At 65.0% G+C, this 113,456-nt stretch carries 109 protein-coding genes and 1 pseudogene (2 of these 110 only partly in view); 72 read left to right on the plus strand and 38 right to left on the minus strand.

What is annotated here, in order from left to right; translation table 11 throughout:
- The 9 genes from HLH35_RS06525 to HLH35_RS06565 all read left to right on the plus strand — a co-directional run.
- Positions 1-1,753: the 3' portion of a topoisomerase gene (locus tag HLH35_RS06525; protein ID WP_182978376.1), read on the plus strand. 773 nt of this gene lie to the left of the window's left edge; only the last 1,753 of its 2,526 coding nucleotides appear in the window; its start codon lies beyond the left edge, outside the window; it ends in the stop codon at positions 1,751-1,753.
- Positions 1,754-1,911: 158 nt separating this feature from the next.
- Entirely contained in the window at positions 1,912-3,057 is a 1,146-nt protein-coding gene (gene argE / locus HLH35_RS06530; protein ID WP_182978377.1) for an acetylornithine deacetylase, read from the plus strand.
- Positions 3,058-3,084: 27 nt separating this feature from the next.
- Positions 3,085-3,387, plus strand: coding sequence for an NIPSNAP family protein (locus HLH35_RS06535; RefSeq protein ID WP_182968854.1), 303 nt, complete (start codon positions 3,085-3,087; stop codon positions 3,385-3,387).
- A gap of 36 nt (positions 3,388-3,423) precedes the next feature.
- Complete coding sequence (locus tag HLH35_RS06540; RefSeq protein ID WP_182978378.1) at positions 3,424-5,820, plus strand: TonB-dependent receptor; 2,397 nt, start codon at positions 3,424-3,426, stop codon at positions 5,818-5,820.
- 33 nt (positions 5,821-5,853) lie between these two features.
- Entirely contained in the window at positions 5,854-6,735 is an 882-nt protein-coding gene (locus HLH35_RS06545) for an FAD binding domain-containing protein (RefSeq protein ID WP_182978379.1), read from the plus strand.
- Positions 6,732-7,208, plus strand: a complete 477-nt coding sequence (locus HLH35_RS06550) for a (2Fe-2S)-binding protein (protein ID WP_182978380.1) — start codon at positions 6,732-6,734, stop codon at positions 7,206-7,208. The genes HLH35_RS06545 and HLH35_RS06550 overlap by 4 nt, the downstream gene beginning before the upstream one ends.
- Entirely contained in the window at positions 7,201-9,567 is a 2,367-nt protein-coding gene (locus HLH35_RS06555) for a xanthine dehydrogenase family protein molybdopterin-binding subunit (protein WP_182978381.1), read from the plus strand. Before HLH35_RS06550 ends, HLH35_RS06555 begins: the two co-directional genes overlap by 8 nt.
- Positions 9,568-9,574: 7 nt before the next feature.
- On the plus strand, positions 9,575-10,480 hold the full coding sequence (locus HLH35_RS06560; protein WP_220790569.1) for an NAD(P)-dependent oxidoreductase: 906 nt from the start codon (positions 9,575-9,577) through the stop codon (positions 10,478-10,480).
- Positions 10,477-11,064 carry a CoxG family protein gene (locus HLH35_RS06565; protein ID WP_182978383.1) on the plus strand — a complete coding sequence of 196 codons (588 nt, stop codon included), beginning with the start codon at positions 10,477-10,479 and terminating at the stop codon, positions 11,062-11,064. Before HLH35_RS06560 ends, HLH35_RS06565 begins: the two co-directional genes overlap by 4 nt.
- Before the next feature lie 12 nt (positions 11,065-11,076).
- Here HLH35_RS06565 and HLH35_RS06570 read toward each other — a convergent pair whose 3' ends face one another.
- On the minus strand, positions 11,077-12,033 hold the full coding sequence (locus HLH35_RS06570) for a LysR family transcriptional regulator (RefSeq protein ID WP_182968847.1): 957 nt from the start codon (positions 12,031-12,033) through the stop codon (positions 11,077-11,079).
- A gap of 349 nt (positions 12,034-12,382) precedes the next feature.
- On the opposite strand from HLH35_RS06570, the gene HLH35_RS06575 reads away from it, so the two are divergent.
- Positions 12,383-12,946 (plus strand): cupin domain-containing protein, encoded by a 564-nt coding sequence (locus tag HLH35_RS06575; protein ID WP_220790570.1) that lies wholly within the window; start codon positions 12,383-12,385, stop codon positions 12,944-12,946.
- 12 nt (positions 12,947-12,958) lie between these two features.
- A pseudogene (locus tag HLH35_RS19865) lies at positions 12,959-13,081 on the plus strand (IS5-like element ISMex42 family transposase); the annotation flags it as partial.
- Between the two features lie 6 nt (positions 13,082-13,087).
- On the opposite strand, the gene HLH35_RS06580 reads toward HLH35_RS19865, so the two are convergent.
- The 7 genes from HLH35_RS06580 to HLH35_RS06610 form a co-directional block, all read right to left on the minus strand.
- Positions 13,088-13,726 (minus strand): NrsF family protein, encoded by a 639-nt coding sequence (locus HLH35_RS06580; protein ID WP_220790571.1) that lies wholly within the window; start codon positions 13,724-13,726, stop codon positions 13,088-13,090.
- The gene (locus HLH35_RS06585) at positions 13,723-14,373 is read right to left on the minus strand and encodes a sigma-70 family RNA polymerase sigma factor (RefSeq protein ID WP_182978384.1); all 651 of its coding nucleotides are present in this window, start codon (positions 14,371-14,373) and stop codon (positions 13,723-13,725) included. Before HLH35_RS06585 ends, HLH35_RS06580 begins: the two co-directional genes overlap by 4 nt.
- Entirely contained in the window at positions 14,363-14,875 is a 513-nt protein-coding gene (locus tag HLH35_RS06590) for a DoxX family protein (RefSeq protein WP_182978385.1), read from the minus strand. Before HLH35_RS06590 ends, HLH35_RS06585 begins: the two co-directional genes overlap by 11 nt.
- Positions 14,872-15,735 (minus strand): HvfC/BufC N-terminal domain-containing protein, encoded by an 864-nt coding sequence (locus HLH35_RS06595; RefSeq protein WP_220790572.1) that lies wholly within the window; start codon positions 15,733-15,735, stop codon positions 14,872-14,874. Before HLH35_RS06595 ends, HLH35_RS06590 begins: the two co-directional genes overlap by 4 nt.
- Positions 15,710-16,618: an MNIO family bufferin maturase gene (gene bufB, locus HLH35_RS06600; protein WP_182978386.1), complete on the minus strand. Its 909-nt coding sequence runs from the start codon at positions 16,616-16,618 to the stop codon at positions 15,710-15,712. The genes HLH35_RS06595 and bufB overlap by 26 nt, the downstream gene beginning before the upstream one ends.
- Positions 16,619-16,714: 96 nt before the next feature.
- Positions 16,715-17,047: a BufA1 family periplasmic bufferin-type metallophore gene (locus HLH35_RS06605; RefSeq protein ID WP_182978387.1), complete on the minus strand. Its 333-nt coding sequence runs from the start codon at positions 17,045-17,047 to the stop codon at positions 16,715-16,717.
- A gap of 212 nt (positions 17,048-17,259) precedes the next feature.
- A complete protein-coding gene (locus tag HLH35_RS06610; protein ID WP_246384896.1) occupies positions 17,260-17,913 on the minus strand; it encodes a TetR/AcrR family transcriptional regulator in 654 nt (217 codons plus the stop codon).
- 143 nt (positions 17,914-18,056) lie between these two features.
- Here HLH35_RS06610 and HLH35_RS06615 point away from each other — a divergent pair, with 143 nt between their 5' ends.
- The gene (locus HLH35_RS06615) at positions 18,057-18,803 is read left to right on the plus strand and encodes a glucose 1-dehydrogenase (RefSeq protein ID WP_182978388.1); all 747 of its coding nucleotides are present in this window, start codon (positions 18,057-18,059) and stop codon (positions 18,801-18,803) included.
- Between the two features lie 113 nt (positions 18,804-18,916).
- Here HLH35_RS06615 and HLH35_RS06620 read toward each other — a convergent pair whose 3' ends face one another.
- The 5 genes from HLH35_RS06620 to HLH35_RS06640 all read right to left on the minus strand — a co-directional run bounded on the left by HLH35_RS06620 (position 18,917) and on the right by HLH35_RS06640 (position 24,665).
- The gene (locus tag HLH35_RS06620; protein ID WP_182950141.1) at positions 18,917-19,123 is read right to left on the minus strand and encodes a cold-shock protein; all 207 of its coding nucleotides are present in this window, start codon (positions 19,121-19,123) and stop codon (positions 18,917-18,919) included.
- A 450-nt stretch (positions 19,124-19,573) separates the two neighbouring features.
- The gene (locus HLH35_RS06625; RefSeq protein WP_182978389.1) at positions 19,574-21,187 is read right to left on the minus strand and encodes a dipeptide ABC transporter ATP-binding protein; all 1,614 of its coding nucleotides are present in this window, start codon (positions 21,185-21,187) and stop codon (positions 19,574-19,576) included.
- Positions 21,184-22,050, minus strand: coding sequence for an ABC transporter permease (locus tag HLH35_RS06630; protein ID WP_182978390.1), 867 nt, complete (start codon positions 22,048-22,050; stop codon positions 21,184-21,186). Before HLH35_RS06630 ends, HLH35_RS06625 begins: the two co-directional genes overlap by 4 nt.
- Positions 22,047-22,994 (minus strand): ABC transporter permease, encoded by a 948-nt coding sequence (locus HLH35_RS06635; RefSeq protein WP_182978391.1) that lies wholly within the window; start codon positions 22,992-22,994, stop codon positions 22,047-22,049. The genes HLH35_RS06630 and HLH35_RS06635 overlap by 4 nt, the downstream gene beginning before the upstream one ends.
- Before the next feature lie 9 nt (positions 22,995-23,003).
- A complete protein-coding gene (locus HLH35_RS06640; protein ID WP_220790573.1) occupies positions 23,004-24,665 on the minus strand; it encodes a TIGR04028 family ABC transporter substrate-binding protein in 1,662 nt (553 codons plus the stop codon).
- Between the two features lie 251 nt (positions 24,666-24,916).
- On the opposite strand from HLH35_RS06640, the gene HLH35_RS06645 reads away from it, so the two are divergent.
- Complete coding sequence (locus HLH35_RS06645) at positions 24,917-25,378, plus strand: Lrp/AsnC family transcriptional regulator (protein ID WP_182978392.1); 462 nt, start codon at positions 24,917-24,919, stop codon at positions 25,376-25,378.
- Between the two features lie 126 nt (positions 25,379-25,504).
- On the opposite strand, the gene HLH35_RS06650 is transcribed toward HLH35_RS06645, so the two are convergent.
- The 10 genes from HLH35_RS06650 to HLH35_RS06695 all read right to left on the minus strand — a co-directional run bounded on the left by HLH35_RS06650 (position 25,505) and on the right by HLH35_RS06695 (position 38,767).
- Positions 25,505-26,971, minus strand: coding sequence for an NAD(P)-binding domain-containing protein (locus HLH35_RS06650; protein ID WP_246384897.1), 1,467 nt, complete (start codon positions 26,969-26,971; stop codon positions 25,505-25,507).
- 50 nt (positions 26,972-27,021) lie between these two features.
- Positions 27,022-27,612, minus strand: a complete 591-nt coding sequence (locus HLH35_RS06655; RefSeq protein WP_182978393.1) for an alkylhydroperoxidase domain protein — start codon at positions 27,610-27,612, stop codon at positions 27,022-27,024.
- A gap of 23 nt (positions 27,613-27,635) precedes the next feature.
- A complete protein-coding gene (locus HLH35_RS06660) occupies positions 27,636-28,244 on the minus strand; it encodes a CMD domain protein (RefSeq protein ID WP_182978394.1) in 609 nt (202 codons plus the stop codon).
- A 97-nt stretch (positions 28,245-28,341) separates the two neighbouring features.
- Positions 28,342-29,037 carry an SDR family oxidoreductase gene (locus HLH35_RS06665; RefSeq protein ID WP_220790574.1) on the minus strand — a complete coding sequence of 232 codons (696 nt, stop codon included), beginning with the start codon at positions 29,035-29,037 and terminating at the stop codon, positions 28,342-28,344.
- A 54-nt stretch (positions 29,038-29,091) separates the two neighbouring features.
- Complete coding sequence (locus HLH35_RS06670; protein WP_182978396.1) at positions 29,092-31,596, minus strand: TonB-dependent receptor plug domain-containing protein; 2,505 nt, start codon at positions 31,594-31,596, stop codon at positions 29,092-29,094.
- A gap of 388 nt (positions 31,597-31,984) precedes the next feature.
- A complete protein-coding gene (locus HLH35_RS06675) occupies positions 31,985-32,671 on the minus strand; it encodes a DUF2268 domain-containing putative Zn-dependent protease (RefSeq protein ID WP_182978397.1) in 687 nt (228 codons plus the stop codon).
- A gap of 55 nt (positions 32,672-32,726) precedes the next feature.
- Positions 32,727-34,226 (minus strand): NCS1 family nucleobase:cation symporter-1, encoded by a 1,500-nt coding sequence (locus HLH35_RS06680; protein WP_182978398.1) that lies wholly within the window; start codon positions 34,224-34,226, stop codon positions 32,727-32,729.
- A 33-nt stretch (positions 34,227-34,259) separates the two neighbouring features.
- A complete protein-coding gene (locus HLH35_RS06685) occupies positions 34,260-35,135 on the minus strand; it encodes a LysR substrate-binding domain-containing protein (protein WP_182978399.1) in 876 nt (291 codons plus the stop codon).
- A 14-nt stretch (positions 35,136-35,149) separates the two neighbouring features.
- The gene (locus HLH35_RS06690; RefSeq protein ID WP_182978400.1) at positions 35,150-36,349 is read right to left on the minus strand and encodes an amidohydrolase family protein; all 1,200 of its coding nucleotides are present in this window, start codon (positions 36,347-36,349) and stop codon (positions 35,150-35,152) included.
- 57 nt (positions 36,350-36,406) lie between these two features.
- On the minus strand, positions 36,407-38,767 hold the full coding sequence (locus tag HLH35_RS06695) for a TonB-dependent receptor (protein WP_246384898.1): 2,361 nt from the start codon (positions 38,765-38,767) through the stop codon (positions 36,407-36,409).
- A 361-nt stretch (positions 38,768-39,128) separates the two neighbouring features.
- Between HLH35_RS06695 and HLH35_RS06700 the strand changes: the two genes are divergently transcribed.
- The 24 genes from HLH35_RS06700 to HLH35_RS06815 all read left to right on the plus strand — a co-directional run bounded on the left by HLH35_RS06700 (position 39,129) and on the right by HLH35_RS06815 (position 60,269).
- Entirely contained in the window at positions 39,129-39,650 is a 522-nt protein-coding gene (locus HLH35_RS06700; protein ID WP_182978401.1) for a terminase small subunit, read from the plus strand.
- Positions 39,651-39,724: 74 nt separating this feature from the next.
- Positions 39,725-39,958 carry a hypothetical protein gene (locus tag HLH35_RS06705; protein WP_182978402.1) on the plus strand — a complete coding sequence of 78 codons (234 nt, stop codon included), beginning with the start codon at positions 39,725-39,727 and terminating at the stop codon, positions 39,956-39,958.
- Positions 39,959-39,973: 15 nt separating this feature from the next.
- Positions 39,974-41,446, plus strand: coding sequence for a hypothetical protein (locus HLH35_RS06710; protein ID WP_338029305.1), 1,473 nt, complete (start codon positions 39,974-39,976; stop codon positions 41,444-41,446).
- Between the two features lies 1 nt (position 41,447).
- Positions 41,448-41,705 (plus strand): hypothetical protein, encoded by a 258-nt coding sequence (locus tag HLH35_RS06715; protein ID WP_182978403.1) that lies wholly within the window; start codon positions 41,448-41,450, stop codon positions 41,703-41,705.
- Between the two features lie 32 nt (positions 41,706-41,737).
- Positions 41,738-43,600 carry a co-chaperone GroES gene (locus HLH35_RS06720; protein ID WP_246384899.1) on the plus strand — a complete coding sequence of 621 codons (1,863 nt, stop codon included), beginning with the start codon at positions 41,738-41,740 and terminating at the stop codon, positions 43,598-43,600.
- Positions 43,601-43,834: 234 nt separating this feature from the next.
- Positions 43,835-44,119, plus strand: coding sequence for a hypothetical protein (locus tag HLH35_RS06725; protein WP_182978501.1), 285 nt, complete (start codon positions 43,835-43,837; stop codon positions 44,117-44,119).
- The gene (locus HLH35_RS06730; protein ID WP_182978404.1) at positions 44,112-44,525 is read left to right on the plus strand and encodes a co-chaperone GroES; all 414 of its coding nucleotides are present in this window, start codon (positions 44,112-44,114) and stop codon (positions 44,523-44,525) included. Before HLH35_RS06725 ends, HLH35_RS06730 begins: the two co-directional genes overlap by 8 nt.
- Complete coding sequence (locus HLH35_RS06735; RefSeq protein WP_182978405.1) at positions 44,522-45,430, plus strand: hypothetical protein; 909 nt, start codon at positions 44,522-44,524, stop codon at positions 45,428-45,430. The genes HLH35_RS06730 and HLH35_RS06735 overlap by 4 nt, the downstream gene beginning before the upstream one ends.
- The gene (locus HLH35_RS06740) at positions 45,427-45,921 is read left to right on the plus strand and encodes a hypothetical protein (protein ID WP_182978406.1); all 495 of its coding nucleotides are present in this window, start codon (positions 45,427-45,429) and stop codon (positions 45,919-45,921) included. The genes HLH35_RS06735 and HLH35_RS06740 overlap by 4 nt, the downstream gene beginning before the upstream one ends.
- Positions 45,922-46,380: 459 nt before the next feature.
- The gene (locus HLH35_RS06745; protein WP_182978407.1) at positions 46,381-46,974 is read left to right on the plus strand and encodes a hypothetical protein; all 594 of its coding nucleotides are present in this window, start codon (positions 46,381-46,383) and stop codon (positions 46,972-46,974) included.
- Positions 46,975-46,986: 12 nt separating this feature from the next.
- Positions 46,987-47,895 carry a phage major capsid protein gene (locus HLH35_RS06750; RefSeq protein ID WP_182978408.1) on the plus strand — a complete coding sequence of 303 codons (909 nt, stop codon included), beginning with the start codon at positions 46,987-46,989 and terminating at the stop codon, positions 47,893-47,895.
- A 152-nt stretch (positions 47,896-48,047) separates the two neighbouring features.
- Positions 48,048-48,194, plus strand: a complete 147-nt coding sequence (locus HLH35_RS06755; RefSeq protein ID WP_182978409.1) for a hypothetical protein — start codon at positions 48,048-48,050, stop codon at positions 48,192-48,194.
- Positions 48,195-48,248: 54 nt separating this feature from the next.
- Positions 48,249-48,656, plus strand: a complete 408-nt coding sequence (locus HLH35_RS06760) for a hypothetical protein (protein ID WP_182978410.1) — start codon at positions 48,249-48,251, stop codon at positions 48,654-48,656.
- 13 nt (positions 48,657-48,669) lie between these two features.
- Complete coding sequence (locus tag HLH35_RS06765) at positions 48,670-49,224, plus strand: hypothetical protein (RefSeq protein WP_182978411.1); 555 nt, start codon at positions 48,670-48,672, stop codon at positions 49,222-49,224.
- Positions 49,221-49,553 carry a hypothetical protein gene (locus HLH35_RS06770; protein ID WP_182978412.1) on the plus strand — a complete coding sequence of 111 codons (333 nt, stop codon included), beginning with the start codon at positions 49,221-49,223 and terminating at the stop codon, positions 49,551-49,553. The genes HLH35_RS06765 and HLH35_RS06770 overlap by 4 nt, the downstream gene beginning before the upstream one ends.
- Entirely contained in the window at positions 49,550-50,746 is a 1,197-nt protein-coding gene (locus tag HLH35_RS06775) for a hypothetical protein (RefSeq protein ID WP_182978502.1), read from the plus strand. The genes HLH35_RS06770 and HLH35_RS06775 overlap by 4 nt, the downstream gene beginning before the upstream one ends.
- Positions 50,747-50,750: 4 nt before the next feature.
- Positions 50,751-50,996, plus strand: a complete 246-nt coding sequence (locus tag HLH35_RS06780; RefSeq protein ID WP_182978413.1) for a hypothetical protein — start codon at positions 50,751-50,753, stop codon at positions 50,994-50,996.
- The gene (locus HLH35_RS20180; RefSeq protein ID WP_182978414.1) at positions 50,993-52,879 is read left to right on the plus strand and encodes a hypothetical protein; all 1,887 of its coding nucleotides are present in this window, start codon (positions 50,993-50,995) and stop codon (positions 52,877-52,879) included. Before HLH35_RS06780 ends, HLH35_RS20180 begins: the two co-directional genes overlap by 4 nt.
- A 5-nt stretch (positions 52,880-52,884) precedes the next feature.
- Complete coding sequence (locus tag HLH35_RS06790; RefSeq protein ID WP_182978415.1) at positions 52,885-56,505, plus strand: packaged DNA stabilization protein; 3,621 nt, start codon at positions 52,885-52,887, stop codon at positions 56,503-56,505.
- Positions 56,505-57,122, plus strand: coding sequence for a hypothetical protein (locus tag HLH35_RS06795; RefSeq protein ID WP_182978416.1), 618 nt, complete (start codon positions 56,505-56,507; stop codon positions 57,120-57,122). Before HLH35_RS06790 ends, HLH35_RS06795 begins: the two co-directional genes overlap by 1 nt.
- Positions 57,122-57,580, plus strand: coding sequence for a hypothetical protein (locus HLH35_RS06800; protein ID WP_182978417.1), 459 nt, complete (start codon positions 57,122-57,124; stop codon positions 57,578-57,580). The genes HLH35_RS06795 and HLH35_RS06800 overlap by 1 nt, the downstream gene beginning before the upstream one ends.
- On the plus strand, positions 57,577-58,182 hold the full coding sequence (locus tag HLH35_RS06805) for a hypothetical protein (protein WP_182978418.1): 606 nt from the start codon (positions 57,577-57,579) through the stop codon (positions 58,180-58,182). The genes HLH35_RS06800 and HLH35_RS06805 overlap by 4 nt, the downstream gene beginning before the upstream one ends.
- Positions 58,183-58,304: 122 nt before the next feature.
- Entirely contained in the window at positions 58,305-58,958 is a 654-nt protein-coding gene (nfsB, locus tag HLH35_RS06810) for an oxygen-insensitive NAD(P)H nitroreductase (protein ID WP_246384900.1), read from the plus strand.
- Between the two features lie 51 nt (positions 58,959-59,009).
- A complete protein-coding gene (locus HLH35_RS06815) occupies positions 59,010-60,269 on the plus strand; it encodes a class I SAM-dependent methyltransferase (RefSeq protein ID WP_182978419.1) in 1,260 nt (419 codons plus the stop codon).
- A gap of 6 nt (positions 60,270-60,275) precedes the next feature.
- Here HLH35_RS06815 and HLH35_RS06820 read toward each other — a convergent pair whose 3' ends face one another.
- Positions 60,276-61,949: a glycoside hydrolase family 32 protein gene (locus HLH35_RS06820; RefSeq protein WP_182978420.1), complete on the minus strand. Its 1,674-nt coding sequence runs from the start codon at positions 61,947-61,949 to the stop codon at positions 60,276-60,278.
- A gap of 178 nt (positions 61,950-62,127) precedes the next feature.
- On the minus strand, positions 62,128-63,114 hold the full coding sequence (gene ftrA, locus HLH35_RS06825; RefSeq protein WP_246384901.1) for a transcriptional regulator FtrA: 987 nt from the start codon (positions 63,112-63,114) through the stop codon (positions 62,128-62,130).
- A gap of 76 nt (positions 63,115-63,190) precedes the next feature.
- On the opposite strand from ftrA, the gene HLH35_RS06830 reads away from it, so the two are divergent.
- Together HLH35_RS06830 and HLH35_RS06835 are read left to right on the plus strand one after the other, a co-directional pair.
- Positions 63,191-63,592 (plus strand): rhodanese-like domain-containing protein, encoded by a 402-nt coding sequence (locus HLH35_RS06830; RefSeq protein WP_182978421.1) that lies wholly within the window; start codon positions 63,191-63,193, stop codon positions 63,590-63,592.
- Between the two features lies 1 nt (position 63,593).
- Complete coding sequence (locus tag HLH35_RS06835) at positions 63,594-63,776, plus strand: DUF1272 domain-containing protein (protein ID WP_246384923.1); 183 nt, start codon at positions 63,594-63,596, stop codon at positions 63,774-63,776.
- A 51-nt stretch (positions 63,777-63,827) separates the two neighbouring features.
- Here the strand turns inward: HLH35_RS06835 and HLH35_RS06840 are convergent, their stop codons facing one another.
- The 3 genes from HLH35_RS06840 to zigA all read right to left on the minus strand — a co-directional run bounded on the left by HLH35_RS06840 (position 63,828) and on the right by zigA (position 66,382).
- Complete coding sequence (locus tag HLH35_RS06840; RefSeq protein WP_182978423.1) at positions 63,828-64,394, minus strand: isochorismatase family protein; 567 nt, start codon at positions 64,392-64,394, stop codon at positions 63,828-63,830.
- Entirely contained in the window at positions 64,391-64,840 is a 450-nt protein-coding gene (locus HLH35_RS06845; RefSeq protein ID WP_182978424.1) for a GNAT family N-acetyltransferase, read from the minus strand. The genes HLH35_RS06840 and HLH35_RS06845 overlap by 4 nt, the downstream gene beginning before the upstream one ends.
- Positions 64,841-65,152: 312 nt before the next feature.
- Positions 65,153-66,382 carry a zinc metallochaperone GTPase ZigA gene (gene zigA, locus HLH35_RS06850; protein ID WP_182978425.1) on the minus strand — a complete coding sequence of 410 codons (1,230 nt, stop codon included), beginning with the start codon at positions 66,380-66,382 and terminating at the stop codon, positions 65,153-65,155.
- An 86-nt stretch (positions 66,383-66,468) separates the two neighbouring features.
- Between zigA and HLH35_RS06855 the strand changes: the two genes are divergently transcribed.
- The gene (locus HLH35_RS06855; protein WP_182978426.1) at positions 66,469-66,828 is read left to right on the plus strand and encodes a hypothetical protein; all 360 of its coding nucleotides are present in this window, start codon (positions 66,469-66,471) and stop codon (positions 66,826-66,828) included.
- 9 nt (positions 66,829-66,837) lie between these two features.
- On the plus strand, positions 66,838-67,407 hold the full coding sequence (locus HLH35_RS06860; protein ID WP_182978427.1) for a hypothetical protein: 570 nt from the start codon (positions 66,838-66,840) through the stop codon (positions 67,405-67,407).
- A 68-nt stretch (positions 67,408-67,475) separates the two neighbouring features.
- Here HLH35_RS06860 and HLH35_RS06865 read toward each other — a convergent pair whose 3' ends face one another.
- Positions 67,476-70,436, minus strand: a complete 2,961-nt coding sequence (locus HLH35_RS06865; RefSeq protein WP_246384902.1) for a TonB-dependent receptor plug domain-containing protein — start codon at positions 70,434-70,436, stop codon at positions 67,476-67,478.
- 318 nt (positions 70,437-70,754) lie between these two features.
- Between HLH35_RS06865 and HLH35_RS06870 the strand changes: the two genes are divergently transcribed.
- The 3 genes from HLH35_RS06870 to HLH35_RS06880 are packed head-to-tail and all read left to right on the plus strand — an operon-like array spanning position 70,755 to position 74,472.
- Entirely contained in the window at positions 70,755-71,981 is a 1,227-nt protein-coding gene (locus HLH35_RS06870) for an FAD-dependent oxidoreductase (RefSeq protein ID WP_182978428.1), read from the plus strand.
- 21 nt (positions 71,982-72,002) lie between these two features.
- Positions 72,003-73,304, plus strand: coding sequence for a serine hydrolase domain-containing protein (locus tag HLH35_RS06875; RefSeq protein WP_182978429.1), 1,302 nt, complete (start codon positions 72,003-72,005; stop codon positions 73,302-73,304).
- A 31-nt stretch (positions 73,305-73,335) separates the two neighbouring features.
- Positions 73,336-74,472, plus strand: a complete 1,137-nt coding sequence (locus tag HLH35_RS06880; RefSeq protein ID WP_182978489.1) for a serine hydrolase domain-containing protein — start codon at positions 73,336-73,338, stop codon at positions 74,470-74,472.
- 6 nt (positions 74,473-74,478) lie between these two features.
- Here the strand turns inward: HLH35_RS06880 and HLH35_RS06885 are convergent, their stop codons facing one another.
- Genes HLH35_RS06885 through HLH35_RS06895 form a run of 3 tightly spaced genes read right to left on the minus strand, consistent with a single transcriptional unit; the run spans position 74,479 to position 78,174 of the window.
- The gene (locus HLH35_RS06885) at positions 74,479-75,432 is read right to left on the minus strand and encodes an N-acetylglucosamine kinase (protein ID WP_182978430.1); all 954 of its coding nucleotides are present in this window, start codon (positions 75,430-75,432) and stop codon (positions 74,479-74,481) included.
- 13 nt (positions 75,433-75,445) lie between these two features.
- Entirely contained in the window at positions 75,446-76,711 is a 1,266-nt protein-coding gene (locus HLH35_RS06890; RefSeq protein ID WP_182978431.1) for an exo-beta-N-acetylmuramidase NamZ family protein, read from the minus strand.
- Entirely contained in the window at positions 76,708-78,174 is a 1,467-nt protein-coding gene (locus HLH35_RS06895) for a sodium:solute symporter (protein WP_182978432.1), read from the minus strand. Before HLH35_RS06895 ends, HLH35_RS06890 begins: the two co-directional genes overlap by 4 nt.
- Positions 78,175-78,322: 148 nt before the next feature.
- Between HLH35_RS06895 and HLH35_RS06900 the strand changes: the two genes are divergently transcribed.
- The 10 genes from HLH35_RS06900 to HLH35_RS06945 all read left to right on the plus strand — a co-directional run bounded on the left by HLH35_RS06900 (position 78,323) and on the right by HLH35_RS06945 (position 89,870).
- The gene (locus HLH35_RS06900) at positions 78,323-79,249 is read left to right on the plus strand and encodes an N-acetylmuramic acid 6-phosphate etherase (RefSeq protein WP_182978433.1); all 927 of its coding nucleotides are present in this window, start codon (positions 78,323-78,325) and stop codon (positions 79,247-79,249) included.
- Between the two features lie 7 nt (positions 79,250-79,256).
- Positions 79,257-80,018 carry a GntR family transcriptional regulator gene (locus HLH35_RS06905; protein WP_246384903.1) on the plus strand — a complete coding sequence of 254 codons (762 nt, stop codon included), beginning with the start codon at positions 79,257-79,259 and terminating at the stop codon, positions 80,016-80,018.
- Positions 80,019-80,043: 25 nt separating this feature from the next.
- The gene (nagB, locus tag HLH35_RS06910) at positions 80,044-80,811 is read left to right on the plus strand and encodes a glucosamine-6-phosphate deaminase (RefSeq protein WP_246384904.1); all 768 of its coding nucleotides are present in this window, start codon (positions 80,044-80,046) and stop codon (positions 80,809-80,811) included.
- Between the two features lie 108 nt (positions 80,812-80,919).
- The gene (locus HLH35_RS06915; protein ID WP_182978434.1) at positions 80,920-81,120 is read left to right on the plus strand and encodes a hypothetical protein; all 201 of its coding nucleotides are present in this window, start codon (positions 80,920-80,922) and stop codon (positions 81,118-81,120) included.
- Between the two features lie 763 nt (positions 81,121-81,883).
- Positions 81,884-83,080 carry an MFS transporter gene (locus HLH35_RS06920; protein ID WP_246384925.1) on the plus strand — a complete coding sequence of 399 codons (1,197 nt, stop codon included), beginning with the start codon at positions 81,884-81,886 and terminating at the stop codon, positions 83,078-83,080.
- 325 nt (positions 83,081-83,405) lie between these two features.
- Complete coding sequence (locus HLH35_RS06925; RefSeq protein WP_182978436.1) at positions 83,406-85,991, plus strand: TonB-dependent receptor plug domain-containing protein; 2,586 nt, start codon at positions 83,406-83,408, stop codon at positions 85,989-85,991.
- A gap of 164 nt (positions 85,992-86,155) precedes the next feature.
- Positions 86,156-86,821, plus strand: a complete 666-nt coding sequence (locus tag HLH35_RS06930; protein ID WP_246384926.1) for an SDR family NAD(P)-dependent oxidoreductase — start codon at positions 86,156-86,158, stop codon at positions 86,819-86,821.
- A 139-nt stretch (positions 86,822-86,960) separates the two neighbouring features.
- Entirely contained in the window at positions 86,961-87,902 is a 942-nt protein-coding gene (locus HLH35_RS06935; RefSeq protein ID WP_182978438.1) for a LysR substrate-binding domain-containing protein, read from the plus strand.
- A 213-nt stretch (positions 87,903-88,115) separates the two neighbouring features.
- Complete coding sequence (locus HLH35_RS06940; protein ID WP_182978439.1) at positions 88,116-88,856, plus strand: LamB/YcsF family protein; 741 nt, start codon at positions 88,116-88,118, stop codon at positions 88,854-88,856.
- A 78-nt stretch (positions 88,857-88,934) separates the two neighbouring features.
- Complete coding sequence (locus HLH35_RS06945; RefSeq protein ID WP_246384905.1) at positions 88,935-89,870, plus strand: DMT family transporter; 936 nt, start codon at positions 88,935-88,937, stop codon at positions 89,868-89,870.
- A gap of 88 nt (positions 89,871-89,958) precedes the next feature.
- Here HLH35_RS06945 and HLH35_RS06950 read toward each other — a convergent pair whose 3' ends face one another.
- On the minus strand, positions 89,959-90,747 hold the full coding sequence (locus tag HLH35_RS06950) for a LamB/YcsF family protein (protein ID WP_182978440.1): 789 nt from the start codon (positions 90,745-90,747) through the stop codon (positions 89,959-89,961).
- A gap of 225 nt (positions 90,748-90,972) precedes the next feature.
- Between HLH35_RS06950 and HLH35_RS06955 the strand changes: the two genes are divergently transcribed.
- A complete protein-coding gene (locus HLH35_RS06955) occupies positions 90,973-91,761 on the plus strand; it encodes an SDR family oxidoreductase (protein WP_182978441.1) in 789 nt (262 codons plus the stop codon).
- A gap of 86 nt (positions 91,762-91,847) precedes the next feature.
- Here HLH35_RS06955 and HLH35_RS06960 read toward each other — a convergent pair whose 3' ends face one another.
- Both HLH35_RS06960 and pxpB read right to left on the minus strand, forming a co-directional pair.
- Complete coding sequence (locus HLH35_RS06960; RefSeq protein WP_182978442.1) at positions 91,848-92,855, minus strand: 5-oxoprolinase/urea amidolyase family protein; 1,008 nt, start codon at positions 92,853-92,855, stop codon at positions 91,848-91,850.
- Entirely contained in the window at positions 92,852-93,484 is a 633-nt protein-coding gene (gene pxpB / locus HLH35_RS06965) for a 5-oxoprolinase subunit PxpB (RefSeq protein ID WP_182978493.1), read from the minus strand. The genes HLH35_RS06960 and pxpB overlap by 4 nt, the downstream gene beginning before the upstream one ends.
- A 396-nt stretch (positions 93,485-93,880) precedes the next feature.
- Here pxpB and HLH35_RS06970 point away from each other — a divergent pair, with 396 nt between their 5' ends.
- The 9 genes from HLH35_RS06970 (at position 93,881) to HLH35_RS07010 (ending at position 100,505) form a co-directional block, all read left to right on the plus strand.
- Positions 93,881-94,225, plus strand: coding sequence for a hypothetical protein (locus tag HLH35_RS06970; protein WP_182978443.1), 345 nt, complete (start codon positions 93,881-93,883; stop codon positions 94,223-94,225).
- The gene (locus tag HLH35_RS06975; RefSeq protein WP_182978444.1) at positions 94,222-94,701 is read left to right on the plus strand and encodes a GNAT family N-acetyltransferase; all 480 of its coding nucleotides are present in this window, start codon (positions 94,222-94,224) and stop codon (positions 94,699-94,701) included. Before HLH35_RS06970 ends, HLH35_RS06975 begins: the two co-directional genes overlap by 4 nt.
- Positions 94,695-95,384, plus strand: a complete 690-nt coding sequence (locus HLH35_RS06980; RefSeq protein ID WP_182978445.1) for a hypothetical protein — start codon at positions 94,695-94,697, stop codon at positions 95,382-95,384. The genes HLH35_RS06975 and HLH35_RS06980 overlap by 7 nt, the downstream gene beginning before the upstream one ends.
- A gap of 211 nt (positions 95,385-95,595) precedes the next feature.
- Positions 95,596-96,504, plus strand: coding sequence for a phage tail protein (locus tag HLH35_RS06985; protein WP_182978446.1), 909 nt, complete (start codon positions 95,596-95,598; stop codon positions 96,502-96,504).
- Between the two features lie 43 nt (positions 96,505-96,547).
- Positions 96,548-96,967 carry a hypothetical protein gene (locus HLH35_RS06990; protein ID WP_182978447.1) on the plus strand — a complete coding sequence of 140 codons (420 nt, stop codon included), beginning with the start codon at positions 96,548-96,550 and terminating at the stop codon, positions 96,965-96,967.
- The gene (locus tag HLH35_RS06995; protein ID WP_338029306.1) at positions 96,964-97,446 is read left to right on the plus strand and encodes a hypothetical protein; all 483 of its coding nucleotides are present in this window, start codon (positions 96,964-96,966) and stop codon (positions 97,444-97,446) included. The genes HLH35_RS06990 and HLH35_RS06995 overlap by 4 nt, the downstream gene beginning before the upstream one ends.
- 183 nt (positions 97,447-97,629) lie before the next feature.
- A complete protein-coding gene (locus HLH35_RS07000; RefSeq protein WP_182978503.1) occupies positions 97,630-98,364 on the plus strand; it encodes a hypothetical protein in 735 nt (244 codons plus the stop codon).
- Complete coding sequence (locus HLH35_RS07005; protein ID WP_182978448.1) at positions 98,364-99,140, plus strand: hypothetical protein; 777 nt, start codon at positions 98,364-98,366, stop codon at positions 99,138-99,140. Before HLH35_RS07000 ends, HLH35_RS07005 begins: the two co-directional genes overlap by 1 nt.
- 333 nt (positions 99,141-99,473) lie before the next feature.
- The gene (locus tag HLH35_RS07010) at positions 99,474-100,505 is read left to right on the plus strand and encodes a fatty acid desaturase family protein (protein WP_182978449.1); all 1,032 of its coding nucleotides are present in this window, start codon (positions 99,474-99,476) and stop codon (positions 100,503-100,505) included.
- A 67-nt stretch (positions 100,506-100,572) separates the two neighbouring features.
- Here the strand turns inward: HLH35_RS07010 and HLH35_RS07015 are convergent, their stop codons facing one another.
- A complete protein-coding gene (locus HLH35_RS07015) occupies positions 100,573-101,463 on the minus strand; it encodes a LysR family transcriptional regulator (protein WP_182978450.1) in 891 nt (296 codons plus the stop codon).
- A gap of 103 nt (positions 101,464-101,566) precedes the next feature.
- Between HLH35_RS07015 and HLH35_RS07020 the strand changes: the two genes are divergently transcribed.
- Entirely contained in the window at positions 101,567-102,334 is a 768-nt protein-coding gene (locus HLH35_RS07020; protein ID WP_182978451.1) for an SDR family NAD(P)-dependent oxidoreductase, read from the plus strand.
- Between the two features lie 57 nt (positions 102,335-102,391).
- Here the strand turns inward: HLH35_RS07020 and HLH35_RS07025 are convergent, their stop codons facing one another.
- Complete coding sequence (locus HLH35_RS07025) at positions 102,392-103,033, minus strand: LysE family transporter (protein WP_182978452.1); 642 nt, start codon at positions 103,031-103,033, stop codon at positions 102,392-102,394.
- A 539-nt stretch (positions 103,034-103,572) separates the two neighbouring features.
- On the opposite strand from HLH35_RS07025, the gene HLH35_RS07030 reads away from it, so the two are divergent.
- The 4 genes from HLH35_RS07030 (at position 103,573) to HLH35_RS07045 (ending at position 109,060) form a co-directional block, all read left to right on the plus strand.
- Positions 103,573-106,242 carry a TonB-dependent receptor plug domain-containing protein gene (locus HLH35_RS07030; RefSeq protein WP_182978453.1) on the plus strand — a complete coding sequence of 890 codons (2,670 nt, stop codon included), beginning with the start codon at positions 103,573-103,575 and terminating at the stop codon, positions 106,240-106,242.
- 263 nt (positions 106,243-106,505) lie between these two features.
- Positions 106,506-108,107, plus strand: a complete 1,602-nt coding sequence (locus HLH35_RS07035; protein WP_246384906.1) for a flavin monoamine oxidase family protein — start codon at positions 106,506-106,508, stop codon at positions 108,105-108,107.
- A complete protein-coding gene (locus HLH35_RS07040) occupies positions 108,107-108,523 on the plus strand; it encodes a c-type cytochrome (RefSeq protein ID WP_182978454.1) in 417 nt (138 codons plus the stop codon). Before HLH35_RS07035 ends, HLH35_RS07040 begins: the two co-directional genes overlap by 1 nt.
- A gap of 210 nt (positions 108,524-108,733) precedes the next feature.
- The gene (locus HLH35_RS07045) at positions 108,734-109,060 is read left to right on the plus strand and encodes a YnfA family protein (protein WP_182978455.1); all 327 of its coding nucleotides are present in this window, start codon (positions 108,734-108,736) and stop codon (positions 109,058-109,060) included.
- Positions 109,061-109,212: 152 nt separating this feature from the next.
- Here HLH35_RS07045 and HLH35_RS07050 read toward each other — a convergent pair whose 3' ends face one another.
- Positions 109,213-110,394, minus strand: coding sequence for an AI-2E family transporter (locus HLH35_RS07050; protein ID WP_246384907.1), 1,182 nt, complete (start codon positions 110,392-110,394; stop codon positions 109,213-109,215).
- 667 nt (positions 110,395-111,061) lie between these two features.
- Here HLH35_RS07050 and HLH35_RS07055 point away from each other — a divergent pair.
- The 3 genes from HLH35_RS07055 to HLH35_RS07065 form a co-directional block, all read left to right on the plus strand.
- Complete coding sequence (locus HLH35_RS07055) at positions 111,062-111,643, plus strand: RNA polymerase sigma factor (RefSeq protein ID WP_182978456.1); 582 nt, start codon at positions 111,062-111,064, stop codon at positions 111,641-111,643.
- Positions 111,594-112,562, plus strand: coding sequence for a DUF4880 domain-containing protein (locus HLH35_RS07060; RefSeq protein WP_182978457.1), 969 nt, complete (start codon positions 111,594-111,596; stop codon positions 112,560-112,562). Before HLH35_RS07055 ends, HLH35_RS07060 begins: the two co-directional genes overlap by 50 nt.
- 116 nt (positions 112,563-112,678) lie before the next feature.
- Positions 112,679-113,456: the beginning of a TonB-dependent receptor gene (locus tag HLH35_RS07065; protein ID WP_338029307.1), read on the plus strand. It continues 1,760 nt past the right edge of the window; only the first 778 of its 2,538 coding nucleotides appear in the window; its start codon is at positions 112,679-112,681; its stop codon lies beyond the right edge, outside the window.

Raw genomic sequence — 113,456 nt, forward strand, 5'->3', positions numbered from 1 at the left:
CAAGGCGGTGGCCGAGATTGCGGCGATTCTGGGCGGGATTGCCGCGACGGTGCGGCTGGTGGATGTCGGCGATCTGGAACCGGGGGACGATGCGGCGGACCTGCGTGTGCCGGATGCGCGGGCGTGGCTGTGCGAGCGGGTGGGGCCGGTGCTGTGCGGCACCAGCGTGAAGCGGGCCGGGACGCGGGGCGGCCCGGCGGTGGCGCGCCGGGTGGCGGGGCTGGAGCCGATCGCGGTACGGGGCGGAGAGATCGACCTGGTGGCCAGTGCGGGCGAGCGGGCGCTGGTGGCGGCGAATGCGCCCGTTTATCAGCGCGGCACGCGTCTGGCGCGGCCGGGGCGGCGCGAGGTGGCGGCGGCGGACGGGCGGCTGACGCAGGCGGCGTGCCTGATGGATATCGGCGTGCCGGCGCTGACCGACCTGCTGTGCCAGGTGGTGGAATGGCGGCGGTTCGACCGGCGCAGCCAGGGATGGAAGGCGATCGACCCGCCGGCGGCGGCGGCGCAGGTGATCCTGAGCCGGGCGGGGACGTGGCCCTTTGCGGTGCTGGCGGGGGTGATTACCACGCCGACGCTGCGGCCCGACGGGTCGGTGCTGATGGCGCCGGGGCACGACGCGGCGACGCGGCTGTATCATGTCGATGATCCGACGCTGGAGCTGAGTCTGCCGGAGCCGACGCGGGCGGCGGCCGAGGACGGGCTGGCGCGGCTGGAGGGATTGCTGGCGGAATTTCCGTTTGCCGCCGAGGCCGATCGGTCGGTGGCGTTGGCCGCGATCCTGACCACGGTGGTGCGGGGGATGATGCCGGTGAGCCCGCTCTTTGCCTTTCGGGCCAATGCGCCGGGGTCGGGCAAGAGTTTTCTGGTCGATCTGGCCAGTGTGATCGCGACCGGGCGGGTGTGCCCGGTGACCAGTGCGGGCGAGGATGTGGCGGAGATGGAAAAGCGCCTGACCGGGCTGTTGCTGGCGGGCTATCCGATCATGTCGCTGGACAATGTGAACGAGGAGCTGGGCGGGGACCTGCTGTGCCAGGCGACGGAGCGGCCGATCCTGCGGTTGCGCGAACTGGGGGCGTCTTCCAGCGTCGAGATCGAGAACCGGGCGGTGATCTTTGCCACCGGCAATGCGCTGCGCGTGCGGGGGGACATGACGCGTCGGGCGCTGCTGGCGACGCTGGATGCCGGGATCGAGCAGCCGGAGCTGCGGCGCTTCGCCCGTGACCCGGTGGCCGACATCATGGCCGATCGGGGGGCTTACGTGAGTGCGTGCCTGACGATCCTGCGCGCGTGGATGGGGAGTGGGGCGGAGGTGGATCTGCCGCCGCTGGCCTCGTTCGAAGGGTGGAGCCGCACCGTGCGGGCGGCGCTGGTGTGGCTGGGGCGGGCCGATCCGTGCCTGAGCATGCAGGCGGCGCGGGAGGACGACCCCGAGCGCGGCGAGCTGCGCGAGATGCTGGGGCTGCTGGCCGAGGCGGCGGGGGTGGGGCGGCATTGCGGACGCACGGTGCGGGAGATCGAGGATCTGTCGGCGCTGGAGCGGCAGGATTCCGCCGGGTATCGCGATGGCATGCGCCATCCGGAGTTGCGGGACGCGTTGCTGCGCATTGCCGGCACGCCGGCCGGGCGCGTCAATTCCCGCCGGCTGGGGCGCTGGTTTCTCGCCCGGCGGGGGCGGGTGATCGACGGGCTGCGGATTGTGGAATGCGGGATGGCGCATGGTGGGGTGAAGCGCTGGGCGGTCGAGCGTGTGTGATCGGTGGAGCGAGGGGCGGGGTGGACGGGTAGCGGAACAGCAACAGCCGTTCTCGAAATTCACCTTGAACCGGATATGCGTCGCCGCAATGGTTCTGGACGTGGATTGTTCCTGATCGCCACCGAATTCCGATCGGGATGGAGATGAGAATGGGTTGTGTGGACATCCTGGAAAGGATCGTGGCGTTCGATACCGTCAGTTCCCGTTCCAATCGCGACCTTGCGCGCTTCATCGCCCAATATGCGAGCGAACAGGGGGCTCATGTCCGGACGTTGAAGCATCCGGACATGGACAAGCACGCGTTGCATATCGTGGTGGGTGCGGTGCGTGGCGGCGGCCTGGCCTTTGCCGGTCATCTGGATACCGTGCCGGTCGAGGGGCAGGCCTGGACGAGCGATCCGTTCATCCTGACGCGGCGGGAAGGGCGGCTGCAGGGACGCGGAGCGACCGACATGAAGGGGTTCGTCGCCTGCTGCCTGTCGGCGATTCCGGAACTGTGCCGGATGGATCTTCCATTTCCGGTGCATATGCTCCTGACCTATGACGAGGAGGTCAATGCCGAGAGCGCCCGGCTGCTGGCGGCGGACCTGGCGGATCAGTCCCTGCTGCCGGCGGCGTGCATTGTCGGCGAGCCGACAGGCATGCGGGTGGTGACGGACCAGAAGAGCAAGCTGGTGGCGCTAGTGCAGGCGACCGGCCGGCCGGCCCATTCCAGCAACCCGGCCGCGGGGGTCAATGCGATCGACGCCGTCGCGCGGGCCGTGGCGTGGCTGGGTGCGCAGGCGCGTGCCGCCATCGCGGACGGACCGTTCGACAAATTGTTCGCGCCGCCCCATTCGACGATGAATGTCGGCAGGATATGGGGAGGGATATCGGTCAATATCATTCCGGAACTGGCCGGATTCGAAGTCGAATGGCGGGGCATCCCGCAGGATGTGCCGCAGCACAGCCTGGCGAAGCTGTCCGATTATATCAATGACGTGATCGTTCCCACGTCCGGGGTGAGAGGGGAGTGTGGCTTCTCGATCTCGGAAGTCGGCTGGTATCCGCCCCTGAGCCGGGGTGGCAATGCGGCTCTTGCCGACTGGGTGTGCGGGACGCTGGGCGTGGAGCGTGATGGCGGCGTCAGTTATGCGACCGAGGCCGGTGTCTATCAGCAGGCCGGAATCGCCACGATCATATGCGGTCCGGGCTCCATCGCCCAGGCGCACAAGCCGGATGAATGGATCGACGGCGCGCAGCTCGATGTCTGCGTGCGGGCCATTCCCGCCTTGAGCGCCGCTTTCGGCACCCTGGACGGATGAAGAACGATTCATGGAAAGAATGACGGCATGATAAGTGAAGAAAGAAAATACCGCCTTGTTCCCGGTAGCATGGCGGAATTCATATCGCTCTACAAGGCGCAGGGCTATCCCATCATCAGCCGCTACGCGACGCTGGTGGGGTGCTGGACGCATGAAAGCGGCGTGCTGAACACGATATCCTTCATCTGGTCCTATGACAGTTTCGCCCACCGGGACCAGCAGAGGCAGCTTCTGGCCGCGAATCCGCAATGGCAGGATTTCAACAGAAAGATCATCGGATTCATCATCTTCCAGGAAAGCATCTTCCTGAAATCGATATCCCTATCATAACGGAATAGCGCGGGTTTATGCAGCGGAGTTGCAAACATGAAAACATCAACGACTGATTATTTCGTATTCGCAATGTGTTGTCTGGCGTGCAGCGGCGTGCAGGCCCAGACTTCGCGGAAGCCGGCACCCCGTCATCCGCCGCCGCAGCATGCCGCGCCGGGGCCGGCGCATGCCCCCCTTCATCCGGCGGCCGCCACGCCGGCCGCATCCGCGGAAAGCATCGTCGTCAACGCCAATCTGGGCAATAATCAGGGGGTGACCAATACCACGCCGGGCGGCGGCCTGATGCCCATGCAGACGGCCCCGAGGGTCCAGAGCGGCATCACCCGGGACTATATCGCCCGCCAGAGCCCGACGACCAACGGCATGGCGCTGCTGGGCAACCTGCCCGGGGTGGTCTTTTCCAGCCAGGACCCGCTGGGAGCGTCGAGTGACAATGTTTCCATCCGTGGATTGAACCAGACCGAAATCGGCGTGGTGTATGAAGGGGTGGCGCTGAACGATTCGCTGACCTATATCCCCTATACCGAAAACGCGGCCGATACCGAGAATATCCAGTCCATGACCCTGTCGCAGGGGGCGCCCGATATCAGCGCGCCCTTCTATGGCGATGTCGGCGGCCTGATCACCATGACGCTGCGCGACCCGGCCGACAAGGCGGGGGGGATGGTCAATCTGAGCTACGGTTCCAAATCGCTGCAGCGTGAATTCGGCCGGATCGACAGCGGCTATCTGGGGCATAGCGGGGTCAAGGCGTTCGTCTCGTTCTCGAACGGGACCCAGGACCAGTGGCGCGGCATGGGCACCCAGCGCAAGATGCATATCGATGCCAAGGCGCTGAAGGAATGGGGAGACGGCAACAGGGCTTCGGTCGTCTTCTCGTTCGATAATAACGATACCAACCGTTATCGGCCGGTGACGATGACGCAATGGAAGCAATATGGGCCGTCGCTGAATTATGACGGTCAGTACAGCTTCGGCGATACGAACTATTACAAGTTCCTGACCTATGACCGGCGGACCTATATGGTGATGGCGCCGCTGCATTTCTCGCTGGCGAAGGGACTGACGCTGGACGTCACGCCGTCCTATCTGCATTATCTTGAATATTACGGTGCCGGCACGACATTCAGCAACACCAATAGCTGGTTCGGCACCATGCCGGCCGGCAATCTGAAGCTGCCCTATACCAACGCGGCGGGGATGGTGACCGCGAAATACGTCAATCCGGTGCCGCAGCGCACGGGCACGCTGTCGACCGGCCTGACCTGGAGCCATGGTATCAATACCTTCCGGTTCGGCGACATCTATTCCTATATGTCGATGTCCGAGCCGATCGAATATCAGTTGGCGGATTATCAGGGCAATGTCTCCAACCAATGGGGGCAGTATCCGGTGCGCCTGCCGGACGGGCGGACCTATCGCACGCTGGATCTGGTGATCTGGCAGCAGATGAACACGCTGTATCTGGACGATACGCTGTCGCTGCTGAACGGGAAGCTGAAGATCAACGCGGGTTTCAAATACATGATGCTGTCGCGGCATCTGACCAACAACATTCCCGGTGCCGACTATACCAGCGGGGGAAGCTATTCCCAGCCGCTGCCGCAGGTCTCGGTCAGCTACATGATCACGCCGGAAGACCAGATCTTCGTCGATGGGACGACGTCCTACCGGGCTCCGCAATCGTTGCAGGCCTATGCGCAATTATTCTCGACCGCCAAGCCGGGGCCGGTCACGGTGGTGAACCGGCTGAAGGGCGAATATGCGATCGGCGAGGAAATCGGCTATCGCCATCATGGGCTGGTGAACGTCTCGCTGGCCCTGTTCAACTATAATCTGGTGAATTATCAGGTCCAGTCGACGACGTTCATCGACCAGGTGCCGATTCCGACCGTGCTGGATGCCGGTGGCAAGACCATACGGGGCGCCCAGATCGAACTGGGGCTGCGTCCGTGGCATCATTTCAGCCCCTATGTCTCGGCCCAGTACCTGCACGCGACGATGGATAACAATTTCGTCACCGGTGGCGACGTGCTGCCGACGGCCGGCAAGGTCGCGATCCAGAGCCCGGAATTTACCGCGGCGGTGGGCCTGTCGTACGATGACGGGTCCCTGTTCGGAACCTTCACGTTCAACTATGTTGGTTCGCAATATTCGACATTCATGGACGACGAGAAGATCCCGGCTTACGAGACCGCGAATCTGGGCCTGGGCTACCGGTTCCGGAATGTGGGCTTTGCCAAGCATCCGCAGATCCAGCTCAATTTCATGAATATCGGTGCCAATGACTGGCTTTCTGGTCTGTATAGTGTCGGAACGAATGCCCGCCCCGTCATGGGCCTGCATGGGCACATGATCAACGCCTCCGCGCCGCTCTATACGATCGGCGGTGGATTTGCGGCGGTGGCGTCGGTCAGCACGGGGTTTTGAGGGCGGCAGGTCCAGGAACGGCAGGATGACGCGGTGAAACCAGCTCCTTTTTCCTATCACCGGCTACAGACCGTGGCCGAACTCGTGGGGTTGAAGGCACGGCTGGGTGATGCGGCCGTCATCCTGGCCGGCGGGCAGAGCCTGGTGCCGATGCTGACCCTGCGCCTGTCCCGGCCGGAGCATGTGATCGACGTGAACGACATCGTGGAGATGGACCACATTCTGCCCGAGCAGGACGGGTTGCGGATCGGAGCCCTGGTCCGGCATCAGCATGTGGCCGAGAGTGCGGTGGTGGCGACGCACCTGCCGTTGCTGAGGCGCATGGCCGGCGGGATCGGCAATTACGCGGTGCGCCAGCGCGGCACCATCGGCGGCAGCCTGGTCCTGGCCGATCCGGCGGCGCACATGCCGCTGGCCGCCTTGCTGTTCGATGCGCGGCTGGTGCTGCGTTCGGCGCGGGGTGTCCGTACCGCGGCCTATCGCGATCTGTATCGCTCGCCCCTGAACTGTGCGCTGGACGCCGGGGAGGTCGTGGTGTCGGTCTGTTTTCCGCGCCAGCCCGAGGCCATGCGGGCGGTGGCGGAGATGTTCCATGTCACGGCCGGCAGTTTTCCGGCCCTGATCTGCGCCGTCCGGCTGGTTGCCGATGCGCAGGGGGGACTGGCCGGGCTGACGATCGTGGTGGCGGCCGGGGCCGTGCGGCCGCCGGTCATGGAGGGCATGTTCGACGATCTGCGCGGCGTGCGTCCCGATGCGGCCCTGCGGGGCGAGGTCGCGCGGCGGGTCGTGGCGCATATGGGCGGGCTGATCGGGCAGGACGCGGCCGGTCGCTACCTGTTGTCGGTGCTGGAGGGGCGCATGGCCGTGTGCCTGGCCGGGGCGGCCGGTGATACGAAGGAGGGGGCAGGCGCATGATCATCAGCCTGACGGTCAATGGCGAGGTCCGGGATGTGGCGGTCGAGCCGCATTACCTGCTGTCGGACGTGCTGCGGGACCGGTTGGACCTGACGGCGACCCATGTCGGTTGCGAGCAGGGGATCTGCGGGGCCTGTACCGTGCTGGTCGACGGGCAGTCGGCGCGGGCGTGCCTGCTCTTTGCCGTGCAGATGGAGGGCCATGCCGTCACCACGCTGGAGGGAGGGGCTCCGTCGGCCGAACTGCGGGCATTGCGCGCGGCCTTCCATACGCATCATGCCCAGCAATGCGGGTTCTGCACGCCCGGGATATTGATGACGTTCGCCGCCTATCTGCGCGACCATCCCGATTGCGACGAAGCGGGCGTTCGCGCGGTGCTGGGCGGCAATCTGTGCCGCTGCACCGGCTACGGGCCCATCGTGCGGGCGATCATGGCGGCTTCCGCCGCCTTGCGGGAGGTGGCGGATGTCTGAGCGCGAGGCGTATGTCGGGCAGCCGCGGCCGCGCCGCGAGGACCACCGGCTACTGGCCGGGCTGGCGCGCTATGTGGACGATATCAAGGTCGCGGGGGCGTTGCATGCCGCCTTCCTGCGCTCGCCGCATGGGCATGCGCGCATCGTCTCGATCGACGTGACGGCCGCGCTGGAGCTGCCGGGCGTCGTGACGGTGGTGACGGGGGAGGATCTGGCCGAGGATGTGACCGACCTGACCGTCGCCCCGCCGATCGAGGGTCTGCGGCCCACCAGCATGCCGGTCATGCCGGTGGACCGCGTGCGGTTTCAGGGCGACCTGGTGGCCTGCGTGGTTGCCGCGGATCGTTACGTCGCCGAGGAGGCGATGGAGCGCATCGTGGTGGAATATGCCGAATTGCCGGCGGTTTCCGACATGTTCGCCGCCTTGCGGGACGACAGCGTGCTGGTCGACGAGGCGCTGGGCACCAATCTGGTGGCCCGGCGCGTCCATCGCGCCGGCGATCCCGAAGCCCGCCTGGCCGCCGCGCCCCGGGTGATCGAGGCCGAATTCCACCAGCAGCGCCAGACCCATGCGCCGATCGAGACGCGCGGCTGCATCGCGCAGTGGGACCCGGGCCGCGAACATCTGACACTGGTGATCGGCTCGCAGGTACCGCATCCGCTGCGCACGCAGATCGTCCGACGGCTGGGACTGCGCGACAGCCAGGTCAGCGTCTCCTCGCCCGATGTCGGGGGCAGTTTCGGCCAGAAGATCGCCCTGTATCGCGAGGAGCTGGCCATATGCGCCCTGGCGCGGCGGCTGGGGCGGCCGGTCCGCTGGAAGGAGGACCGCATGGAGAACCTGCTGGCGGCCTGCCATGCGCGCGAGCAATGGTGCCGCACCCGGGCGGCGGTGGACGATACGGGGCGCATCCTGGGCCTGACATTGGAGATGGTCGAGGATTTCGGGGCCTATTGCTTCTATCCCGCGAACTACATTTCCGAGGTCGTGGGCATCATCCTGACCGGGCAATACGGGATCGCGGATTACGGTTACGAGATCCGGGTCGCCCTGACCAACAAATGCGGGGTCGGCCCGATGCGGGCCCCCATGGCGATGGCGAGCTGGGTGATGGAGGGCACGCTGGACGTCATCGCCCGGCGGCTGGGGCTCGATCCGGCCGAGGTCAGGCGCCGAAACATGCTGGCCGACCAGGCGCTGCCTTATGCCATGCCGGGCGGCGAGACGCTGCTCGACGTCAATTGCGCCGAGACGATGGAAACTGCGCTGGACGAAATCGGCTATGCTGCGCATCGCCCGCATGACGATGGCCGGTACCTCTACGGGCTCGGCCTGTGCAATGTCGTGGAATCGACGACCTACGGGTCGCGCTTCTACAAGAATTCCGGCATCGGCGGCTCGGGGCACGAGGCCGCGCGCATCATCGTGGAACCAGATGGCACGGTCAGCGCCTCGGTCGGGATGGCGGCCGCGGGCCAGGGATACGAGACCACCTTTGCCCAGGTCGTGGCCGACGGGGTGGGCGTGCGCCCCGACGACGTGGCCGTCACGCTGGGACATAGCGACACCTCGCCCTATGGCATGGGCAGCCGGGGCGGGAGGGGGGCGACGGCCGGCGGGGGAGCGCTGTATCTCTGCGCGGCGGAGGTGCGGGCGCATCTGCTGCGGCTGGCGGCCCACCGGCTGGGTCTGAACGCCACCGATGGGCTGGGACTGCGGGACGGCAGGATCGTATGGGTGCGCGCCGGCGGGAGCGAGGAGACCGGCCTGGACGTGGCCGACCTGGCGCGCACGGCCTATTTCGACCCGCTGGCCCTGCCGGAGGGGATGCGGCCGGGGCTGGAATTCTATCGCACATACGATCCGCCGCCGATGACGTTCTCGAACTCCACCCACGCGTGCCGGGTGCGGATCGCGCGCGAGACCGGGCGGCTGGAGATCCTCGATTATCTGGTGGTGGAGAATTGCGGCACCGTCATCAACCCGCTGGTCGTTCATGGGCAGCAGGCGGGCGCGGTGGCGATGGGATTGAGCGGTACGCTGCTGGAGAACGTCGTCTACGACCAGGCGGGCCGGAATCTGTCGGCCACGTTTGCCGACTACACGATCGCCACCGTGGCCGACATTCCCGCCATTCGCATCATCGCACGTGCGACGCCGTCATCCCGTACGCCGCTGGGGCTGAAGGGGATGGCGGAAGGCGGCGTCATGGGGGCGATCGGCGCCGTGGCGAACGCGGTCAACGACGCCCTGTCGGTTGTCGGCGCGCAGGTGACGTGCCTGCCGCTGACGCCGATGCGGCTGCATGCCGCGATCCATGACGGGATCGGCCGGGCGGCACAGGGACAGGAAGGATAGAAAGAGAATGTCGCAGCAGAAACCGCGGCTCGGCTTTATCGGGCTGGGGCAGATGGGCGCGCCGATCGCCGTGCGCCTGCTGGAAGCGGGATATCGGGTCACGGTTCACACGCGGACGCGGACCTCGGCCGCGCGGGTGCAGGAGGCCGGGGCCCGCTGGGTCGACAGCGTGGCCGAGGTCGCGCGCGCGGCCGACGTGATCCTGACCATGCTGGGGATGCCCGACGATGTGCGGCAAATCTACCTGGGCGATGACGGATTGCTGGCCCATGGCCGGGCCGGGCAGGTCTGTCTGGACCTGACGACCTCCAGCGCCTGTCTGGCGGCCGAGATCGCGGCCCGCGCCGAGGCGATAGGGATCGCGGTACTCGATGCCCCGGTTTCAGGCGGCGTGCCGGGGGCGCGGGCGGGTACGCTGTCGATCATGGTCGGCGGCGATGCGGCGGCTTTCGCGCGCATGCGGTCGATGCTGGAGCGGGTGGGTGCCACGATCTGCCGGTTCGGCGGTCCCGGCGCGGGCCAGCGGGCCAAGGCCTGCAACCAGATCGTGATCGCCGGGACGATGATGGGCGTCTGCGAAGGGCTGGCCCTGGCCGGGCGGGCCGGCCTGCAGCAGCAGGACCTGCTGCGGATGCTGGCGGGTGGCGCGGCGGGCGGCTTTCTGGTGCAGCATATGGGGCCGCGCATCGTCGCCGGGGATTATCGGGCCGATTTCTATGTCCGGCATTTCCTCAAGGATCTGGGCATTGCGCTGCGCGAGGCCGAACGGCTGAAACTGGTGCTGCCCGCGACCGAACTGGCCCACCGCCTGTATGCCCGCCTGGAGAAGGAGGGCAGCGCGGCGCTGGGGACCCAGGCCCTGGCGACCTTGTACGGGCCGGAGAGCATGATGCAGAAGGAACATCATCCATGAACATCGAAGGGCAGCACGAGATCGCGGCACCTGTCGACATTGTATGGCGGGCGCTGAACGATCCGGAGATCCTGCGGCGCAGCGTTCCCGGCTGCACGCTGTTCGAACTGTCGGGACCCGACGAATACGCAATCCAGGTCGAGGCGCGTATCGGGCCGCTTTCTGCGCGGTTCGGGGGCAAGGCGCAGATTTCCGATATCGTGCCGGGCCGTTCGTATGTGCTGTCCGGCCGGGGGCAGGGCGGGGCCGCCGGCTTTGCCCAGGGGATGGCGCGTGTTCGCCTGGAGGCGCGCAATGAGGCGACGCTGTTGCATTACGAGGGCAGTTTCGATGTCGGCGGCAAGCTGGCCTCGGTCGGCGCGCGCATGATCGACGGGCTGGCGCGAGACAGGACGGAGGATTTCTTCCGGGCCTTTTCCGCGATCGTCGTCGGCGGAGAGGCCGCCGCGCCCGAGCCCGCGCCCGGCCCCGCAGGCCGCGCGGCGATGGAGGGAGGGACGATATCGAAGATCGCGCTCGTGCTGTCCGGCATGTCGCTGCTGCTGGCGCTGGCGGCGTTGCTGCGGGCGGGGCGTCGCCGCTAGATAGGCGGCCGGTCAGGCGACCGCCTGCGGCGCGGTATTGCCGTTGGAGAGGGATTCGAGCCGTTCGCGCATGAAGGCCACGAATTGCTGGACCGGAAGGGAGATGTTGGGCTGCGCCCGGGTGAACAGATGGACCGATGCCTCGGTGCAGAGCCGGTTTTCGATCGGCAGGGCGACCAGTGTGCCGGCATCGATTTCGGCCCGGACGGCGAAGACCGGCAGGAAGGTGATGCCGCGCCCGGACAGGACGAACCGCTTGAGGATACGGAAGGCGTTCGATTCCAGTTCGGGGAAGATGTGCACCCCGTGATTGACCTCGATGCTCTTGAGCAACTTGCGGATGCCGTGGCTGCGGGTCGGCAGGGCCAGCTTGCGGTCCAGGATGTCCTCGATCGTCATATGGCTGCCGGCACTTTGGGCGTCCTGCGCCGATAGGATGGCATAGAGCGGCTTGTGGGTATGCAGGATCATGTTGATGCCGTTGAAATCCTCCATGTTGTAGGATAGCCCGATCTCGGACACGCCGTCCGACACGGCTTGGCGGATGTCGTCGGTGCTGCCGACCGTGACGCGGACGCGGATGCCGGGATGCCGGTCGGAAAAGGGCAGGACGGCGCGGTCTGTCAGGTCCTCGACGAAGCCGTCGCCGCAATGTACCGAGATCTGGTGGATGCGGTGCCGTTTCTGGTTCGACAGATAGGCCAGGAGTTTCTTGTTTTCGTCCATCTGCTGGCGGGCATATTCGGCGATGACCATGCCCGTCTCGGTCGGGATGATGCCGCGTACGGTGCGTTCGAACAGCGGCACGCCATAGCGGATCTCGGCATCCGAAATCTTGCGGCTGATCAGCGAGGCCGGCAGGCCGAGCGATCTGGCGGCGTCGCGCACGGATCCCAGGCGTGTCACCTCCAGCACGCATTGCAAGAAGCGGGCATCCAGGCAGCGATCGAACGACTGAATGGTGTCCATGATCCGTCCTTTCCCCCCGGATATCCTGTCCTGGAGGTGAATATGGCGACCCGCTTTTCGACGCGGGCCAGCGTGACGATTTCTATTTCGATGACGGATCGGACCAGACTCTCCTGTTTCTGTCCAGAATTTTCTTGTGCGAAGAGCCCGCCGCCCCGGGCGGATACTGGATGACGGGGCGTCCGGTATTGATGCGCGTCGTGTCGGACGATACGCTCGGCCGCGATGGGCGGGTTTCCGACGGGACGGGCGGCAACGTTTTCTTCGCTCGGTGCGCCGCGAAGCACGGGAAGGGCGCGTCGGGTCGTCGTTGGCGTGCGTTTTCGGGCGGCTTCCAGGAGGGGATGTCATGAGGAACGATGATCGCCCGCGGTCGCGCGCGTGCCGGCAGGCAGTCGGTGCGGTGATGGGGATTGCCCTTCTCGCCGGGCAGGTGCCCGCCGTCGGATCGGCCCGTGCGGAGCGTGCGCCGCCGCGTCCGACGATGTGGTATTGGCATAACTGGACCGATCATGATGGCATCAGCCACATGACGAAATGTCCGGTGCGGGATTTCGATCTGAAGACCATGTCGGCGCCTGCCGGGCCGCAATGGCAGGACCGGTTGAAGAGCGGCCATGCGCAGGTGATCTTTACCGTGCAGCCGGCGCATTGGAATGGCGTCTGGCATCCGGACCCGACGGTGCAATGGATCATTCCGCTGCGGGGGACGTGGTATGTGACCGCCATGGATGGGCACAAGGTGGTGATGGGGCCGGGGGAAGTCTCGCTGGGGGAAGACCAGCTGAGCCGGAAGGACGCGCAGGGGCGTGTGGGGCACGATGCCGGGAATGTGGGGGATGGGCCGGTGGAGTTGATGGTGATTCAGACGGATGAGGTGCCGACGGTGGATCGGCCTTGCCGGTTCGGGTGAGGGGCGAAGGGGGCGGCTGGGGCCCAAAAAAGAGGAGACGACAGCCGATAACGAGACCATCGTGAGGCGCTTGGCCGCTCTCGCGGTGGCTATGGAACCAAGGTCTGCGTCGTCGCTGACGGGTGTGGCCGTGCTCAGGGCCTAGTTCGACAGTCTGCGGCTGAAGAGGGCGGCGGCTCCCAGGAACAGAACCGCCGTGCCGAGATTCCAACCCAGGACCATCGCCGTGGCATCCAGGGGGTGGAACATCGACAATGCGCTTGAGGTGATGGCCGATACGGCGAGGCTCCCCATCAGGATGACGGAGGTCGGCCGGAGCGCCGCCGCGTAGCGCAGCATGACCAGCATCACCAGGGACAGGGGCAGGCTCGTCAGGACAAGCGTGGCGAGGCAACTGGATGCCGCTTCGACCGTGACCGCTCCCGGGGGTATGGGCACCCATCCATCGAAGCACTGGTAGCCGATGGTCGACAGCCATATGACGAGCGGCGGAGCCGGCAGCAAGAGCCACCACCGCGACCGGTCCGGCAGACTGACGAAGAATGTGGCGATCGTTGCCAGCACCCCGGTCAGAAGTGCGGAGAGCATATTGATCGCGAAGCTCGCATCCCGCATGCGTTCGGCGAATTGCGGTCGTAAGCCATGGCCGACTGTCAGCAGAGCCATAAGCGCGGCAGCAAGCAGGAGCCAACCGGTGGCACGCATCAAAGGCGAACGGAGACGCGTGACCGGACCGGCGTTGGCGGCGAGGGACTGGATGAGATCCGACGTGTCCATCATGAATCCCCCCGATCGGAAAGCATCGCCCGCAGATTTTTGAGCGCGCGATGGGTGGCCATCTTCAGGGACGCGATCGACAGGCCCGTCTCGGCCGCCGCGTCCTTCAACGACATTTCCTTGAGCTTGAGGAGATCGACAGCCCTCTGCTGGATCGGCGGCAGAGATCCGATAGCCTCCTCCAGATGATGTTTGTCAAGCATGCTGTCACTGTCCTGAGACGGCGAGGCTATCCCCTCATGTTCGTCCCTGAGGGGCGCCTCGCGGAGCGCCTGGCGCCCGCGCCGGCGCAGCCGGTCGACAGCCCGGCGATTGGCGATACCCACGAGCCAGGGACCGAACGGACGCGAAGGATCATAAGTGTGTCGGATGGAATGGAGGGTAAGCAAGATGTCCTGCACTGTATCCTCGGCATCCCAATGGTCCTTGTGCCAGAGCCTGACCAGCGACCTCAGATAGGGCGTAATCTCATGAAGAAGGCGCAGGTAGGAAGCCGTGTCGCCATCCTGCGCCCGCGCCATGAGAATGGTCCAATCGATATCGCGCGTTGCTTCCGCTCCGATGGTCCTGTCTGCGCTGTTCGCGTCCGCGCACGCTCTCTCCTCTCCCGACGACACCAGCCTCAGCCGCCGCTGCTTGTCATTGCTCATGACGGCGGCCCCCAAGAGGACGAAAGCGTCGATCGACCCAATGATCGATCGACAGGCCGCCTGGGCCAATGGCGACGATGCCCACCGCGATCGCTGCCCAGTACAGGTGAAAATTGGCCCATCCATCCGGGAACACAAGCTGGATGACGCCAGTCATAATCAGCAGGGCCTGGGCGGCGAAGCGAGTCCCAAGGCCGAGAAGCAGCAGAACCGGAAGCACGATCTCGGCTGTCGCGGTCAGCAGGGCCAGTTGGTCTGGCGCCGGAAGATTGCGCTCTCTGCCAAGGATATGCAGCTTGAACTGGTCTTCGAACAGAAAGAGCGTCCCAGGTGAAAGCGACAGGAAACCATCCCACCGGGTGAGCCCGGAGCGAAGGAAGGGCAATGCGAGGGATACACGCAGGAGCGGAGGCGCGATCTGTCGCGCGGCCACTTCGATCCAGGCGATAGCCTGGCGGACCGCCATGACAGGCCCGATCGGAGAAGTCGATGCCCCGCTCATGCGTCCCTTCCTGGCCGACGCGATGGCCTGTCGAAGCCGATAATCGCGCGCGCTTCGAACAGGCCCGTCAGCGCACAGGCCAGATCGAAACACGGACCGACGGACATCCCCCGCTTCATCGCATCGACGATCGGGGAACCCGCCAGCAACGCCTCGATGAATGCCGCGGCTCCAACCGGCAGGGCACGTATTTCAACCTCCGCGTCCGGCCGCGTGACGAGCGCATCCTCGCTGCCGTCGGCAAGGTTCACCTCGCGCGTCCCGCACGCGTCGACGTTGATCTGCCAGATGGCGACGATCGGAAAGATCGACCGCACGATCCGGACAGAGGGATGGAGAAGAAGACGCATGGAGGGCAGCTCCGCGGGCGGGACCCGAGCCAGCGCGGATGGCAGCAACGGTATCGCTTCCGCCGCGTGATAGGCCTCCACCCATGATCGCTCGAGCCGGGCAATATCCCGAAGATAGGGGAGCGCCGCCGCGGGTTCGAACTGCGCGATAAATTCTGAAAAACCTGCTCCGTAATCGAGCATGATCGGCGAACGCGGCGGTTCTCCGGCGACGTAAACGCGGGCCATGGCAGCGAAGAATTCATCACCGACAAGGCGGCATGTCACGGGAAAGGCGGCTTTCAGGGTTTCGATCAGACCGGCCACGACATTGTTGCGATAGACGGCAAACCGCCTGGCGCCCGGTCGCCCGTCGGGTCCGGTCAGGCCTGAAGGGACGGCCATGCCGGGATCGAGAATCGCGTTGGCAAATGCGGCCTGAAGCTGCGCAAGGTCCCGCACGACGGCACCGTCGCCCCGGCTTTTCCGGATGGGTGCGGATTGATCAATCAGCTCGGGCATGGCCGTCATGTCCGGTGGGGTCGTTGCAGGATATGTGCGAAAAACCTTGAGATCGGTGGGATATCCCAACGGATGTCGCCGTCATGGTCCGCTCCGCGCGGTCCGCTTCCGCCTTCAGCATCGACCAGTCGGGCACATCCATGTCCCATTCGATCAGGGTCGGGACAGGCCCGATGCGTGCGACCGTATAGGCAAACAGATCCCAGACAAGGTCTGCGACAGGACGGTCATGGGCATCGATCAGCAGGGGGCGTCCCTCGTCATCGGCATCGGGAGCAGAGCCCGCCAGATGAATTTCCTGCACATGGGCAAGCGGGTAGGAGTCGATATAGGCGATTGGATCCCATTGCTGGTTGATCGAGGCGACATGGACATTGTTCACGTCCAGCAGCAGGCCGCAGCCCGTGCGTCGCACGATTTCCGCGATGAAGCCGGTTTCCGACCAGGTGCTTTCGGCGAACGCCAGATAGGTGGACGGGTTTTCAAGCAGCATCTGCCGCCCCAGGGCGCCCTGCACCTGATCGACATGGTCTGCGACATGCATGAGCGTCTCGGCCGTATAGGGCAGCGGCAGCAGGTCGTTGAGGAAACCCGCGTCGTGGCTCGACCAGGCAAGGTGTTCCGAGACGAGAGCCGGAGCGTAGCGGTCGATCAGTTGTTTCAGGCGACCGAGGTGATCGCGGTCCAGCGGCCGCGCCGCACCGATCGACAGGCCGACGCCGTGGAGCGACAGGGGATAGCGTTCGCGGATGGCCGCAAGATAGCGATGCGGCGGCCCACCTGCGCCCATATAGTTTTCCGCGTGCACTTCGAAAAAACCGACATCGGGGGACGTATCGATAATCGTGCGGTAGTGCTCGGCCTTCAGGCCGACGCCGGCGCGTTTGGGCATTCTGGCGTGCGGGCTTGCGAAGAAGAATTCCGGCACGGTTCGCGTCTCTCCCGGATTGGAAAGGACGACCGGGCCCGAGGCCCGGCCGAGCCGGAGTCAGGCCTTGGGCGTGAGGCTGCCTGCTCCATTCGGGGTGGAGATGGCCGTGCAGCTGCCCGCAGGTGTGAGCTTGAAGGCATTGCCCTGATAGTCGGTGGTGCTGGTGCCGGCACAGGTCGTTCCGGCACCGGCATAGCAGTCGTTCTGACCCTTGAGCGCCACGCCGAAGCAGGGCTGGACCTTGCCGGATTTCACCTTGATGGTGTTCGCGGCCTGGATCTTCTTCTGCAGGGCCGTGAACTCCTGCGCGCTGGCCGGGGTGACGCTCAGTGCGCCCAATGCGGTCGCGAAGGCACCCATCACCAGGGTGGACATCAAACGATCGGACATAAACATTCTCCTGGATGTTGGACCAGTGCCCCTCGGCGACCGGCGGATGACGGCCTGACCTGGCGCGTCTGTCTGGAGGTTCGACCGGATAGCCTCCGAGGTAACGCTCCCGGAGAGGAATTTTTGATCGGCGCCAGGTCCTGTTGGATGGATCAGCTTGCCGAGGACAGAGAGCGCCTGCTTTGTGACGCGGGAGTAGCTGCGCCGTGCGGCTATGGCGGTGTCGGCCAGGCCTGCATGGCGATGCGGGCGATTTCGTGCAGTCTTTCGCGGGGGATGCCGTCTCGGGCCTGTACTGCCATGCCGCGCAGGAGGGCGCTGTAGAAGGCGGCGAGGGCCTTGATGTCGGTGTCGGGGGGGAGGTCGCCGGCCTGGATTCCCTGCTGGAGGCGGGTGACGAGGGCGGTTTCGGATTGGGTGCGTTGGGTGGCGAGCAGGTCGCGCAGGCGGGCCTGGGTGGGGGCGCATTGGGTGGCGGCGGCTGCGATCATGCAGCCGGTCGGCAGGTCGTCGCGCGTGAATTCGGTGGCGGCTGTTGTCAGCAGGTGCGCGAAGGTGCTGCGGGTGTCGGTTGGTTCCTGCAGGATGGTGGTGAACCAGGCGCCGGCGCGTTTGACGTAGGCGTCGATGGTCTCCTGGTACAGGGCCTCCTTGCTGCCGAATGCGTTGTAGAAGCTCGATGCGCTGATGCCCATGGCGGCGGTCAGGTCGTCGAAGCTGGTGCCGTCATAGCCCCGATCCCAGAACAGGCGCATCGCCGCGCACAGGGCCTGCGCCCGGTCGAAGGATTGCGGGCGGCCTCGGCCGCGGCGGGTGGGGGCGGTCTTCGTGGCGGCCTGCGTGTCGACAATTATTTTTGTAGTCATCGCTCCATAAATCCTTGAACGCCGGGATGCGTCTCTCAATATGCCTCATGTTGGAGCGGGCGCTCCACATTTTAACCTATCCGTTTTCGCAAACCGGGCATGAGGGGCAGAGGCGCTTCCCGGCCCAGAAGAGGCATGGACCAATGAGCAAGCTTTCAGGAAAAGTCGCGATCGTCACCGGGGCCTCCAAGGGGATCGGGGCCGGGATCGCCAAGGCGCTGGCGGCGGAAGGCGCTGCCGTCATCGTCAATTATGCGTCCAGCAAGGCGGGGGCCGATGCGGTGGTCTCCGCAATCACCGAAGCCGGTGGCAAGGCCGTTGCCGTGCAGGGCGATGTGTCGCGCAAGGCCGACGCGCAGGGCTTGGTCGATGCCGCGATCAGCCAGTTCGGCCGGCTGGATATTCTGGTGAATAATTCGGGTGTCTATGAATTCGGGTCGATCGAGGAGATCACCGAAGAGCATTTCCACCGGCAGTTCAACGTCAACGTGCTGGGCGTGCTGCTGACGACCCAGGCCGCTGTGGCGCATCTGGGAGCCGGGGGCAGCATCATCAATATCAGTTCGGTCGTCTCGCGCATCACGCCGCCCAATTCTTCGGTCTATACCGGCACCAAGGGCGCGGTCGATGCCATTACCGGGTCGCTGGCGCGGGAACTCGGGCCGAAGCAGATCCGGGTGAATGCCATCAATCCCGGGCTGATCGAGACCGAGGGCACACAGACCGCGCATGTCGTCGGCTCGGAGATGGAGCAGGCCATCATCGCGCAGACGCCGCTGGGCCGCACGGGACAGGTGCGGGACATTGCGCCGCTTGCGGTTTTCCTGGCGTCGGACGATGCCGGGTGGGTGACGGGGGAGACGCTGATCGCGTCCGGCGGCCTGCGCTGATATGGGGACCGGCCTGGCGCGACTGTGCCGGGCCGGGCTTCCGCCGGTTGGGGCCCGCGCATAAAAAAACCGCCCCGAAGGGCGGTTTTCCGAGGGTGCCGCTGGCGGAACCTTCACGCAGCCTTGAGATTGACCGCGGACTTCTTGCCGTTGCGGCCAGCCTCGATTTCATACGAAATCTTCTGGCCCTCGTTGAGGGTGGCCATACCAGCGCGCTCAAGCGCGGTGATGTGGACGAACACGTCGGCGGTTCCGTCCTCCGGCTGGATAAAGCCAAAGCCCTTGGTGGAGTTGAACCATTTTACGGTGCCTGTTGTCATAACGAGGCTCCTTTACTTTAGTGCGGTGGTGCATACAAAACGTGTACGCAATCGTAACTTGTCACGGAACAACACCGACGCAACGCGCGTCAGGGGTCCTCATAAAAGCATCCACCGTTGTCATCTACACATGAATAAATTTCAGAAGCAAGTTAAAAATTCTTCCTTCTGTCATTATTACATGGAAATATTTTCTACATCATTGATTGTGCCTGTTATTATCCGGAAAAGACAGCGAAATAAGGAATATTCCGCAATGAAATTCCTGCCTTCGGGCTGCGGCCCGGTGGGAAGGGTGGGAAAGGTGATGTCGGGGCCGTTATGGGGCGGGAAGTGGCAAGGCCACTTGATGGCGGCTGGTTGTGGAGAACCCGGCTTTCCCACCCTTCCCACCAGTTGGGACGAGCCCATGGGGGTTGATCCATGCCGGAGCGCCACCCGGAGGCGGTGCTATTGCGCGGCGGCGATCAGCAATTTCGTGTAATCGGAGCGCGGTGTGGTGAAGACGCTTTCCACCGTGCCGGATTCCATCTGCCTGCCGTGATACAGCACCGTCACCGTGTCTGAAATCTGTCGGACGACGGCGAGATCATGCGAGACGAAGATATAGGTCAGGCCCAGCTCCTTCTGCAGGTCGGTCAGCAGGGTCAGGATCTGGGCCTGAACGCATACATCCAGGGCCGAGACGACCTCGTCCAGGACCAGAACGCGCGGCTGGATGACCAGGCCGCGCGCCAGTGCCACGCGTTGGCACTGGCCGCCGGACATCATGCCGGGGCGGCGTTCGATGACCGATCGCGGCAGGCCGACACGATCCAGGATGTGCCGCACGGCTTTCTGCCGGTCGGCACGATCGACGCGCTGGAAATTGCCGATCGCCTCCTCGAGGATCTCGCCCACCGTCTGTTTCGGGTTCAGCGAGCCATGGGGATTCTGATAGACAAGCTGGATCTGGCGCCGGAATGCCAGTGTGCCGCGTGTTGTGGAAACATCCTGCCCCGCGACATGGATCGACCCGGCTGTCGGCTTGAGCAACCCCACCAGGGCACGCAGGATCGTGGTCTTGCCCGAGCCCGACTCGCCGACAAGGGCGTGGGTTGTTCCGGCCCGGACGGAAAAGGAAATATCATCCACCGCCCGGAAGGTCCTGCCTCGCGCAAGGGGGTATTCCTGGACCAGATTCTCGACGGTGACCGCTGCGTCCGGCTGGTCGCCGGTGAAGACCGGCCGGCCCGTGGCGGGAACGAAGCGTGGCCGGCTGTCGAGCAGGGTCCTTGTGTAGGCCGATGCCGGATTGGCGAAGATGTCGCGCGTTGCGCCCTCTTCCTCCACACGGCCGCCCCGCAGGATGATCGTATGGTTCGTGCGCGCGGCCGCCACGGAGAGGTCGTGCGTTACCAGCAGCACGGAGGTTCCGTTTTCCTGGCACAGCGTGTCCAGAAGATCGAGAATCTGCATTTGGACCGTGGCGTCCAGCGCGCTGGTCGGCTCGTCCGCGATGATCAGTTCCGGCTTCAGCGCAACCGCCATGGCAATGAGCACACGCTGGCGCATGCCGCCTGAAAGTTCGTGCGGATACTGGGAGAAGCGTCGCGCGGGCTCCTTGAGGCCCACCCGCTCCAGCAACGCGATCGAACGGGCGCGCACCGTCTCGCGCGGGTAGCGACCGTGCAGCGTGAACATCTCGCCGAGCTGCGCGCCCACCGTCTTGACCGGATTGAGGGAGTTGGACGGGTCCTGCGGGATGAATCCGATCCGCCGTCCGCGCAGGGCTTCCATCTGGCGTTCCGCGAGGCTGGTCATGTCGAGGCCGTCGAAATCGATGCTGCCCTTCTCCAGCACCGCCCCGCGGGGGAGTAACCCGATGATCGACTTGCCGATTGTCGACTTGCCGGAGCCGGACTCGCCCAGGAGTGCCGTCATGCCGAACCTGGGGATGCTGAAGGAGACATCCTGCACGACATGGTGGCGTGCCGCATCGAAACCGCCGCGAGCGGGATAGAAGACATTCAGACCCCTGACGTCCAGGACGGGCTGGGGCGAATGGTGAAGCTGTGCCGTCATGATCTGTTTCCCGTCCCGCTCTCCCGCGCGCTGATGGCGTGGCTGATCCGGTGGGCCGCAAGGGCGACCAGCAGCGCCATCAGCCCGGGAAAGCTGCTCATCCACCAGGCGGTTGCCAGGTAATTGCGGCCGTCCGCGATCATCAGGCCCCATTCGGGGGCAGGAGGCGGTGCGCCGTAGCCGAGGAAGCTGAGCGTCGAGATCGAGAGAATGGCGGTGCTGAAGCGCAGGACCGACAGGGACGCGATCGAGGTCAGGCAGTTGGGCAGGATATGCCGCCGGACGACGGAGGCGAAGGTGCCGCCGGCCCCATAGGCGGCCTCGACGAATTCCAGGGCGCGGATGCGCCGCGCATCGCCCCGCACCACGCGGGCGAGAGACGGGAGCTGACCGATGCCGACCGCCACGGCGGCATGCAGCGTGCCGAAGCCGCTGAGGATGAGCACGCTGAGCGACAGCAGCAATTCCGGAATTGAAAGCATGATGTCCACCAGCCCCATCACCACGGCCTCCACGCGGCCGCCCGCCGCGCCGGCGAGCAGGCCGATGGCGCCCCCCACGCCCAGCCCGACGCCCACCGCGAGGATTGCGGCGGAGAGCGTGCGGGACGCGCCGTAGACGACACGCGCGAACACATCGCGCCCCAACTGGTCCGTTCCGAACAGATGCCGTGCCGAGGGGGCCTGCAGATGCTCGGACGCCGCCCCGTCAATCCCGCTGTAATGCGTGAAGAGCGCCGGGCAGAGCACCATCAGGGCCAGCATCGCGATGAAGGCGATCGAGATGCCGAGCGTCGGGGATGCGACGCCTCTCATCGTCCAGAACCCGGCCAGGCGCCGGACGAGAACAGCATAGCCAATCATGACATCGTCCTGCCTTGCAGATGAATGCGGGGATCGAACAGCGGATAGACGAGGTCGATGGTCAGATTGATCAGCACATAGGCCGCCGCCGAGATCATGACGACGGCCTGCAGCACCGCGACGTCCTGCCCGGCCACGGCCTGCTGCGTCAGCTGGCCGATCCCGTTGAGGCCGAAGATCGTTTCCGTCACCACGGCGCCGGCCAGCAATTCGCCGAACACCAGGCCGCTGATCGTCAGGAAGGGCAGGATGGCGTTGGGGGCGACGTGGTGGAACAGCGTCCACAACGCGCCGGCGCCCTTGGTACGGACCACCGCCACGAACGGGCGCGCGGCGATTTCGTCGAGATTTCCCAGCAGCACCTGTGCGAGCGGCGCGCCGATCGGCAGGCTGATGGCCAGGGTCGGCAGAATCATCGCCTCATAGGGGCCGGCGCCGACCACCGGCACCAGGCGGAGCTTGAAGGACAGGAACTGGATGAGCGCGATCCCGAACCAGAAGACCGGAATCGCGCCGAGAAAGCCCGGCAGGGCGGCCAGCATGCGCCTGAGAAACGCGAAAGGAAGCGCCGTCGCCAGGAACGCGATGGCCATCGCCTCCAGGATGGCCACCACGAAGCTGAAGGCGGCGAGCCGGAGCGTGACCGGCAGAGTGGTCCGCAGCAGCGTGGACACCGGAACGCCCTGCTGCACGGAATATCCGAAATCGCCACGCAGCATGCCGGTCAGCGTGTGGAAATATTGCGCGACGCGTGAACCGTCGGCGCCGTAGGAGAGCCTGATTTCGGCAATCTGCTGGGGCGTCAGGCCGAGATCGGGGTCCTGGAACTTCACCGTGATCGCATCGCCGGGCATGACCTGGAGCAGGATGAAGCTGAACGTGAAGGCGCCCAGAAGAATGAGCAGGGCATGCAGGATACGGCGCAGGAGATAGGGAAACATCATGACACCTCTTCAGCGCGCGCCCAGCCACATGTCATAGAAATTCGGCCGCCCCACCGCCTCGAACGAAACGCCGTGCACGGCGGGGGCGCCCGCATAGACCTGCGGCTCTTCGAGGATGGGGATCACGTAACAGGCATCCAGGATATATTCCTGGGCCTCCTGCGTTTTCCTGAGCCGGTCCTGCGGGTTTACGTCCGCCGAGATGGCTTGCAGGAGTGCATTGAGCCGCGCGTCGGCGAAGGACTGCACCTTCGTGCTCTGGCCGCCCTTTTGCAGCAGGATATCCCGGTTGGACGGATAGAACTCGCTTTTCAGCACATCCGGGTCCGCCCGGCCGACCTCGGCCATCATCAGCGGCGTTCTTGCCGGATCGAGATTGTCGATGATCACGCCGGCGGTGGAGCCCGACATGACGTTGAGCTGAACCCCGACCCGGCGCCATTGCTGTGCGATCAACTCCAGCATCGTACGGTTCTGCGGTTGCGGCAGGGCGAAATGGATCCCGAGTGCGAGGGGCTGGTTGTCCTTGTAGCGGAGTCCGTCATCGGCCAGATGCCATCCGGCTTCGTCGAGCAGGTGGGCGGCCAGGGCCGGATCGAAGGCAAGCTGCCGCGAGAGATCCTCGAACCCGGCGGCCTTCGTGGCGATGACCGAACGTGCCAGGGGATAATTGCCGGAAAACAGCGCGGTGACGATCTCTTCGCGATTGGTCGCATGGAGCAGGGCCGCGCGCACCCGCCGGTCGGCGACCAGCGGATTGTCCGGCCGGAAGGCCAGGGCATTGTTCACGCCGCGTGTGGAGGGAGCATAGAGCATGTAGCCGCGCAGGCGGACCTGTTCCTCGTCATAGGCGGCGACATCGCGGATGAAATCGGCCTGTCCGGCCAGAAGGGCGCCGAGACGGATGCTGTCCTCCGGCGTCACGAGGATGCGGACACGATCGAGCCATGCGCGGCGCGTGGCGCCGTCGGGGCCCCAGCGGTAATCGGGGCGCGCCGCCAGATCGACTTCCTTGCCGACGATTTCATCGGCGATCACGAACGGTCCTGATCCGATGATATGCGTACCGAGCCCCAGCTCGTCGAAGGAGCGCTGCAATGTGGCGTGGGAGAGCAGCCCCGAGCCGATGACCGAGGTACCTTGCAGGAAGCCCGGCGAGGGCGTGTTGAAATCGAACCGGACCGTCAACGGGTCGATGACTTCGGAACGGGCGTAATTGTTCACCACTTCGGAGACAGGCAATCTCCGCGCCTTGCTGCCCCGGGCGAAGATGTCGAAATTTTCGGCGACCACCGCCGCATCGAGCTTCGAGCCGTCGGAAAACGTGATGCCGGGACGAATATGAAACGTGAACTGCGTATAATCGGCGTTGATTTCCCACGAGGTCGCGACCCAGGGCTTCATCTCCAGCGAAACCGGGTCCTGCCATGTCAGGCGGTCGGTGATCTGGTTCAGAATGCCGCCATTGGGGTAGAAACCTCCCGACGGCGAATAGAGATTGGTGTGAGCCTGATGTTCGAGATAGATCAATGTTCCGCCCTGAATCGGGCCTTCCGCCGCCATGGCAGGGAAGACCGCGCTGCCGAACGAGGCGGACAGCACCACGAGCAAGGCTGGCAGTGCCGCGCACATGCCACGGACAGGGGAGAGGGAAGCCTTTCGCCGATACATCAGCAGCACTCTTGCCGATGCCGATTCATCAAGAATTCACGATGACCAGAAACTGTGTCGAGAATATGCCCGATGCATGAGAGGAGAGAGCATTTGGAAGGGATAATACATAAACAGAATAGCCGTTTACTGGACATATTCCCTCCCTCGTTCTCTGAAATCTCGCGTTTCATATCTTATGAGCATCAGGAGGGAGAAAACCATATCGTTTTTTGGTTGCAATAAAATAAATTTGGGTCAAATAATCGGTCATGAGCCTTACACTCGACAATGTTGATCGGCGGATTCTGCGGGCACTCCAGAAGGATTCGTCCGTATCGCAGAGAGAGCTGGCGGATATCGTCGGCATGTCTCAGAATGCCTGCTGGCGGCGCCTGACGGTGCTGCGGGAAAGCGGGCTTATCCTGAACGAGACCGTCAGGCTGGACCCGGTGAAGCTGGGGCTCAAGCTCAGCGTGTTCATGATGGTGCGCACGCGGCATCACTCTCATGAATGGCTGGAGCTTTTCTGCAAGATCGTGACCGCGATCCCGAACGTGATCGATTTTTACAGGATCGCCGGGAATTACGACTACATGATCAAGGTCGTCGCCGCAGACATGGCGGATTTCGACACGATCTATCAGCGTCTCGTCTCGCAGGTCGATCTGGATTCCGTGACGTCGTACATCACGATGGAAACGATCACCGACAGGCGGGATCTGCCGGTCTGAGTTCGGCCGTCGGTTGCTGACGGCGCGTAGCGGATGCGGGACGGCAGGGCGAACCTGCCGACCGGCTGCATGATGCCCCGGCCGCCTGATTGCGTGGGCGGCCGGACAGCATCGGTTCGACGTGGCTTATCCGGTCGGAAGAGCCGTATCGCACCATTCGTCGCCGAAAATTTCCGGGGTCGTGAACTGTTCCAGATTGGCGAAATGCCATGCGGCATCGGTCTGGAAAAATTGTGCGGCGATCCCGCGAACCAGCTTGTCCGCACCGTCGCTGATGGCCGGGATATCGCCGCTCACCTTGCCCAACGACAGCGACGCCGCGAAGGAGAAGCAGTGAATATCGTCCAGCCCCTGGCGTTCCATGCCGGTCTTCGGCTGGAATTCGAAATTCGGCCCGAGATCGGGTGATGAGGCCAGTTCACCATTGATTTCGTTGCAGTGAATCTGGCCTGCCATGGCGTCAAGGCGATCCTTCCACAGGCGAATGCCGGGCGCGATGCGATGCAGTTCAGGCCGCCGGGCAAGCGATACGTCGAAGCCGGTGGCGGCGATGAGGAAATCGCATGTCATGGTGCCGCGGGTCGTTTTCAGCGCCACCGCGTCGCCTTCCTCCCGCGCATCGAGCAATCCGCAATCCAGATGGAAAAACGCATTGGGGTGGCGTGAGACGCGCAGGACGCTGGGGCGCGGCGGCGGGGTCTGGGCCGACATGACATAATCGAGGAAGCGTATTTTCCAGGCATCCGACAGTCCGGCAAAGCCGTTGACCGAGCCCGGATAGCCAAGGCCAAGATATTTGTTGATGCGTGGCAGATCGCTGCGCCGGATCAGCAGGTCGACGCGTGCGGCCCCGTTTTCCAGCGCGGTGGCGGCGTTGTCCATTGCGGAGGCGCCGGCGCCGATCACCGCGACGCGGCGGCCGGCGAGGGCTGAGAAATCGATCGGGTCGGCCGCATGGGCCCGCAGGTGCCCTGGCAGATCGGCAATGACCGGGGGCAGATACTGGCTGCTGCTGCCGTCGCGGCCGGTGGCCAGGATGGCCTTGCGCGTGAAGATTTCCTGCCGCTGCCCATCGCGTTCGATCGTCAGCCGGATCACGCCGGAAGCCACCGGATCGACATCCAGGACCTTCACGTTGTTTTCCACGGGCAGGTCGAGAACGTCGCGGAACCAGATCAGATAATCCATCCACATGCCGCGCGGGATCAGTCCCAGCCCGGCCCATGCGTCTTCGCCATGACAATGCTCGAACCACGACCGGAAGGTAAGCACCGGAATGTTGAGGCAAGGCCCGGGCAAGATCTTGGGCGAGCGCAGCGTCTCCATCCGGGCATAGGTCACCCATGGTCCTTCCTGACGCGCGGGCGCCATGTCGAGAACCACATGATTGGCGATCCCGTATCGTTTCAGCGAGGCCGAAACCGCGAGGCCCGCCATGCCCGCGCCGATCACTACGGCATCATGGATCGTCCGGCCCCTGAATTCATGGGGACGGACCCATGTCTTGGCGGGAAAATCGATCCATTCCAGTTCCCGCTGGACCTTGCGCTTGAGGTCCGCCAGGCGTGTCGTCATATCGGTGGTGCTGTTCATTGCCCGTATCAATCCCTGTCTTGCCGTACAATCCTGGTCCGCACCCATGTTCACCAGGTCGCCGTGCCGAGCGAGAGCATGAGGCGGTTGGCCCATGCAAAGAACGAGGCGGAATTGATCAGATCCAGAATCATCAGATCATCGAAGCCCGCATGTTGCAGTGCTGCGATATGATCCGGCTCGAGGCCCGCGGGTGTCGTGGTCAGGGCTTCCGAAACGTCCTGGACCAGACGCATCTCGGGACTGGGTTCGTCATCCGGTTTCCCGTGATCGAGAAAGGTCTGGACGGCGTCCTTCTGTTGCAGATACCGCGCCGCGAACCGCGCATGCACCGATGCGCAGAAGATGCACCCGTTGGTGCGTGAAACCACCGTCGCCGAGAATTCCCGCAGGCCGCGGCTCAGACCGCCTTCGGTGTTGTAGAAGATATCCTTGTCGCACAGGGTTCGGGCTTCCAGCACGTCGGGATCTCGTGCCAGCAGCATGAAATAGTCCGATTTGACCCGTCCCGGATCGACAAGGGCCTTGAGGATGGCGGGCGTTGCATCCTTCTCCGCGATGGGGGGAAGCCAGGGGCTCCATCCCAGCATCGCCATCGTGAAGACATTCGGCTCCGCGTGTGCGTTCGTTGCCTCGGTCATGACAGCATTCCTCCTTCGGGATATCAGTTCGTGCCGCGATCGCGCAGCACTTCCAGCCCGCGCACGAGGCGAAGCTGGAATGACAGGAAGGCGATCAATTGTGAGAGGGTGACGATACCCGACACGCTCCATCCTGCTTCGGCCAGGCGCTCCATGTGCGCAGGCCTGACATCGCGCGGGTGAAAGATGAGGAGATGCGCGTGTTCGATCGCGCCGGCCAGTCTCTCGCCCAGCCAGCCGCGCCTGTCTTCCGATATCCGATAATGCGGGCCCGGCTGGTCTTCGGCCGTGAGCGGTCCCTCGGGGAAACATCCGTAAGGGCCTTTCAGGAGGCTTTCCGACGCCAGCTCGCGGATCAGCGCGCCCAGTTCTGCGTCTTCGGGCTGCGCCTCGTCGAGCAGAAGGCCGTAAAACGCTTCGGCCGAGGCGATATTGTGCAGCAGAACGGTATAGAAGCCGAGTGCGCGCCGCTCGACGCAGGTGACTTCGGTTTCATCCCGGGGGTAGAAAAGCGCCTGGAAGGTGGCCTGTGCATTGGCGCGCAGAACCGGGCGGTGCTCCCGCAGTGCATTCAGATGCGGATGGGCCCCGATATTCACGAGATGGTCGATAACATCGGGTATCGACGTCATCCTGCTGGTTTCCGTAAACGACATGTCCTGGAGTCCTATATGACGAACCTCTGTGATGGCCGGCAGGGCCGGCCCATGTTTGCGGAGCGGCTGGAGATCAGAGCCGACGCGGCCTGACCGTGATTTCGGTCACCTGAGAGTCCGGCGGGGCATCGACGACCAGCCTTACCGCTGCCGCATGGGCTTTCGGGTCGCTGAGCGATCCGCGCGCGAGGTGGGGTTCGTCGGTGTCGAGCGGGTCTCGGTCCGCGCGGTTCATGGGCGTTGCGGTGGGACCGGGCGCCACGGTCGCGACACGCAGACCGTTGTCGACCTCTTCCAGGCGCAGCGCATCCGCCATCGCGCGCAATGCGAATTTTGTGGCGGAATAGATGATATGTCCCGGCACGGCCCTGGTTCCTGCCCCGGACCCGATGAAGACGACCTGCCCCCTTGTGGCGCGCAAGGCAGGCAGGAAGATCCTGGTCAGTTCGGCCGGTGCGAAGACGTTCATGGCAAAACTGGTCTGCCATGCGGCAGGATTGCCCTGCTCCAGCGTGTGTCGCTCTGAAATCGCGGCTGAATGGACCAGAACGTCCAGCCGGGGGGCATGCGCGACCAGCGGCGGGAACGAGGCGGGATCGGTCAGGTCGAGATAAACGGGACGAACATGCGGGATGGCGGCTAACCGCTCCAGCCCCGCCTTGCTGCGGCCACAGGCGATGACATCGTGATCGGTGGCCAGGATCTCCACGATCGCGAAGCCGATCCCGCTTGTGGCGCCCGTTACCAGCGCGACCGGCTTTTCGCTCACGCCTTCACGCTCCTTGTGGTTGCATGACGATGGAGATGACATGGAATGTGGACCTTAGAACGTCATCGAGAATTTTGCGTAGTAATATCCGCCCATGAAGCCGGAGGGCGAAAAGGTCGCATATTGAAAGGAGCCTGTGGGAGCCGAGGCCTTGCGGCTGACGCGCGTGGGATATTTGTCGAAGAGGTTGTTGGCGCCGACCGTCAGATGCGCGCGCCTTGTGAGCGCGACGTCGAAACTCAGGTCCGTGTTCCATTGCGGCCGCACTTTGGTCCACAGATTGGCCGGATCGGACGGGTTGATGATGTAGATCACGCTTCCATAGCGAAGCTCCTGCAATCCGATCGTGTAGCGTCCCTTGTGCCATGTGAGCGACCAGGTCTCGCGGTTTTTAGGCGAGGTGCGCAAAAGGTCGTTCTGGGCGAACTGGTTGTAATATTGCTGCCCGTAAGCCGCCAGAATGCTGGGAGTGGAGCGATAGCGCGAAATCTCGGTATCTGCGACATTGGCGTAGAAGCCGAACTGGAGGCTGTGACCGTTGGCCAGATTCCACAGATAGGTCGCATTCACGTCGGCGCCGTTCGTCGTGGTATCGACGGGGTTGGTATAATATTGCATGTAGCGGACACCGACGACGCCGACGCTGGCCAGTAGATCCTCGATTGACGTGCCGCCGAAATTCGACGTGCTTTCAAGCCGGTCATTGATGCTGATGCGGTAGATGTTCGCCGTCAGGTGGAAATTGTCGACGGGCGTGGCGTCGATGCCGAGGCTGAAGCTGCGCGAATACTCACCCTTGCGCCCTTCCGCTCCGAGCAGGTGGGCCACCTGACTGACCGAGGACGCATACAGCGTCTGATAGCCGGGCGAAGAGAAGATCGTGCTGTAATACAACCCGGCGAGTGTGGGGGGCCTGTATCCGGTATTGACGCTGCCACGGATCGCCCAGCGCGAATTGAAATTGTAGCGCGTACCGATGGAACCGGTATATGCGGTGATCGTGTCGGAGTAATTGACGGCGTGGCCGCCGGCCGTGATCTCCCATTTCGGGGTGATCCAGCCATCGAGATTGATGTGGCCGTCAAAGATGTCTCTGTAATGGTTGCCAGCCGATGAAGGGGGCGTGCCGGAATAGGCCGAGGCGCCTGGCGATGCGAGATTGCCCTTGTGCGGGCCATCCAGGATGGGAACGCCGCCATTGGCGTAGGACTGATAGTCGCCCACGGTCATCTGATAAGTGTCATGGCGGTATTCTCCCCCGAATTCGACCGCCAGCGGTTTCACGAGGAACGGCAGGCTGATGCCGCGCGATGCCTTGAAGCCGGCGCTGAGGTCCGAGGTGATGAACGAGCCATCATAGAATGTGGTCTGGCTGTTCAGCCCGAATGTCGGACTGAGCGTGTCATAGGCACCTGACCGCAGCTGGTCCCTGCCATACAGGACATAGAAATCCCAGTTCCATCCGACGACGTTGCGGGCGCGGAGGCCGCCATTGACCTGAAAATCATTCTCTTCATAGGTCAGCTTCGGATTATATCCGTTTGGAAAGATGGCGCGTACGTTGGCGTCGGCATTGGGATTGCGGAAGAAGCCCGGCGTTTCGACCGTGCGATGGGCATAGGTGGTGGTGTTATAAAGTTCGACGCGATCCGAGAGCGGCACCATGGCGTTGACGCTGAATGTTTCCAGCATCGAGCGGTTCAGGCCCTGGATGCGGTTCACTTCATCGCCCAACTTTGCCTCGCGCGGGTCAAGTGACCCATCAGGCATTGCAAAATATTTCTGGGTGGTGTTGGGGCCGGAACGCACTGTCGGCTGCTGGTGGGACACCTGCCCGGCGAAGTCCAGATATCCGCCATGCGACCCGAGCGCGACGCCGTAATCGCCGTATCCGTCGATGCCCACGCCGTCTCCAGCGTAATATCCGCTGTCCTGTAGCGTAAACGACCCTTTGTTGATGTTGGACTTCAGGACGATATTGACCGCGCCGCCGATGGCCTCCTGGCCGTAGAGCGCGGTAGCGCCTTCGGTAATGATTTCGATATGATCGATGGCGCTGATGGGGATCAGGCCGATATCGGCAGGGTCCGAGCCCGATGCCGGCCCGACGCCGAGCCCGAAATTGGCGCCCAGATGGCGGCGCTTGCCGTTTACCAGGATCAGGGTTTCGTCGACGCCCAGATTCCGCAGGATCATCACGCGGGCGAGGTTGTTGCTGCCGATGCCCGCCGAAGGTGGTGAATTGAGGGCGGGCGCCATCTGCGCCAATGCCGCGACCACGCTGGTCTGGCCGGTTTGCAAAAGCTGCTGCCCGGATACGACTGTGACGTTGGTCGTGCTGTGCCGACGTGTGCTGTCCGACAGGACCGTCGCCGCACCGCTGCGCGCCGCCTGTACCGAGATGGACTCGCCGGCTTCGTCAGCGTCCGAGACTGTGCTTTTCAGAAGGTCATCGGCATGGGCGACCCGGCCGCTCATGCACAACGCGACCTCGGAGGCACTTGCGAGAAGCAGGGCGAACAGATTGACCCGCCTTGGGAGAAAATTTCGTGCGGTCATTCCACGATACCCGGAAAAGCCGACATTATTTGCCTTACCCTGCACCATTTTTTCACCATCTCGTTGGATTTTGACCTCGTTACGAAATGTATATGAAGAATTTTGCGGTTTCCTCCCCTATTTCGATATCATTTTGAAGGTGGATGGGTTGGATGATCGGAAAATCGAGCAATGATGGATTTTTTGATCGCGATTCGAAAAGGCTTCGCTTGAACGGTGCCGAGTGCCTTCCCAGCGCGCCGGGGCGATATCAGGCACGGCGCCCTGAGACTGTCTGTGGGGCGATTTCCATGCAGGTTCGCCGACGAAGGTTTTGTCTGGAGACCGCAGGGAAGCACGGCTTTGGACTGAGGCGCTTGCGGGCTGGCCGGAAGGCGCCGGGTACGCGTTACCTCTGGCGGGGGGCGGCCTCGGCGGGTAGCAGGCCGGCGGTGTGGGCGGCGGCGATGACGTCGCCGCTGGGGACGTTGATCCAGCGTTCGGGCGACAGGGGGCCGGCGGTGTCTCGCCATGCCTGCACCATTTCGCAGCCCAGCGTGTAGCCGAACCAGCGGGGAATGTCGGCCTGGCCGAAGAACCAGAGAGCGTGGTCGTAGCCGGTGGCTGCCATCGGCGGCAGGCGGTCGTGATGGTGCAGGATGGTCGGGCGGTCGACCGCGTTTTCCCATGGGGCGGGCGGGGTCTGGCTGAGGGTGCGGGCGAAATGGCAGGCCAGGCCCTCGCTGACCATGGCCTCGCCGAAGGTGCGGCCGTAGCCGGGGCCGGCCATGCGCAATGTGTGGTGGGCCTCGTGCAGCATGTCCCGCGTCAGGATGCCGTTGGCGATGGTGGCGGCCGTGTTCGGGTTGTCGGGGTTGATGGTGAGCGACACCAGCCGGGCGTGCCAGGCGCGGCCGCCCATGCCGACCTCGGGGATTGTGCCGGCGCGGCCGCGCTGGATGAGGATATCGAGCGGCGGGGGCGGGAGCATGGTTGCGAGCAGGGTGTGGGCCTGCGCGATGGCCTGGTGGATGCCCGCCTGTTGGGCGTGCAGGCCGCCGGTCGCGTTCAGCCAGTGGAGGTGCCAGTTGTGCATGCGGTCCGCTCTTGCGCCGGAGTGTGGCGCAGGATGCGGAGGGGGGTGGAGTCTGTCAACGATTCCGGGTTCTTGCTGGATTGACAAGGGATAAACCGTTCGTTTCCCGGGCGTCGTGACCTGGTGTCGTTGCCTTGGGGGAGCGGTTGAGGGCGGTGTAGAGGCTGCCTCCGGTGATGATGCCCAGGAACCAGGAGACGGCGTTGATGGCGTCCTGACCGGGGAATGTGCCGGCCGGGAGCAGGGTGGGCGGCAGGATGAGCAGCAGGGTCAGGGCGGTGGCGGCGAGGGCGGACGGGCGCCAGCCATGCCGGCCCGCATAGAGGCCGGAGAAGGTGTAGAGCTGGGAGAGGTCGAGCGTCTGGCGGCGGACGAGGTAGTAATCGGCCAGCATGATGCCGGTAATGGGCGCCAGCACCGCCGAGAGGATGCCGAGCAGGGCGAAGACGGTCTGCGGATGGTCGAACCACATCCAGGGGGCGGCGAGCAGGCCGAGCAGGATGACCGCGATGCCCGCGCGGTCGAAATCGAGGCGGCGCGGGAACAGGCTGAGCAGGTCGTAGGCGGCGGGTACGATGTTGCCGGCGACGTTGACCGACAGGGCGGCGATGATGATCGTGATGCCGCCGACGAGCGTGAGGGGGGTGCTGTGGATCTGGGTCAGGATTTCGACCGGATTCCACATGGGTTTTCCGAAGGTGACGATCGTGGCCGAGGTGATGAGGATGCTCATGGGCGTGAAGATGATGGCCGTGACGGGCAGGCCGATGAGCTGGCCGATGGCCTGGTCGCGCTGCGAGCGGACGAAGCGACTGAGATCGGGGATATTGACCGCGAAGGACGCCCAGATGCCGATGATGCTGGTGATGGCGGCACCGCCCTTGAGGGCGAGGTCCGCCCCATGCACGGTGGAGGGAATGCTGAAGAGCGGGCCGGTGCCGTGGCAGATCCTGATGGCCCAGAGTGAAGCGGCGCCGGCGACGACGAGGACCAGCGGACCGGCGACCAGCTCGAAATTGCGGATGCGGTGCATGCCGTGGGCGGCGACGAGGGCGTGCAGGCCCCAGATCAGCGCCATGGACAGCCACAGCCCGAGCGATGCGCCGCCACCGGGGAGGTGCAGGCTGTTCCATGCCGGCCAGAGGCTGGCGAGGATGGCGTTGAGCGCTTCGGACGCCGCGTAGGACTGGACCGAGAACCAGAAGATGGCGACCACGGCGCGGATGGCGACGGGGATGACAGCGCCGCGCGGACCGAAGGCGGCGCGGATCAGGACGCAAAAGGGAATGCCCCATTCGGTGCCGGCGCGGGCATTGAGCCACATGGCGGCGAAGAGGGAGCAATAGGCCGTCCAGACGATCAGCAGGCACTGGAGGGCCGAGAAGCCGACGGCCATGAGGCCGGCCGCGGCTTCGTAGGCGACGACGTTATGGACCATGCCCATCCAGACCGCGGCGAGTGTGACCCAGGTCCAGTCGCGTTTCTGCCGGGGCAGGGGCGCGATATCGGGATTCCAGAGCAGGGGGTCGCGGAGGGGCTGCGTCGTGTCCAGCATGGGCTTCTTTCCGGATGGGCCCGGCGCGGGGGGCTAGGCCTTGCGTCGGGCGACGCGGGGGGTGATCTGCCGGGAATGGGCGGCGATGGTGTCGGCGAGCGCCTTGACGGGGCCTTCGAGCGTTTCGGTTTTGCCGATCACGATGAAATCGACCTCCGGCGTTTCGGGCAGGCCCTCGGCGACGGGCAGCGAGCGGTCGTACTGGCGGAGGAAGGAGGATTGCGCGGTGACACCGTAGCCGGCGCGGACGGCGGCGAGCAGGGCGGTCAGGTTTTCGGACGTGAAGGCGACGTACCAGGGGATTTCGGCGGCGTTGAGGCATTCGAGCGCGATCAGGCGGGTGATGGCCGGCTCGGGGAACACGACGAGGGGGAGGGCGGTGCCGGGCTCCCAGTTGCCGAACCAGGTCAGGGGTTCGCGCCAGATGGTGGTGCCGCGTGCATCGCCGATGCGGCGCTTGGTGCAGAGCAGGTCGACCGAGCCGTTGTCGAGATCATTCTGGAGCGAACCGCTGAGGCCGACGCGGAGATGGACGTCGACCTTGGGATATTTCTCGCGGAAGATGCCCAGGATTTCCGGCAGGCGGGTCATGGTCAGGTCTTCGGAAATGCCGAGGCGGATATAGCCGCGGATGACGGAGCGGTCGAACCAGGTGAGCGCGCGGTCCTGCGCCGAGAGGATGTCGCGCGCCAGCGCGATCATCATGTGTCCGTCCTGGGTGAGGGTGACCTGCTTGGTGCTGCGCACCAGGAGCGTGCGGTTGACGGCCTGTTCCAGGCGGCTGACATGCTGGCTGACGGTGGACTGGACGATGCCGAGACGGCGGGCGGCGGAGGTGAAGTGCAGGGTCTCCGCGACCGCGAGGAAGGAGCGGAGCTGCTGGGGGTCGAGGTCTCGGGCGTCGTCCATGATGGATTCCTGTTTCAGAACGGAGCCTTCATTTCAGGACGATGGCGGACGAAGGTCCAGACCCCTGCCTTCCAGCCGCTGAGGACCGGGCGCAGTTCGCGCAGTGCCGTGGCCGGGTCGGGGGCGTCGATCAGGACGATATCGGCGATGCCGCCTTCCTCGATGATCGCGGGGACGCCCAGGGACGAGGCGGGGCTGATGGTGAGCATGTCCCAGATCATCGCCAGGTCGGCGTCGGACGACGCGCCGGTGATGTTGGCGAAGAGATTGCCCATGCGCAGCAGGTTGGCGTCGCCGAAGGGGGTGAAGGGATTGACGATATTGTTGGTGGCCAGGGCGCAGCGGCCGCCCATGCGGGCGTAGCGCATCAGCGGGGCCATGGCGCCGCGCATGAGGAACAGGTCGGTGGCGGGCAGGGCCGTCAGCACGATATCGGCCGCCAGCAGCCCTTCCAGGATGGCGGTCTGCTGGTCCTGGGGCAGGACGGCCAGTTTGGTGGCGTGGCCGATGGCGACCCGTCCCTGATAGCCGGTTTCGATGACATGTTGGATGAGGTAGGGCAGGCGGCTGGCCGTGGGGTCGAGGTCGAAATCGATATGGAAATCGGCGTTGCAGCCGTGCTTCGCGGCGAGGGCGAGGATGCGGCGGATCTGCTGCTCGGGGTCGGGGTCGGTATAGGGGCAGCCGCCGACGCTGTGGGCGCCGAGGCGCAGGGCTTCGTCGAGCAGGGCTTCGCCGCCTGGGTATTGCGTGAGCCCGTCCTGGGCGAAGGCGCACAGGCGCAGGTCGATGGCGTGGCTTGCCTCTGCGGCGAGGGTGAGGAGGGCTTCCAGGCTGCGCGAGCCGGCGGCGTGGTCGACCTCGACGAAGCTCTGCATGATCGTGGTGCCGTGAGTGACGGCCTCGCGCAGGACGCGGGCGCTGCGGTCGTGCACGTCCTGAATCGTGAATTGGGCTTTCAGTTCGGTTATTTTTTGGATTGCGGCGGCAAGGGAGGCACCGTCGGTGCCGCAGCGGTGCAGGGTGGCCGCCTTGTCGAGATGGATGTGGCTTTCCACGAAACCGGGGAAAGCCAGGTTGCCGCCGCCGTCATATTCGGCGGCGGCGGGGGATGCGATCCGGGGATGAAGGGCGGCGATCCGCCCCGCGACGATGCCGATATCGAGCGGCGCGGGGCGGGAGGCGAGGCGGACGTTCCGGATAATGAGGTCCATATGGTCTGATAGCCTGTCTGGTTCTTGTGTTTTTGGTTGTGACCGGGCCGATCGGGCTCAGAATTCGGTGGAGAGCTGGGCGGCGACGGTGAAGCCCGCGCCGATGATGTAGGTCGGCGAGCCGGCGGCGCCGATGAGCGTGCCGTTGACGCCGCGTGTGGCCTGCGCGTTGGGCAGCACGGAGCCGAGGCCGGCGAGGTAGTGGGTGTCCCACAGATTGACGAAATTGAGCTGGAATTTCGGGTGCTTGATGTAGCGGTAGGACGGCAGGTAGATGCCGATGGTCATGTCGCCGTGGGTCTGGGCGGGCATCTTCTCGTCGTTCATGAAGGTGGAGTATTGGGACGAGAGATATTTGAAGCCGAAATTGCCGAAGAACAGGGAATCGTCATAGGACAGGCCGAACGAGGCCTGGAAATGCGGGCTCTGCACCGCCGTCTTTCCCTTGGTGGGCAGATAGTCGTTGCCGACCCTGAAATCGTTGTCGATCGAGGTGTGCAGATATTCGAACGAGGCGTAGGGGCTGAAATGCATGAAGGGCACCGTGCCCAGCTCGATATCCACGCCGCGCGAGGTCTGGCCGCCTTCGTTGATGGTTGTGGAGACGGGCAGGTTGCCGACATAGGTCTGGGTGGCGATCTGGCGGTTGGTGAAATTGTAGTTGAAGAAGGTCACGCTGCCGAGGATCTGGCGGCCCTGGTAGCGGTAACCGACTTCCTCGGCGATGGAATATTCGTCTTTCTGCTGGCCGGCGCCCAGTGACGTGACCTGGCCGGTGGCGGGGCTGGTGCTGCCGAAGAAGCTGGTGCCCAGCGGGGCGCGGAAGCCGGTGGTGGCATTGAAGAAGAGCTGATGCTCGTGATTGATGTCGTAGCCGACCATCAGGCGCGGCAGGAGCTGGAAGCTGTTGTCGTGCGTGCGGTACTCGGTGCCGGGGATGTGGTTGGTGCCGACGCGATCGACCATCACGGTCTTGATGCCGCCGGTGATCTGCAGGCGGTCGTGCAGCAGGCTCAGTCGGTCGTTGAGGAAGATGCCGTTGACCTGTGTCATGAGGTTGTAGTCGCCCGAGCGCAGGGGGCGGCCATTGGCCATCATGACCGTGGGATCGGTGCCGCGGGGGCCCTGCGGTGCGCCGCCGGCCGTGACGGGGGTGTAGTCGATCCAGTTAGAGAAATCGTCGTACTCGTACCAGCTGCCTAGCGTGAGCGTGTTCTTGCCCTCGGTCCAGTTGAGCTTGTCGACGAAGCCGGTGCGATAGGGCGAGTTGAGGTAACGCTGGACGGCGGGCGCCTGTCCGCTGGCGGCGCCGGGAAGGGCGGAGCCGGGGGCTTCGAACTGGTTGCCCCAGTAATAGCCGCCTGTCGGCAGGGTGGTGCCGCTGAGGCCGCCGCCGGAGCCGTGGAAGAAATAGGGCTCGACATCGGCCGTGATGTGCTTTGTCAGGCGGAAGGTGGAGGGGAGGCCGATATTGAAATCTTCCCACGGGTTCTGGTACATGCGCCAATAGGCGGCGTTGGTGGCGGGCGATCCGCCCGGCATGTAGGTGGGGCTGTAATAGTTGGAGCGGCCGTTGGCGTTCCACTGGGCCAGGGTGGGTTCGTAGTAATTCGAGATCGTCTGGTCCGCCCAGGTGAAGACGGCCGCCACGCGGTTGCCGTGGCCCCATTCCTTGACGAATTTCGCGTCGATATGCAGGCGCCTGTCGGTGCCTGGGCCGGTGAAATGCTGGTCGTAGAAATTGGAGAAGGACAGCCAGCCCCGGATGCCGGTATGGCCGATATCGCCGGTGTTGATGCGGATGAACTGCTTCTTGGAATCCCATGTGCCGAACATGGCGGACGCATAGCCGCCGAATGTGTGCGACGGGTCGATGGTCCTGAAGCTGACCTGTCCGCCGAGATCGACATAGCTGGGGGTGTCGATCGGCGATGAGCCCTGGGTGATGGAGGCGCTCTGCAGATTTTCGGAATCGATGAGCTGCGAGGGGTAGATGGTGCCGTTATTGGGGTCGTTCTGCGGCGTGCCGTCGACCATGAAGCCGATTTCCTGCTGGTTGAGGCCGCGCAGGGTCATGGTGACCTGGTTGCTCATGCCGAAGGCATCGGAGGTCGCGACATTGGCGCCGGGCATGTTCTGGACCAGGTTCAGGGCGCCGGCGCTGGCGACCTGCTTGGTAATATAGGAGCGGTCCACGGTGCTGACCGAGGCTTCGGCACGGGTGCGTACCATCTGGCCTGACCCCGCCGCCTGACGCAGCGTGCCGACGACCGATACGGACTCGGCGCGGGGAACGGGTGCCTTGCGGGCGGGCTGCGCGGCCGGCTGCGCCTTCGGTCGGGTGGCGGCGGAGGCGGAGAAGGGCACGATCGAGACAGCGCACAGAAGCAGAGAAACTCTGAAGGAAATGGGATTCATCCTTTTTTCGTTCCTGTTTCGTATCATATTGGGCATCACGAAGCGGCCTGTCACCAGGCGCCACGGTGCGGCGGAGGAAGCGCGGAATGGGGGCATGGTGGACCCGTTCCGGCGCTGACTAATTTCGATATGAAATTAGATGGCACCTACTTATCGCGATGTCAAACTGATTCGGGCCGATAATGTTCTTGGGGGGAAACGAGGGGCGAAAGGTTGCGGTGTCCTGAGGGCGGGGTGGGATTTTTGTCTTCTGGCATAAAAAACAAACCAAACCATCCCGAGGGAATGTAGGGATGAATAAGGATATCCGGCCTCCCGGATCGGGCGATATGGTCGGCGCGGTGAGACCGGGGGGAAGGCGATGGCGGCGGACGCGGGGGAGAAGCAGGCGCGGGGGTTGACCGTGCGGCAGGCGCGGTTCGTCGCGGAATATCTGGTCGACCTGAACACGACGCGGGCGGCGATGCGGGCCGGGTATGGGGCGGGGTATGCGCGCCGGCATGCGTGGAAGCTGCTGCGGTCGGTGCGGGTGCGCGAGGCGATCCGGCAGGCGGAAGCGGCGTTGGAGGCGCGGACGCAGTTCAGCCAGGATCGGGTGATTGCCGAGCTGACGCGGCTGGCCTTCTACGATGTGGGTACGATTGCGGCGCATCCGCTGAAGGGGCCGGAGGATATCGCGACGTTGCCGGTGGAGGTGCGTGCGGCGGTGACGGGGTGGTCGTGGGACAAGGCGGGAAACTTCACGGTGCGGCTGGCGCCGCGTACGCCGAGCCTGGACCTGCTGGCGCGGCATTTCGGCCTGCTGAAGGATGTGAAGCAGCATCTGGGCCGTGACGGCAAACCTGTTGATCCGCCAGGCTTTTACACCGTCGTCGTCCGCTAGGAGGGGTGAAGGGGACGACTGTCCCCTTCCGGGTGCAGGGCAGAGCCCTGCGGAAAGATCGGGGGAGAGTATTCATGCGACAGCATAAAGAACTGGCCGAGGGCGAGATGATTCCGGGCGAGGCTGAGGATTTCGGCGTGGGGAAACTGACCGGCGCGCCGAAGCGGGGGGCTTCCGGCAAGATGGATGGTGGGATGCTGAAGGACCATGAGCGCGCGGCGGCGCCGGCATCGCGTCCGCGTGGGGGGCGGATGGGGGTGGCGCCGCTGCCCGATCATGGGCCGCATAGCATGGGAAAGGGGCGCTGAGGGCGCCGGCTGCGCGTGCTGGGGTATAATCGGGCGTCGGTGCCGACGATCCGGCGGTTTATGGAATCGGATGCCTTTATCAGGGGGCTGATGGGGCCGTTCGGGTCCGGGAAAAGTTCGGGCTGTGTCTGGGAGATCGTGCTGCGGGGGTTGCGGCAGGCGCCGGGGGCGGATGGGGTGCGGCGTTCGCGCTGGGCGGTGATCCGCAATTCCTATCGCCAGCTTGAGGACACCACGATCCGCACCGTGCATCAATGGTTTCCGCCGGTGCGCTTCGGGCGGTGGAAGCCGAGCGAGCATTCCTATGTGATCGACCGCATGGTGGCGGAGGGGGATGAGAAGCCGGCCGAGATCGAATTTCTGTTTCGCGCGCTCGATCGGCCGGACCAGGTGGGGAACCTGCTGTCGCTGGAGCTGACCGGGGCGTGGGTGAACGAGGCGCGCGAGGTGCCGTGGGCGATCATCGAAGCGGTGCAGGGGCGTGTGGGGCGGTATCCGGCGCGGCGGGATGGTGGGGCGACATGGTCGGGCGTGATCATGGATACCAATCCGCCGGATGCGGAATCGGACTGGTACCGGTTCTTCGAGGAAAAGGACCATGGGGAGGCGGTGGCGGCGCTGGCGCAGGTGATTCCGGGCATGACGATCGAGCGCTTTGCGCGGATCTTTCGCCAGCCCAGCGGGCGGGCTTCGGTGGCGGAGAATCTGGACAATCTGCCGCCCGGTTATTACCAGCGGCTGGCGGTCGGGAAAAGCGACGAGTGGAACAAGGTTTATATCGACGGGGATTATGGGTTCGTCATGGAAGGGCGGCCGGTCTTCGGCGAATATAATGACGGGTTCCATTGCCGGGAGTGCCGGACGGTGCCGGCGCTGCCGGTTTATCGGGGGTGGGATTTCGGGCTGACGCCGGCCTGTGTCTTTACGCAGATGCTGCCGTCGGGGCAGTGGATCGTGGTGGACGAGCTGGTGTCGGACGCCATGGGGATCGAGCGGTTTGCCGAGATCGTGGGGCGGCATTCGGCGCAGCATTTTCCCGATACGCGCTTTGTCGACATCGGCGATCCGGCGGGGATGCAGAAGGCGCAGACCGACGAGCGGACCTGTTTCGAGATCCTGCATGCGCGGGGGATTGCCATCGAACCGGGGATGCAGACGCTGGCGATCCGGCTGGAGAGTGTGCGCCGGCCGTTGCGCACGTTGCTGGACGGGGCGGCGCCGGGCTTTGTGCTGCACCCGCGCTGCACGACCGTGCGCCGGGCGCTGATGGGCGGCTACCAGTATCGGCGCGTGCAGGTGAGTGGCGAGCGCTATACCGACCGGCCGGAAAAGAACCGGTGGTCGCATGTGATGGACGCGCTGCAATACGTGGCCACGCGGCTGTTCGGCAGCGAATTGCGCGGGGTCGGCGGGGCGGAGGCGGATGACGATATCTGGCGCGCGCTGCCCGATGACGGGCGGACGCGATCGCACATTACGGGATACTGACATGGCAGGATTGGTGATTCCGGCGCATCTGGGGGCGCATCTGGGGTTGGGGCGGCGTAGCTGCCGCCAGTGCCGCCATCATGGCGTGGAGGGCGGCGATGTGGTGTGCCGGCGTTATCCGCCGCAGGTGACGGTGGTGCTGGTGCCGCAGGGGGCGCCGCGCGTGGGGCAACTGGCGCCGCAGCCTTTTGCCACCTTTCCGCCGGTGGTGCCCGAGCATGTGTGCGGCGAGTTCTCGCCCGGCGGCGAGGGGGGCTGAACATGGATGCGGCGGAGCGGGATGGACCCGACATGGATCTGGCGGAGCGGCTGCGGCGCTGGATCGAGATCGCGAATATTGCGGAGGAGCTGGACGAGGCGACGCACGGGCGGGTGGCGGACCGGGTGGCGCGCGACTGGCGGGCCGACGAGGCCACGCGGGCCGAGTGGAAGGAGAATTGCCGCCGCTGGCTGGATCTGGCGCAGCAGGTGGCCGAGCCCAAGACCTATCCCTGGCCGGGGGCGTCGAACGTCATCTATCCGCTGCTGACGGTGGCGGCGGTGCAGTTTGCAGCAAGAGCCTATCCGGGCATCGTGCGTGACCGGGACGTGGTGCGGGGCACCGTGCTGGGGGACGATTCCGGTGTGCCGGTGCCCGATCCGCTGCGGCCGGGGCAGGTCTTGATGGGGCCGGATGGCGGGCCGTTGTGGCTGGTGCCGCCGGGGGCGAAGCGGGCGCGGGCGACGGCGATCGGCCGGCATATGAGCTGGCAGTTGCTGGACGAAATGGCGGAGTGGGAGGAGCAGACCGACAAGTTGCTGCTGAAGCTCTCCATTGTCGGCACCATGTTCCGCAAGACCTATTTCGACCCGGCGTTGCAGCGTAATGTCAGCGAGACGGTCGACCCCATGCGGCTGTGCATCGATTACCACGCCAAATCCTTCGCCACCGCGCCGCGGATTACCGAGGAGATCGACCTTTATCCTTGGGAGATCGAGGAGCGGATTCGGGCCGGGCTGTTCCTGGAGCAGGATTATGGCGGCAATCATGAGGCCGGCGAGGACAGCGATGCGCCGGTGACGTTCCTGGAGCAGCATCGGCGGCTGGATCTGGATGGGGACGGGTATGCCGAGCCCTATATCGTGACCATTGCCCGCGATTCGGGCCGGCTGGCGCGCATTGCCGCCGGGTTCGACATGGATGGGGTGATGTTCGATGCGCAGGATCATCGCATCCGGCGGATCGAGGCAGTGTCGTATTACACCAAATTCTCCTTTATCCCGTCGCCGGATTCCGCGATCTACGATATCGGGTTCGGCACCTTGCTGCATCCGCTGAATGCGGCGGTGAATACCAGCCTGAACCAGATGTTCGATGCCGCGCATCTGGCCAATGCCGGCGGCGGCTTTGTCGGCTCGGGCATGTCGCTGAACAGTGGGTCGGTGCGCTTTCAGGTCGGCGAATACAAGGTGGTGAATACGCCGGGTGCCACGTTGCGCGAGAATCTGGTGCCGTTGCAGTTTCCGGGGCCCAATCCGGTGCTGTTTCAGCTTCTGGGGTTTCTGGTCGATGCCGGGCGGGAGATTGCGTCGGTCAAGGATATCCTTTCCGGGGCCATGCCGGGTGGGAATGTGTCCGGCGTGCTGGGGCTCGCGGTGATCCAGCAGGGGCTGAAAGTGTTCAGTGCCATCTTCAAGCGGATTCATCGCAGTCTGGGCGGGGAGTTTCGCAAGCTCTACCGGCTGAACCGGCTGTATCTGCCCGATGAATCCGGCTTTCGGGACGGCAGTGCGTTCTTTCGCGTCACCCGTGCCGATTACGAGCAGGGGGGCGGGGTGGAGCCGGTGTCGGACCCCGAGATCGTCACCGACATGCAGCAACTGGCGCGCGCCAATTTCCTGCTCGCCTTCAAGGACGATTCCTGGTGCGACGGGCATGAAATTCGCCGCCGTGCCTTCGAGGCTGCTGCCATCGGGATGGTGGACAAGGTGTTGCGGCCGACGCCGGTACCCGATCCGGCGGCGATGGCGCGGGCGGCGGATCTGGATCTGCGCGCGAAGCGTGAGGCGCGGGAGATGGAGATGCGGGTGGGGAGCGAGGCGGTGGAACAGGTCTCGACGCTGGCTGAGGCGGCTTTGCGGTTGGCGCAGGCTCGGAAGGTGGAGCGGGAGTGAGGATGTTCTTTTTTTGAAAAAAAAGAACCAAAAAAACTTCTGATCTGTTGGGTTCGGTGGGGTTGGTGGGTTGGGTGGAGATGCCCGGTTTATTCTTGTGATTTAAAAATACAAGACTATCGATTTTTAGGAATACTCCCTCTCCATCCTGATGCTATCGAGAAACGTCGAAAAGTCTTTTTGCTTCTTTTTCTTCAGAAAAAGAAGAAGACCCACAGAAAAGGAACACCCCCGATGGAGCAGCGTCAGGCGATGTTGGAGGATCTGTCGGAGGAGGCGTTTCTGGCCTGGCGGCATCATCCGGTGACGCGGGCGGTGCGTCTGTTTCTGACGGATTATGGCGAGAGCATCGAGCAGCGGATGCTGGGCCAGTGGCGGGCGGGGACGATTACGCTGGCGCAGGAGCATGAGGCGCGGGGCCGGGCGGCGCTGGCGGCCGAGATGGCCGAGCTGCGATGGGCGGCGATGCGGGCGTTTTACGGTCAGGGGTCGGGAGAGAAGGAGGCGGGTGATGCGTGAGGGACGCATTCTGAAATTCGACCAGCAGGAATTCGTGGTTTCGGACTGGGATGGGGTGAATCGGGCGGGATATGTGCCGCTGGACGACAAGATCCTGGTGCTGGCGGATGTGCATGCCGAGATGACCAGCGGGGCGGTGCAGTTGCCGGCGGAATATGTGGAGCGCCAGACGCTGGCGGCCGAGCATGGGACGGTGATTGCGGTGGGGCCGGCGGCATTTCGCTGGAACGATGATGGCACGCGGCAGTGGGTGGGAACGATTCCGGCGGCGGGGGATCGGGTTTATTTCGAACGCTATGCCGGGCAGCTGCTGAAGGGTGAAGATGGGCGGCTGTACCGGCTGATGTCGCAGCGCTGTATTGCCGCGATTGCGGCGGTGGCGAAGCAGGAGGGAGAGCTTGCATGACGGACGAGCGCGAAGAGGGCGTGGCGCTGCACGCGGAGGCCGAGGGCCACGAGCCGGTGGCCGATGCGCCCGAGGCCGTGACGCCTGTCGAGGGGGATGCGGAGGTCGAGGCGCAGGCGCGGCGGATGGGCTGGGTGCCGCGGGACGATTTTCGGGGTGATGTGGAGAAATGGCGGCCGGCGCGGGATTTTCTCGATCGGGGGATGACGCTTCTGCCGGTGTTGCAGCAGCAATATCGGGCGTTGGATGGGCGTTATGCCACCATGCAGGCGCAGTTGCGCGACAGCCAGAAGGCGCTTGCCGATCTGACGGAGCGCACGCGGCGGGCCGACGAGCGGGCGTATCAGCGTGCGGTGCGCGATATCGAGGGCCGGCGGCAGGCGGCGGTGGCCAGTGGCGACACGACGGCGTTTGCGGTGGCGGAACGGGATTTGCAGGATCTGCGCGATACGGCGCCGCTGCCGGCGGCGCGGGTGGAGGCACCGCCGGCCCCGGCCCCGGCACCGGTGGAGCGGGTGGAGAGCATGCCGACGGAGATTATGGATTTCGTGCAGGCGAATCCGTGGTTTTCGCGCGATGCGGAGGCGCGGCAGGATGCGATTGCGATCCAGTCGGCGGTGGATCGGCAGCATCCGGGGTTGAGCCTGGCGGAGCGGCTGGAGATCACGCGGCGCAAGGTGCGGCAGTTGCATCCGGCCCTGTTCGAGAACAGGCGCCGGGAGGCGCCGCCGCCGGTGAGTCCGTCGCGGGGTGAGGGCGGGCGCGGGGGAAATCCGCGCGGGTTCGAGGCGCTGCCGGCGGAGGCGCGGCGGGAATATGACCGTTATGCCCGCGCGCTGGCGGGCAAGGGCAAGCCGCTGACGAAGGACGAATGGGCCGGATATTATTGGGAGAACGACGCATGAGCGACGAAACACGCGGGCGCGTGCCGCTGAACGAGGCGGCGCGGAGCCGTGTCGCCCAGAATGTTGCATCGGGTGCTGCGCCGGGGGTGGGTTCTGGCAGGCATGTGGCCTCGCGCCGGCCGTTCGGGCTGCGGGAGCAGAAGCTGGCCTATCCGGATCGGGAAGGGTACCACCGGCACTGGTTCAATGACGAGCCGGGGCGGATCGCGCGGGCCGGGGATGCGGGCTACAAGCAGGTTCTGGATGAATCCGGAAAACCCGTGAGCATGACCGTGGGTGTCGCGCGTGGCGGCGGGGCGCAGATTGCGTATCTGATGGAAATCCCGGCCGAATGGTATCGGGAAGATATGGCGGCGCAGGAATCGGGGCATCGGGAATTGATGGAGCAGATCCGGGAAGGCCGTGTGCCCGGTGGCCCCACGGGCGCGGACCGGCAGGCGCAGTATGTGCCGCGGGATGTGGGGATTTCGATCCGGGAAGAGCGACGCTAGGCGTCTGGTTGTAAATGCGCGCTGGTGGCGATCCGACGCGCGTTTCCTGTGCTTCGGTGCTCACGGCCATATAGGCCGCTCCGCTTCGGTGCTCGGAAACACACGACGGGCGCGGCCCGTAGCGGGCCGCTCTCGCTCACCAGCCCACATTTCCAACCAGACTCCAGGAGTAGGGCGTTCTTTTTTGAAAAAAAGAACCAAAAAACTTTTTGGATTTTGGGTTCGGTTTCTCGTGGTGAGGCAGGGTCTGGAATGGGGTCCTGATTATTTTAATATAGTAAAACTATGGATTTTTAGGAATACTCCCTCTCCATCCATATGCTATCGAGAAACGACTGAAAGTCTTTTTGCTTCTTTTTCTTCAGAAAAAGAAGAGTTCAGGCAGCACAAACAGGCAAGGCCGATTCGGCGGGCGCATGGCGTGCCTGCCGCCTTTTCACCCGTGCAGAGGTCTGCCCGATGAATTCCAATGCTCCATTTGGCCTGCGGCCGATGGCTTATGCGTCCGGTGCGCCGTATGCCGGCGGCGTGCAGGTTTACTATGTGCCGGCGAGCAACCCCACGCCGTTGTTTCTGGGTGACCCGCTGGTGGTTCTGCCGGGGGCGGATGCCAATGGCGTGCCGGCGGTGGGGATTGCCACGGCCGGGGCGTCTGGCCTGGTGACCGGGGCGATGCAGGGCATTGCCAGCAATGCGGGCGAGCTGGTGGTGCCGCTGTTGCAGAACCAGGCGCCGTATCTGCCGGCGGGGCAGGCGGCCTATGTGTATGTGGCCGACGATCCGAATCTGGTCTTTGCGGTGCAGGAGGATTCGGTGGGCGGTGCGCTGCCGGCCGGTGCGGTGTCGGGCAATGTCAACCTGGTGGCGGGGGCGGGATCGACCGTGTCGGCGCAGTCCGGGTGGCAGATCCAGTCGAGCAGCGCGGGGACGCTGGCGACCGGGCAGATGCGCATTCTGCGGGCGTATCAGGCGATCGACAATGCGATCGGCGCCAACGCGAAATGGCTGTGCCGCATCAATCTTCATTCCATCACCAGCACGCTTGGCGTCTGAGGAGTCTGTTCAATGGCCGTAATTACGACGGGCGCGCACCCCAAGGCTCTCTGGCCCGGTATCAAGGCGTGGTGGGGGCGCAGCTATGACGAGCATCGCGTCGAATATCTGGATCTGTTCGACAAGCAGACGTCGGACAAGGCGTATGAGGAGGAGGTCGAGATTACCGGCTTCGGCCTGGCGCCGGTGAAGCCGCAGGGGCAGCAGATCTATTACGACACGGAAGCGCAGGGTGCGGTCAGCCGCTTTACGCATGTGGCGTATGCGCTCGGCTATATCGTGACCTATGAGGAGCTGCGCGACAATCTGTATGAGGCGGTGTCGAAGCGCCGGGCCGCGCAGCTGGCGTTTTCGATGCGCCAGACCAAGGAAAACGTGCTGGCCGGCATTTACAACATGGCGTTTTCGGCCAGTGCGCTGGGGGGTGACGGGGCGCCGCTGATTTCGGCCAGTCATCCGACGCTGGCGGGCAGCCAGTCGAACCTGCTGGGGACGGCGGCCGATCTGTCGGAGGCGGCGATCGAGGATCTGACGGTGCAGATCATGCAGTGTCAGAACAACCGGGGGATGCGGATTTCGGCGCTGCCGCGTACGCTCAATGTGCCCTCGGCGCTGTGGTTCGAGGCCAACCGGGTGTGCAATTCGGTGCTGCAGAACGATACGGCGAACAATGCGATCAACGTGCTGCGCGCCACCAACGCGTTCCCCGAAGGCATCAAGCTGAACCATTACTTCACTAGCCAGACGGCGTGGTTCATCCGGACCAATGTGCCGAATTCGCTGACCTATTATGAGCGCGATCCGATCTCGTTCGATCAGGACAATGATTTCGACACAAGGAATGCCAAGGCGGCCTGTTATGAGCGCTATTCCGGCTATTGGGCGGATTGGCGGGGGCTGTATGGGACGCCTGGCGTTTAAGGTTCTCTTCTTTTTCTGAAGAAAAAGAAGCAAAAAGGCTTTTGTTCGTTTGGTGTTGTACGGGCGGGTAAAAGTCTTTTTCTTAAATGATCAAAAGTTTTTTGGTTCTTTTTTTCAAAAAAGAACAGAACGCTGACAATGGAGCAATCCTCATGACCAAACGCAAACTGACTCCTCCGACTCCCCGCCGTCCGGCCGTGGTGGAGGTGCATCACCATTATCACGGCACCACGCAGGCACCCGCCGAGGCGAAGACCGTGCCGGTACGCCGCAAGCCGGCGGCGACGCGTCGGGGCTGACGGGGTGGGCGCGGCCGATGGGGCCGGCTGCGCCCTGATGCGGGGAGGGACGGCATGGCGGATGTGACGACTGTTCAGGTGATCGCGAATGGTCCGCGTAATCTGGTCTTGCGCGTGACGGATGTCAGCGATGGGACCGGGCTGGCGGCGATGAAGATCGTGGATGCGCAATCCATGGCTTTTTCGGTCGGCGGGGCGGTGCCGGGGGTGCATCTGACGGTGCGGCGCATTGCCTATGACGTGCATGGGATGGTGGCGCGGCTGCAATGGGAGGCGACGGAGCCGGTGGATCTGGCGACGTTGTCGGGCTTTGGGCATCTCGATTTTCGTCGGTTTCAGGGCGTTCCCAATCCGAAAGTGGCGGGGGCGACGGGGTCGATCCTGCTGACGACGATGGGGGCCGGGGCGGGGAGTGCGGTCACGATCGTTCTTGAGATGATCAAGGGTGTGCCGCAGGCGTGACGGGAGGAGCAGTGTGAGCGAGCCCTGGCGGTACCGGCCTGGCGACCATTATGTGCTGGACGATCTGTCGGGCTTCAAGATCCGGCGGTCTCGGGCACGCACCATCCCTGGCGGGCAGACCGGGCAGGCGTTGGTGGATGGAAGGCGGTGGGAGGCGCAGCAGCCGCAGGATTTCGTGCGCGGGGTGGCGGACGAGCAGAGTGTGGATGTGGCCCGGCCGCGCCAGGAGAACCGCTTTACCGTGGTGGGAACCTGCGTGGCGGCGCCCGCCGCCGCCGGGAGCGGCGTGGTGGCGGTGGCGTCCACGCTCGGTTTCGCCGTTGGCGACCGGGTTCAGATCATGTTGGACCGGGGCGAGAATGTTGCGGTTTCGATTGTGGCGATCGGTGGCGGGATGCTGACCATCGTGCCTGTTCTGCCGGGTGCGGCGGGGGTGCTGGGCGGGGGGATGGAGAACATGGTGCTGAAGATAGCGCAGGGTTCATCCTCGTCTTTTCTGATGGCGGAGGGCGGTGTGCTGCTGGGGACCGAGGACGGGCTGCTGCTGGTGCTGGAGGCCGGGGCGTGACGCAGGTTGCGGTATCGCAGTTGCCGGACAGCGCGGATGTGCGCAATGGCGACCTGCTGCTGGTCTCGCGCCAGAGCGGGGCCGGATGGATGAGTTGCCGGGCCGCGCTGTCCTATGTCCTGGCGTGGCTGGGGGTGGGGAAAGCCGGCGGGATCGCGCCGCTGGATGGCGAAGGCGCGCTGATGCTGAACGGGGTGGCGGCGCTGCATGTGGATGAAGGCGGCCATCTGATTTTGGACGTGGCACTGCCGACCGCGGACCCCGGTGTGAAAAACGCGCTGTGGACGCAGGGCGGTGTTCTTCTGCTTTCGGCGGGGCCGACATCATGATGCTGTTTCGTTGTGGATTGGTTGCCGGCGCCCTGGCGGTGCCGGTGTCCGCGTGGGCGCAATATGCGCCGTTCCAGCCGCCGGGCGGTCTGGCGCCGGCCACGCTGGTGGGCAGCCAGACGCTGGCGCAGATGCAGGCGGCGACCCTTGCCGTGCAGGCTGTGGCGGCGGCGGCTGTTCCGTCGTCGCAAAAGGGGGTGGCGGGCGGTGTCGCGGCGCTGGATGACGGCGGCGACGTGACGGCGCCGCTGACCGGTGATGCCACGCATGCGGCTGTCACGCCTGCCGGCGGGTCTGCGACCATGCTGGGTGCCTATCTGGGCATGCTGGCGAAATCGTCCGATCTGTCGGCCTATCTGACGGTGGCGGCCGCAGGGCAGAGCTATGCGACGCAGACGGCGCTTGCCGCCACGGCGGCGATCGCCAATGCCGCCATCCCGTCCGGCAGGATTGGTGCGGCGTCGGGCGTTGCCGGTCTGGATGCATCGGGGCGGGTGACGGCGCCGATCGCGGGCGATCTGACGCCGGCGGTGGTGACGCCCACCGGGGGCAGCCAGGTCAACATTGCCGATGCGCTGGCCTCTTACGCCACCCAGGCCGGGTTGACGGCCGAGACGACGCGCGCGACGGGTGCCGAGGCGACGTTGCAGTCCAACATCAACATCGAGGCGACGACGCGCGCGAATGCGGATGCGTTGCTTTACCCCAAGACGGGAGGGGCTATCTCAGGGGCGGTGACAATTGGCGGAACTTTAACGACAGCGCAGAACGTTAATATTGGTTCCGGTTCTGTCGCCGTGGCGGCAAACGAGGTATTTAAATCTAATGGCGGCGGCATCTATTATGACGCGCAGATCACAGTAACCGGCGGCACATCTGGGGCGGTTAACGGCGGCAATATGTCGATTAACGCTGCGATCGTCAGTTTAGCCACCGGAACAGGGCAGCTTGCGAAAGCGCCAACTCCCGCTGCCGGCGACAACTCCACGAACATTGCCACCACGGCCGCCCTCCGCCGGGAAATCGCCACCGGCTACACTGTCGTGACGCTTCCGACCGATGCGCGGAGATATGCGGGCGCGCGAGCATACGTCACCGATGCAACCGCGTGCACCTTCCTCGGATCTCTGACCGGCGGCGGCGCGACGTTCTGCCCGGTGATCTATAACGGCACAAGCTGGGTCGCGGAGTAACGCCATGACCACGAGCAATCATATCCTCTATCGCACGGCGGACGAGGTGGTGACGCCGCCGAGCTATACCGATCCAGACACAGGTGCCACGATCACGCCGCCAGCGTTTGTCGCCTCGCCGAAAGGCACCGTGATCCTGACCCAGCAGATCGACGATCCGGCATCGGTGAGCGTGCCGGCTGGGTTTGCGCTGGCGGCTGATCCGGCGGGGGCATATCCGGTCGGCAGTCTTTATCCGGTGCCGGCATGATGACCGGGAGCGCGGGCTGGAACCCCGGGACATCCGACATCATCAACGGCGCGCTGCGGCTGATCGGTGCGATGGCCAGCGGGGAGGTGCCGCCGGCGAATGAATATCAGGACGCGCTGTCTGCGCTGAACGGGCTGATCAAGGCGTGGCAGGTGTCGGGCGTGCATGTCTGGGCGCAGGGTGAGGGGACGGTGTTTCTCCAGCCTGGGCAGGCCCGGTATGGGATCGGCGTCGGCAGCGCGGACCATGTGGCGCAGGGCTATGTGGCCACGGTTGCGGGAGCGCCGGTGGTGGCGGGGGCGGCGCAGGTGACGGTGGCCTCTGTTGCCGGTATCGCGGCCGGCTGCCGGATCGGCATTGTGCTGGATGGGGGCGGGCTGTTCTGGAACTCGGTGCTGTCGGTGGTCGGTGGGACGGTCTATCTGGCATCGGGGCTGGGGGGGCCGGTATCGGCGGGGGCGGTGGTGGTCGCTTATGGCGCGCCGTTCGTGCGGCCGCTGACGGTGATCGGGGCGCGGACCGTCGATCTGGCGACGGGGGTGGAGACGCCGCTGATTCCGATGTCGCGGCTGGATTATGCGAACCTGTCGGGCAAGGGGACGCCGGGTGGGAGTCCGGTGCAGTATTTTTACGATCCGCAGGTGGGGACCGGTCTTTTCAGTGTCTATCCGGCGCCTGCCGGCGGGCAGGTGGCGGTGACCCTGACCTGCCAGCTTCCGTTGCAGGATGTGGGTGGTGCGGCCGATAGTGCCGATGTGCCGCAGGAATGGATCTCGGCGCTGCGCTTCGCGCTGGCGGTGGAACTGGCGCCGGAATATGACTGCCCGGCCCAGCGTTTCGAGATGCTGAAGGCAATGGCGGCGGAGAAATTCGCCGTGGTGGCGCAGTGGGATCGGGAACCGGCGGGGACGACCACCTGCCCGTTCAGCCAGCCGGTTTACCAGATGATCGCGGGCGCGTTGCGGCTGTGCGGGGCGGTGGGGCCGCAGGAGGTGCCGCGCCTGGGGCTGGTGGAGAATGCGTTCGCGTCGCTGAATGCGATGGTGCAGGCGTGGCAGGCTTCGGGCATTCATGTGTGGGCCGAAGAAGATTGCACGCTGTTCCTGCAGCCGGGGCAGGTGCGGTACCTGATCGGGGCCGGGTCGGCGGATGCGGTTGCGGTGAGCAGCCAGTGCATTGAAACGGTGCTGGCGGCGGCGGGTGCCGGGGCGCAGGTGACGGTTGGGGCTGTGGCGGGGATCGCTGCCGGCTGGCGGGTTGGACTCTGGCTGGATGGCGGGGGCGTGTTCTGGACCGGTGTGGTGGCGGTTTCGGGGGGCGGACTGACGCTGGCCGCGCCGTTGCCGTCCGCGGCGTCGGAGGGGGCGCGGGTTGTGGCCTATCCTTGCCCGATGGTGCGGCCGTTGCGGGTGCCGGCGGCGCGGCGGCGGCAGTTCGCGGGCGGCGGGCAGGCGGTGGAGGTCCCGCTGGTGCCGATGTCGCGGCTGGATTACGCGAATGTTCCGAACAAGAGCGTGCCCGGTGTGGTGACGCAGTTCTTCTACGATCCGCAATTGGGGGTGGGGGTACTGCATGTGTGGCCCGCGCCCTCGGACAGTGGCAGTGCGGTGGCATTTACCGCGCAGCGGCCGTTGATGCCGTTTGCCGATCTGGGTTCGGTGCCGGATTTTCCCGATGAGTGGCTGGCGGCGATGCGGTGGAACCTCGCTGTGGAATTGTGGCCGGAATATAACGGATCGGGGAAAGGTCCGGTCAATCCGGCGCAATATGCGATTCTGAAGCAGGAGGCCGTCAGCAAATTGATGGTGGCGCAGGCCTGGGATCGGGAGCCGCAATCGGTGCTGTTTGGTGCCGGCGCGGGGCCGGCCGGGCGGGCGGGGTAGGGGCGATGGCGGTTCAGCAGGTGGCCTTTGCCGCGCAATCGTACCAGGCGCATTCGGTGGCGCTGGATGCGCAGCGTTGCGTCAATTTCTATGCAGAATATGCGCCGAAGGATGCCAAGACGCCGGTGCCGGTGTGGGGCTGCCCGGGCATGGTGGCGTTCGCGCGGTGCGGGGCCGGGCCGGTGTGGGGCATGTGCCTGATGGGCGGGGCGCTGTATGTGGTTTCGGGGCAGGCGCTGTATCGGGTGGATGCGGATGGGTCGAGCGTCGAATTGGGCGCGACCTGGGTGACGGGGCCGGTGTCGATGGATACCAATGGCACCGACCTGGTGTGGGTGGATGGGGAATCCGGCTGGTCCTATTCGGTGGCTGGCGGGGTGCAGCAGATCACGGATGAGAATTTCCAGCCGGCTGACAGCGTGGTGTATTTCGATACTTATTTCGTCTTCAACCGGGCCGGGACGCAGGAATTCTTTCTTTCGCCGCAGGAGGCGGTGACGCCGTTCGACGGGACGATGTTCGCTTCCAAGGAGGCGACGGCCGACCCTTTGCTGGCGATCGTGAATTCGCATGAGCAGCTTTATCTGTTCGGCGCGGCGCGGACGGAGGTTTGGTACGATGCCGGGAGTGCGGCGCCATCCTTTCCGTTCCAGCGGTTCGATGGGGCGTTTATCCAGCGGGGCATTGCGGGGCCGCACGCGCATTGCCTGGAGGATAATACGCTCTTTTTCCTGGGCGATGACGGGATGTTCTATCGCCTGTCGGGGTATCAGCCGCAGCGTGTTTCGACCCATGCGATCGAGGGGGCATGGCAGGCCTATGTGACGCGGGCGGATGCGCGGTGTTTCAGCTACACGCTGGAGGGGCATAAATTCGTCACCCTGCTGTTTCCGTCCGCGGCCGCGACCTGGGTGTATGATGTGGCGACCGGCCTGTGGCACGAGCGGGAATCCTGGACCGGCAGCGGAGCCGACAGTTCGATCGGTCGCTGGCGGGCCAATTGCGCGATCATGGCCCATGGCCGGGTGCTGGTGGGCGATTGCCTGAGCGGTGTGGTCGGGGTGCTGAATCCGCTGGTCTATACCGAGCTGGGGGCGACCATGCGCGGGTTGCTGGCCGCGCCGCCGGTGCAGGGGCTGCGCGGGCGCGTGTTCATGCGGCGGTTCGAGCTGGATGTGGAGACGGGGATCGGTCTGCCGGGCGTGCCTGCCGTGCGGAACGTGACCTATCAGCCGCAGGGGGTGGAACTGACGACGCCCACCGCGCTGACGCGGGCGACGGCGCCGGAGGGCATGGCGGTGGGAATGGCCAGTCTGCTGGTCAGCCTGTGGGTGGATCTGCCCGATGATGGCGCGCCGCGTGGGCTGGTGCTGGGCAGCGGGGAGGCGACGGGCAGCCGGCCGGGCTTCTTTATCGGCGTGGCCAATGACGACACGCTGGCCGGGGCGCAGATCGTGGTGCGGGCGACCGACATGCAGGGCGGGGAGATCGTGAGTGCGTCTTACGATTTTTCCGGTTGGGGGGCGGGGTGGGTGAATCTGCTGCTGTCGCTGTCGCCGGGGGAGCGGCAGGTGCAGCTTTATGCCGGAGGGGCGGCGCTGGTGCCGGCCTCGGTCGTCTGGTCGTCGGCGGCGCCGGTCGGCAATGTGGCGGGGCAGGGGTGGCGCGTTGCGCCCTGGAACGGGGTCGTCGAGGGGGCGGGGCTGCTGGCGGCGCCGCAGTTTGGCGGCCATACGGCGGGGTCGACCGCCGTTTATAACGGGTGGGCGAATACATCGTGCATGCCGGACCGGTCGGGGAACATGATTTCGCTGGGCAGCGGGGCGGTGAACGCGGTCTCGCCTTCCGGCGCAGTGGTGTGGACGCTGGTGAAGGCTGATGTGCAGGCCGACATCCTGACCATGGCGCCGGGACTGGACATGCTGAATTTTCGGCTGAATGCGGCCTCGGTGCTGCTGCTGGGGCAGTATCTGGTGGTGGGGGTGGATGACGGCGCGGTGTGGGAAGGGATTGCGCTGTATCAGGCCAATGGTGGGGCGGCGCCGGTCTTTCTGGGATTCGTCTATAACGCCATTGGCGGGCCGGGGCCGATCTATGGGGCCAATCAATGTTTCCTGGCCGGGTCTCAGACGATCGACGATCCGATCCTGTCCTATCAGGTTGATTATCCGGCGGTGCCGCGTGTGGTGCTGGTCTTTCCCAGTATTGCGCAGATCATCAGCGGGGCGGCGCGGTCGGGTGGGCTCAACGGGCTGTATCCCCAATTGGGCAGTGCGGTGGCGTGGGCCGCGTGCCGGGTGCCGGTGATCAAATGTGCCTATCCCGCGCAGCTGGGGACGCATCTGCTGCTCCAGTCCGGTTATAACGGCAATGTCGGGTTCTTTCTGCCGGACGGGCAGGGCGGGACCAACCATTATCTGTATTTCAGCCGGGGCGACATGGCGGCCAATGCGGTGGAAGGGGGGAATGCCAACCCGGAATTGCAGGCGGTGATAGGGCCGGCCTGGCCGCATGGGGCGATGGTGCGGATTGCCATGGGAGTTGTCAGCTACGATGCGCTGGCGGCGCAGTTTGCCGGCAATACCCTCACGGGGCTGAACGGGACATTGCCGATGTATACGATCGACAATGAAAACTGGATCGATGCTGCCGGTGCCGTGCAGATTCCGTTTGCGGACGAATATGCGTTCATTGCCGACGGGCAGAAGGGGGGGACGGATGTTTATGGCGGGCAGCCGGGGCTGACGCCGATCGGGGGGAGTGGCGACTGGCTGGTGTCGTTTCTGCTGGTGGGGCTGTCGGACAGTGCGGCCAACCGGGGCAACGCGAGCATGTGGGACACGGTCCGGGTGTTCCGGTATTCCGCCGGGCGGGCGACGCAGATCGGGGCGCCGGTTTCGGGCGAGGCTTATGCCGCCACCGACTGGGCGGGCTACACGATCGGGCCGTGGAGCGATGGCAATGCCGTGGCCTATGTGAGCGGGCCGGTGGTGACGATCTGCGGCAATATGAAGCAGACGGCGGTGGGGACGTATCCGGTGCCGGCCGGCACGCAGTATCAGACGCGTTTCGGCAGCCTGGCCTTTGCCACGGCGCGGATTGCCGATCTGTTCGTGGCGGCGCCTGAGGATTTTGTGGATCTGTCGGTGGCGGCGAACCGGGCGTTGTTTCTGAGCGATGCGGATGGGGCGCGCTATCTGGCGTCTGACGGGTCGGCGCCGCTGGGGGGGGCGCCGCCGGTTTTCCTGACCGTGGCGGCGGGGGCGCCGGTGGCGGCGTTTGCCGATAATGGCGGGGTGGGTGGCGGCTTTGCCGTGACGGGGGGGATTGTGCCGGCGGGATCGAATCCGGCGGGCAGTGCATTTGTGGAATCGGTTGATGATGCCGGCGACGATCCGCCCGGTGTGGACCCGCGGATCATGCTGGACTGGTCGGATGACGGGGCGCGGACCTGGAGCGCGCTGCGGCTATGGCGGTCGATGGGGCGGCAGGGGGCGTATCGGACGCGGCTGCGCTGGCAGAAGCTGGGGCAGGCGCGGCAGCGGGTGCTGCGGTTGCAGGTGACGGACCCGGTGCGGCGCAATCTGATCGGGTTCTATCTGGACACCGAAACGGGGATGGAGTGATGCCGGCGGCACCGCGCCAGACCCTGCCGGTGGGGGACTGGCCATTCGTCGACACCACGACCGGGCGGCTGACGCTGTCGGCCTATCAGTTTCTCGCGCGGCTGCAGGCCGGGTCCAGCGGGTCGATCCGCAATCTGTCGGTGATTGCCGGGGCGCTGGGCGTGCCGGTGGCAAGTATTGGTGCCAGCGGGCCGGCTTCGGTGATCCTGCCGGCGTCCTTTCCGCCGCCGGCACCCGTGCCGGCGGGGCGGGGGGAGCGGTTGCTGGCGTTGTTGGCGGCCGTGCCGCGCCCGGTTGCGCCGGGTTCGCGGATGTTGCCCGTGGCGCCGGCGCGGCCGGGGGATGTGGTGGTGCTGCATCATGGCGCGCGGGTGATGGACGGGTTCGGCGGGCCGGAGGGGCGTGTCGCCGGGTGGGTGGGCGATGTCTTCCTGCAACGCGATGGCGGGCCGGCGGGGGCGGTGTGGGCCAAGCAGTCGGGCGCCGGGACGGTGGCGGGCTGGGCGGTGCTGGGGCAGGGGGCTGGTGGGGGCGTGCTGCCGCTGGTCAACGGGAATATCGCGCCGGTCGGCATGCTGTCCGATCCGGCGGGGCAGACAATCGGGGTGCCGATCTGATGGGCAACAGCACGCTGATTACCGATTATCTCGGTTACGGCACGCTTGCCGCGCGGCCGGTGGCGCCGAACCTGCCGGCAGGGTGTCTTGGGGTCTATTACGCCACCGATACCGGGCAGATCCAGGTGTGGAACGGGGCGTGGCAGGATTGGGCGCCGTCCGCCATTTCGTTCTCGGGCAGTCTGGTGGCGGCGGGGAGCGGGCAGGGCACGGCGGCTGCCGTGTCGTCGGAAGTCAATCTGTTCACCAATGTGCCGGCCGGCACCGGAGCGGTGCTGGTGGCGGGGCTGGTAGGAACCTGGCGCAAGGTGCTGAACCGGGGCGGTTCCGCGCTGCTGGTCTATCCGCCCGTGGGGGGCGTGATCGATGCGCTGGCGGCGGGGGTGCCGGTTGCGATCGTGCCCGGTGGAGGCGCCACGTTCTGGCAGAACAGTGCAACGCAATGGTATTCGGAATGAAGAGAATCCTGTTGATGCTGGCCGGTGTGCTGGTGCTGGCGCCATATGCTGCGGGCCCGGCGCGGGCGCAAATGGTGGGGCCGGTCGGGCATGGTGAAATTCCCTCCTGTCCCGACAGCGGCGGCAACCATCTGAATTACGTGCCTGCGAGCGGAAGTTTTTCCTGCGGCACCACGGGCGTGCCCTGGATGGGGGCGATGGTGACCCTGTCGGCGGATGCGGCGATGGCGGCGACCGGCGGCAGTTTCGTGCAGATGAATGTGTGGAACAGCGAAGTTCTCGATACGTCGTCTTTCTGGTCGGCGGGTGTGCCGGGGCAGTTCACGATTCCGGCCGGGGTGAGCCGGGTGCGGGTTGCGCTGTCGGTTGCGCAGTCGGGTATCGGGTCCAACCAGTTCCTGGTGTATCGGAATGGGGTGCGGGTTGCCGGGTCGTTCCGGATCTCGGTGCCGGCGGGTTACAATAATGACGGGGTGACCGGTATGTCGGGCGTCATTCCTGTGGCACCGGGCGATGCGATCAGTGTTTCCTATGCCTCGGCAGCGGCTTTTACGTTGTCGGCCGATGTGAGTACCTGGTTCCAGATCGAGGCCGTTCAATAGAATCTGTCTGGAAATGAGGACGGAGCCCGCGTGAGGTGCATATCCGCGTCACGCTGTCTGGCCTCTTGACCGCGTTGCCCGTGGCGGCCCACCTTCTGCCCGTCGAGAGAAGATGAGGCGGGATGATGGATCTGATCGAAATTCTCAAGCATCGCTATACGGCCAAGGCCTATGATACCGGCCGCCGGCTGCCGGACGATGTCGTGGCGCAGTTGATGGCGGCGCTGCGTTTCAGCCCGTCCTCGGTCAATGCGCAGCCCTGGCACTTCATCGTGGCCGACGATGCGGCCGGCAAGGCGCGCGTGGCCACGGGGGCGGCGGGGCCGTTTGCCTATAATGCGCCGAAGATCCTCAATGCCTCGCATGTCGTGCTGCTGTGCGCGCGCACGACCCTGCCGCCGGCGCATTTGCAGGCGGTGCTGGACCAGGAGCAGGCGGACGGCCGCTTTGCCGGTGAGGAGGCCCGCGAGGGGCAGCGCAAGACCCGGGGCGGCTATGTGGCGCTGCACGAGGAGGCGGGCGATCTGCCGATGTGGACGCAGAAGCAGGCCTATATCGCGCTGGGCTTCCTGCTGTTGGCCGCCGGCGCGCTGGGGGTGGATGCGACGCCGATGGAGGGTTTCGATGCCGAGGCGCTGGATGCTGCGTTCTGCCTGACGGAGAAGGGGCTGGCGCCGGCGGTGATCGTGTCGCTGGGTTATCATGCCGAGAGTGATTTCAACGCGAAACTGCCGAAATCGCGGCTGGCGGACGATGTGGTGTTCTCGCGCGCCTGACGGCCGGTCCGGCCTTCGGGCGTCTCTGGATTATCTGTGCGGGAAGCGTTCATGACCACCCTGTCCGGCGCCGACGCGCGCGATGCCGATCTGGCGGCCCAGTATGAGGCCTATCCCTATCCCGAGCGCGACCCGCGCGATGAGGCGAAGCGGCTGCTGATCGGCAGCCCCAGCCATCTGCGGGAGATCGACTACTGGGTGTTTGGCGCCCGCCGGCCGGAGGCGGCCCCATTGCGGGCGCTGGTGGCCGGGTGCGGCACCGGGGATGGGGCGATCATGCTGGCCACGCATCTGGCGCGTGCCGGACGGGCGGGCGAGGTCGTGTGCGTCGATCGTTCGGCCCATGCGCTGGGGATTGCCCGGGCGCGGGCCGCGGCGCGGGGGCTGGGGAATATCCGCTTTGTCCAGGGCTCGCTGACTGCACTGGGTGAGCTGGATCTGGGGGCGTTCGATTATATCGATTGCTGTGGCGTGCTGCATCATCTGCCCGATCCGCTGGCGGCGCTGCGCGGGCTGGTGGGCCTGCTGGCGCCGGGCGGGGGGATGGGGCTGATGGTCTATGCCCTCTATGGGCGGACCGGCGTGTATATGGTGCAGGAGGCGCTGGAGATTCTGGCGCCGCATGACCAAAAGCCGGCGGAGCGGCTGGGCACCGCCAAGCGGGTGATGGCCGCGCTGCCGGCCACGGCGTGGCTGCGCCAGAACGGCAATTTCGGCGACCATCTGACCGGGGGTGATGCCGGGTTGTACGACCTGCTGCTGAACCCGCGCGACCGGGCCTATACGATTGCCGCTTTTCTCGACCTGCTCGACGCGGCGGGGCTGGAGCCGACGTGCCTGATGGAGCCTGCGCGCTATGACCCCGCGCTGTTCCTGCCCAATCCGCGCCTGCGGGCGCGCGTGGCGGAGCTGGGCTGGCGGGAGCGGGCCGTGGTGGCCGAGGCGCTGACGGGCAACATGGCCACCCATGTGGCCTATGTAGTGCGCAAGGGGGCGCGCGTGGCGCCGCCCGATTGCGGCGACGAAGACGCGGTGCCGGTGATGCGGGAAATCCCCGGCGCCGAGCTGGCGCGGCAGATCAGCCCCGATGGCATCCTGCCCTTTGCCTTCGGCACGCTGACCGTGCCGGTGCCGGTGCCGCCGCAGATGCGGACGATCCTGCCGCTGGTGGACGGCGCGCGCAGCGTGGGCGCGCTGGCCGGGCTGATGGCCGGGCGGGGGATGGAGCGGGCCCGGTTCCTCAAGGTCTGGCGCGAGGGGTTTACCGTGCTGGAAAGCCTGAACCGGTTGTTGCTGCGGGCTGCCGCGTAGGGCGTGTCAATCGTGGTCCTGGCCGCCGGAGGAGGATGGTGCCGGCCAGATGCCGCGCATGGGATAGAGGGTGCCCCCCTTGAAGCGCACGCTGCCGCCTTCGCTGAACAGGGCGACGCGATCGAATCGTTCGGATGGAAAGATTGTTTCCGTCATCACCGTCTGCCCGCTATCGGCGAAGAGTTCCATGGACGCCGCGTCCATCAGTAGCCGCAGGGTGATGGGCTGGTGCGTGGCGGTGCGTGGGGCGGTGTCGATCCGGGGGGCGAATTTGGGCGAGAAGGCCGGGTCGGCGGCCTTGCGCCGGTCGCTGAAATAGCGGCCGGTCGTGCCGTCATAGCCGACGCGGAGTTCTTCGCCGCGCGCATTGGAGAAGACGAGGCCGAAGCGGACAGGCCCGGTGGGGCGGTCGAAGTGCAGTTGCAGGTCCGACTGGCTGACGGTGGCGGGGGGGATATCCAGCTTCAGCGTGCCGTCGATCGTGTGGGCGGGCAGGGTTTGGGGGGCGCCGTGCAGGGTTGCGAGCTCCTGCACCGGCGCGGCGAAAAGCCGGTAGCCTGTTGCCAGCCTGTGCAGGGTGAGCGTGCGCGGTACGGTCATGGCGCCGCGCCATTGTTCGGTCGGAACCTGGCGCGCATAGTCCCAGTTCGCCATCCAGCCGATCGCGATGCGACGGCCGTCGGTCGCCGGCACGCCGGCCCAACTGATGACGGCGTAATTGTCCCGCCCCCAGTCGAGCCACATGGCCCCCTGTTTCCGCACGTCTGCCGCGAAGCGGGAATCGGGGGTGAAGTGTGTGCCGTCGAAATCGCCGACGAAATATTGCGCGCCGGAGCCGCCATTGGGGGCGCCGGCGTTGAGGCTCTGCAGTAGCACCCATTTCGTCTCGCCGCTTTCCGGCACGATCAGCGCGAACAGGTCGGGGCATTCCCACACGCCGCCATGGGCGCCGAGTCCCTGGCCGAACTGGCTGAGGGAGTGCCAGTTTTTCAGATCGGGTGAGCCGTAGAAGGCGGTGTGGTCGCCTTCTGCCAGGGTCATCACCCATTGGTGGGAGGCGGCGTGCCAGGCGACCTTGGGGTCGCGGAAATTCTTCTGGTCCCCGGGGTTGGGCAGGACGGGATTGCCTGCGTATTTGTGCCAGGTCCGGCCGCGATCCAGGCTGTAGGCCAGGTTCTGCTGTTCCGGCTGTGCCTTGCCGGCGGCCTGGAAGGCGCGATTATGCGCCGTGTAAAGCGCGACCATCGGCGGGATGCCGTTGGTGCCCAGGCCGCTGCTGTTGCTTTCATCGACGACAATGCTGCCCGACCAGGCTTCGCCGTCTTCGTCCGGGGCGAAGGCCACAGGCAGGTTTTGCCAATGCATCAGGTCGCGCGAGACCGCGTGGCCCCAATGCATCGGCCCCCACAGGCTGGCGCGGGGGTTGTGCTGGTAGAAGAGATGATACTCGCCGTCGAAATAGACCAGACCGTTCGGGTCGTTCATCCAGTGCGCGGGTGGCGAGAAATGGAATTGCGGGCGGTGGTTTTCGGCGTAGCTGGCCGTTGGGATGGCTTCCATGGTCGCTGGAAGGGCCGCATCATGCGCGCTGCCTTCCGACGGCCCCGGATGCGCTGCGGTGCAGGCACCGAGCAGCAGGCAGGCGAGGGAGGCGGGCAGGGACGCATGGGAACGGGTCATGGACTCCACTTTCTGTCAGTCGCGCGCAGGTCGGGCCGTTGCAGCGGCGCGGCGGAATGCTGATCATTTGTAAAAAGACGAGACAGATGCGAGAGATGTACCACTATTGATTACGATATTGTGATGAATATGGCGGTATAGGGAAATCATATGGGTTCCGGGGAAGAGGGCGTCTTTTTCAGGCTGGCGATGGTTTTCGGCGGGCAAAGTTGCGGCGGTATTCGCTGGGGCTGAGTTTGACGCGGCTGCGGAAATGGTGCCGCAGGGCGAAGACGCTGCCGAAACCGACGGCTTCGGCGATGTCTTCCATCGGGCGTGACGTTTCCTGCAGGAGCGTCTTGGCGGCTTCGACGCGTTCGGTGGCCAGCCATTCGCCGGCCGGCATGCCGGTGGCCGCGACGACGCGGCGTTCGAAGCTGCGGCGGCTCATCGCGGCTTCGTCGGCCAGGCGGGCGATGGGCCAGGATTGATGGAGTGCCTGGCGGACACGGTCGAGGACGGGGGCGATATCGGCTTCGGCGCGCAGGCTGACGGGGCGTTCGAGAAACTGCGCCTGGCCGCCGGTGCGATGCGCGGGCATGACGATGCGGCGGGCCACGGAATTGGCGGCCGCCGGCCCGTAATCCTGCCGGACGATTTCGATCAGCAGGTCGATGCCGGCGGCGCTGCCGGCGGAGGTGAAGATGCGGTCGGTCTCGCGATAGAGCGAGGTGCTGTCGACGCGGAGGGCGGGAAAGCGGCGTTGCAGGGCCTGGGCGTGGCGCCAGTGTGTGGTGACCGCCGCGCCGTCGAGCAGGCCGGTGGCGGCCAGCACGAAGGCGCCGGAACAGATCGACGCCAGGCGGGCCCCGCGCGCGTGGGCGCGGCGCAGCCGGGCCACGAGTGTGGGGGGGACCGGCGCCTCGGCGCCCTTCCAGCCGGGGATGACGATCAGGTCTGCCTGGTCCAGGAGTTCCGCTCCGTGGTCGGCGAGGATGCGGACGCCGCCATGGGCGCGCAGGGGGCCGTCCTCGATGGCGCAACTGGCGAAGCGGTACCAGTCCGGCCCCATTTCGGGACGGGGCAGGCCGAAGATTTCGGACACGATGCCGAATTCGAAGGTGCAGAGCCCGTCATAGAGCAGGGCGGCGACCAGCGGGCCGGTTGTGTTTGGCATGATCTGCATGATGATTGTCGTTTATGCCAATTGCAAGCGTGGCGTGGGGAAAGGATGCTGGCGGGGAGAAGCAGGGAGGCTTTCGATGGCAACGTCCGTCACCTTTGTTCCGCCCGCGCCGTCTGCCGAAGCCGTTGCGCATTTCTCGGCGCTGTTCGCGTTCGAGACCGATTGCTGGGATGTGCACGAGGCTTTGGCCGGGGAGGCCGATTTCGTGTTGCTTGATGTGCGGAGCCCGGATCTCTTCGCCAGGGGGCATGTGGGCGGGGCGATCAATCTGCCGCATGGGAAAATCACGGCTGTACGCATGGCAATGTGGCCTGACGAGACGGTTTTCATCGTTTACTGCGCGGGGCCGCATTGTAATGGCGCGGCGCGCGGGGCCCTGCGTCTGGCCCGGTTGGGGCGGCCGGTGAAGATCATGGCTGGTGGTGTGATGGGCTGGCTGGATGAGGGTTTTGCCCTTGAGGATGGTACCCATGCTTGAGATGCGCCCCGATTGCGGCTGTTGCGGCAGGGTGCTTCCGCAATCATCGGCCGAGGCGATGATCTGCTCTTTCGAGTGTACTTTCTGCGCGGCCTGCGCGTCGGAGGTGCTGGACCATCGGTGCCCGAATTGTGGCGGGGAGCTGGTCAGGAGGCCGATCCGCGATGTGTCGGCTTCGGCGTGACGTGCGGAATTCGTATCCTGACCAGTTTGCGACTGGGGCGATGACCCTGTATCAGTTCATCGGGAAGCGAACCGTGTCCGACGGCACCACGCGAACGGTTCTTGATCCTGCGTCGAACCCCGATAACAAGCGGTTGTGGTGATCGACGATCTGCTCGGCAGTCAGTGGGCCGAAATCGGCGGTTGTATGACCATCACTGAGTAACAACACGTCGAAGCCCAACGAAACGGCCCGCCGTGTGGTGGTATCGATGCAGAATTGGGTCATGCAGCCGCCGATTATCAGACGATCGACACCAAGCTCTGCCAGACGTTCGCTCAGGTCCGTGTCGTGGAACGAGTCGCAACTGCGCTTGTGGACGATGACCGTATCGTCGCGCGGTGCGATTTCGTCGCGGAACAGCCAGCCGGTCGTTCCGACCGCCAGACGATGCCCGGCGTTCCCGTCATGCTGAACGAGGATGACGGGAATTCCCGATGCTTCCGCTGCATGTTTCATCCGGCCCAATCGTGCCGCGACCGCATCGAGGCGGGCATCGATGGACGATTGCCGATCGGCATGGGCCAGCCCTGTGAGGATGGCCCGCTGGAGGTCGATGATGAGAAGGGCTGTTGTCATTGGCTGTCGATCCATAGTGCCATTCCTCTTGCATCTGGCAGGACATTCGAGAAACCGAATCGTTCGTAGAGCCGCCAGGCTTCGCCATTTGCCATCAGGCTTACATATGTTTCGGCAGGAATGGTGGATCGGATATGACGCATGATAGCGCCCACGATCGCAGACCCGATTCCGTGCCCGTGATGGGCAGGATCGACGGCGATATCGACGAAATGGATGAAGAGCGCGCCGTCGCCGATCATCCGTCCCATCCCCACGATGTCAGCATCGTACACGACATGCACCCCGTAGAGTGTATGGGGCAGGCCCATCTGGGCGGCGCGCAGGCTGCGCGGTGTCAGACCGCTTATTCTGCGCAGACGGCAATAGGTTTCTGCGTCGGGAACGCCTGCGCGGAAGGCGTATCCCTCAGGTAAGGGATAATGGTCCTGGAGACCGGGAGACATGATGGCTGTTTCCTCCTGGGAAGCCTCCATCGTCAGCCTGACTGGTCGTTTCTGGTAAAATGACTCAACACAAGCCGACTGATGCGGCTTGAGTCATGAAAAGAGACCCTATGCCGCTCCGCGAACGGAGCGCCACCAGGCATGTGAAGCTGTATTTTCTGTGTGGGTCATGGATTCATGCGTGCCATATTAAAGCCTCTTGCGCAATGGGAAGATGTCCGCTTGTGGTGAGCGGACATCGCGAAGTGGAGCGCCTCTTTCCCGCGCCGGCATTGTGTATTCGCAGACTTGTCCGGGCATGATTCGGTGTGCTCAGGCGGGCTCTGCTGCCTGTTCGGCCCAGATGGGGAACGGGTCGGGCAGGTTGGCGTGGCGGTGGGGGAGGAAGCTGCCCCCTGTTTCCTCGTCGGGTTCGGGGGCGAGGCAGGCGTCCAGGGCGGCGCGGATGGCGGGTTGGTCCATGGTTGTGCCGATGAAGACCAGTTCCTGCCTGCGGTCGCCGTATGTGTCGTTCCAGTTGTGGGCGAGTGTGCGGCGCCATTCCTCGTCCTGGGGCCAGTGTTGATGGGGGATCGCGGCCCACCAGCGTCCGGCGGCCTGGTGGCGGGCGAGGGCGCCGGCGATGCTGAGTTCGCCCACCCAGTCGGGGCGGGTGGCGAGCCAGAAATAGCCCTTGGCGCGGACCAGGCCCGGCCAGCCCTGTTCGATGAAGCGGGCGAACGCCGCCGGCACGAAGGGGCGCCGCGCGCGGTAGACGAAGCTGCCGATGCCGTATTCCTCGGTTTCGGGAACGTGGTCGGTGTGGCCGTGAAGTTCCTTGAACCAGAGCGGGTGCGTATGGGCGCGTTCATAGTCGAAGCGGCCGGTGTTCAGCACGCGTGCGAGGTCGACCCGGCTGTGGTCGGTTTCGATCAGGTCGGCGTCGGGGTTCAGCGCGCGGATGATCTGGCGGGCGGCGTCGCGCTGCGCCGGGGTGGCGCTGCCGGTCTTGTTCAGGACCACCACATCGGCGAATTCGATCTGTTCGACCAGCAGGTCGACCAGCGCGCGGTCGTCGCCGTCGCCCGCGACCTCGCCCCGGTCGCGCAGGAAATCGGCCGATCCGTAATCGTTCAGCAGGTTGGCGGCATCGACCACCGTGACCATCGTGTCCAGCCGGGCAAGGTCGCTGAGGCTGTTGCCCCGTTCGTCGCGGAATTCGAAGGTTGCGGCTACGGGCAGGGGTTCGGCGATGCCGGTGGATTCGATCAGCAGGTAATCGAAGCGGCCTTCGCGCGCCAGGCGGCCGACCTCGTGCAGCAGGTCGTCGCGCAGGGTGCAGCAGATGCAGCCATTGCTCATCTCGACCAGTTTTTCGTCGGTGCGCGACAGGTCGCCGCCGCCGTTGCGGACCAGGTCGGCGTCGATGTTCACCTCGCTCATGTCGTTGACGATGACCGCGACCTTGCGGCCCTCGCGATTGTTGAGGATGTGGTTGAGCAGCGTGGTCTTGCCGGCGCCCAGAAAGCCGGACAGCACGGTGACGGGAAGGCGGGTGTCCATGACGCGATGCTCCGTGGCGGTTGCGTTTCCGGCCTCTAGACCGTATGTTATAATATATCAATACTCGCTGGAGCGGTGCCTGCCCGATGTCTTCCTGCCCGACACGCCATCGCCTGACCGATCTGGCATCCTGCGGTGCTATCCGGACGGCCGGACGGTCCATCCTGGTGCATCCTCGCATGCCCGGGGCGCGGGTGCGGGAGGCGGCGCGCCTGCATCTGACGGAGGGGGCGCGGCTGGTGCAGGCGCGGGGCACGGTTCAGGACATTCGCCGGCGGATTGCCGGGGCGTTTACGGCGCATACCGGGGCGCTGCTGGACGATGCGCTGGTGCTGGCGACGCTTTCTGCATTGCCCGAGGCGGAGCGGATGCGGCTGCTGCTGACGATCGATGCGGCCGATGCCTGCGGCGGGGCCGATGATGCGCCCGTGACGGTCGCGGCTTGAGCGGTGTTCATGATCGAAAGCTGGCCGGCTCCGGCGATGGGGAAGGCTCCGCGCGTTCGGGCCTCCAGCATGCCCGGCAGTCTGGTGGATCTCGCCGCGTCTGGCGTGGACATGGTGGTGTGGGCGCGGGACGTGCCGCCTGTCTGGCATGAGACGCTGGAGACGTGCGCCCTGCCGGACGGGTGCATCACCCTTGCCGGGACACTGGACGAGGTGACACTTGCGTTGCGGCGGCCCGATCTGCGGCGACGCTATCCGGCGTTTCTGGTCGAGGATGTCGCGCAGACGGCGGCCCTGGTGGCGACGCTGGCGGTGTGTACGAGCCTGACCGTCATGCTGGGCGATCCGGCGGCGTGGCCGGGTGCCGACCCGTTGCCGGCCGCGCGGCTGCGGGCGTTGTGCTGCTATGGCGCGGGCACGGTGGACTGGGTGTCGGGCCGGGTGGGGGGATGCGATCTGGTCAGCAGCATTTCACCCTATGCGCTGGCCTTCGTGCCTGCCTGGGGCGAGGCGCATGTGGCGTGGCGGTTCGCCCGGCTGCGGGAGCGGGCGGTGGGGCTGGAGATCGTGGCCGGGTAGAAGCCGTGCGGGCGAACGGGCATGAACCGCGCGCCGGCCCGTTGCCGGCGCGCGGTCCTGGTCCGGGGCTAGAAATCCATGCCGGCCTGGAGGAAGGCGTAGCGGCCGATCACGTTCTGGCCGTAGGCTGCGAGGTCGGTGTTGATGACGCCGTCGGGGACGAAGGGCGGGTTCTTGTTGAACAGGTTGTTGACGCCGGCCTGGAACGTCCACTGGCGCAGGCGATAGCCCAGCGTGATGTCCTGCGTGAAGATGCCCGGCACCTTGTAGTAGGTTGCCGAGGCGGGCAGCAGGTCCTTCGAGCCGTTATTGAGCTTCATGCCGCCGATATAGTTCATCATGTAGGTGATGCTGTACGGTCCGTGCGTCCATGTGACCGTGGCGTAGTCGGACACGCGCGGATGGGCGACGCCGGCGCCGGCATAGGCGCCGCCGCCCGCGTAATACAGCCGTCCGGCGCCGTTGAGTACCGGCGAGCCGGCATAGGGGCGCACGTTGTAGGCGATCAGTTCCTGGAAGTTGTTCGAAACGCTCAGCACGTCGAGCGAGGTCAGCCGGATGCGGTAGTCGAGGTCGAAATCGATGCCGTCGGTGTTCATCGTGCCGAGATTCTGCATCGTCGCGTTGACCATGGTGATCTGGCCGTTGGCGTCACGCGGCGAGATGTCGGCGCAATAGCCCGGCGACGAGCCGGTATAGCACTGGTCGACGATATATTGCGTGCCGACGCTGCCGATCGTGTTCTGCAACGAAGTGTGCCAGTATTCGACCGATGCCGAGAGACCGGGGACCCAGCGGGGCGTCACCACCGTGCCGAACGTGTAGGTGCGGCCGATTTCGGGGCGCAGTTTGGGGTTGCCGCCTTCCAGCGTCGGCAACTGGTTGGCATAGGCCTGCGACGGGTGGGCCAGGTTGGCGCCGTAGCGCGCGCAGTTGGCCTCGACCGTCGCTGCCGCCGCGCCGTAATAGGACGGACGGGTGCAGGGATCGACCGCCGCCGGATAGCCGACCGACTGGCCGCCATAGAGTTCGTAGACGTTGGGCTGGCGGAAGGAGGTACCCAGGGTGGCGCGGAAGCGGATGTCGCGCACGGGCGCCCAGTTGATGCTGGTCTTCCAGTTCTGGGCATTGCCGAACGTGTTGTAGTGCGACCAGCGGCCCTGGGCGTCGATCGTCAGGTCCTTGGCGAAACGCACGTTGTGGAGCAGCGGGATCTTGGCTTCGCCATAGATTTCGGTCGCGTTGAAGCCGCCGCTGGTGGACGAGGTATAGGAGCCCGCGATGTTGCCGGCCTGGACCTCGGGGTCCGCGTAATAGGAGAGCTGTTCGCTGCGATGTTCCAGGCCCAGGGCGAGGCCGATGGGGCCGCCGCCTTCATAGGGCAGTTTTACCACCTCGTTGTTGTTGACGCGCAGGTTGAAGTCGCGGAGCTGGTAGGTGGCATGGTCGACTTCGGTATGTTTGGCATAATTGACGGCGGAATCGGGCCAGGTCTGGAACGGGTTGAACAGCGTGCAACCCGGCTGGCTGGTACAGACCGACGGATTGTAGGAGACGCCGCCGCCCGCCGTGGAGACGCCCAGTTCCTGCATGATGTCGGCATAATTGACCATGCCCTGGGTGCGCATGGTGTTCTGCGTCTGCCCGTAGGTCATGGACGCATCGTATTTCCAGTTGTCGACGATGGTGCCCTTGCCGCCGGCCACGACCTGCCAGGTATCGTTGGCGGAATCGTACTGGCGGGGACCGAATTCGGTCGTCCGCTTGTACATGCTGACATTGTTGCCCCAGACATTGTACGGGTTGCCGGCGGGCAGGACGAAGGCGGCCGGCAGGTCGTTGACGCCGACGCTGCCGGTCAGCGGTTCGGGCGAGAGCTGGGCCTGCGAGGATTTGTGCGTGTAGCGCGCGTTGGCGTACAGGGTCAGGTGGTCGTTGACGTCGTAATGCGTGTCACCCGTTGCGGCGGAGCTTTGCACATACTGGTAGAGCGTGCCTTGCGGGCCGTAATTGTACCGTTCGGACGCCGTCAGCGGCGAGAAGCCGCCATTGCCGTTGGGAAACATCTCGACCCCGCCGACGATGGGCGTGGCGGTGGGGGTGATGCCCGACCCGTAGACGATGGTGCCGCCGGGGGCGGGGTTGTTGATCTGCGGGTTGTAGCCCCAGGCGCGGTCGCGCTGCATGATCGAGCCCTGGGTGAGATACTGGCCGCCGATCGTGATGTTGCCACGATGATGGTCGAAATCGAACCCCTTGATCGCGGAGATCATGCCCGTGCGGTTGTCGCCGTACTGGGTCAGGCCGCCTTTCAGCGTGACGTTGCCGGTCGTCAGATTGTGTTTCAGCTTGACGTTGATGACGCCCGACACCGCGTCGGCGCCGTAGAGTTCCGACCCGCCATCCTTCAGGATTTCGACGCTTTCGATCATCGAGGCGGGGATGGTGTTGAGATCGACGCAGGAACCGCCTGCCCCGCCATTCTGCACCTGCCGCTTGCCGTCGACCAGGACCAGCACCCGGTTGGAGCCCAGATTGCGGATATCGGGGCAGGCGATGCCGCCGCCGCCGTTGGTCGACGTGTTATAGGTGCCTGACGTGCCCATGGAGGGCAGCCGTTGCAGATAGTCCGACAGGGTGGTGGCCGAGGTGCGCTGGATATCCCTGGCGGTGATGATCTGCACCGGGTTGGCGTTGGAATTGTTCGAGGTCTGCAGCATCGAGCCCGTGACCACCACGGATTCCGGCGCCGACGGCTCGGGCATCGGGGCGGCGACCAGGCGGGCTACCTGCGCCTGCCTCTCCCGTGCTGCCGGGGCCGGGGCGGACGCCGGCGTCGCCGGTGCGGCTGTTGCTGCTACCGTGGGTCTGGCCGAGCGGTTCGCGCCATGGTGTGCGGCTGTCCGGTGCTGGGCGGCGTGGGGCTGGGTCCCGACGGCCGTCTCGGCACCGGCCGCCGGGGCCAGAGCGATCGCGCCGGCGAGGGCCGGAAGCGGCAGAAGCCATTTTCTGTCGAACGATGGAGGCATGGTGCAAGCGAATCCCTGAACAGACTGCCGCGTCGTGAGGCGGCACGAATTCATGCCGACGGACGGAGCAGCCGCCACCTGACATGGTTTCGTAACGGAATGAAGCGATAACGTAACAGTCCAGGTCAAATGCCGAATTGTCGGCGGCATATAACGTTAGGTTAACCGCTCGGGGCGCTGTCGGGCCGGGAATAACCTGGGGTTAACGTCACGCATCATATTGGAATTGGTGCCTGCCCCCGGACGCGCCCTATTGCGGGAACTCGGCCGTGTCGCGCGACGGCGCGCGGTTTCGGTACGGGAGGATCGATCAGAGGTATGCGGCACGCGCGTTCGGTTACGGTTATCGGGGGCGGTGTGGTCGGGTTGTCGACCGCTTATGCCTTGATCCGGCAGGGTCATGCAGTTCGCCTGGTGGAACAGCTTTCCGAGGTCGGCCAGGGCGCCAGCTTCGCCAATGGCGGGCAGTTGAGCTACCGTTACGTCGCGCCGCTGGCCGATGCCGGTGTGCCGCGCCAGGCCCTGGCCTGGATGATGCGCCCCGGTGCGCCGGTATCGTTGCGGTTGCGCGCCGATCGGGATCAATGGCGCTGGCTGCTGTCCTTTCTCGCGGCGTGCCGGGCCGGAACCAATCGCGCGCATGGGCACCGCCTGCTGGACATCGCCCTGCTGGCGCAGCGGGTCATGACGGCATGGCGCGCCGAGGGGCTGGAGGAATTCTGCTGGCGCCGCCCGGGCAAGATGATCGTCCACCGCACGGCGGCCACGCTGGCGCATGCCGCGCGGGGGATCACGCAGCCCGATGCGCAGTCGGTGCTGACGCCCGCCGAATGCGTGGCGCGCGAGCCGGCGCTGGAGACATTGCGCGGCGCGCTGGCGGGCGGAATCTTTACCGCAGGCGAGGAAGTCGCCGACTGCCACCTGTTCTGTCGCGCGCTGCTGGCACGGCTGGCCGCCAGCCCGGATTTTACGCATGTCCGGGGCGTCGCGACGCTGGAGGCCGCGCCGGACAATCGCTGCGCGGTGCGGATCGACGGCCAGGCCGGCCCCCAGACCGACCTGATCGTCGTTGCCGCCGGGCTGCGCACGCGCGCGCTGCTGCGTGCCGTGGGTGAGGATATTCCGTTATATGGGCTGAAGGGATACAGTCTGACCCTGCCGGTCCGGGCCGGGGGCACGCCCGATATCAGCGTCACCGACTACGATAACCGCGTGGTCTATGCCCGGCTAGGCGAGCGGTTTCGCATTGCCGCCATGGTCGATATCGGCGCCGATGACGATGACGCCTCGCCCCGGCGGATCGCGCAGTTGCGGCGGCTGGCGCAGGCCAGTTTCCCCGATGCCGGGCCGTATGACGATGCTGAGGCCTGGGCGGGCTTTCGCCCCGCCACGCCCACCGGACTGCCCGTGGTGGGGCATACCGGCCGTGCCAACCTGCTGGTCAATGCCGGGCAGGGGGCGCTGGGCTTCACGCTGGCCCCCGCCTGCGCCACCCTGCTGGCCCTGCTGGTGGGTGGCGAGGCCGCCGGCGCGCCCGCCCCGTAATCGCACGAAGGATCTGACTGCATGGCCCGCTTCGCCTTTCCGCGTTTCCTGTGGCTGTCGCTGGCCCTGGCGGCCCTGCCGGCCGGTGCGGGGGCGGCCAGCGGCAATTCGTCCGACGCGGCGCTGGAGACGGTCCTGCAACAGGGCGAGGCGCGGCCGCTGGCGGGGCTGGCGGCGGCGCGGCTGCATGGCGGCCGGATGGTCTACAGCCATTACAGCGGATTTCGCTATCGCATGGACGGGCATAGCCTGCCCGTGACGCCGCAGACGCGCTTTCGGATCGCTTCGGTCTCGAAACTCGTCACCACGATCGGCCTGATGCGGCTGGTCGAACAGGGGCGGGTGCGGCTGGATGACGATGCGTCGGGCTATCTGGGCTTTGCGCTGCGCAACCCCGATTTTCCGTTGGTGCCGATTACGGTGCGGATGTTGCTGAACCATACGTCGAGCATCCGCGATGCCGGCGGTTATCTGATTCCGCCGGGGCAGGATATCGCGACCCTGTTCGATACCGCGCACCCGCCCGGCCCCACCGGCGATCATTTCGCCCATGGTGCCGGCCGGGCGCCGGGTGCGTGGTTCGAATATTGCAATCTCTGCTACGGGCTGGTCGGCACCATCATCGAACGGGTCAGCGGCGAGCGTTTCGACCGCTACATGCGTGCCCATGTGCTGGACCCGGCGGGCATTGCCGGTGGCTACGACCCGCTGGCGCTGCCTGACCCCGACGCGCTGGCCACTCTGTATCGCCATCTGCCGCAGGGATGGGTGGCGACGGCCGATGACCGGCCCCTGCGCGGCCGGACGCCGGCCGAACTGGCGCATTATCGGGTGGGCAGCAATGGCACCCTGTTCTCGCCGCAGGGCGGGTTGCGGGTGTCGATCCCCGAGATGGCGCGGATCGCGCGGCTGATGATGCAGCGGGGCACGCTGGATGGCGTGCGGATCCTGTCGCCGGCCTCGGTGGAGATGATGGAACATCCGACCTGGATCTATGACGGGCATAACGGCTTGTCGGGGGCCGATGGCGAGGGGCCGATCGATTGCTATGGCCTGTCCGTCATCTGCCTGCTGGGGCAGCACGATGCCGCCGGCCGGGGCGACACGCCGTATCCCGGTTATCGCGGCGGCCTGCGCGGCCATCTGGGCAATGCGTACGGGCTGCATTCAGGCCTGTGGTACGATCCGGAGACGGGTGACGCGCTGCTGTTCGCCGCCACCGGATACCCGTCCGATCCGGAGACGCGGCCCGGCCGCTATTCGTACTTCACCCGTGTGGAAGAAGAGATTCTTGGAGTGCTTGCCCGTGCCGATACCTTCTGACCTGCGCCTGCCCCGCCCCACGCGGCGGGAGATGCTGCGCGGCGGCGCCCTGCTGGGCCTGACCGGCGTGGCGGGCTGCGCATCGCGTCCCGGCGGGGCCGATTTCGCGCCGGTCGGCCGCCTGCTGGACGAGGCCGTAGCGCGTGGCGACGTGCCGGGCGTGGTGGCGGCGGTGGGGCATGACGGGCGCGTCGTCTATCGCGGCGTCTATGGGCATCGGGCCCTGCTGCCGGTGCCCGAACCGCAAAGCTGGACCACGCGCTTCGACATGGCGTCGCTGACCAAGCCGACGATGACCGCGCTGGCGGCGATGCAGCTATGGGAACAGGGGGCCTTCGCACTGGACGAGCCGGTGGCGCGCCGCCTGCCGGCCTTTGCCGCCGCCGGCAAGGAGGGCATCACCATCCGCCACCTGCTGACCCATTATTCCGGCCTGCCGCCCGACCTGGAACTGTCCACCCCCTGGCAGGGCAAGGATGAGGCGGTGCGCCGCGTGATGGACACCCGGCCCGACCGGCCGGCCGGCGAGCGGTTCGTCTACAGCGACATCAATTTCATCACGCTGGGGCTGCTGGTGGAGACGCTGAGCGGCCAGCCGCTGGACCGGTACGCGGCGCAGCATATCCTGGCGCCGCTGGGCATGGTGCATTCCGGCTTCCGCCCCGATGCGGGGCTGATCCCGCAGATCGCGCCTACCCAGTTCGACGAGAACCATGCGATCCTGCGCGGCGTCGTCCATGACCCGACGGCGCGGCGCATGGGCGGTGTCGCCGGCCATGCCGGCCTGTTTTCCGATGCCGACGACATGGTGCTGTATGCGCAGGCCCTGCTGGACCGGCGTGCCGGGCGGCCCAGCGCCTTTCCGCTGAAGCGCGAGACGCTGGTGCTGATGACCACGCCGCAGCAGCCGGCCGGCAGGACCGACCTGCGCGGGCTGGGCTGGGACATCGCCACCCATTATTCCACGCCGCGTGGCGACCTCTTTCCTGTCGGCTCGTTCGGCCATACCGGCTTTACCGGCACTTCGTTGTGGATGGACCCGGTCAGCGACAGTTTCGTGCTGATCCTGACCAACCGGGTGCACCCCGATGGCAGCCATGGACGGCAGACCGTGCAATTGCGCCATGATGTGGCGACCGCCGCCGCCCGCGCGCTGGGGATCGCATAGCCGGGATTACGCGCGCGCGGCGAGTGAGGCGGCCAGGGTTGCGATCCATTCGGGTGTGACCGGCCAGCCCGCCAGGCGGGCGGCGCGGAGGGCGGCGCCGCCCAGTGGCGGCAGGACCGGCGGCAGGGGAGGCGTGCCCAGCGTCGTTTCCATATGGGCGAGGAACGGGCGGCTGTTGAAGATGCTGCCGCTATGGCTCCATGGCTCGTCGGGCAGGCCGGCGCGGGTGGCGGCGGTGCGCACCTGTCCGGCCAAGGCCTCTGCCGCCCGGTGCAGGATGGCGATCGCCTCCGGCAGGCCCTCATCGGCGCAGGTGGCGACGAAGGCGGCCTGGGCGGCGATGGCGGAGCGGGGATGGGGCTGTCCGCGCAGCCATTCCAGCAGGCCGTCCGGCGTGGGGGTGATGCCCAGCCGTTGGGCCAGGCGCCGGGCGAGACGATGCACATCCGGCGGGTCGTCGGCTGGCGGGCCGGCATCGATCCATTGCGTCAGATGCCGCATCGCGTCGCGGCCGATGGCGTAGCCGCTGCCCTCGTCGCCCAGCAGATAGCCCCAGCCGCCCACCCGTAGCGTGGTGCCGTCGGCGGCGCGCGCCAGGACGATCGATCCGGTTCCCGACAGGGCGAGGATGCCCGGTTGGCCGCCCAGCGCACCGTCCAGCGCGATGTCGGCATCGCTGCATAATTGCGTCGGCAGGGGTGCGGTCCAGTCCGCCAGGGCGCGGGACTGGGCGGCGGAGGACGGGCGCCGGCTGCTGAAGCCGGCCAGGCCGAGGACCAGGGCCTGGGGGGATGCCGCCAGCAACGGGGCGAGGGTGGCGTGCAGATTGTCCAGCCAGTCCGGCCGGTCGAAAGCGTTGGCCCCCGCGCCCTCGCGCCGGGACGGGACGAGGCCCGCGCGCGTCACCAGGGCAGCCTGGGTGCGGGTGCCCCCGGCATCCACGGCGAGAATGCAGGTCATGATCGGTGTCCGGTCAGGAATGGTAGAGCAGGACGGTGCGGCGGCGGCGTTCGAAATCCGCCAGGTCGCCCTGCCAGCTCGCGATGATCGCGCGCGGGGCGGTGCCGGCATCGATGGCGTGGCGGATGCTGTCGGTGCCGAACAGCAGGTCGGCGGTCCGGCCGGTGCCGCGCCATAGCGGGCCCTGGCAGAGCGGGCGGGCCGCGCAGAGCAGGGCGAGGCCGGTGGCCAGCGCGTCGAAGCGCCGGCGGTCGGTAATGACCAGGTTCAGTCCATGGACCAGTCGGTCGCGGTCGACGGAACTGCTGGGGGTGAACCAGGTTTCGCGGATGGCCAGGCCGGGCAGATCGGCCTGGCGCAGGGCGTCGACCCATGGGCGGGCGTCGACTTCCGGTCCGCCCAGTTGCAGGAACGGCAGCGCCGTGCCGCGCCCGACCGACAGGACCGTGCCTTCGAACAGGCAGGTGCCGGGATAGGCGATGGCGGTTTCGAGCGTCGGCATGTTGGGGCTGGGGGCGATCCAGGGCAGGCCGGTCTGGTCGAAGAACAGGGTGCGCGACCAGCCGCCCATCGTCACCACGCGCGGCGGATCGCCGGCGGGGTGCAGGCAGTAACGGTGGAAGAACAGCGCCAGCTCGCCCATCGTCATGGCATGTTGCAGGGCGATCGGCGCCCGGCCGATGAAGGAGGCCTGGGCCGGTTGCAGGACCGGGCCGGAGGGCGCCTGCGCGCCGATGGGATTGGGGCGGTCCAGCACGATGACGGGAATGGCCAGCCGCGCGCAGGCCGCCATGACGTCGTACAATGTCGAGGCATAGGTGTAGAAGCGCGCGCCGACATCCTGGATGTCGAACAGCAGCAGGTCGATGCCCGATGTCTGGAGAATGCGCTCCAGCGGGGCGCCGGACGTGTTGTAGATGTCGAAGACGGTGATGCCGGTGGCCGGGTCGGTGGTGCGGGGTTCGGACGCGCCGGCGGGGGCCGAGCCGCGAAACCCGTGTTCCGGCCCGAAGATCGCCTGAAGCTGGATGCCGGGTGCGGCGTGCAGGATGTCGGCGATATGGCGCAGGGTGCGGTCGGTGCTGGTCGGGTTGGCGACCAGCCCCACCTTGTGCCCCGCCAGCAGGCGATAGCCGTCGGCGCGCAGCCGTTCGAAGCCGGTCGTGACCGGGCGGGAGGGGGCGCCTGGGGCATCGGCCCGTGCGTGGGTGCGGGGCATGGCGGCGGCCAGTGCGCCGGCGCCCAGGCCGGCAAGGGCCGTCCGGCGGGTTGTGGTCATGGGGTGGCCTTCTGGAAGCGTCTGAAGCCGGAAGCGAGAGTGGCGAAGCAGAAGAACAGGACGACGCCCAGCGGGACGATCCATGCGAAGCTGATGGCCTGCCCGCCGGGGCGGAGCTGGAATTCGGCCAGGGCCACGGCGGCCAGCGTCGCGCCGTAAGCGGTCATGACGGCGCGGCTGTCGGTGTGGCGCGCGACCAGGCCGAACAGGAAGGCGCCCAGCATGGGGCCGTAGGCATAGGCACCGACCGACAGGCCGAACACGACCAGCGAGGTGGCGCCCTGGCCGAAGGATTGCGCCACGGCGATCAGCAGCACCGCCCAGAAGCAGGTCAGCCAGCGGGCCAGCGACAGGTCGCCCAGGCCCAGGGCGCCGGCCACGCGCCGGCACTGCGCCGGGAAATCGGTCATCGCCGCGCTGGTCAGGGCGTTGAGCGTCGAGGACAGCGAGCCCATGGTGGCGCTGAGGATGCCCGCGACCAGCAGGCCGGACAGGCCGGCCGGGGCATCGTGGACGATGTAATACGGGAAGATGTCGTCGCCGCGCAGGGCGTGGTAGGCCGCGCCGCCTGCCTGGGGGGCCGACAGCAGGATGCCCAGCAGCGACAGCGCGCCGAACAGCAGCCCGACCACCAGTGCGCTGGCGACCAGCGCCAGCCTTGCGTCGCGCAGGCTGCGGGCGGCCAGGATGCGCTGCACCATCAGATGGTCGGTGCCGTGCGACGCCATGGCCATGACCGCGCCGCCGATGAGGGCCGAGGCCGGGGCGAACGGGTCGGCCAGCAGCGCCGTGCCGTGGTCGAACAGGTGGAAACGCCCCGCATGCGCCAGGTCGGCGACTGTGCCGGGGCCGAGCCCGTGCCAGATGACGACGGCGCAGAGGATCGCGCCCAGCAGGTAGGTGCAGAACTGGATGACGTCGGACCAGATGACGGCCTTGAGCCCGCCGAACACCGTATAGAGCAGCGTCATCGCCATCAGCGCGCCCATGATGGCCAGGGGGCCGTGGGGCAGGTGGAAGGCCGCCAGCAGCATGGCCAGTGGCAGCGTGCCGGCCAGCAGCCGCACGGCCTCGCCGATCACCCGGGTGACCAGGAAGGTCAGGGACACCGCGCGCTGCATCGGCGCGCCGAAGCGCTGGCCCAGGAACTGGTAGGGCGTGCGCATGCCCCCCGCAAGGTAGCGTGGCAGCAGCAGCCATGCGACCAGGTAGCGCCCCATCAGGTAGCCGATCGCCAGCCCGACGAAGACCATGCCGCGATGGAAGGCCACGCCGGGCACGCTGACGACGGTGAGGGTGGAGGTCTCGGTGGCGACCAGCGACAGGCAGATGCCCCACCAGGGCAGGTCGTGCGTGGCGCCGAGATAGGATTGGGCGGTTTTCTGCCGCCCCGCCATCCACAATGTCAGCAGCGGCAGGGCGGCGAGGTAAAGGCCCATCACCAGAAGATCGAGCGTTGACATGGCGTTCCCGGGCGTTCCTGGCGTCCGCCCGCGTCGGGGTGCGGCGCGTGCGGTCAATACCAGAACAGAACCATAGGAAAATTGGTTTTGCAATGGTATTGTCCTGGCGTTATGAGAGGGGCCTGTTCAACCGCCCGCAGGACCCGCCATGACCGAGACCGACCGGCCCGCCATCCCCACCACCGGGACCGAGCAGCGGGACCCGCGCTATGCCGATATCGACATCTGGCCGGTCCGGTCCGTGCTGGACGCGCTGGCCGAGGCGCAGATGGCGGCGACGGCGGCCGTGCGCGCGGCGGTGCCGGAGATCGAGGCGGTGGTGGATGCCGCCCTGCCGCGCCTGCGACAGGGTGGGCGGCTGGTCTATGTCGGTGCCGGGACCTCGGGGCGGATCGGGCTGCAGGACGGTGTCGAGCTGGGGCCGACCTTCGGCTGGCCGGCGGAACGGCTGGTGCTGCTGCTGGCCGGCGGGCCGCAGGCGATCTTTCAGGCCGCCGAGGGCGCCGAGGATCGCGAGGATACCGGCCGGGCCGAGCTGCTGGCCCACGCGCCGGACGCGCGGGACGTGGTGTTCGGCATCGCCGCCAGCGGGGGGACGCCCTATACCTGTGCCGCCGTCGCCGCCGCGCGGGAATGCGGTGCGCTGACGGTGGGCATAAGCTGCAACGCGACGGGGCGGCTGCTGCGCGAGGCGGAATACGGCATCGTGACCGTCACGGGGCCGGAGGCGATTGCCGGTTCGACGCGGCTGAAGGCCGGCACGGCGCAGAAGGCGACGCTGAACCTGCTGTCCACCGCGCTGATGATCCGGCTGGGCCATGCCTATCGCGGGCGGATGGTCGATATGCGCGTGATGAACGCGAAGCTGGACCGCCGGGCCGCGCGGATGGTGGCCGATCTGGCCGGCGGGTCGGATGACGAGGTTCGCGCGGCGCTGGTGGCGACGGGCGGCAACGTCAAGCGCGCCGTGCTGGTCCGTGCCGGCATGACGCCCGACGAAGCCGAGCAGGCGCTGGACCGCAATGGGGGCGACCTGCGGCGCATCCTGCCGTCCGTCGTCCCCACGGGTGGCTGAGGACGCGATGGGCCACGCCGACGACGGCATGTTTCGCGGCCTGGCGCCGGACCCGGACAGCCGCCAGCCGCTTTATCTGCAACTCGAAGCCGGGTTGAGCCGGCTGATCCGGAGCGGGGCGCTGTGCCAGGGCGATGCGGTGCCGCCCGAGCGCGAACTGGCGGACATGACGGGTGTATCCCGTGTGACCGTGCGCAAGGCGCTGGAGCGGCTGGTCGAGACCGGTCGCCTGATCCAGCGGCCGGGGGCCGGGACCTTTGTTTCCGGCCGGATCGAGCAGCCGCTGACCGCCCTGCTGGGGTTTTCCGAAGACATGCGTGCGCGGGGGCGGATGCCGGGGTCGGTCTGGCTGGAACGGGGTGTGGCGCAGGCCAGCCCGGACGAGGCCATGGCGCTGGGGGTGGCACCGGGTACCGCGCTGTCGCGGTTGAAGCGCATCCGGACCGCCGACGGTGAGCCGATGGCGATCGAGACCGCCATCGTGGCACGGGACGACCTGCCCGCGCCGGAAGCGGTGAGCGAGTCGTTCTATGCCGCGCTGAAGGCGCGGGATCTGTATCCGGTCCGGGCCCTCCAGCGCATCCGGGCCGGGCTGGTCGACGCGCGGGAAGCCGAATTGCTGGGGCTGGCGCGCCCCAGTCCCATCCTGCGGATCGAACGGCGGTCTTTCTTGGCCGACGGGCGGCTGCTGGAAGTCACGTTTTCGGCCTATCGGGCCGATCTGTACGATTTCGTCGTCGAACTCAGGACAGATCGCGCCGGGGATTGAGCGGCTGGTGCGGAAGGAAAGCGGAATGCGACATGTCGTGGCCGAACAGGGGCGCATGGACATCGTGGTGGCCCCCGATGCCATGGCGGCGTGCCGCGAGGCGGCCGCGCGGATCGCCGCCTATATGCGCGGCACGCCGGAGCCGGTGCTGGGCCTGGCCACCGGCCGCACGATGGAGGCGATCTATCATGTGCTGGTCGGAATGCATCGCAACGGGCTGTCGTTCGCGCGGTGCCGGAGCTTCAATCTGGACGAATATTATCCCATCGCGCCGGACGATCCGCGATCGTACCATGCCTATATGCGTGAACGGCTTTTCCGGCATGTCGATATCGCGCCGGAGCGGACGCGCGTGCCCGACGGTGCGGCGCCCGACCCGGAGCGTGAATGCCGGGCCTATGAAGATGCCATTCGCGCGGCGGGTGGTATCGGCTTGCAGCTTCTGGGCATCGGGCTGACGGGGCATATCGGTTTCAACGAGCCGCCGTCGGACTTCGCCACTCGCACGCGGCTGGTCGAACTGGATGAGACGACGCGTCGGCAGAATGCGGAGATGTTCGACGATCGCTGGCAGGATGTGCCGCGCCGGGCCCTGACCATGGGGGTGGGCACGATCCTGGATGCAAGGCGCCTGTTGATGGTGGCAACCGGTGCGGCCAAGGCGCGGATCGTGCGCGATGCCCTGGACGGACCGGTGACGCCGATGGTCAGCGCCTCTGCCCTGCGGCAGCATCCGGCCTGCACGGTGATTCTGGACGAAGAGGCGGCGGGGCTGTTGCGTTCGGGCGGGTAATGGCGTTTCCGTTTATGTGGAAAACCACCCACATGATAGAAAAGCCCATCGGGCGCGGGCATCGCCCACCATCCGGCCCCTTTGAAGGGGGACGCGAAGGTCGATGCCATGTCCGTTCAGCCCGTTGCCCTGATGCCCGCGCAGGCTGTACCCGATGCGGCGGCCGCGCTCAATACCGCGCCGAGCGGGCTGCCGATGACCCTGTCGTGTCTTGTATGCTGTATGCCGCGCTGCGTCAGCGTGCTGACCGGCCTGTCGGCATCATACGCCATGTCAGCGAGGAAGGCGCCGGAGATCATGGCCGGGTAGGGGGCATCGGTCTGGCGAGATCGGTTTCCGGTCGACCGTCGATCGCGCGACGTTCTCGATCAATGTGGCGAAAAACCGCCGATCGCACCGCGACGGTTCTGCCGGATAAAAAGCGGGGCAAGGCGCGTTCCACGTGGGCCATATGTCTTCAATAGTGTTCTGAAGTCGAATTATTTTCAGGACTATACGGAACCACACTATGCCCTGGCGGAGAGTTGGTTGCCTACAGACGCCCCAGTCATAGGCGTTTGCTATGGCGATGACGTAAAGTGCTATTACCGCGGGCAATCTTAAATCGATATTGTAATAATGGCTCGGCAAAGCAGGTGGATCGCGTGGGTCGAAGCCTGTGTATGGCGGACCGGTGTGCTCATCCGTCCTGGCATGATGGACCGTATGCCCCGCAGTGTTGCGCGGAGGGAATGGATACTTTTTCGAAACAATTCGAAATGGATCGATAGATTGAGAATGCGTCGTAAGTATCGGGATAAGTGATCAAGCGATCCTGAATCGCGGTGCCCGGCCATCTTCATGATGCAGCGGTGGTGGGTGGGCGTGTATCGATTCCCTGGGAAACGTCGGCGTGTTCGGCGTGGCCTGTTCTGACATTCGACGGCAACCGGAGTCCCTGATTGCGATGATCTCAGAGAAAAGACAGGAAGATCTCATTGGAATCCCGTCGGTTTCCGTCGCACCTTTCCTGAAGGATACGCGAGAGGCGTCCGCTTCCTATCGCTATATCGTCTTCCTTCTTGTTTTCCTGATGTACACGATCAGTTATGCGGATCGGGCGGCGCTCTCCATTGCGATGCCGGCTCTGGGCGGGGAATTCCATCTTGGCGTCGTGGAGCTGGGCTGGCTTTCGTCCAGCTTTCTCTGGTCCTATTTTCTTTTGAACCTGCCATCGTCCATCGTGCTCGATGTCGTGGGGCCCCGGTTGATGGGGACTCTTTCCGTCGCCTTCTGGTCGTTTGCGATGATGATCGGTGGGGCGGTGCAGGGCGTCGGGCAGTTCGTTGTGACGCGCGTCTTCCTGGGCGTCGGTGAGTCCCCCACCTTCGGCATCGGCAACAGCGTATTGCGGATATGGGCGCGTCCGCGTGAGCGGGGATCGGTATCCACCATGTTGCTGACCGGGCAACAGGCGGGTCTTGCTGTCGGCACGCTGGCCGGCGCCTTCATGATCGCCCGATATGGCTGGCGGGCGGAGTTCGTTGTTCTGGGCCTGGTCGGGATTCTATGGGCTGCATGCTGGTGGCTGGTCTATCGCAGCCCGAAGCAGGACGGGGCGGCGCATGGACATAGGCCGGCCCGGCGGCGCATGTCGCTTGCTCAAGTCCGTTGTCTGTTTCGTAACACATCATTTTACGCGATCGTCATTCCGCAATGCATGGCGAATTATTTCAATTTTCTCGTCATTTCGTGGCTTCCGGTCTATTTCATCCACAGATTTCATGAATCGACGCTCAATTCGGGTGCCAGCAGCGCGATCTGTTATGTCAGCGCGGCTCTGGGGGCCGTTGTACTTGGGCATGTGCTTGAGCGCATGATCGCGCCGCGCGAGGACAGGCCGACGTGGCGGCGATTCATCGTGTTTCCATGCATGACACTGGGCGCCACGGTCGGGCTGTTGCCGTTTACAAACAGCGAAACGACCGCGCTCGTCATTATGTCCGTCGGACTGGCGGGCATGATTGCCGGAAGCGGGGCCAATACCGCGCTTTTGACCGATCTGCTGGACGATGGAACAAAAATCGGGACGACGACGGGGATCACGCTGACATTCAGCAATATTTTCGGTCTCTGTGCGCCGATTGTCACCGGTTATATCGTCAGCGGCACGGGCAATTTCGACATCGCCTGGTTCATGTGCGCTGGCGGTCTGATGATTGCGGGCCTGACCTCGCTGTTCCTGATCAGGAGTCCGATCATTACGAGGTGGACCGAATCGCCGACGTGAGGCGGCGACGAAATCCGGTTCAGGATCGGTCGCTTATTTCAGTCGTGCAATCGATATCGCCGTCTTGTCGCGCCGACTGGAGCGGAGGAAGGATTGCCGTCTTCGTCTATGGAGGCACCGATCGCGCAGGGTCATAACGAGACGCGATGAGATGAGACATAAATAGTATTGGCGCAGCTCCTTTCGGATTCGTTATAAAAAATCACCTTCGCTGACCGGGGTTTTGTCGAATCTGTCCCGTAAGTGCAGCGCGGCGCGCTGTTGAGATGAAATACAACTTATCGCCGATCGAAAGATCTGAAATCTGGATGAGGACTATGCGCTCATGAAGAAAAAAGCGGCTCTGGCTGATATTCATCTCTCGCTCGGTGCCACGCTCTGTATCGTCGGCCTGTCGGCGCATTCAGCATCTGCCGCGACGGATGCGGCGACGGTCGAGGACAATGCGCGCAAGGCGCGCCCGGCCAAGGTCGCCACCGCCATGGCATCGTCCACCGCGAGCGGGCGCGCGCAGGCTAGGGTGCTTGCCGTACCGTCGGCGGAGGAAGTCTCGGTCAGCGCCGAGAGGATCATCGGCAAGTCGGCCACTTCGCCATCGACGCCGGTGCACAGCACGACCCAGGTGACGGTGGTGAGCGGCGCGCAACTGACCGCGACAGGGCAAAGCAACGTCATGCAGGCCCTGGCGCAGCTTTCCCCGGCGATCAACGCGCCGCCGATGCCGGGTGGCGGCAATAACGGCTTCACCCAGAGCATGCAGCTTCGTGGCCTTTCTGCCGACCAGACGCTGATCCTCGTCAATGGACATCGGCGGCATATCGGCGCGAACTTCAACGCGCTGGTCGGTCCGCAATGGGGGACCGAGCCTGCCGATATCGCGCTGATTCCCATCAGCGCCATCGACCATGTGGAAGTCATCACCGAAGGCGCCACCGCGCTCTACGGTCAGGACGCCATGGCCGGCGCGGTCAATATCGTTCTGAAATCCGATACCCATGGCGGTACGGTGAATTTCAAGAACAGCGGCTTTTATGGTGGAGACGGCCAGGCGCTCGACGGGTCGGCCAATCTCAATTTCGCGCTTGGGCGGCAGGGTGGCTACCTCGACCTGTCGGCGCAGGTCCTGCATCAGCTTCCGGCTTTTCGCAATGGCGACTACATCAACCCGAGCCGTTATCCCTATGACACATATTACGCGTTGCCGGATGGTAGCGTCGATCCGCGTGCGAGCCGCAGCCGTGACGTCCAGCGCTCGAACGCGCTTTCAAAGCGCACGGTCGAGACGGTTTCGGAAAATATGGGGCTGCCCATCACACGGGATATCGAGCTGTATTCGACGGGGACCTATGGGCATCGTACGGTCGACGTGGGCCAGACCTATCGGTCCGCAGCCGACGACCTGACCGTGACGGCCCTGTGGCCGAACGGCATGGCACCCTATTACGTGATGGCCGAGAACGACTTCGAGGTTGATGATGGGTTCAAGGGCCATACGTTCGGGTTTGCGTGGGATACCTATGTGAATTATGGCAAGGATGCGCAGTCCTACGAGATGAAGGACACCGACAATGCGTCCTACGGCACTGCAAGCAAGACCCGTTTCCACACGGGGTCTGCGACGGCGAGCGAACTGAGCGCAGGTTTCAAGGCATCGCGCAATTTCCGCCTGGGGTTTCTGCCGAAACCGGTATCGCTTGAATTTGGCGCTGAATATCGCCGTGACACGTTTGCCCTTGGCGCGGGTGAATATGCATCCTACGCCGATGGGGGCGTGCCCATCCTGACCGGGCCGGATGCGGGACGGGTCGCGACGCCCGGCGCCGCGACACATGCTGGCAACCCCGCATCCGTTGCCGGCAACTATACGCGCGACGTGTATGATGGCCACGTCAATCTGGATTTCTTCTTGACCGACAAGTGGGAATGGACACTGGGCGGCCGCACTGTCGCATATCACAATTACCCGGTGGTCACGACCGGTGCGGTGGGCACGCGCTATAACTTCACCGACCGTTGGGCGGTGCGGGCGAACATCAACACCGGGTATCGTCCGCCGACGCTCGGACAGACCTATTATTACTACAGCTCGCCGAACGCGTCTTATTCCATTTTGTCTCTGCCCAACAACAGCGCGGCCGCGCGCGCTCTTGGTGACCAGAAGCTGAAGGGAGAATATTCGCGCAGTTTCAGCATCGGGGTGGATGCCACGCCGCTCGACGATTGGCACCTGACCGGGAATCTTTATTATATTGCCATCAACGACCGCCTTGCCAGCACACCGACGCTGGGCGGTACGTTCGTGGCGCAGACGCTGGCACAGTACAATCTGGGCAATGCGACTTATGCATCCTACTACGCAAACCCGGTGAATACGAATACGTGGGGTGGCGACCTGGCGACCGATTATACGTTGCGGACCCCCCATTACGGCAATTTCCGCTTTGCGTTCTCCGTCAATTTCTCGGATAACGAGATCCGCAGCTTCAACAAGACGCCCGCGGTGCTCGCGGCCAACAATATCCCCTATTTCAACGCATACGCGGTCGCGGAGCTCATTCACGCATCACCCAAGAATCGTGAAAACCTGAGCGTTCGCTGGACCCGTGGCAAATGGTCCGTGATGGTCGAGGAGCAGCGTTATGGTTCTTCCGTATTCATCGTGACGCCGAGCCTTCCGACCAATCTGTGGACCGTTCAGCGCCCGGCATTTCTGACCAACCTGGAGGTCGGCTACAATATTCTGCCCTACTGGCATGTTGCTGTCGGTGCGAACAATCTCTTCAATAAATACCCGACACGGGTACAGGCTGCCGCGACCGCTTCGAGTTTCAATATGTATAAATATGCCGCTTTTTCACCGTTCGGATATTTTGGTGGCATGTATTACGTGAATACGTCGATCAATTTCTGACACGAGGGCTGGAGGCGCGCGTTGATGAAAGCCCGGCGTGCGTTTCTGGAACCTGGGTTGGACGCTGCCGTCTGGCATCGTCGTCTCGTCAAGGGAATGGCTCCGCGAAAGAGCCTGGATTATGGGGAAATTCATTCATGCTCTCTCCTGATGGCAGGGTTGTCATGGTCTCGGGCGCGTCGCGTGGGATAGGCGCGGCCGTTTGTCGTCATCTGCTCCACGCGGGCTTTCTGGTCTCCGGAGGAATGCGTACGCCGCAAGACACGATCGCGCATCGGAACTATTTTCCGCATGTCTATGAAGCGCTGTCGCCGACCTCCGCGCGTCAGTGGGTGGACGCGACGGTCCAGCGGTTCGGCCGTATCGATGCGATCGCGAATATCGCCGGGATCAATCCGCGGGTCCTCGTCGATCAGGAAGGGGAAGAGGAACTGGACCGGATGTGGGCGGTCAACGTCAAGGCGCCGTTGCGGCTTGTACGCGCAGCCCTGCCGCATCTCAAGGCGTCGGGTTCGGGGCGGGTTATCAACCTCGCCTCCCTTGCCGGGCGGCGCGTGGGCACGAATGTCGGGTACGCCATGACCAAGTTCGCCGTGGTCGCCCTGACGCATGGCATTCGTCAGGAATTCTGGGATGACGGCATTCGTGCCAGTGCCGTCTGTCCCGGTTACGTGATGACCGACATGACTGCGCACGAGACGGAAGTGGCGCCGGCAGACATGACGCAGCCCGAGGACGTGGCGGAGATCGTCAGGATGATCTTGTCGCTGCCGAACAGCGCCTCGACGGCCGAAGTGCTTGTGAATTGCCGCAAGGAATCGATGTTGTGAGGTGCCGGAAGCGGGGGGGGCGTCGTGACGGGCAGATGTGCCTTTCTTAATGGGCGCGGGTGGATTATCATCATTTGGTCCGGAACCCATGGCAGTGAGACAGGAACATCAGGTCTTACCGTCGTCAACTGAGGCACGAATGGATACGCGACGCCTCGCAGCTTTCATCAAGGTCGTTGACGTAGGCAGCGTCACGCGCGCTGCCAGCCTGCTGCATGTCGCGCAGCCGGCCCTTAGCCAGCAGATGGTCGCCCTCGAAGCCGAATTCGGACGGGCGCTCCTGACCCGGAGTCCGCGCGGCGTCACCGCGACGCCGGCGGGGCGGATTCTGTACCATCATGCGCATGTCATCCTGAAGCAGGAGGCCGAGGCGCGGCGAGGGGTCGCCCATCCGGAATTGCTGGTGTCCGGCGAGGTCAGTATCGGGTTGGCCCCTTTCAGCACCGCGACGTTGCTGTCCATCCCGTTGCTGTGTCGTGTTCGGGAGAATTTCCCCGGCGTTATACTGCATATTCGTGATTATTTCGGCACGGTCCTGAGCGAACTGGTGATGAACGGTGTGCTCCAGATGGCTGTTCTCTACGGTCGGGGGCCGATCCGTGGGCTGGTGTTCGAGCCGATCGCCGATGAAGAGTGGTATGTGGTCGGAGCGGCGCATTTTTTTGCGTCGCAGGATGGGCCGATGACACTGGAGGACGTGGCCGGTGCGGATCTGCTCCTGCCGTCGCGCAATTCATTTCTCAGAAACCGGGTCGAGGAGGCGTGGCGGCAGGCCGGCTTCATTCCGCACGTCGCCGCCGAAATTGAATCGCTGCATACATTGGGCGCGGCCCTTGTCGCCGGGATCGGGATCTCGATCTTGCCGCTGTCGGTCGCATCGGAATTGAAACAGATGTACGCGATCGATTTCATGCCGATCGAGAAGCCGAACATGGTCGCGCCGCTGTCGCTGTGCATACGCGAGGATGCTGTGTCCACGCCGGCGTCAACCGCCGTGCTGGACGCGCTGCGTTCCGAGATCGCGTCGCTGAGGGAACGTTGCCCCGGCCTGCATCCTCACCTGCCCCGCAAGTCTGTTTGAGCCAGACAGGCGTCGCTCTGGACCATGGCGCGGGGACTGGATGGTGCTGGCCTGTGATCCGGCCGTTGGAGTGTGCGTGGAAGCGTGTGCGGTGCCAAGAATGGTTCGGTCTGGCTTCATAGAGAAATACTATGTCGGTTGCGCAGGACGTGTGATTTATATACCGACCGGCGGCTTTTCGTCCCGTGCAGGACAGTGCAACTGGGTAAATTCATGAAAATCGACCTCAATTCGGATATGGGCGAAGGTTTTGGCCGTTGGACCGTCGCGGATGACGACGGGCTGATGAATGTCATCTCCTCGGCCAATATCGCGTGCGGGTATCATGCCGGCGATTATGCGATCATGGATCGTACCGTGCGCCTGGCAAAGGAGCGGGGCGTGGCCATCGGGGCTCATCCCGGTCTTCCTGACCTGATCGGGTTCGGCAGGCGGAACATGGCGGTTTCGGATGCGGACATGGAAGCCATGCTGGCGTGCCAGATCGGTGCTTTGCAAGGCATTGCGGCCCGTTACGGGCACCGGGTGACGCATGTCAGCTATCATGCCGCTTTCGGGAACATGGCAAACGCGGACGAAGCGCGGGCGATGCGCCTGGTGCGTGTCATCGCGTCGCTGGACAGGGAACTGACCGTTTTTTCGATGCCCGGCCAGCCGACCGCCCGCGCGGCCGAGAAACTCGGCCTGCGCGTGCGGACCCTGTTCCTTGCCGACCGGGCATACACGGCGGCGGGCGAACTGGTGCCGCGTGGCGAACCGGGCGCGGTGATCCATGATCTGGACGGCGTGCGCGCGCGGGTGCGGCAGTTCATCAGGGAGGGGACGGTGACGACGATTGGCGGGGATGTCATTGCCGTCGATGCGCGTGCGATCCTGGTTCACAGCGACACGCCGGGTTCGGTCGAACTGGCCCGCGCCGTCCGTGCGGAAATCGATACGTCGGAGGCTGCCTGAAGGCGGGCGGCCTGCTCCGGGGTGTTTGAAGATGCATGAAGCTTCGTCAGGGCGCGCGTCCGCAAGGGGGGGGTGTCGATGACGCATGAGCTGAAGCACGACCTGAAGCGTGGGGCGGCGTTGCTGGTTGCCGCGTCCTTCTTCACGGCGCTGGTCAACGGCCTGCAAAAGGTGACCGGATCGACGCTGCCTGTCATGGAAATCATCTTCTTCCGGAATCTGTTTTCCTTTCCGTTCGTGCTGCTCATCGCGTCGCGCACGAGGATCGTCCTGCGCACCGGAAACCCGAAAGGCCATCTGCTCCGATCGGTCTTTGGCCTTACCGGCATGATCATGGTCGTGATCAGCGTCACGCGGCTGCCGCTGGCCGACCAGCAGGTCATGTCCTACACGCAGCCGCTCTTCCTCGTGCTGCTGGCCATGCCGTTGCTGCATGAAACGCCATCTCCACAGCGATGGGGGGCGGTATCGGTCGGCTTTGCGGGAGTGGTGGTGGTCGCGCTCGGGAAGGGGGTGCTGCATGGGGGCGATGCGTCGATACCGGCCTGGGCCTATTGCGTGGCGCTGGCGCAAGGCGCTGTCGGCGCCCTCACGACCATGCAGATCAGGCAGCTTTCCGCCACGGAGTCGAGTACCACGATCGCGTTGTGGCAGGCCATGCTGATGACGGCGATGACGGCGGTGCCGCTGCCGTTTATCTGGGTTTGTCCGCATCTGCGGGACATGGTGTGTCTGGTGGCGGTCGGCGCATTCGCCGGGATTGCCCAGGTTCTCCAGACGGAGGCCTATGCCTCGGCGCAGGTTTCGGCGATCGGGCCGTTCGCTTATTCGGGGCTGCTCTGGGCCAGCGTGATCGGGCTGTTCTATTTTGATGAAATTCCCGGTGTGGCGATGCTGGCGGGAGGGGCGCTGATCATCGGGTCGGGCATCTGGATGCTGCGGCACGAGCGATCGGCAAAGAGGCCTGCCAAGGCGGGAAATGGCATGGCGTCGGCGGAAATTGCCTCAAGATAGGCTGCGTTTTACCGACAGCGCTCCGTCGTTGCTGGAGCGGGTGCGCGCCGCGTGTGGCCCGGCAGGATGTGCCGGGCCATGATCCTGTTCAGGCCTTGTGGGCCAGGACGTCGCGGACGCCGGTGCGCAGAATGCCATTCTGGTCGAGGGCCTGGCACAGGGCCTCGCTGCTGGTCTGGGCCGTGGCGTTGTCGCCATGCAGCAGGATCGTATCCACATCGTGGCCGAGGGGCACGAGTGCGCCGCTGACGGACCGGACGAGGCCTTCCGTCACGACCTGGACGCAGCGCGCGGCGATCTCCCGGGAATCGTGCAGCAGCGCGCCGGGGCGTGTTCGCGGGACCGGCAGTCCGTCATCGCCATAGGCCCTGTCGCCGAGGAAAACCATGGCGACGCGCATGCCGCGTTTGCGTGCCTGGTCTTCGAGATGTCCCTTCTGGCAGATGATGACCAGGGAGGGGTCGAATGCTTCGGCGGCCTTGATGACGCCCAGCGCGTGGGTAAGGTCGGACGTGGCCATGCTGCCCATGCGGCCGTGGGGCGCCAAGTGGCTGATGATGGTCTTGTGGACCCGGGTGAACGCACTCAACGCACCAAGCTGGTAGAGGACGTCGGTACGGATTTCGTCCTCTGATGCTTCCATGGCGCGGCGTCCGAAACCCACCAGGTCGGGATAGCCGGGATGCGCCCCGATTTCCACGCCGCGTTCCACGCATTGGCGCACGGTTTCGTCCATGACGCGGGGGTCACCCGCATGGAAGCCGCAGGCGACATTGGCCATGGTGACGCGGTCCAGCAACGCGCTGTCGTCTCCGATGGTATAGTTGCCGAAGCTTTCGCCAAGATCGGCGACGAGGGATACACGCAGAGGGGACATTCTTTTCTCCAGGAAAATCGTGCCGACGCGGGGGTGGGCTTGAGGCACGTAGAGTAGATGCCTTTCGATCGTTTTGAGGAACAGAAATACCTTATGTCAGCATAAGGGAACGATATGGCGTGGTGCTGGGTGGCTCGGATTTTCTGTCGAATTTTCTTGTGGGGTGTGGTTCGTTATTTTAATATTATTTTTTATTTTCGTTATTTTTTTAATATGGGAATGGCGATGGGGCAGCTTGAGGGAAAAGTGGCCCTGGTGACGGGAGCCGGTTCAGGGATCGGGCATGAAACGGCCCGTCTGCTGGCGCGCGAGGGGGCGCGGGTGGCGCTGGTCGGTCGACGGCGCGACGCTCTGGAAGATGTGCGTGCCGAGATCGGGAAGGATGGTGGCGCCGCGGAGGTTTTCCCGGTCGATCTGGCGGAGGAGAACGCTGCCGGCTCTGTGGTCGATGATGTCATCGCACGATTGGGCGGGGTGGACATCGTTGTGCATAATGCGGGCATGGCAAGTCGTATTCCCAATGTGCGCTGGACGACATGTGCGGAATGGCAGAGCGTGATGGACGTCAACATGACGGCGGTCTTTCTTCTGACCCAACGCGCGTTGCCGCGGATGCTGGCGCAGGGTGGCGGGAGTATCATCGTGGTTTCGTCGCTGGCGGCGGTACGGCCCAATCTTCTCGGTGGCGCGGCCTATGGTGCAGCGAAGGCTGCCGCGCGCAACTTTGTGGCCTATCTTCACAACACATTCCGCAATGACGGCATCCGCGCGACCTGTATCATGCCCGGCGAGACGGCGACCCCCATCATGGATAGCCGGGTCCGGCCGCCAACGGCGGAAGAGCGGGATGGTATGATGCAACCGGAGGACGTGGCGCGTGCCGTGTTGCTGTGTTGCACCCTGCCTGGCCGGACGGTGATAGAGGAAATCGCCATCGCGCCGACACGCCAGCGCGACATCTCGGGCGATCTTGAGGCCGCGCGCCGCCATGGCGCGCCGGGCGGGCTGGAATAGCCCCCGGCACCCCAATTATTGAATAACAATCGGGTTTTCAAAGGGCGACTGCCCTTTGGTGGGTTATATGACGGTGGTGCAGTCCGTCATGCCGGACGGTCTGGACGCGGGCTGGCGCCGCCGTTTCGGCGGAGGGTCGATTTTCGGTAATAATCGGCCATGGACCGGAGGTTTTCGAGATAGGCGGCTGCGGCGCCCGTGGCGGCGACGCCTGCCTGGTGATCACATTCCACGAAACGGATGGACCTGCCGATGCGGGCCTGGCCCAGGCACCACAGATCGGCTTCGATCACGGTCGCGATGCGGGGATAGCCGCCTGCCGTGTTGGCCTCGGCAAGCTGGACGATCGGCTCGCCCGCCGGGGGGACCTGGATGATGCCCGACACGATACCGTAGGAACGCAGCTCGACCGGCTTGATGAGGGTGAGCGGCGTGCCGCTGAGGCGATAGCCAACACGGTTGCTCTGTGGCGTGATGCGCCACGCCGTCTCCCAGAACCGCTGGCGCGCGGACTCTGTGAACAGAAGATAATCGGTCGCGGGGATTGCCCTCAATGTCACCGTTTCGTCTTTCGCCAGGCCGAGCGCCACGGTTGGCGGGACGGCGCCGTAGCCGGAGAGGGGAGCGCCCTGCGGGCCGGTGGCGATCTGATCGCCGACCGCGAGGAACCGGCCTTCGTGGCCGCCGAAACTGCCGCGAAGCTGCGTGCTGCGCGACCCGAGGACCACCGGCACGTCGATTCCGCCCGCGACGCACAGATAGCCGCGCGCGCCGACGGTCGGCATGTCCACGTGCAGGACGTCTCCGGGGGCTGCTGTTTCGACGGACCATGGCAGGATCGGCCTGCCGTTCAGGGCGATAGGGGCATCGATGCCCGTCACTGCGAAACTCGTGATGTCGTCGAAGCGGATGACGAAGGGGAAGGTCTGCACTTCGATGCAGGCGGCGGACGGATCGTTGTCGAGCAGGACATTGCCGACCTGGAACGCCAGCGGGTCCATGACGCCGGATGTGCCGACGCCAAGATTGCGATAGCCCGACCGACCCTTGTCCTGCACGGTATTGAGAGGTGCGGTTTCGAGGATCGTGATCACAGCTCGATACTTTTCTGGTAGAAACGAATGCGGTCGCCGATCGCGAACAGGGAGGGAGAGTCCCTGCGGGGATCGAACAGGCAGATTTCAGTAAAGCCGATCGAGTTCCAACCATTCGGTCCTGACAGGGAGGAAATACCGGCCTGCATTCCTCCGATGGTGACAGTTCCGGCGGGCATGTTCATCGAGGGAACGGATTTGCGCGGCGTGGCGATTCGGGAATCGAGCCCGTGCAGATATGCGAAGCCGGGGGCGCTGGCGACCGCGCAGACCGTATAGGCGCCGGCCTGATGGAGGTCGATGATCTTGCGCGGCGACAGGCCGGTGTGGGCGGCGACGGCCGCCAGGTCGCTGCCCAGGGCGCCCCCATAGCATACGCCGATTTCGAACAGGCGGCCCGGAATCTGGTGCGGCGGCAGGCTCTGCCATGCCTGACGCAGCCAGGCGGCGACGTGATCGGGGCGTTCGGGCGGGTGGGAGAACACCAGCATCAGGTTGGTGACGCCGGGGATCAGTTCCTCCATGTCCGTGCGGCTCCGGGCGTGCTCCATGAGAGCCCAGATTCTTTGCTGCTCGACCATGGTGAAGGCGCCCGGTGCCTCGAACAGCATGGCGCGCGTGCCGATCATGCTAATGACGGGCGAGCCCCCCGTCTGGCCCTGTTCCAGAACGTTCAGCCTATCGGCACTCAAGTCATGCAATCTCCAGAGAGGTGAGGCGTCCATCATGTGCGGTCATGGACGGTTCGCCCGCTCTTCGAGGCGGGATCATAACGGTATGGCCGCGGGCCGGGCCTTGACCAGAGCCATTCGTGTTCTATGGCCATCGGACAATCCTATGACCCGGCGGGCGTCGCGCTCTGGCCATAAATCTTCTGCCCATCGGCCCGGGCTTAGTCCGTTCGGCATCACGGTCTGATTTTTCAGCTTGTATGGAAAACTGTCCGTGCGATAGAAACCTGCATCGGGCGCAGGCATCGCCCACCATCCGGCCCTCTCTGGGGGTGTTGCGCGAAGGTCGATGCCATGTCCGTTCAGCCCGTTGCCCTGATTCCCGCGCAGGCTGTGCCCAGTGCGACGGCTGCGCTCTATACCGCGCCGGGTGGGGTGATCGCGCGGATCGACAGTCTGGGTGTGTGCAATGTCGGGGCGGTGCCGGTTTCGGTGACGTTGTATCTGGTGCCTGCCGGAACGGTGGCGGGGCCGGGGACTGCGACGACGTTTGGCCAGACGATCCTGCCCGGGCAGACCTGGAACAGTCCCAATGAAATCGGCCGGGTGTTGCAGCCGGGCGATGCGATTGTGGCGCAGGCTTCTGCTGCCGGGGCGCTGACGATTTCGGCGGGCGGGCTGCTGGTGACCGTGTCGTGACGCTCTATGCCGTCGAGCCATGGAGCGACGTGGTGGGGGAGATGCGTGGGCTGTGGCAGGCGCATTTTCGCGAGGTGGCCAGCGATCAGGAGCGTGCGCCGCTCGATCCCGATCTGGAGGCCTATGGGCGGCTGGAGGCGGCCGGGGCGCTGCATGTGCTGACGATGCGCGAGGGAAGGGTGCTGGCCGGGTATCTGGTGGCGCTGGTGTGGCCGCATCTGCATCATCGCAGTGTCAGCCATGCGTTTTTCGACCTGTATTATGTGCGGCCGGCGCATCGGCGGTGGACGGCGGGGATCAGGCTGTTTCGCGAGGCCGAGCGCACGCTGGCGGCGCGCGGGGTGCGGCGGATGATGACCGGCACCAAGCTGCATGTTGCGCCCTCTGGCCGGTCGCTGGATGTCGGGCCGATCTTTCGCCGGCTGGGCTGGGTGGAAATGGAACGCCAGTATGGGAAGTGGATCGGAGCATGGTAACGGCGATTGGCGGTGGATTGTCGGCTTTGGGGTCGATCGCGGGTGGGATCGCAGGGTCCGACGCGGCCTCGAAGGCGGCGCAGGAGCAGGCGCAGGCTTATGGCCAGGCGCAGCAGTTTCAGCAGAATGTCTATGACCAGACGGACCGGAACCTGTCGCCTTATGTGGGGGCGGGGACCAATGCGCTGTACAGTCTGGCGTCTCTGCTGGGCTTGCCTGGCGGGGCGTCGGGGCAGGGATCGGGTGCGGCGGCGGTGTACCAGGCGTTTACCGATACGCCTTATTACCAGTTTCCGTTGCAGCAGGGTGAGCAGTCGCTGGACCGCTCGGCCGCTGCGCGGGGGCTGGCGTTGTCGGGCGGGCAGATGAATGCGTTGCAGAATTATGCCCAGAATTATGCCGGCCAGCAGTTCGGCAATTACATGAATGCGCTGTCGGGTCTGGCGAATATGGGCAGTTCGGCGGCGTCTGCGCTGGGGAGTCAGGGGAATGCCTCGGCCGGCACGCTGCTGAATGCGTTGAGCGGGCAGGGCAATGCGCTGGCGCGCGGCACGACGGGGTCGAATGCCGCGCTGATGTCTGGCGTGGGCAATGCGCTGGCATTGCTGGCAGGGTCGAACGCTTCGCCCGGCGTGCTGGGCAATCTGTATGGCGCCGGAAACGGCGGCAGCTACGGCTTCTGAATAGGGGTCAAGGGGATGACCATCCCCTTGCGGGTGCAGGGCAGAGCCCTGCATCGAATCGGACCAGAAAAATATATTCCTCATAAGGATATTTCGCGGGTCGTTCAGTGTGGAATTGCCGGAAGCCGAGCTGCCGGTTATGATCTGACCCCATCAGGGCACAGGCACCGCCCCTAACGAGACGCGCCCCGAGGGGGCGTGGGAGTGGTGCATGGCTTATTCTGCCGCCCGTTTTGTCTGGCCCAACAGTTTCAGCGTGGATGCGACGGGTGTGCCGCGTGCCGGTGCGCGGTTGTTCTTCTACCAGAGCGGCAGCACCACGCCGCTGGCGACCTATGCCGATGCGGGGCTGACGGTGGCGAATCCGAACCCGGTGGTGGCGGATGCGAGCGGGCAGTTCGGCAATGTCTTCCTGACGGGTGGGGCGGCCTATGCCGTTATGCTGTGCGATACCGCCGGCAACCAGATCTGGACCATGGACCCGGTGGGGGCGGCCGGCGGGGACGCGGGCGGCGGGGTGCCGGTGGGGGCCATTGTCGATTATGCGGGGACTGTCGCGCCTGCCGGGTGGCTGTTGTGCTGCGGGCAGAGTGTGAGCCGGACGGTTTATGCCGCGCTGTTCGGGGTGCTGGGCACGCTGTATGGCGCGGGCGATGGGGCCACGACGTTCGGTCTGCCGGATTTGCGGGGGCGGGCGACGTTCGGCGTCGACAATATGGGCGGGGCCGCAGCCAATCTGGTGACGATGGCGGGGTCGAACGTCAACGGTGTGCAGTTGGGGGCCGTTGGCGGCAGCCAGTCGGCGGCGGCGCATACGCATGATGTCACCGACCCGGGCCATACGCATGCGCTGACCGATCCCGGCCATGGGCATGGGCCCAATCATGGCAGCGGTTTCGTCGTTCCGCAGGGATCGGGCGGCGAGATGGATGCGGTATTCGCCGGTGGCGGCGATGTCGAGGAAAAGGCGACGGCGCAGACTGCCACCGCGACGACGGGGCTGGCGGCGACCAGCGCGACCACGGGGCTGACGATTGTCTCGGCGGGCAGTGGCGACAGCCAGAACATGCCGCCGGCCATGATGCTGAACAGGATCATCTATGCCGAGGTGGGCGGCTGACGCCCTGCCGGCCGTTGGTATTTCGAAAAGACGGGATTGTGACATGAACGACGCGCAGGCGGTTCCTGATCCGGCCGGGCTGTCCGACACGCTGCGCCAGCATGATGCGCGGATCGGACGGCTGGAGGCCGGACAGAGGGACATGATGATGAAGCTGGTCGAGATTTCGGCCGAGGGGCGGGCCCGTGGCGCGCATCAGGACCAGCGGGCCGATCGCGACGTGGAGCAGACGCGCCTGGCGATTGTGGATCTGCGGCGCGAAATGCGGGCGGTGATTGCCGACACCACGGCGCCGCTGGCGGAATCGCAGCAGACGCTGATTGCGATGAATGCGCAGATTGCCGGTGGTGTCAGGCTGATTCGCAATGCGGGCTTTGCGCTGGGGGGCGTGGTGTCGGCGTTGATGGGCTATCAGCCCTTTGTCGAATGGCTGGGCCGCGTGATGCGCGGCGAGGGGGGATGATGGGCGGAATCGATCCCTCGGACCTGAAATGGCGGGTGGTGGCGCCGGTGCTCGACCGGCTGGGGCTGGGCGGGGCGGCCGCCGTGAATCTGCTAACGGGCACGGCGCTGGTCGAATCCCGTGCCGCCCGGCTGGTGCAGGATGGCGGCGGCCCGGCGCTGGGTGTGTGGCAGATGGAGCCCGCGACCCATGATGCGCTGTGGGGCATGCTGGAGGGGGCGGAGCATGCCGACCTGCAAACCCGTATGGCGCGCATGACCTGTACGGACATTCCGCGGGTGCGGCAGCTGATCGGCAATCTGCGCTATGGCTGCGCGATGGCGCGGGTGAAGTATTTCTTCGATCCGGCGCCGGTACCGGCTGCGAAAGATGCGGTCAGGATCTGTGCCTATTGGAAGCGGGTTTATAACAGCGCGTTGGGGGCGGGGGTGGTGGATAGTGTGCACATAGCCGCCTTCACCACCGCAATCAGAGCGTGATCGGACATGCGCGCTGGTGGCGATCCGACGCGCGTTTCCTGCGCTTCGGTGCTTGGAAACACACGACGGGCGCGGCCCGTTCCGGGCCGCTCTCGCTCACCAGCCCACATTTTCCCTCAGGATCAGAGGTTCAAAGTGTCGGCCGGGTGTGAGGGCCTTTCGTAATACAGAATGGAATGATCCATGGATTCTATGACGATTCTTCAGACCCTGATTTCGGTCGTGCCGGTTCAGGATGTGATCTATGTTGCCGCGTTGTGCGGTGTGTGTGCGGCGCTGATGCCGTGGTTGCCACTGCCGGCCAGTGCGGGGTCGGTTTATGGGCGGCTGTATGCGGTGTTGAACCTGCTGGCGCAGAATTTCCGCAATGTTGCGAACAGGACGCGGCCTGGAGCCGCGCCGGGGAAGGATGGCGGGGGTGTGGCCGCGATCATGCTGGCGCTGGGGCTTGGTGTGGCGGTGAGTCTGGGAGCCTGTGCCACGATCGGGGGGACCACCCGGATCGATACCGCCGAACTGGCGGCGGATGCCGGGGCGATTGATTTCGCGGCGCAGGCGATCGAGGCGATTCCGGGCCTGTCGGCGCATCTTTCCACCGACCAGGTGGCGCAGATCAATGGTGCGCTGACACAGATCCGGACCATTACGGCGCAGATCAATGCCGCGTCGGGCGGGGCGATCGATATTGAGACCGGCAAGGGCTGGGCGTCGTCCCTGGCGGGAGAGTTTCAGACCATCCTGACCATTGCGGGCACGGTGGCCTCGGCGCTGGACCCGGCGGTGGGAGGCTATATCACCACGGCCGAGCAGATCATCCCGCTGATCGAGGCGGCGGTGGGGCTGGCGCCGACGAGCGTGTCGGTGGCGGCGGTCGGCGATGTGCCGGCGGTGCGTGCTGCGCTGTACCGGGGGGTGTGATGGCGCATCGCGCAGGCGGCAGGCGGCTGGGTTGCCTGCCTGCGGCGGTGCGCCCCGGCCAGCCATTGCTGGCCGGGTTGCGGATGATGGCGCGGCGGGCGCCCAGCCGGCTGCTGCGGGAGGGGATCGATCCGGCGCCGCTGATGTTGGGCAATGATCGGCTGGGGGACTGCACGTCGGCCGGGTTGGGAAACCATCTCCGCGCCACGGCGGCGCTGGCCGGGTTTCAGGTGGCGGTGCGGGATGCGGATGCCATCCTGTTCTATGAACGTGCGACCGGCTACACGCCGGCCGATCCGGCGACCGATCGGGGTGGGGTCGAGGTCGATGTGCTGGCCTGTGCCGCGCGCGATGGATACGCGCTGGCGGACCAGACATTCTATCCGGTCTGGGGTTCGGCCGCGCCGGACGATCTGAACGCGCTGCGGCTGGTCATGGCCGGTATGGGGGCTGCCTATCTGGGCGTGCGGTTGGCGTTGGCCGACCAGGCGGAAGGGGGCGTGTGGGACACGACCACGCCCGGGGACCAGACGCCGGGATCGTGGGGTGGGCATTGCCTGCTGGCATGGTCCTATGACGGGGTGGAGGACGAGTCCGTGGTGTCGCTGCTGACCTGGGGCGGTATCCAGCGCGCGACATGGCGCTGGGTGCGCGCGCGGATCATGGAATGCCACGGGCTGGCCTGGCGGCAGCTGATGCCGGCCGGCGCGGATTGGGATGCGCTGGTGGCGGCGAATGCGGCGTTTCTGGAAGGGGAGGCGGCCGTGCCGGCGTGAAGGCTGAGGGAAGAGCTTCTTCTTTCTGCCGAAAAAGATAGGAAAAGACTTTTATCCGTTCAGTGGAATCTTTTGGCCAGGCGCATGAATCCTGAATGGATCTGAAATTTTCTGGCTTTCGGAAAGATATGGAGACAGCCTCTTCTCCGTGGGTTCCGGGCCACGCGAAGCTGGGCCCCGGGCTGGCGGAACGTGCTTGGGCGGCCCGCGGAGTGGTTGAAAATGTGTTGTATTTTTTGTTTAATGTGTCATTGGGATTATTTATCATATCTGATATTGATTGTTTAATGTAAATAATATAGTAACGGTTTATACAGAAAATTTCGGAATATCATGGACCATTGTGCGGCGGACAGACTGGCGGCTTCAGATTATTCCGATGACGCAATCAGGTCGATCAGGCAATATCAGGGCGGTCATCTCGGGATCAGTCTTTTCCAGCTCGTCTCGACCATCGGCCTGCTCCTGGTGTGCTATGTTCTGCTCTATGCGGGATTGATGCATGGCTGGTGGGGGGTGCTGCTGCTGGCGCCGCTGGCGTCCGGCCTGTCCATCCGCACCTTCGTGCTGCAGCATGATTGCGGCCATGGTTCGCTGTTCCGGAGCCGGTGGGCGAATGACCTGGCGGGACGGCTCTGCTCGCTGCTGACCCTGACGCCCTATGATCACTGGAAGAAGCATCACGCGCTGCATCATGGGTCGTGGAACAATATGGACACGCGGGGGCGGCTGTCGGACCTGTATTCGGACTGCATCACGGTGGCCGAATATCGGAAGATGACGCGGCTGAAGAAGGCGCTGTATCGGATCAGCAAGAATCCAATCCTGAGCGTCTTCGTGATGCCTCCGGTCATTTTCTTCATCGTCTACCGGATTGCGTTCGACACGCCGCGTCACTGGGTTCGGGAACGGCTGGGGGTCTATCTGACCAATCTGTGCCTGCTGTTCGGCTATGGGGCGCTGGTCTGGTTCGTCGGGCTGAAATTCGTGGCGCTGGTCAGCTTCATGGTGATCTATCCCGCCGCCGTGATCGGGGTCTGGCTGTTTCTGGTGCAGCACAAGTTCGAAGGGGTGCAATGGGCGCAGAACCCGCAATGGAACAGTTTCGAGGCCGCGTTGACCGGCTGCTCGTTCATGCGTCTGTCACGGGTCTGGCGCTGGTTTACCGGTGATATCGGCACGCACCATGTGCATCATGCTGCCCCCGGCATTCCCAATTATCGTCTGGTGGCGTGTCACGATGCGCATGCCGTCTTTCTGGACGTGAAGGTCCTGACCTGGCGGGACGGGATTCGGGAGGCGCGGGTCAACGTGCTGTGGGACGAGGAAAACCGGACCATGGTGGATCTGCGCTCCGTCACCTGACGGTGGGGCGGGTGGCGTGCCGGCATGTGCTTCGGAGCACGGAAGGCGCGCTCGTTCCGCCAGGTTTTCAGGTGTGTCCGGCATATTGCTCCGCCACCCAGTCGATGAAGACGCGGACCCGGGGGCTGAGCTGGCGGTTGCGCGGATAGAGCACATGGACGGGCGAGGCGGCGGGGGGCGTATCGGGCAGGCATTCCACCAGGGTGCCGGCCGCCAGGTCGCGCGCGATGGCGTAGCGCGGCACCTGGATCAGGCCCAGCCCCTGTATCGCGGCTTCCTTGTAGGTGTCGGCGCCGTTGACCGTCAGCACCGACGGCAGCATCACCGTGCGGCGTGTGTCCCGCACCATGAATTCCAGTGGCAGCACGCCGCCGGTGGCGGAGGAATGGAAGCCGACCATGCGGTGCCCGTCCAGCCTGTCCCATTGTTCCGGCGTGCCGAACCGGTCCAGATAGTCGGGTGAGGCGACCGTCATTTCGGGCAGCAGGGCGATGCGCCGGGCGATCAGGTCGCTGTCCTTCGGCGTGCCGGTACGCAATGCGCAATCGACGCCTTCGCCGATCAGGTCGATGAAGCGGTCGGTCTCGCTCAGGGAGAGCGTGATGTCGGGATATTCGGCGAAGAAGCGGGGCAGGGCGGGCACGATGAGGCGTCGTGCCTGCGCGCCCTGGACATCAACGCGCAGCACCCCGCGCGGCCGGGTGCCGCTGAAGGCGCTTTCGGCCTCCTCGATATCCTCGAGGATGGTCAGGCAGCGCCGGTAATAGGCCTCGCCATCCAGGGTCGCGCGGACCTGCCGCGTCGTGCGGTGCAGCAGCCGGACCTTCAGCCGGGCCTCCAGCGCCTTGATGGCATCCGTCACGGTCGAGGCGGGCAGGGCGAGATCTTCCGCCGCGCGGATGAAGCTGCGCCGTTCCACCACCCTTGCGAACACCCGCATGGTGTCGATGCGGTCCATTATTCGCCTCCGCCGGATAGTGATCGCGAATAATTGCCGATTATGGGGATGGGATAAAGTGCGATCCTGAGATCCTTCGAGGCGATTGGAAAGGATCGGCACCATGACGACGAACGGCACGAAGATTGCGCTGATCACCGGCGCCAGCCGCGGGCTGGGGCGCAGCATGGCGATCGCGCTGGCCCGCAAGGGCGTGGATGTGATCGGCACCTATCACAGCAACAAGGACGAAGCCGATGCCACGGTGGCCTCCGTCACCGCGCTGGGGCGGCGGGCGGTGATGCTGCGCCTCGATACCGGCGATGTGAGCGGTTTTACGGCCTTCGCGGAGGAGGTGAGGCAGGCGCTGCAGGTGGTGTGGGGGCGCCACAGTTTCGATTTCCTGGTCAACAATGCCGGCATCGGCATCAACACGCCATTCACCGAGACGACGGAGGCGGTTTTCGACCGGCTGATGAACATCAACCTGAAAGGTGTGTTCTTCCTGACCCAGACGATGCTGCCGCTGATGGAAGATGGCGGGCGGATCGTGAACCTGTCCAGCGGTCTCGCCCGGTTCAGCCTGCCGGGATATGCGGCCTATGCCGCGATGAAGGGTGGGGTCGAGGTGCTGACCCGTTATCTGGCGAAGGAGCTTGGTCCGCGCGGGATCGCGGTCAACACGGTGGCGCCGGGCGCGATCGAGACCGATTTCGGCGGCGGCGCGGTGCGCGACAACCAGCAGGTCAACGCCTTCATCGCCGGTGTGACGGCGCTGGGCCGGCCCGGCCAGCCCGAGGATATCGGCCCGGCGGTGGCGTCGCTGCTGATGGAGGATAATCGCTGGATCAACGCGCAGCGGATCGAGATCTCGGGCGGTATGTTCGTCTAGGTTTCTGTTCAGGAGCCCTGTGCGGACGGTTTGCGGGACTCCTGAACGGCCTCCTTCCTACCCGGCCGTGCGTTCCGTGGCGAAGCGGATGCCGAGGGCCATGAAGGCGAGGCCCGAGGCGCGGTCGATCCAGTGGCGCAGCCGCAGGAAGGCGCGCGAGACGTGGCGCAGGCTCAGCACCGTGGCGACCAGCGAGAACCAGGCCACGGCGATGACGAACATCGTGCTCACGCAGGTCAGGCCCAGGCCGATGGAGGCATGCTGCGGCAGGGCGGCGGCGAAGAGGCTGGAGACGAAGATGGGCGCCTTGGGGTTGGCGAGGTTGGTCAGCAGCCCCATGCGGAAGGCGCGGGTCGTCGTGAAGGCGGGATTGGCGGGCTGGTCTTCGGCAGGGGCGTTCTTCCAGCTTCCGGCGAACAGCCGGGCGCCCTGGATGAACAGGTACAGGCCGCCGCCGACCTTCAGGAGAGTGTAGAGCCAGGGCGAGGCGATGAAGAGTGCGCGGATGCCGAAGAAGCCCGCGAGCCCCCATGCGGCGATGCCGGTCGCGATGCCCAGTGTGGCGCGGAGTGCTGCCATGCGGCCCTTCATCATGGCCAGCCGGGTCACCAGCAGGAAATCGAGGCCGGGGACGATCATGGCGACCAGCCAGAAGGCGGAGATGGCGCCGATGACCGAGACATCCTGTGCGAGGTTCATGATACGTCCTTCTTCGTTCGGCAAGCGCCGGGGGCAAATGGATCGTTCTTATTTCACGACAAGCGCGCAGGCGGTGCAATTGCTGGATTGGACGCGACGCACCTGGTGCAGGCAGCAGGGGTCGCAGGCAGCAGGCGGCCGCAGAAGGTCGCGTCTGGGCCCGGACAAGCATGCGGGGGGCGGGCTGTCGGGTGCCCTCGTGCGGCGACCCCACATTTTTATTCTGGGTGTTATATATTTTTTATATGAAACGATTCCGAAAGAGGATGAGCTAGCCCTCGGAAATCGCTGGGGATCATGCGGAGTTACGGGAGATTCGGGGGTGCGAGTGGCGGGGAGTGTGTTCCAAATATCATATGATTATTATGTTATATCAATTGATTGGTGTGCGGGCTGTCCGGCGGCACGGCGATTGTGATAAAAATGTCATATATTCCGAATTCGTTATGGGTGGTTATGATTCGGTATTGAATTAAGGCCGGTTTCAGTCTCCTGATGTGGCGGTAAAGTAACGACGTTCGCGGGAGCACGTTAAGTCTATGACCCTGAGGCGAAGCCTTATCGCGGCCACGATTCTTGCCATTCAGTTCGACGTCGCCGCTGCGGTGGCGCAAACGGCCACGACGTCCGGGACGTCGACGGCCAGTCATCGCCACACGGCGAAGGCCAAGAAGGGGGTCAGCGCTCCTGCCCGCCCCACCGCGAAGGCGACGGTGGCTCCGGCTGCCGCAGCCCCGACCGCGCGGGTCGCCCCGGTTGTCGAACCCGTCTATCATGCGCCGCCTGATTCGGGCGAAGCCGTGATCGTGACCGGCACCCATGACACCCATCGTCATGCGCGCCAGAGCTCTTCGCCGATCTCGGTCGTCACGGCGGCGACGCTGACCCGTTCGGGCCAGATGAACCTGTCGGACGCGCTGACCAAGACCTACGCGTCGATCAACGTGGTCGCCATGGCCGCGGACTCCGCGGCGCTGACACAGTCCATCCAGATGCGCGGCCTGGGGCCCAACGAAGTGCTGGTGCTGGTCGACGGCAAGCGCCGTCACTCGACCGCGAACATCGTTGCCGATTCCGGCCCGCAGTTCGGTTCGACCGGCGCGGACCTGAACACGCTGCCGTCCAACATGATCGACCATATCGAAGTGCTGGAAGACGGCGCGGCGGCCATGTATGGCTCGGACGCCATCGCCGGCGTGGTCAACATCATCACCAAGAAGCAGGATCACGGCTACAACCTGAGCGCCACGACCGGTGCGAACGCCTATAGCGGCCAGGCATGGCAGTATCAGGTCAATGGCGATGCCGGCTTCAAGTGGGGCAATGACGGCTTCCTGCATATCAGCGGTCAGGTCTATCACACCGACTTCTTCGTGGCGCCGTCGGCCGACCATCGTGTGCTTCCGCTCAGCGCCGCGCCGGTGGGGGCCTATACGGGCGCCAACTATACCGGCCCGCTGAATGTTCCCGCCGATTCCAACCATATCATGGGCCGTCCCGAGGAAACCCGTGAGAATTTCGGGATGGACTGGGGCAAGGACATCATCGGGGACCGGTTGCAGTTCTACGGCAACCTGACCTACGCGCACCGTCATGGCGAGGCGTACGAGAACTATCGTATTCCGACCCGCGCGCCGTCGATCTATCCGTCCGGTTTCTCGCCGCGCGAGACGAACGAGGAAAACGACTACGCCGTGACCATGGGCCTGAAGGGCGACGAGCTGTTCGGCGACTGGGACTGGGATGCCAGCTCGACCTACGGCGCCGACGGTACGAAGATCGGCAACAAGAACACTGCCAACACTGGCATGCTGGCCGCGACCTGCTCGACCAATCCGAGCAGCCCCTATTATTCTTCGGAAGGGTGCGGTTACTCGCCGACCTCGACGCTGGCGGAAACGTACCGCCTGGCGCAGTGGACGAACAACCTGGATTTCCGCCGTCATTTCAACATTGGCAACGTCGTTCCGATGACGCTGGCGGTGGGTGGCGAGCACCGTATGGAAACCTACCAGATCAAGCCGGGCAACCCGAACTCCTACGAACTGGGCGGCACGCAGGGCTATGCCGGCCTTGGCCCGCAGAGCTCCGGCAGCTGGAGCCGCAATATCTTCGCCGCCTATATCGACGGTGATTTCCGTCTGACCAAGCATTGGGACCTCGATTTCGCCGGCCGGTTCGAGCACTACACCGACGTGGGCAACACTCAGAACGGCAAGATCTCGACCCGCTACGATTTCTCGCGTCGCGTCGCCATCCGCGGCACGATCAGCACCGGCTTCCGTGCGCCGACGCTGGCCGAGCAGCATTACAGCGCGATGAATGTCGGCCCCTCCAGCGCCTCGGGCCTGCTGGCCGTGGCGTCGCCGGCAGCCCAGGCGTTGGGTGCGCAGCCGCTGAAGCCTGAGCAGTCGGTCAGTGCGTCGGGCGGTATCGTTCTTGAGCCCGTCAATGGCTTCCATGTTGAGGCCGACGTCTACCAGATCAACCTGCGCAACCGCATCGTCGGCGGTGGCTCGGTCAACGGTCTGGCGGCGGTCAATGCCATCGAGGCGATGGGCTATACGCTGGCTGGCCCGGCGCTGGACGATCCGGCCCAGGACAGCGCCTATTACCTGACCAACGGTGCCAGCACCCGCACGCAGGGCTTGGACATCAAGGCGGATTATGCGTTCCACCTGCATCAGTATGGCAATCTCGATCTGAGCATGGCGCTGGACCTGAACCGGACGCGCCTGCATCATAACGGTATCGCCCCGAACGGGTCGGAGATCCTGAACGCGCAGAATGTCGGCTACATCACCACGGCCTATCCGCGCAGCAAGATCATCCTGAATGCCTATTACAAGGTTGGTAAGCTGGACGTGAACGTTCGCCAGACCCGCTATGGCCAGACGACCGACATGATGCAGTATGCGGACTGGTCTAACTCCAACATCATGTGCTCGGATGGCCAGTCGATCCAGTATTCGAACACCTGCTTCAAGGAGTTCAAGAATACGCCGCGCTGGCTGACGGATATCGAAATCGGGTATCAGTTCACCGATCACCTGCACTTCGCCGTCGGTGCCAACAACGTCTTCAACGTGCGTCCCCGCAAGGTTTCGCAGGATGTCAACTCCTACGGTGCCCAGGTTTACGACCAGTTCTCGCTGCAGGTGCCGATCACCGGTGGCTACTACTATGGCCGTCTGAACGCCACGTTCTGACGAAAACGGCATGGATACCGGAAGCAATTCCGGTATCCATCCCCGTTCTGGAATTCATGCCGCATATGCGGCATTTTTTGTTTAAGGCGGTTTTGAAAATGCCGTTGCCGGCATGCCCTGCGCGTCTTTCCGCGCTTTGTGACGGCTGGCCGACCCATTGTTCCGCTTCGATGCGCAGGAACAGATGCCGGGCGTGGCCCGTACGGAGCCGGCCCAGTGCAGCGGTATTTTAAAAGGCCCCCCAGACACGCGAAGGATGATCAATGACCGGAGAATCCGGCTTTCAGGCACAGACGCGCCGTCAGCTTCTCACAAAAATCGGAGTTCTGGCCGGAAGTGCCGGACTCTATCAGGCGATGACCAGCATGGGTCATGCGATGGGCACGGATTTCAGGGGCCCGCCGAAACTGTCGGGCGCGAAGCCGGGCACGCGTGTCGTGGTACTGGGGGCCGGTCTGGCGGGGCTGCTGGCTGCGTATGAATTGCGGCAGGCGGGCTATGCGGTCCGGCTGCTGGAATTCCAGAACCGGGCGGGCGGGCGCAACATCTCGCTGCGCGGTGGCGATACCGTGACGGAACTGGGCGGTGCCACGCAGAAGGTTGGTTTTTCCCCCGGCAATTATATCAATCCGGGCCCGTGGCGGATTCCGTACCATCATCAGGGGCTGCTTTATTACTGCCGGAAGTTCGGCGTGGCGCTGGAGCCGTTCATTCAGCTCAATCACAATGCCTGGCTGCATTCCTCGCAGGCCTATGGCGGCAAGCGCCTGCGCTATCGGGAATTCGCGGCGGATTTCTCGGGTTATACGGCGGAGCTTCTGGCCAAGGCGATCAACCAGCACCGGCTGGATGACATCGTGACGCCCGAGGAGCGGGCGCATGTGCTCTCCTCCCTGGGGACCTGGGCCAATCTGGATGAGGACGGGGTGTGGCGTGCCGGCGGGCGCTCGTCGCAGCGCCGGGGGTATGACAAGGCCCGTGGGGCGGGCGTCGATGGGGCGCCGACCTTCTCGACCCCGGCGCCGCGTGCCGAAGTGATGGCGTCCGGCCTGGCGCAGTGGCTGGCCTTTCCCGAGCAGCTCGACATGCAGACGACGATGTTCCAGCCCGTCGGCGGGATGGACAATATCGGCAAGGGCTTTGCACGGCAGGTCCAGGACCTGATCACGCTGGGTTGCATGGTCACCGCCATCCATCAGGACGAGCATGGTGTGAAGATCCTCTATGATGACGTCGCGCATGGCGGGGCCTCGCGGGTGGAAGAGGCCGATTACTGCGTCTGCACGATTCCGCTGCCGGTGCTATCGCAGCTTGATGTGCAGGTCAGCGACGGGATGAAGGCGGCGATCGCGGCGGTGCCGTATGCGTCGTCGGTCAAGCTGGGCATGGAGTTCAGGCGGCGCTTCTGGGAAGAGGACGACCAGATCTATGGCGGGATCAGCTTTACCGACCAGCCGATCGGCCAGATTGCCTATCCCAGCCACGGCACGTTCTCGCCGGGGCCGGCGGTTCTGCTGGGCGGTTATATGTTCGGCCCGGCGGCGATGGATTTCACGACTATGAGCCCGGCACAGCGGATCGAGGAGGGGCTGAAGCAGGGGCAGGCGCTGCACCCCAATTACCGCCAGGAATTCCGCAACGGTGTGGCGGTGGCGTGGAGCCGCATGCCCTGGACCCTGGGCTGCTGCTCCATGTGGTCGGAGCAGGCGCGCAAGACGCATTACAAGACGCTGGTGGCGATGGAAAACCGGCTGGTGCTGGCCGGCGAGCATGCGTCCTATGTCGGCTGCTGGCAGGAGGGGGCGATCCTGTCGTCGCTCGCCGCCGTCGAGCAGGTTCACAAGCGGGCGCAGGGAGCGGGCTGATGCGGGGCGTTTCTCTTTCTTTCCTGCTTCTGGCAGGGATGAGTCTGTTCGGCGCGCCAGCGTGGGCCGATACGGCCGGAGGTGTGCCCAGCACCATGACCCGGCTGGATAATGGCGATCTGGTCTATCACCATATCTGTGCCGCCTGTCATATGGCCGACGGCAAGGGCGCGCGCGGTGCCGGGGCGAAATATCCGGCGCTGGCCGGGGACCCGAAACTGGCGATCGCCGCCTATCCGACCATGATGGTGCTGAACGGCCATGGCGGCATGCCGTGGTTCGCGGGCATTCTGACCGACAGGCAGATTGCGGATGTCGTGACCTATATCCGCAGCCATCTGGGCAATCGCTGGACGGACCCGGTGACGCCGGAGCAGGTGCGCGAAATGCGCCAGCCGATCACGCTGGAGGAATAGCGGTGGCCTTCCGGCGGGGGATTTCCCTCGCCGGAAGGGCCCTCTACCGCCGGCCGGCCCGGGCTGTTAGAGGCTGTTGCAAAGGCTCCGATGGTGAGCGGAAGCGTGGCCGCCAGCCGCGCGTCTGGCGGTGGTTCCTGAGCATCGGAGCGGCCTTGTGGGCCGCCCGCCGCCAGCGGGGCTTTTGCAACAGCCTCTTGAGGTCGGAACATGCAATCGATCATCATCTATATCGGCGCGGCGCTGGCGGAGATCGCCGGGTGCTTTGCCTTCTGGGCGTGGCTTCGGATGGGGAAATCGCCGGTCTGGCTTGTGCCGGGCTGTGGCGCGCTGGTGCTGTTCGCGTGGCTGCTGACGCGGGTGGATGCGTCGGAAGCCGGGCGGGCTTATGCGGCCTATGGCGGGATCTATATCATCTCGACGCTGCTGTGGCTGTGGCTGGCCGAAGGGGTGCGGCCCGACCGATGGGACCTGATCGGTGCCGCGTTCTGCCTGTGCGGGGCGGGCGTGATCCTGTTTTCGCCGCATCGGGTGTAGAACCTGAGCCTTCTTTTGTCTTACGAAAAAAAGAAGCAAAAAGACTTTTATTCGTCTGGGGACATCGTATGTCCCGGCAAAAAAACTCCTGAACGAATCAAAAGTTTTTTGGTTCTTTTTTTCAAAAAAGAACAGAAACGCCCGCCCTCCGCTCACTCCTCGCGACTATTCACGACCCGGATCGCCACGACGCCATCCGGGGCCGGGCGTGCGGCGCGGCCGGAGCCGAGGCGCCAGAGCAGATGGGCCACGGCCATCACGGCCGGGCCGATGAACAGGCCGGGCAGGCCGCAGCTTTCCAGGCCGCCCAGGATGCCGAGCAGCACCCACATGAACGGCAGCCTGATCGAGCCGCCGATCAGGGCCGGGCGGATGAAATGATCGGCCAGGAACAGCACGATGGTGCCGAACAGGCCGACGCCGATGGCGGCCGCCAGGCTGCTGCCCTTGATGAGGATGGCCAGCACGCTCAGGGCAAGTGCGAAGCCGCCCACCATCGGGATCATGCAGGCCAGCGCCGTGAAGATGCCCAGCAGCAGCGGTTGCGGTGCCCCGGCGAGCACGTAGGAGAGGCCGATCAGAACCCCTTCGCCGAGCCCGACCAGCACCAGGCCGGCCAGCGCGCCGCGCACGGCGCCCACGACCTGGCGCTGGACCATGCCGCCCCGTGCGCCCAGCAGGCGCCAGACCAGCAGGTCGATCCGGGTGACGAGCGGCTGGCCCACCCGCAGGAAGAAGAAGAGGATCAGCAGGGCGAAGCCCATGACGACCAGCCCGTTGGCCAGATCGTGCCCCAGATGCTCCACCGTTGCGAGGGCATGTTCCGGCCTGAGGCGGTCCATCAGCTCATGCACGCTGTCGGCGGTCGCCAGATTGGCCTGCCACCAATGCTGGGCCTGTGCGCGGCCCCAGGGCAGGCGGTCGAGCCATGCCGGGGCGGGGATGCCCTGTTCGGTGGCCTGCCGGACCCATTGCGCGCCTTGCCTGGCCTCGCCGGCGGCGGCCGAGACCAGCACGGCGGAGGGAATGATGAAGACCAGCGCGATTCCCAGGACGATGGCGGCCGGCGCCAGCGTGGCGGCGTGGGGCGACGGCCATTTGCGCCGCAACCGCATCAGCAGCGGCCAGCAGACGATGGCGAGCACGCCGCCCCAGAACAGGGCGGAGCGGAAGCGCCCGAGGATGAACAGGGTGAGCATGACCACGCCGAGGGTCAGTGCGCCCTGGGCCCAGCATTGCAGCGTCGTGCGTGGCCGGATGGGCATCATCGTGGAAGCCGGGCCGGGGGCCTCTGGTGCGGCAGGATGGGCGAACGGATGCGAGGAGGAAAGCATGGGGGCTCGATTCAGCTTCTGTGTCAAAGGCTTGCAGGCGCGGAGCGCGCAATGATAACGGCGCCGGAGGACCTGCGTTGCAGTTCGATGGCCGGGCCTGGGGTCGTTGCCCCTATCCCGGCCGCCCCGGCGTACTCGGCTGGTCCGTTTTATCGGACGGACAGGGGATTCAGATTCGATATGGGTATGAAACGCACTCGGTAGGCAGGCTACCTATACGGTCTTCTGGATGTTTGGGCGTTCAGTCCCCTGGTGAGGCGGTCGCCTGTTTTCGCCTGGGGAGTGAGGTCTGCCATGGGACGATTACTCCGCGGATGCGTCAGGATTATGCATGCTGTCCGAGCGGCAATACAGCGGTCGCAGGCTTCGGTTGCGGCGCTTGCTCAAGAGTATAAGCTGAATGAAAAGACCGTTCGGAAATGGCGCCGGCGCGAGACTGTGGAGAAATGCTCCGATGGGACCGAAAGCGGCCTGCCAGAAACGAAGGGGAAGCGCAGAAAGCGTTTTGTATCCTGAAGCTTTCGTCATGGCCTGCAATCATGCGAGCAGGCGCAGGACCACGCACGCCCGATCTGAATTCTCTCTCGTCATCAAGATGTCACATTGCTGAACCGGCGAAGCTGCTACGCACGCCGCCAGGATCACGTGAGCGTGAGGTGCCGTGGACATGGTCATGCAGGCGGATCGGCTGGAATGGATTGCAAAGCATATTCTCCCGCACGAACCTCAGCTGCGCGTGTGGCTTCGCGGGCTCTCCGGCATCGACGTCGATGATATTGTCCAGGACACCTACGCCATCCTGATCGAGGCCCATGTCGCGCATATCCAGTCGCCACGGGCCTATCTTTTCACGGTCGCACGCAACCTGGTTCTGCAGCACTATCGCCGCGCCAAAATTATTTCGATCGTCGCCCTGGCGGATTTCGATGCCCAAAGCATCATGGAAGATGCACCACCGGTCGATGAGGTCGTGGGTGCCCGGCAGGAACTGGCGCAGCTCCATGCGACGATGGCGGAGTTGCCGGAAAAGTGCCGCGATGTCCTGGTGTTGAGGAGAGTCGAAGGATGGTCGCAGAAACAGGTCGCGCATCATCTGGGCGTTTCGGAAAACGTCGTGGAGAAGCAGCTTGCGCGTGCACTGAGACTGCTGGGGCGCGCGTTTGGCCGGAGCGGCACGGACCAAGATGAGATGGCCCGGAGTGAAACGGCGCAACGGCGATCCATCAGGCAACGCCATCGCCCCGGATAATCCGGACGATATTGCGTTCGACTGGGTCGCGCGCCTTGATCGCGAGACGCTGCCTGCCGAAGCGCAGGCGACCCTTGAGGCATGGCTGGCGTCGGACACGCGGCATCTGGGGGCTTTCGTCAGGGCGCAGGCGATTTGGCTGTCGCTGGATCGTGCCCGCGCCCTGCATGCGCCCGCCCCGCCCGCGATAACGCCTGCCGCCCCCCTGTCCCAGGGGCGGCGGCACGTCATGCGTTTTGCCGCCGCCGCGGCATGTGCCGCCCTGGTGGTGCCCGGCCGCTCGCAGGGGCATGAACATGTCTGGCGTACCACCGTCGGCGCTTCCGCCCCCGTGCCCCTGCCGGGCAGCCGTCTTACCCTTGATCGCGACACTTTGCTGATGGGATACGTGCAGCAGGGGCATCCGATCCGGACGCGGCTGCTGTGTGGGCGGGTTCGCGGTGACTGGACCGCAGATCGGTCGAACGCGCCCGTGATGAGGGCGGGACAGACGCTGATTTTTCCCGCTGCCGCGTCTTTCGTGGTTCAGCAATCGGCCCGAGCTACCGAAATACTCGTCCTGGCCGGCGCGGTGCGCGCCGATACCGGATCGCAGGAATGGTCTCTGGGAACGGGTCAATGGATGCGCGCGGGCGACGGCATGCCGCCGCGCGTGGGAACGTTGTCCGCCGATGAGATGTATCGCCGGACGGCGTGGAGCCGCGATACACTCGAATTGCATGCGGAAACATTGGCCGAGGCTGTCGCAACGCTCAATCTCTACAATCAGCGTCGCATCGTCGTGCATGGCGCGGCGTTGTCCGCGCAACGTCTGGTCGGCGTGTTTCGTCTGAGCGACCCGTCTGCGTTCGCACGCGCGGTCTGCCCGATCCTGGGGGCGGAGCACGTCGAATCACCGGAGAAAATTGACATATTTTGAAATCATCTGGCCTGTCATGAAGTTTTCACAATCTTCCTGAGGGCCTGTCGTGGCGGATTCCGGTTTCCTGCGCATCCTTCCCTTGAAACGCTCATTCATTCAGGAAGCGGATTGCTGTGAAACCGACATATCGCCAGGTCCTCATTCTCTGTTCATGTCTCGGCACGTTCCTGCCGCCTCTCTCTGCCGCGCAGGCCCGTCCTATCGCGTTCGATCTGCCACGGGAGCCTGTCGCGGATGCGATTCTTGCTTATGGCCGCGAGGCAAATGTCAGGATCGTCCTGAAAGCGGCCACGGCCAACGGCGTGATTGCTCATCCGGTCAAAGGGAAGCTGGAGCCTGACGCGGCGCTCTCGCAACTGCTGCGCGATACCGGGTTGGAGAGCCGGCATCAGGATGACGGAACCATCGTGATCGAAAGCGCACCGGCTCCCGACAAGGCCGGCAATTCCCGCAAGGGAGGCGCCCAGGGCCGGGCGGATGCCGGTGCGTCCGAGAACGTCATTGTACTGGGCGCCGGACATTCTCGCCAGGTTCAGATCCTGTCGCGGGCCGAGTTGCGAAAATCCGTGCCGGGTACGTCGCCTCTGGCGACATTGTCAGAACTGCCGGGGGTGAATTTTCAGTCGTCGGACCCGCTGGGCGCCTATGAGTGGGCCCAGCAGATAACGGTTCGCGGGTTCATTACCGACCAGCTGGGATACACGCTCGATGGCGTGCCGCTTGGCAATATGCAATATCGCAACAATAACGGCCTGAGCATCGGACGCGCGCTCGAAAACGAGAATAACGGCCCCGTCACCCTGGCGCAGGGGGCGGGCGCGCTGGGTACGGCCTCGACCAGCAATCTGGGGGGGACGATCCAGTTCTCCTCGATCGATCCCTCGGATCACT

Origin of the sequence: Gluconacetobacter asukensis, assembly GCF_014174375.1 — a bacterium.
Classification (GTDB): Bacteria; Pseudomonadota; Alphaproteobacteria; order Acetobacterales; family Acetobacteraceae; genus Gluconacetobacter; species Gluconacetobacter asukensis.

Coding starts and splice junctions, on each gene's coding strand:
- HLH35_RS06535 (WP_182968854.1), top strand. CDS start 3,085: ATGATAAGTGAAGAAAGAAAATACCGCCTTGTTCCCGGTAGCATGGCG.
- HLH35_RS06540 (WP_182978378.1), top strand. CDS start 3,424: ATGAAAACATCAACGACTGATTATTTCGTATTCGCAATGTGTTGTCTG.
- HLH35_RS06550 (WP_182978380.1), top strand. CDS start 6,732: ATGATCATCAGCCTGACGGTCAATGGCGAGGTCCGGGATGTGGCGGTC.
- HLH35_RS06555 (WP_182978381.1), top strand. CDS start 7,201: ATGTCTGAGCGCGAGGCGTATGTCGGGCAGCCGCGGCCGCGCCGCGAG.
- HLH35_RS06560 (WP_220790569.1), top strand. CDS start 9,575: ATGTCGCAGCAGAAACCGCGGCTCGGCTTTATCGGGCTGGGGCAGATG.
- HLH35_RS06565 (WP_182978383.1), top strand. CDS start 10,477: ATGAACATCGAAGGGCAGCACGAGATCGCGGCACCTGTCGACATTGTA.
- HLH35_RS06570 (WP_182968847.1), bottom strand. CDS start 12,033: ATGGACACCATTCAGTCGTTCGATCGCTGCCTGGATGCCCGCTTCTTG.
- HLH35_RS06575 (WP_220790570.1), top strand. CDS start 12,383: ATGAGGAACGATGATCGCCCGCGGTCGCGCGCGTGCCGGCAGGCAGTC.
- HLH35_RS06580 (WP_220790571.1), bottom strand. CDS start 13,726: ATGATGGACACGTCGGATCTCATCCAGTCCCTCGCCGCCAACGCCGGT.
- HLH35_RS06585 (WP_182978384.1), bottom strand. CDS start 14,373: ATGAGCAATGACAAGCAGCGGCGGCTGAGGCTGGTGTCGTCGGGAGAG.
- HLH35_RS06590 (WP_182978385.1), bottom strand. CDS start 14,875: ATGAGCGGGGCATCGACTTCTCCGATCGGGCCTGTCATGGCGGTCCGC.
- HLH35_RS06595 (WP_220790572.1), bottom strand. CDS start 15,735: ATGACGGCCATGCCCGAGCTGATTGATCAATCCGCACCCATCCGGAAA.
- bufB (WP_182978386.1), bottom strand. CDS start 16,618: ATGCCCAAACGCGCCGGCGTCGGCCTGAAGGCCGAGCACTACCGCACG.
- HLH35_RS06605 (WP_182978387.1), bottom strand. CDS start 17,047: ATGTCCGATCGTTTGATGTCCACCCTGGTGATGGGTGCCTTCGCGACC.
- HLH35_RS06610 (WP_246384896.1), bottom strand. CDS start 17,913: ATGACTACAAAAATAATTGTCGACACGCAGGCCGCCACGAAGACCGCC.
- HLH35_RS06615 (WP_182978388.1), top strand. CDS start 18,057: ATGAGCAAGCTTTCAGGAAAAGTCGCGATCGTCACCGGGGCCTCCAAG.
- HLH35_RS06620 (WP_182950141.1), bottom strand. CDS start 19,123: ATGACAACAGGCACCGTAAAATGGTTCAACTCCACCAAGGGCTTTGGC.
- HLH35_RS06625 (WP_182978389.1), bottom strand. CDS start 21,187: ATGACGGCACAGCTTCACCATTCGCCCCAGCCCGTCCTGGACGTCAGG.
- HLH35_RS06630 (WP_182978390.1), bottom strand. CDS start 22,050: ATGATTGGCTATGCTGTTCTCGTCCGGCGCCTGGCCGGGTTCTGGACG.
- HLH35_RS06635 (WP_182978391.1), bottom strand. CDS start 22,994: ATGATGTTTCCCTATCTCCTGCGCCGTATCCTGCATGCCCTGCTCATT.
- HLH35_RS06640 (WP_220790573.1), bottom strand. CDS start 24,665: ATGTATCGGCGAAAGGCTTCCCTCTCCCCTGTCCGTGGCATGTGCGCG.
- HLH35_RS06645 (WP_182978392.1), top strand. CDS start 24,917: ATGAGCCTTACACTCGACAATGTTGATCGGCGGATTCTGCGGGCACTC.
- HLH35_RS06650 (WP_246384897.1), bottom strand. CDS start 26,971: ATGAACAGCACCACCGATATGACGACACGCCTGGCGGACCTCAAGCGC.
- HLH35_RS06655 (WP_182978393.1), bottom strand. CDS start 27,612: ATGACCGAGGCAACGAACGCACACGCGGAGCCGAATGTCTTCACGATG.
- HLH35_RS06660 (WP_182978394.1), bottom strand. CDS start 28,244: ATGACGTCGATACCCGATGTTATCGACCATCTCGTGAATATCGGGGCC.
- HLH35_RS06670 (WP_182978396.1), bottom strand. CDS start 31,596: ATGACCGCACGAAATTTTCTCCCAAGGCGGGTCAATCTGTTCGCCCTG.
- HLH35_RS06675 (WP_182978397.1), bottom strand. CDS start 32,671: ATGCACAACTGGCACCTCCACTGGCTGAACGCGACCGGCGGCCTGCAC.
- HLH35_RS06680 (WP_182978398.1), bottom strand. CDS start 34,226: ATGCTGGACACGACGCAGCCCCTCCGCGACCCCCTGCTCTGGAATCCC.
- HLH35_RS06685 (WP_182978399.1), bottom strand. CDS start 35,135: ATGGACGACGCCCGAGACCTCGACCCCCAGCAGCTCCGCTCCTTCCTC.
- HLH35_RS06690 (WP_182978400.1), bottom strand. CDS start 36,349: ATGGACCTCATTATCCGGAACGTCCGCCTCGCCTCCCGCCCCGCGCCG.
- HLH35_RS06695 (WP_246384898.1), bottom strand. CDS start 38,767: ATGAATCCCATTTCCTTCAGAGTTTCTCTGCTTCTGTGCGCTGTCTCG.
- HLH35_RS06700 (WP_182978401.1), top strand. CDS start 39,129: ATGGCGGCGGACGCGGGGGAGAAGCAGGCGCGGGGGTTGACCGTGCGG.
- HLH35_RS06705 (WP_182978402.1), top strand. CDS start 39,725: ATGCGACAGCATAAAGAACTGGCCGAGGGCGAGATGATTCCGGGCGAG.
- HLH35_RS06715 (WP_182978403.1), top strand. CDS start 41,448: ATGGCAGGATTGGTGATTCCGGCGCATCTGGGGGCGCATCTGGGGTTG.
- HLH35_RS06720 (WP_246384899.1), top strand. CDS start 41,738: ATGGATCTGGCGGAGCGGCTGCGGCGCTGGATCGAGATCGCGAATATT.
- HLH35_RS06725 (WP_182978501.1), top strand. CDS start 43,835: ATGGAGCAGCGTCAGGCGATGTTGGAGGATCTGTCGGAGGAGGCGTTT.
- HLH35_RS06730 (WP_182978404.1), top strand. CDS start 44,112: ATGCGTGAGGGACGCATTCTGAAATTCGACCAGCAGGAATTCGTGGTT.
- HLH35_RS06735 (WP_182978405.1), top strand. CDS start 44,522: ATGACGGACGAGCGCGAAGAGGGCGTGGCGCTGCACGCGGAGGCCGAG.
- HLH35_RS06740 (WP_182978406.1), top strand. CDS start 45,427: ATGAGCGACGAAACACGCGGGCGCGTGCCGCTGAACGAGGCGGCGCGG.
- HLH35_RS06745 (WP_182978407.1), top strand. CDS start 46,381: ATGAATTCCAATGCTCCATTTGGCCTGCGGCCGATGGCTTATGCGTCC.
- HLH35_RS06750 (WP_182978408.1), top strand. CDS start 46,987: ATGGCCGTAATTACGACGGGCGCGCACCCCAAGGCTCTCTGGCCCGGT.
- HLH35_RS06755 (WP_182978409.1), top strand. CDS start 48,048: ATGACCAAACGCAAACTGACTCCTCCGACTCCCCGCCGTCCGGCCGTG.
- HLH35_RS06760 (WP_182978410.1), top strand. CDS start 48,249: ATGGCGGATGTGACGACTGTTCAGGTGATCGCGAATGGTCCGCGTAAT.
- HLH35_RS06775 (WP_182978502.1), top strand. CDS start 49,550: ATGATGCTGTTTCGTTGTGGATTGGTTGCCGGCGCCCTGGCGGTGCCG.
- HLH35_RS06780 (WP_182978413.1), top strand. CDS start 50,751: ATGACCACGAGCAATCATATCCTCTATCGCACGGCGGACGAGGTGGTG.
- HLH35_RS20180 (WP_182978414.1), top strand. CDS start 50,993: ATGATGACCGGGAGCGCGGGCTGGAACCCCGGGACATCCGACATCATC.
- HLH35_RS06790 (WP_182978415.1), top strand. CDS start 52,885: ATGGCGGTTCAGCAGGTGGCCTTTGCCGCGCAATCGTACCAGGCGCAT.
- HLH35_RS06795 (WP_182978416.1), top strand. CDS start 56,505: ATGCCGGCGGCACCGCGCCAGACCCTGCCGGTGGGGGACTGGCCATTC.
- HLH35_RS06800 (WP_182978417.1), top strand. CDS start 57,122: ATGGGCAACAGCACGCTGATTACCGATTATCTCGGTTACGGCACGCTT.
- HLH35_RS06805 (WP_182978418.1), top strand. CDS start 57,577: ATGAAGAGAATCCTGTTGATGCTGGCCGGTGTGCTGGTGCTGGCGCCA.
- nfsB (WP_246384900.1), top strand. CDS start 58,305: ATGATGGATCTGATCGAAATTCTCAAGCATCGCTATACGGCCAAGGCC.
- HLH35_RS06815 (WP_182978419.1), top strand. CDS start 59,010: ATGACCACCCTGTCCGGCGCCGACGCGCGCGATGCCGATCTGGCGGCC.
- HLH35_RS06820 (WP_182978420.1), bottom strand. CDS start 61,949: ATGACCCGTTCCCATGCGTCCCTGCCCGCCTCCCTCGCCTGCCTGCTG.
- ftrA (WP_246384901.1), bottom strand. CDS start 63,114: ATGCAGATCATGCCAAACACAACCGGCCCGCTGGTCGCCGCCCTGCTC.
- HLH35_RS06830 (WP_182978421.1), top strand. CDS start 63,191: ATGGCAACGTCCGTCACCTTTGTTCCGCCCGCGCCGTCTGCCGAAGCC.
- HLH35_RS06835 (WP_246384923.1), top strand. CDS start 63,594: ATGCGCCCCGATTGCGGCTGTTGCGGCAGGGTGCTTCCGCAATCATCG.
- HLH35_RS06840 (WP_182978423.1), bottom strand. CDS start 64,394: ATGACAACAGCCCTTCTCATCATCGACCTCCAGCGGGCCATCCTCACA.
- HLH35_RS06845 (WP_182978424.1), bottom strand. CDS start 64,840: ATGTCTCCCGGTCTCCAGGACCATTATCCCTTACCTGAGGGATACGCC.
- zigA (WP_182978425.1), bottom strand. CDS start 66,382: ATGGACACCCGCCTTCCCGTCACCGTGCTGTCCGGCTTTCTGGGCGCC.
- HLH35_RS06855 (WP_182978426.1), top strand. CDS start 66,469: ATGTCTTCCTGCCCGACACGCCATCGCCTGACCGATCTGGCATCCTGC.
- HLH35_RS06860 (WP_182978427.1), top strand. CDS start 66,838: ATGATCGAAAGCTGGCCGGCTCCGGCGATGGGGAAGGCTCCGCGCGTT.
- HLH35_RS06865 (WP_246384902.1), bottom strand. CDS start 70,436: ATGCCTCCATCGTTCGACAGAAAATGGCTTCTGCCGCTTCCGGCCCTC.
- HLH35_RS06870 (WP_182978428.1), top strand. CDS start 70,755: ATGCGGCACGCGCGTTCGGTTACGGTTATCGGGGGCGGTGTGGTCGGG.
- HLH35_RS06875 (WP_182978429.1), top strand. CDS start 72,003: ATGGCCCGCTTCGCCTTTCCGCGTTTCCTGTGGCTGTCGCTGGCCCTG.
- HLH35_RS06880 (WP_182978489.1), top strand. CDS start 73,336: ATGCTGCGCGGCGGCGCCCTGCTGGGCCTGACCGGCGTGGCGGGCTGC.
- HLH35_RS06885 (WP_182978430.1), bottom strand. CDS start 75,432: ATGACCTGCATTCTCGCCGTGGATGCCGGGGGCACCCGCACCCAGGCT.
- HLH35_RS06890 (WP_182978431.1), bottom strand. CDS start 76,711: ATGACCACAACCCGCCGGACGGCCCTTGCCGGCCTGGGCGCCGGCGCA.
- HLH35_RS06895 (WP_182978432.1), bottom strand. CDS start 78,174: ATGTCAACGCTCGATCTTCTGGTGATGGGCCTTTACCTCGCCGCCCTG.
- HLH35_RS06900 (WP_182978433.1), top strand. CDS start 78,323: ATGACCGAGACCGACCGGCCCGCCATCCCCACCACCGGGACCGAGCAG.
- HLH35_RS06905 (WP_246384903.1), top strand. CDS start 79,257: ATGGGCCACGCCGACGACGGCATGTTTCGCGGCCTGGCGCCGGACCCG.
- nagB (WP_246384904.1), top strand. CDS start 80,044: ATGCGACATGTCGTGGCCGAACAGGGGCGCATGGACATCGTGGTGGCC.
- HLH35_RS06915 (WP_182978434.1), top strand. CDS start 80,920: ATGTCCGTTCAGCCCGTTGCCCTGATGCCCGCGCAGGCTGTACCCGAT.
- HLH35_RS06920 (WP_246384925.1), top strand. CDS start 81,884: ATGTACACGATCAGTTATGCGGATCGGGCGGCGCTCTCCATTGCGATG.
- HLH35_RS06925 (WP_182978436.1), top strand. CDS start 83,406: ATGAAGAAAAAAGCGGCTCTGGCTGATATTCATCTCTCGCTCGGTGCC.
- HLH35_RS06930 (WP_246384926.1), top strand. CDS start 86,156: ATGGTCTCGGGCGCGTCGCGTGGGATAGGCGCGGCCGTTTGTCGTCAT.
- HLH35_RS06935 (WP_182978438.1), top strand. CDS start 86,961: ATGGATACGCGACGCCTCGCAGCTTTCATCAAGGTCGTTGACGTAGGC.
- HLH35_RS06940 (WP_182978439.1), top strand. CDS start 88,116: ATGAAAATCGACCTCAATTCGGATATGGGCGAAGGTTTTGGCCGTTGG.
- HLH35_RS06945 (WP_246384905.1), top strand. CDS start 88,935: ATGACGCATGAGCTGAAGCACGACCTGAAGCGTGGGGCGGCGTTGCTG.
- HLH35_RS06950 (WP_182978440.1), bottom strand. CDS start 90,747: ATGTCCCCTCTGCGTGTATCCCTCGTCGCCGATCTTGGCGAAAGCTTC.
- HLH35_RS06955 (WP_182978441.1), top strand. CDS start 90,973: ATGGGGCAGCTTGAGGGAAAAGTGGCCCTGGTGACGGGAGCCGGTTCA.
- pxpB (WP_182978493.1), bottom strand. CDS start 93,484: ATGATCGGCACGCGCGCCATGCTGTTCGAGGCACCGGGCGCCTTCACC.
- HLH35_RS06970 (WP_182978443.1), top strand. CDS start 93,881: ATGTCCGTTCAGCCCGTTGCCCTGATTCCCGCGCAGGCTGTGCCCAGT.
- HLH35_RS06980 (WP_182978445.1), top strand. CDS start 94,695: ATGGTAACGGCGATTGGCGGTGGATTGTCGGCTTTGGGGTCGATCGCG.
- HLH35_RS06985 (WP_182978446.1), top strand. CDS start 95,596: ATGGCTTATTCTGCCGCCCGTTTTGTCTGGCCCAACAGTTTCAGCGTG.
- HLH35_RS06990 (WP_182978447.1), top strand. CDS start 96,548: ATGAACGACGCGCAGGCGGTTCCTGATCCGGCCGGGCTGTCCGACACG.
- HLH35_RS06995 (WP_338029306.1), top strand. CDS start 96,964: ATGATGGGCGGAATCGATCCCTCGGACCTGAAATGGCGGGTGGTGGCG.
- HLH35_RS07000 (WP_182978503.1), top strand. CDS start 97,630: ATGGATTCTATGACGATTCTTCAGACCCTGATTTCGGTCGTGCCGGTT.
- HLH35_RS07005 (WP_182978448.1), top strand. CDS start 98,364: ATGGCGCATCGCGCAGGCGGCAGGCGGCTGGGTTGCCTGCCTGCGGCG.
- HLH35_RS07010 (WP_182978449.1), top strand. CDS start 99,474: ATGGACCATTGTGCGGCGGACAGACTGGCGGCTTCAGATTATTCCGAT.
- HLH35_RS07015 (WP_182978450.1), bottom strand. CDS start 101,463: ATGGACCGCATCGACACCATGCGGGTGTTCGCAAGGGTGGTGGAACGG.
- HLH35_RS07020 (WP_182978451.1), top strand. CDS start 101,567: ATGACGACGAACGGCACGAAGATTGCGCTGATCACCGGCGCCAGCCGC.
- HLH35_RS07025 (WP_182978452.1), bottom strand. CDS start 103,033: ATGAACCTCGCACAGGATGTCTCGGTCATCGGCGCCATCTCCGCCTTC.
- HLH35_RS07030 (WP_182978453.1), top strand. CDS start 103,573: ATGACCCTGAGGCGAAGCCTTATCGCGGCCACGATTCTTGCCATTCAG.
- HLH35_RS07035 (WP_246384906.1), top strand. CDS start 106,506: ATGACCGGAGAATCCGGCTTTCAGGCACAGACGCGCCGTCAGCTTCTC.
- HLH35_RS07040 (WP_182978454.1), top strand. CDS start 108,107: ATGCGGGGCGTTTCTCTTTCTTTCCTGCTTCTGGCAGGGATGAGTCTG.
- HLH35_RS07045 (WP_182978455.1), top strand. CDS start 108,734: ATGCAATCGATCATCATCTATATCGGCGCGGCGCTGGCGGAGATCGCC.
- HLH35_RS07050 (WP_246384907.1), bottom strand. CDS start 110,394: ATGCTTTCCTCCTCGCATCCGTTCGCCCATCCTGCCGCACCAGAGGCC.
- HLH35_RS07055 (WP_182978456.1), top strand. CDS start 111,062: ATGGTCATGCAGGCGGATCGGCTGGAATGGATTGCAAAGCATATTCTC.